Genomic DNA, 106,174 nt, shown 5'->3' on the forward strand with positions numbered 1-106,174 from the left:
CGGGGTGGCCGGCGCGGCGGCGGGCGGCACCGTCGGGCGGGCCCCGGTGTAGCCGCCGGCCTGCACGGCCGGGGCGGTGTCCCGCGCGTCGACCGGAGACTGCCACTGCGCGGGCGTCGGGGCGCTGGTCCGCCACTGGTCGGGCAGCGTCGCCGCCGCGGTGCTGGCCCCGGCGTACGACTCGGCGTGGTTGACCGGGGTGAGCGGCGTCTGCTCGACAGCCATCGGCTGGCGCGGACGGGTGAGCACCTGCTCGCGGCCCCGGTTGCTGGGCAGGACCACGGTGGCGGCGGGCAGCGTCACCTGGGCGACGGTGCCGCCCTCCACGTTGCGGCGCAGCTCCACCCGGATGCCGTAGCGGGAGGCGAGCCGGCTCACCACTGCCAGACCCATCAGCCGGAACGCGGCGACGTCCACGCTCGGCGGGGCGGCCAGCCGGCGGTTGAGCGAATCGAGCTGCTCGTCGGTGAGGCCGAGCCCACGGTCCTCGATCTGGATCAGGACGTAGTCGCGGATGCGGCGACCGTCGGCGACGACAGTCGTGTTCGGCGGCGAGAACCGGGTGGCGTTGTCCAGCAGCTCGGCGACGAGGCGTACGACGTCGTTGACGGCGTGCGCGGCAACCGAGATGTCGGTGTCGACGGTGCCGAACTCGATGCGGTTGTAGAGCTCCACCTCGGACTGCGCGGCGCGCAGCACGTCCACGACCAGCGCGTCGTCGCGGCGCGGTACGGCCGAGTCGGCGCCGGCGAGGACCAGCAGGTTCTCGTCGTTACGGCGCATTCGGGTGGCCAGGTGGTCCAACTCGAAGAGCTGGGCCAGCCGCTTCGGGTCCTCCTCGCCGCGCTCGATCGCGTCCAGCTCGCCGATCATCCGGTCGACCAGGGTCTGACTGCGGCGGGCCAGGTTGAGGAACATCGCCGAGACGCTGGTGCGCAGTGCTGCCTGCTCGGCGGCGACCCGCACCGCCTCCCGGTGGACGACGTTGAAGGCCAACGCCACCTGACCGACCTCGTCCCGGCTGTTCAGCTGGATCGGGTCGCGGACCTGGCGGACGATCTCGTCCACGCCACCGTCGCCCACGCTGCCCATGTTCTGCAGGCGCTGCACGGCGTCCGGCAGGTCGTGGTTGGCCACCGAGAGCGCGCCCTCGCGCAGTCGGCGCAGCGAGTGGTTCAGCGACCGGGCCAGCACCACGGCCAGCGACACCGCGATGATCAGGGTGAGCAGCACCAGGATCGACTCGACCACGGCCTGCCGGATGACGTCCGAACGCGCCTGGTCGGCCTGGTCGAGCAGCCGGTTCTGCAGTTGAACCTCGGCCCAGCGCATCAGGTCGTTGACCGCGCCAATGGCGGCGGTGGCGTCCTGAGCGCTGACCAGCGGGCGCTGCCCGACGGAGCGGGTGATGTCGGTGGCGACCCGGTCGGAGAGGCCGACGGCGTCGCCGGAGACGGTGCTGTCGACGAGGGCCCGCTGCACCGGGTCAGCGGCGAGCGAGAAGGCGACCAGGGACTCCTGCTGGCTGGTCAGCGTGGCCACGAAGGAGGAGAACTGCTCCGGGTCGAGCTGGCCGGCGGTCAGCGCCGTGAAGGCGACCGCCTCCTCCTCGGCGACGGCCGCCTTGGCGCGGGCGAACGCGGCGACCGCACGGCGGCTGTCCGACAGGCTCTCCTCGCCGGGCAGCTGGGCCAGCCCGTCGCCGTAGGCGACCAGGTCGGTGAGGATGACGCCGTAGCGCAGAACCGCCTCGGCGACCGCCATGGCGTCATCCTGCCGGCGGTCCAGCACCTCCTGGCGGGTGCCGTCCAGGGTGGACAGGTGGTCGTCGATAGCCGCCAGCCGGTCCCGCAGCGCCGCCGGCACGTCGCCGATGCGGCCCCGCTCGGCGTTGTACTGGTCCACGCGCTGCTGCGTCTCGCGCACCCGCAGGTTGTACGCGTCGGCGGACTGTCGGGGAGCGGCCAGGTAGGCCGCGGCGGCCATCCGCTCGGCCTGGAGATCCTGGGTGAGCGCGCTGACGTCGATGGAGAGCGCGGTGAGGGACCGGGCCCGGGTGGCGTCGTAGGCGCCCTCGCCCACTGAGATGAGCCGGACGGTGGCGAGCGCGATGACGGCGGCCACCGGAACGACCAGAATCAGCGCCAGCTTGGACCGGATCCGGGCGTCCCGCAGCCTCGGCAGGCGCCGGCGCGTACGACGAGCATTCTCGCCGAGCGCGGGCAGGGTCGTCGGTCCGGTGCTCACGACATCGCCTCCGTCGTTTCTTCCCCGCCTGGCCCGCCGAACCGTGCCGTGGGCGGAGGGGACCACGCGCGGCACGGCCGCGATTTCATCAGAGAAGATCGTGTTTGGGAAGCCGCAGTGAGGCAGGAAACGGTCGGACGGCGCGGAACCCGTGATCCGGTCAACTGATACCTTCATTTCCGCAAGCCCCTGAACAGGGCATGTAACTCCAGAGTGGTCACGCGTGTATGCAAAGTGAGCTTTTGCAAACATTGCGTTACCCCAGCATGTGGGATGGCCGTCCCGAAAATGCAACCGGGGTCCGCGCTTGACCACAGCGCCGGCCATTGGCAAGGTTTTGCAGGCTTCGCGCACACCGTACGGCAGAGGAGATCCCGTCCTCCACTGAGGACGGATTAGCGGCGGTGACCGGGCAGCGCCCGCGCCCGCACCTGGAGGACTGAGTTGAGCCCCATCCGCTCCGCGACCATCGCGGCGCTCGCATCGGCCGTAGTGGCCACCACGCTCACCGGCTGCCAGTTCGGTGGAACGGAGCAGGACACGAGTCCGATCGTGATCGCTGCCGATCTCGAACTCTCCGGGGCTGCGGCCCCGATCGGTCAGACATACCAGCGGGCCCTGAAACTCAAGGTCGAGCAGTTGAACTCCTCCGGAGCACTCAACGGCCGGAAGATCGATCTGAAGGTCAAGGACAACCGTTCCGACGCCGCCGAGTCACTGCGCAACATCGCCGACTTCAGCAGTGATTCCCAAGTCAGCGCCATCGTCATGGGTGGCTGTAACGAATGCGCGGTCGGCGCGGTCGGCGTCATCAACGACAAGCGGATTCCCACCATTGCGCTCGCCGCTTCCGGAGCGATCGCCAGCCCGGTCGCCGAGCGGCGCTACGTGTTCAAACTCGGTCCGAACGCGGCGGACAGCGCCGCGGCGCTCACCACCGAACTGCGGCGCAAGAACGTCCGCAAGGTGGGCCTGCTCGCCAGCAACGACGACTACGGCCGGGAGGGCGTGCTCGCGCTACGCCGCGAACTGACCAAGGCCAGCATCAAGGTGGCCGGCGAGGAGTCGGTGAAGACCACCGACACCGAGGTCGGCCAGCAGGTCACCAAGCTCACCAAGCTCAAGCCCGACGCACTTGTCGTCTGGACCCCGCCGGAGCAGGCCACGCTGGCCGCGACCAGCGCCCAACAGGCCGCGTTCCGGGGGTCGCTGTTCTTCGACGCGGGAGCGGCCGGCGATCTCTTCCTCGGCACTGCGGCCCGAGCCACCGAGCGGGCCACGCTGATCTTCACCCAGACCATGGTGATCGACGACGTGATCGCCACCACCCCGGCGAAGGCGGCCCGGCGGCAGTGGTTCCAGGACTACACGGCCCGCTTCGGCGGCTACAACGGGTCCTCGTCCTTCGCCGCCGACGCGATCCAACTGATCGCCGACGCCGAACTGCGGGCCGGCGGCCCGGCCGGGAAGGTCGACCGGGACGGCATCCGCGACGTGCTGGAGACGTCCCAGATCGACGGCCTCTCCGGCCCGATCCGCATGACGCCCGACAACCACTCCGGCCTCATGCCGCAGGCGCTCACCACGCTTGTCGCCCGCAACGGGCGCTGGCGCCTGGCGGGGTAACGCTCGGGCCCGCCGGTGCCTGGTGCATCGTGCTCGGCGTTGGGGTTGTGGCCTACCGTCCCCGGCTCCGGGCGGTCAGGCTTGATCCCTCCGCCGGGCACGGTAGGCCACAACCCTCCCGCGTCACGGTTACTGCGAAGGGCCGGCCTCCTTGTGGGGGCCGGCCCTTCGTGTTTCCTTGTTGGTCTTGTCTTGCCTTTTGAGGTCAGCGGCTGCTGGTGGTTTCCCGTACCCAGGGCAGCGCGAACCGCTCGATGAGCACGAGCGCGGAGTAGAGCAGGATGCTGACCAGCGCCACCAGCATGATCGCCGCCCAGGCGGTGGCGGTGTCGCCGACGCCCGCGTACTGGGTGATCACGTAGCCCAGACCGCTCTCCCCGGCCTGGAACTCACCGATCACCGCGCCGATGGCCGCCAGCGGCATGGCCACCTTGAGCCCGACGAAGATCTGTGGCAGCGCCGCCGGCAACCGCACCTTGCGGAACGCCTGCCAGCGGGAGGCGTTCCACGACCGCACCAGCTCGGCCAGGTCGGCCGGCGTGGTGGTCAACCCCGTCGCGGTGGACAGCACGATGGGGAAGAAGCAGAGCAGGAACACCATGGTCAGGATCGGCTTCTGGCCCCAACCCAGCGCCACCACCAGCAGTGGCCCCAGGGTGATCTTCGGCACGGCGTTCACCGCGACCAGCAGCGGGGTGAACATCCGCTCGACAGTGTGCGAGCTGGCCAGGGACAGTCCGATCAGGACACCCGCGGCGGCTGACAGGACGAAGCCGATCAGGATCTCCAGCAGGGTGGTCCCGGTGTGCTCCAGCATCTGGGCGGGCTTGTCGACGAACGCGCTGAGCACGTCCCCCGGCGGCGGCAGGGCGGCCGGGTGGACCAGTTCCAGCCGGGCGATCAGCCACCAGGCGGCCAGGGCGACCACGAGACCGGCCGCGGGCAGCAGCGCCGCCCCGGTCCCCGCGCGCAGGCCGGCGCCCCGACCCGCCCGACGTGCCTCCGGTCCGGTGCCCGGGGGTGGGGGCACCGTCACCGCCGACTCGGCTGAGCGGACGTCGGTCATCTTGTCCTCCTCGTAATTCGCCGGCCGCGGGGACCGACGAGCGACGGGGGTACGTCCCACCAGATCTGGCGGGACGTACCCCCTGGTGACGACCGGACGATCAGGCCTTCGGCGCGAGGCTGAAGTCGATGATCTGCTCGGGGGTGATGTTCTGCTTGAGCGCGCCCGCGCCCTGCAGGATCGCGATGCTCTTCGCGACCCGGCCGCTGTCCAACGTGCCGATCGCGGTGCCGGAGTTGCCGGAACGCACGTACGCGGCCATCAGGTCCAGCTCGGCGGCGGCGGCCGCCGGGTTGGCGGCGTCGACGTTCTTCTTCAGGATCTCGCCGGCCTCCTTGGAGTTCGCCAGGCTGTACTCCAGGCCCTTGAGCAGCGCCGCGGTGAACTTCTTCACCATCTCCGGCTTCTCCTTGGCGATCTTCGAGGAGGTGATCAGCACGTTGCCGTAGAGGTCCTGCATCACGTTGCTGTACGGCAGCATGACTGCCTTCTTCTTGGCCACCGCCTCGATCGTCGGCTGGCCGACGACGAACTGGCCGATGCCGTCCACCGACCCACTGGCCAGCGTGCCGATCAGCGCCTGGGCCTCACCGTTGACCCAGGTCACCTTGCTGGCGTCCACACCGGCGAGCCGGGCGTACGTCGGGAACAGGTTGCGGACCACGGAGCCGGGGGTGTCGGCGAGCTTCTTGCCCTCCAGGTCCTTGGGCGAGTTGATGTTCTTGCCCTCGACGGTGGCGATGCCGGCCATCGTGCGCTGCTGGATCGCGGCCACCGCCGTGAAGTCCTTGGCCTGTCCGTTGCCGAGCTGGAGCAGACCACCGGTGAGGTCGATCGGTCCGAAGTCCGCCTGGCCACCGACGACGGTCTGGATCACGCCACCGGTGCCCTGACCGGCCTTGATGTCGACGTCGAAGCCGGCCTCCTTGAAGAAGCCCTTGTCCTTCGCCACCCAGGCGTAGGAGTCACGGCCGAAGTTGCCGAAGGAGGTGAGGTACGTCACCTTCGTCAGCTCTCCGTCCTTGCCGCCCTTGGCGTCGTCGGACGAGTCCGACCCGCTGCTGCAGGCGGAAACAAGGGCAAGGGCGGTGGCCAGCGCGGCCGCAGCGACCGTACGGGTCAGCCTTCTCATCAGTGCACCATGTCCTTTCCGACCGGGGCCGCAGGCCACCGGAGGGGGTTGTCGCGACGGTACCGGCGGGAGGGGTAGAAGCCGGGCACCGCCATCGTGAGGGGACTCTTCGCGGGCACAGCGTACGAGAAACCCACAGTTGCGACGCCAGGCGTATCGGGTTGCGGAACGGATACAACATGACGACCACCCCGGACGGTGCGAGATGTCAACGGGGCAGCTAGCCTTTGTCGGATTCCTGACCGTCCACTCAGCGGAGGTACGCCGCAGATGATCCGACTGTCCGGGGTGTCGCGTACCTTCGAGGGCCGATCCGGCCGGGTCGAAGCCCTTCGCGGCATCGACCTCGACGTCGCCGAGGGCGAGTTCGTGGCCGTGCTCGGGCGCTCCGGCTGCGGGAAGTCCACCCTGCTGCGGCTGATCGCCGGGCTGCTCCCGCTGACCTCCGGCGAGATCACCGTGGCCGGTACGCCGATCACCCGGCCCCGCCGCGACATCGCCATGCTCTTCCAGAAGCCGGCGCTCCTGCCGTGGCGCAGCGTGCTGGACAACGTCCTGCTGCCGGTGGAGATCTTCGGCTGGAGCCGCGCCAAGCACCGCGAACGGGCCCGGCAACTGCTCGACGTGGCCGGGCTTTCCGGGTTCGAGAAGCGGCTGCCGCACGAACTCTCCGGTGGCATGCAGCAGCGGGTGTCGCTGTGCCGGTCGCTCATCGGCGAACCCCGGGTGATGCTGATGGACGAGCCGTTCTCCGCGCTCGACGCGCTCACCCGCGAGGAACTCTCCGGCGAACTCCAGCGCGTGCACATGGAGAACAAGCCGAGCATCGTCTTCGTCACCCACTCGATCGACGAGGCGGTGCTGCTCGCCGACCGGGTGGTCGTGCTGAGCCCCCGTCCCGGCCGGATCCGCAAGGTGGTCGAGGTGGCCATCCCCCGACCCCGCACCCTGGGCCGCAACGCCCATCTCGCCGACGTCGCCCGGGTCAGCGCCGACCTGCACGAGCTGTTGATGGAACGCGACCAGCCGGCCGCCGCCGGCGTGGAGGGACGATGAACATGCGGGTGTCGGTCTTCACCGAGCCCCACCGCGGCGCCGACTACGACACCCAGCTCCGGTTCGCCCGGCTGGTCGAGGCCGGCGGCTACGAGGGTTTCCTCCGCGCCGACCACTACCAGTCGATGGGCGCCGACCCGGGCCTGCCCGGCCCGACGGACGCCTGGCTGACCCTCGCCGCGCTGGCCCGCGAGACCCAGCGGATCCGGCTCGGCACCCTTGTCACGTCGGCGACCTTCCGGCTGCCCGGCCCTCTCGCCGTGCTGGTCGCGCAGGTCGACCAGATGAGTGGCGGTCGGGTCGACCTCGGCATCGGCGCCGGCTGGTACGAGCGCGAGCACATCTCGTACGGCATCCCGTTCCCGGCCGTCGGCGAGCGCTTCGACCGACTCGCCGAGCAGCTTGAGGTGATCACCGGGCTGTGGGCCACCCCGGTGGGCGAGACGTACAGCTTCACCGGCGACCACTACCGGCTGGTGGATGCGCCCGCGCTGCCCAAACCGGTGCAGGTGCCCGGCCCGCCGATCATCGTGGGCGGGCGCGGCCCGAAGCGCACCCCCGAACTGGCGGCCCGCTACGCCGACGAGTTCAACATGCCGTTCAAGTCCGTGGCCGAGACCGCCGGGGCGTACGACCGCGTTCGGGAGGCGTGCGACCGCGTGGGTCGGGCGGAGGCCGGCCGGGCCCCGCTGGTCCTCTCCGCCGGGATCGTGGTGGCCATCGGCCGCACCGACGCGGAGGCCGCCCGGCGGGCCGCGCCACTGCACGAGAAGAGCGCGCTGCCGCCGGAGGACCCGGTGGTCGGCTCGCCCGCGCAGCTCGTGCAGCGGATCGGCGAGTTCGCCGAGATCGGCGCCACCCGGGTGCACCTGCGCATGACCGACCTCGACGACCTCGACCACCTCGAGCTGATCGCCGCCGAGGTGCTCCCCCAACTGGACGGTGGACGATGACGGACGTGACCGACGGCACCGAACTCGGGCCGGTGGGCCAGGAGATCGTGTACGAGAACGACCGGGTCCGGGTCTGGCACATCCGCCTCGAACCGGGCGAGCGGCAGCCCCTGCACCGGCACGACCACCCCTACCTGGTGGTGGCGATCCAGGGCGCGAAGAACGTCGTACAGACCATCGACGGCACCCGGATCGACGCCGACGAGCCCACCGGCGGGGTCGTCTACCGGGACCCGGGTGCGGTACACATGCTCACCAATGTCGGGGACACGACATACCTGGCCCGACTGGTCGAACTCAAGTAGACCCGCCGGGCGCGCCGCGCCGCGCCGCGCGGCGCGCCGGTGGCGATCGGGTGTACCAGGTGCGTAACGTGCCGGACATGGCCTTTCGGACCTGGGGCAGACTACTGCTCACGGCGCTCGGGGTGAGCGTGCTGGCCGGAGCCGGCCAGCTCGGCGTCGCGTACGGCTTCGGCATCGTCCGACTCACCGGCGCCTTCACCGGCACGACCGTCAACCAGTGGCCTGCCCAGCTCGTCTGGGTGGGCTGGTTCGCCGCGAACGCCGCCGTCGCCGGCGCCGTCCTGACCGGTCGTCTGGCCCGTCGGGACACCCCGGCGGCCAGCACCGGCCGGCAACTGGCCATCGGCGGCGCCGCCGCCCTCGGCGCCACCGCCGTGGCCCCGCTCTGCATGCAGCCCGCCCGAGCCGCCGAGTTGATCTCGGTGGACCCGGTCTGGGCGGTCGGCATCTGCGCCATCCTCGGGGCGGTCATCGGAGCGGGCGCGGCCGTCGCCGTGCTGTTCCGACCCGAACTGGGCTGGAACATGGCGGCCGTGGCCGGGGCGGTCTGGCTGCTGGCGTTGATCTCCGTCCTGCCGTCGCTCGGCACCGCCGGCCCGCTGCCCACGGTCCGACTCGGCGTCCTCGAACCGAGCTGGCTGAACGACGCCGCCGCGCAGCGTCTGGCGCTGCTCCTGCTGCCCGTGGTGGCGCTGCTCGCGGGCGCCGCCACCGCCGGGTTGGCCCGCTGGCGCGGCCAGGTCCCGCTGGTGAGCGGGGCGACCGGGGTGGCCGGTCCGGTGCTTGTGGCATTCGCGTACCTGACCGCTGGCCCCGGCGACGCGGTGGACCGCTACCAGACCACCCCCTACTACGGCGCGCTGATCGCGATCCTCGCCGGCGCCCTCGGTGCCGCGGCCGCGGCCCTGCTGCGCTGGCCCATCATCGCCCGTACCGCCGATCCCCAGGCGATCGCGCCGACCGACATCCTGCGCCCGCTGCCCGCCGGCCCGTCCCTGCCGGACGCCGAAGCGGCGAGGTCGACGGGTCCGGCCGACGACGCGACCCCCAGCGGTGGGGACCTGGCGACCACAGGCCCGGGTCCGCGCGCCGCCGACGACACCGCAGGCGTACGCACCGTCCCCGCCCACTGGGACTGGCCGGCGACCACGGCGAGCGGCCAGCACGGCACGGTCCCCGCCGACGCGACGCCCCCGGGGCCGGCGCCCCGACCGGTCGGCCGCCGCCAGCACGCCGACACCACCTCGGACGCGGCGACGGCGGGCACCCCGAGCCAGGACACGCTTCCCACGGGCGGGCAGCACGACCGCGCGACCAACCCGCCGGCCCCCGCCTCGTGGCTGACCGACCCGACCGGCGAGTTCACCGCCGGGCGACAGACGACACCGTCGAGCCGGGACGGGGACGCAATCGGCGCCGCCGTCCCGATGCCCGCCGTCCCGGCGTCCACCGCTGCGGTCGGCGACACAGGGGCTGCCGGCCCGACGCCCCGCGCGGACGCCGACGACCCGACCGGGAAAACGACGACGGCCACGACCGCCGGGGACGACCGAAGCAGCGACGACACGACGACCAGCGACCCGGCCATCCCGGTCCCGCCGGTCGCGGTCCCGCCGGTCGCGGTCACACCGAGGGCGGACGACGCAGGCACGCCGAGTGCGGGCAACGCGACCACGCCGGTCGCGGACGGCGCAGGCACGCGGGTCGCCGGCAACGCGGGCACGCCGAGCGCAGACGTCGCAGGCACGCCGGTCGCGGGCAACGCAGCCGCGACGAGCGCGGGAACCCTGAGCGCGAGCAGCGCGGCCACGCCGAGCGCGGGCAACGCGGCCACGCCAAGCGCGAGCAGCGCGGGAACCCCGAGCGCGGGCAACGCGGCCACGCCGAGCGCGGGCAGCGCGGGCGACGGCACGGCCGACGCACCCGCACCCAAGCCGCGTCGTACGCGCAAGCCGAAGTCCACCCCGGCCGAGGTCACTCCGGGCACGACCGCCGAGGACACGGCGGCAGCCGCCGGGTCGACAGGTGGGCGTACCAGGCGGCCGGCCCGGTCCGGCAAGGCCACCGACGTGAGCGGCACCGAGTCCGCCGGGCCGGTCGACCACGCTGCTCCCGGGCCCGACCAGGACGCTCCCCTGCCCGACCGGGACGCTCCCCTGCCCGGCGACACCGAGCCCGCCCAGGCGAGTCAGACCGGCGGAAAGGGTCTGCGGGAGCAGACCGACGGGACCGGTGCAGAGAGCCGGCGCGACCGGGCCGCCGGCACCGATTCGACGGTCACCACCGCCCCGGTTGGGGATCCCGCACCCGTTGTGGGTTCCGCGACGGGTCGCGCCGAACGGTCCGCGGCGCAGGGTGACGGCGGCGCTTCGTTGTTCGGCGAGGCGAGTGTCGACGGCCCGGAGGCCGACCGGTGGACCCCGACGGCACCGGCCTGGCCGGTCACCTCGGCGTGGACCGCCGCACCGGGGACGGCCGACCCCGAACCGTCCGCTTCGGATGCTCCGGTCCCGGCGGAGGAGTCGACCGACTGGACGCCCCGCTTCCGGCACCGGGCGCCGCTGCCGGACCTGAGCCGCGCCAGCACCTGGGACGCCTTCAACACCACTCGACGCACCGCCGCGTCGGACCGGACCACCAGCACGGCCGACCAGAGCACCGGCGCACCCGGCCAGGGCAGCCCGACCGCCGGCATTCCGGACCAGGACGGCCCGACCGCCGCCACGCTCGACGGGGGCCTACCGACAGGCCGCGCCGCCAGCACCACGGGCCAGGCCAACAGCACGACAGACCAGCGCGGCAGCACGACGGACCAGCACGGCAGCACGACGGACCAGCCCGGCGGCACGACGGACCGGGCCGTCGGCAGGCGCGGCCGGGCCGGCGAGGCCACCGGTACGCCCGCCTCGGCGGGATCTGTCGCGCCGCCGTCGACCGGCCCGGGCATACCCGGGCAGAACGGCGCGTCGGGCACCGCCGGCAGTGGCGCGTCCGGCACCGCCGGCAGTGACGGGCCGGACAGCGACGCCCGACGGGCCGTGCCGACGTCCACCGACGACGCGGAGCAGCCCTCCCGGCGGGGACGGCTCGGTGGCCTGTTCCGGCGCAACCGGGTCCGGGCCGACGAGGAGAAGCGGTCCGCGGCGGATGCGGCGGAGCCGCTGGCCACGCAGGACGAGGAGTTCGTCGACTGGGTCGCCGGGCTCGGCAAGCCGATCGCGGACAACGAGCCGGAGCAGGAGAACGGGCGTCGTTCGCTGCGCTCCACCGGCCGTCACCACCGCGACTGAACCGCCCGACGACACTTCGGGACACCGATCCCGTCTGATCGACTCGGGTTCGCTGAATCCGGGCTGTCCACTGCGCTGGGACACCCGAGGTCAGTGAACCCGAGTCGATCATGCCGGCCCGGTCAGGCGAGCGGCAGATAGACCTTCCCGCCGCCGGAGACGAACTCCGCCGACTTGTCCTTCATGCCGCGAGCCGCGTACTCCTTGAGCTCTTGCGTGATCTTCATCGAGCAGAACTTCGGGCCGCACATCGAGCAGAAGTGCGCCGTCTTCGCGGGCTCGGCGGGCAGCGTCGCGTCGTGGTACGACCGCGCCGTCTCCGGGTCCAGCGAGAGGTTGAACTGGTCCTCCCAGCGGAACTCGAACCGCGCCTTGGACAGCGCGTCGTCCCACGCCTGCGCACCCGGGTGCCCCTTGGCCAGGTCCGCCGCGTGGGCCGCGATCTTGTACGCGATCACACCCGCCTTCACATCGTCGCGGTCGGGCAGGCCGAGGTGCTCCTTCGGGGTGACGTAGCAGAGCATGGCGGTGCCGAACATGCCGATCATGGCGGCGCCGATCGCCGAGGTGATGTGGTCGTAGGCAGGCGCGATGTCGGTGGTCAGCGGGCCGAGCGTGTAGAAGGGCGCCTCGTGGCACCACTCCTGCTGGAGGTCCACGTTCTCCTTGATCTTGTGCATGGGCACGTGGCCCGGGCCCTCGATCATCACCTGCACGTCGTGCTCCCAGGCGATTTTCGTCAGCTCGCCGAGGGTGCGCAGCTCGGCGAACTGCGCCTCGTCGTTGGCGTCCGCGATCGAGCCGGGCCGCAGCCCGTCGCCGAGCGAGAACGTCACGTCGTAGCGCGCGAGGATCGCGCACAGCTCCGCGAAGTTCGTGTAGAGGAAGTTCTCCTCGTGGTGCGCCAGGCACCACGCCGCCATGATCGAGCCGCCCCGGGAGACGATCCCGGTGACCCGGTCCACGGCCAGCGGCACGTACGGCAGCAGCACCCCGGCGTGCACAGTCATGTAGTCGACGCCCTGCTCGGCCTGCTCGATCACGGTCTCCCGGAAGACCTCCCAGCTGAGCTTGACCGGGTCGCCGCCGACCTTCTCCAGGGCCTGGTAGATCGGCACCGTGCCGATCGGCACCGGCGAGTTCCGCACGATCGCCTCCCGGGTCTCGTGGATCCGCTTACCCGTGGACAGGTCCATCACGGTGTCGGCGCCCCAACGGGTGGCCCAGGTCAGCTTCTCCACCTCCTCGGCCACCGACGAGCTGACCGCCGACGTACCGATGTTGGCGTTCACCTTGACCAGGAAAGCCTTGCCGATGATCGCCGGCTCGCACTCCGGGTGGTTGACGTTGAGCGGCAGCACCGCCCGGCCGGCGGCGATCTCGGCTCGTACGAGTTCCGGGTCGACGTTCTCCCGGATCGCCACGAACTCCATCTCCGGCGTCACCACACCGGCCCGCGCGTACGCGAACTGTGTCGGACGACGTCCGTCCACACCGGCGAGCGGCGTACCCGCGCCTCGTACCGGCGCCACGTCACCCCGCTCGGCGATCCACGGGCCCCGCAACGCGGGCAACCCCACCGCCGGGTCGGATCCCGGGCCGGACGTGTCGTAGAGCCGCACCGGCGGATGGTCGCCGGTCAGCGCCACCTCGGCGAACGGCACCCGCACATCCGGCCGTGACCCCTCGACGTACACCTTGCCTCGTGCCTGCATGACAACCTCCCTGGTGATCAGGCGGACCAGCCGAAGTGATCCAGCGGCCCGCGCCCCGCGCCCAGCTCCCAACCCCGCGCGCCGGTCAGCGCGCGGAGCACGTACTCCTTGGCGGCCCCCACCGCCGCCGGCACCGGATCGCCCAGCGCGAGCCGCACGGCGATCGCCGCCGAGAACGAGCACCCGGTGCCGTGGGTGTGCCGGGTATCCACCCGTGGCCCCCGCAGCAGCGTCGTGACGCCGCCCCCGTGCAGCACGTCGACCGCTTCGTCTCCGCCCAGGTCACCGCCGGTGACGACGACGTGCTCCGGGCCGCCGGCGGCGAGGGCCTGGGCGGCGACGATCATCCCGGCCAGGTCGTCCACCGCGCGTCCGGTGATGGCCGCGGCCTCCGCGCAGTTCGGCGTCGCCACCCGGGCGTACGGGAGCAGCCGCTCCACCGCATCCACCACGCCGAGCCGGTGGCCGCTCGTGGCGACCAGCACCGGATCGACGACGAGTTGGGGCAGCCGGCCGTCCTGGGCGGCCCGGGCCACCGTGTCGGCGACGGCGGGTGTGCCGAGCATTCCCGTCTTGACCGCGCCCACGGTGAAGTCGGTGAGCACGCTGTCCAACTGCTCCGCGACCGTGCGCGGCGGCAACGGCAGGACGGCGTCGACACCTCGGGTGTTCTGCGCGGTGACCGCCGTGAGGACGCTGGTGCCGTACGCCCCGAGCGCCGCGAAGACCTTGAGGTCGGCCTGGATGCCGGCGCCGCCGCCGGAGTCGGAGCCGGCGATGGTGAGGATGGTTTTCGGGGTCACTGGCTTTCCTCTGTGGTTGCGCTTTGGGGCTGCGGCCGACCGTGCCCACTCCGGGCGGTCAGGCTTGATCCCTGCGTGGGCACGGTCGGCCGCAGCCCTGACCGGGGGACCTCCGTGCGCCCGTTCCGGCTTTTTGCGAGCTTCTGGGTGGCCGCCTTGACGAAAGCGCTGGTCAGTAGGTGTGCTGTTTCTTCTGGGTTTGCTGCTCGCATGAGTGCGCCCAGCACTGCCACTCCGGCGGCTCCGGCCTCGACGCAGGCGGTTACCTGATCAGGGGTCTCAACCCCGCCCAGCGCCAGCAGGGGCACCGGGCTGGCGCGCACCAGGCTGCCCAGTCCCGCGACGTTCAGGGGTGGGCCGTAGCCGGGCTTGGACTTTGTTGGCCAGACCGGGGAGACGGTGGCGTAGTGCTCGGTGGTCAGGCGGGCTAGTTCGGCCTCGTTGTGGCAGGAGCGGCCGACCAGCGGCAGGGCCGGTGGCGGGTACGGGCCGGCGGCCGGCAGGTGGACGGCGTCGCCGCCGAGCGGGTCGGGGCCGGCCACGACGAGGGTCCCCCCGGCGGCGGCGAGGATCGCGCGCAGGTCGACCGCGAGGGCGGCGCGCTCGGCGCGGGGCAGGTCCTTCTCCCGCAGTACGACCCACCGCACTCCCTGAGCGACGGCCCCCGCCACGACCCGTTCGAGACCGCCCCTGGCGACCAGCCGATCGGTCAACAGGACGACCCCCGACGGCAGGACGCCTGTCACAGGTCCGGTCTTCCCTCGTCCGGAGTGGACGCGAGGGCGTGGAAGCGGCGGGCGATGCGGCCCGCACCGGCGGCCAGGCGGCCCGCCTCGACCGCGTACCGCATGGCCGTGGCCATCGCCACCGGGTCGGCGGCCCGGGTCACCGCGCTGGCCAGCAGGACCGCGTCGCAGCCCAGCTCCATGGCCAGGGCCGCGTCGGACGCCGTGCCGATGCCGGCGTCCAGGATCACGGGCACGTCCACGCTCTGGCGGATCAGCCGGATGTGGTGCGGGTTGCCGATGCCGAGCCCCGAGCCGATCGGGGAGCCGGCCGGCATCACCGCGGCACAGCCCACGTCGGCGAGGCGGCGGGCGAGCACCGGATCGTCAGTGGTGTACGGCAGCACGGTGAAGCCGTCGGCGACCAGTTCCTCGGCGGCGCGGAGCAGTTCCACGCCGTCGGGCAGCAGCGTCCGCTCGTCGCCGATCACCTCCAGCTTGACCCAGTCGGTGTCGAACGCGTCGCGGGCCAGCCGGGCGACCTTCACCGCCTCGGTGGCGGTGTGGCAGCCGGCGGTGTTCGGCAGCAGCCGTACCCCGCACCGGTCCAGCAGGTCGAGCAGCCCCCCGGCGGTGCCCGGGGCGGTGTCCACCCGGCGCAACGCCAGCGTGACCAGCTCCGTGCCGGACGCCCGGATCGCCTGTTCCAGCACGTGCAGGTTCGCGGCGCCGCCGGTGCCGAGGATCAGCCGGGACGTGAAGGCCACCCCACCCAGTTCGAACGACATGCCACTCACCCGCCCTGCGCCGCGGTCAGCACCTCGACGCGGTCGCCGTCGCGCAGCACCGTGCCCGGCCAGCCGGCCCGGGGCACCACCTCGCCGTTGACCGCTACCGCGACGCCACGCTGGTGCGGGGCGACGTCGCGGACCAGGTCGGCCACCGACGCGCCGCCGGGGACGCTGCGTCCGGCCCCGTTCACCGTCAACTCCACCGGTCCTCCTCGGTCGTTCGTCCAGGTCCGCTCCTGTCGCCCGCGCCGACCCGCGTCGCGTCGCCGGTACCTGTCGACGCGACGGCGAACCGGTCCGCGCCGAAGGGCGCGAGCAGCGGGTCGGGTTCGCCGGTGGTCACCAGGTCGGCGATCGTCTCGGCGGTGATCGGGGTGAGCACGATGCCGTGCCGGTGGTGCCCGGTGGCGGCCAGGACGGCGGGCCGGCCGGGCAGCGGCCCGAGGATCGGCGCGTTGTCAGGTGTTCCGGGCCGCAGGCCGGCGACCGCCTCGACCAGGTCGTACTCGGTCAACTCGGGCAGCAGGTCGACCCCGGCGCGCAGCAGCCGCTGCACGGCGCCGGCGGTGACGGTCGTGTCCGACCGCTCCTCGACCGTCGCGCCGAGGACCACCTCGCCGTCGGCGCGGGGCACCAGGTAGACGTGCTCGCCGTCGGCGTACCCCCGGATCACGTGCCGGAAGCCCGGCGCGACGCCGCCGGGCGCGCGCAGCCGGAGGATCTGGCCCTTCACCGGCCGCACGGGCAGGCCGGTGAGCGCGGCGGCGCCGCAGCCGGCGGCGACCACGGTGACCCCCGCGTCCACGTCGGACAGCCGCCGGACCGGCTGCGGCACCAGCACCGCGCCGGCCCGCCGCGCGGCCGTGCGCAGCGCCGGCACCAGCAGCCGGGGATCGACCTGGTGGTCGGTGGGCGCGAGCGCGCCGCCACGCACCCGCGGGGCCAGCGCCGGTTCGCGGTCGCGCAGCTCGCTCGGGCGCAGCGGCGTCACCGGCAGACCCAACCCCTGTTGGTACGCCCAGAGCCGGCGTGCCTCGGCCAGGTCGTCGCCGGTCAGCCCGACCATCAGGGTGCCCTCGGTCCGGTAGCCGATCTCGGTGCCGCTCGCCTCGGTCAGCTCGGCGGCGAACCCGGGCCACCGGGCGGCGGACGCCACCAGCAGCTCGGTCAGCTGCCGCTCACCGAAGTACGCCTCGGCGACCGGGGAGAGCATGCCGGCGGCGACTGCCGACGCCCCCGACCCGGGGGCGGGGTCGTGCACCTCGACGCGCAATCCCCGGATGGCGCAGCGCCACGCGATGGCCAGTCCGATCGGGCCCGCACCGACCACCGCCAGATCGGTGCGGGTCACGCCAGCGCCCGCAGCAGGTCGACGGTCGCCCGCGCGGGGTCGGCGGCGCCGGAGAGCGCACCGACCACCGCCACCCCGTACGCCCCGGCGGCCCGCAGCTCCGGCACCCGGGCGGCGGTCACCCCGCCGATCGCGATGACCGGCACGTCGACGGCATCGGCGACGTCGCGGACGCCCGAGGGCCCGATGGGATCCGGCAGACCGGTCTTCGTGCTGGTGGTGTGGCACGGGCCGACGCCCAGGTAGTTGGCGCCGGCGACGACCGCCTCGATCGCGGTCCGGGGCTCGCGGGCGGTGGCCCCCAGCACGCCGGTCGGGCCGAGCACGTGCCGGGCGGCGGCGACCGGCAGGTCGTCGGCCCCGACGTGCCCACCGGCGGCGCCCACCGCGAGCGCCACGTGCAGCCGGTCGTTGACCAGGCAGGTCGCCCCGTACGGCGCGCAGAGCGCCAGCACCCGGCCCGCCAGGTCGTACGCCTCGCGGTCGGTGGCGGAGTCCTCCACCCGGACCTGTACGACGAGGTCGGCGCGGGCCGCCGCGAGGGCGGCCCGGACCACGGTGAGCGGGTCGCGCCCGGGTCGAGTGTCGGTGACGAGATGCAGTCGTCCAAGGGACGGCACGGCAACGCTCCTCCCTGCGCCGGCATTACCCGGATCAGGTTCAACGGTCGGGGGCTGTCAGCCCCCCTCTCAGCCCGGTACACCGGGCTCCCGTGGGTTACTTGCGTGTCACCGTACGACAGTTCCGCCGGTCTGCCAAGGGACTGGCCGTCGGCCGGAGGCCACTCCATCGATGGGGTACTTTCTCCGGTCCTGTTCGGAATGTCGCCCGCCGTTGCAGAACCGTTACCAGCCGGCATCTTGCCCGACATCGATACACCAGAATTAATTTGTTCAGCGATTCGACAAAATGCCGGCGTGGACGCCCTGGCACGGCGTCCCCACCGGCTCCATCCGGGACGGTCTTCGGCAGCCGGCCCCCGCGATTCCTGTCCACCGCGACATTGGAGGCGGCGTGTCCCGTTCTCGTCGTGCCCGTTTACCACTCACCGCTACCCTGCTGTCCCTCGCGCTAGCCTCGACGACCCTGCTCGGGTCGCCGGCGCAGGCGGCTCCGGCCGCAGCGCAGATCCCCGCGCGAGACGTGCCGGTCGCGGCTCCGCTCTCCCAGGCGGTGCCGAAGGCACCGAAGGCCGCAGCGGCCGACCCCTACTCCGTCCTGGTCTTCTCCAAGACCGCCGCCTTCCGGCACGACTCCATCCCCACCGGCATCGCCGCCATCCAGCAGCTCGGCGCGGCCAACGGGTTCACTGTGGACACCACCGAGGACGGCGCCGCGTTCAACGACGCCAACCTCGCCAAGTACAAGGCCGTGATCTGGCTCTCCACCACGGGTGACGTCCTCGACACCGACCAGCAGGCGGCCTTCGAGCGCTACGTGCGGGCCGGCGGCGGTTACGCCGGTGTCCACGCGGCCTCCGACACCGAGTACAGCTGGGCCTGGTACGGCGACCTGGTCGGCGCGTACTTCGCCAACCACCCGCAGAACCAGCAGGCCACCGTCAAGGTGGAGGACCACGCCCACCCGTCCACCGCCGACCTGCCGGACCGCTGGTCCCGGTTCGACGAGTGGTACAACTTCCAGACCAACCCGCGGCCGGACGTGCACGTGCTGGCCAGCCTGGACGAGAAGAGCTACACCCCGGGCGCCGGCGCGATGGGCGCCGACCACCCGACGGCGTGGTGCCAGGACTTCGACGGTGGCCGCTCCTGGTACACCGGCGGCGGGCACACCCGCGAGTCGTACGCCGAGCCCGAGTTCCTCAAGCACCTGCTCGGCGGCATCCAGACCGCGGCCGGCGTGATCGACGCCGACTGCGGCGCCTCGAAGACCTCCAGCTTCGAGAAGATCACCCTGGACAGCAACACCAGTAATCCGATGGAGCTGGACATCGCGCCCGACGGGCGGGTCTTCTACATCGAGCGCGACGGCCGGGTGCAGATCATCAAGCCCGACACCGGCAGCACCGTCACCGCCGTCGACCTGGACGTCTTCACCGGCAACGAGGACGGCCTCATCGGCATCCGGCTCGACCCGGATTTCGCCACCAACAAGTGGGTGTATCTCTACTACGCCCCGAACGACGGCGTCACGCGCAACCTGCTGTCCCGGTTCACGGTGACCGGCGACACCATCGACCCGGCGAGCGAGAAGCAGGTGCTGCGGGTCGACACCCAGCGCAACACCTGCTGCCACGCGGGCGGCAGCATGACGTTCGACAGCGCCGGCAACCTCTACCTGGCCACCGGTGACAACACCAACCCGTTCGAGTCGAACGCCTACGCCCCGCTCGACGAGCGGCCGGGCCGTCAGGACTACGACTCGCAGCGCACCGCCGCCAACACGAACGACCTGCGCGGCAAGGTGATCCGGATCCACCCCGAGGACGACGGGACGTACACCGTTCCGACCGGCAACCTCTTCGCGCCGGGCACCGAGAAGACCCGTCCCGAGATCTACGCGATGGGCTTCCGCAACCCGTTCCGGATCGGCACCGACCCGAAGACCGACACGCTGTACGTCGGGGACTACGGACCGGACGCCAACGCCAACAACCCGGACCGGGGCCCCCGCGGTCTGGTCGAGTGGAACGTCGTGACCCCCGGCAACTACGGCTGGCCGTACTGCACCGGGACGAACGAGGCGTACAACGACTACACGTTCCCGTCCGGCCCGAGCGGGCCGAAGTTCGACTGCGCCGCGCCGGTGAACAACTCGCCCAACAACACGGGCCTGACCAACCTCCCGCCTGTCGTTCCGGCCACCGTCGACTACGGCTACGCCGGTGACGCGCGGTACCCGGAGATCGGTGGCGGTGGCGCCCCGATGGGCGGCCCGGCCTACCGGTACGACGCCAACCTCAACTCCCCCCGCAAGTGGCCGGCCTACTACGACGGCAAGGCGCTGCTCGGCGAGTGGAACCAGAACAAGATGTACACGATGCAGATGACCGCCGACGGCAAGTCGTTGGTGGACATCAACCAGCTGCTCACCGGCATGAAGATGATCCGGCCGATGGACTTCGAGTTCGGCCCGGACGGCGCGCTCTACCTGATCGAGTGGGGTACGGGCTTCGGCGGCAACAACGACGACTCCGGCATCTACCGGATCGACTACACCGCCGGTGACCGCGCACCGATCGCCGCGGCGTCCGCCAACCCCACGTCGGGGCCGGCGCCGTTGACCGTCACCTTCTCCAGCGCCGGCTCCCGGGACCCGGACGGCGGCGATCTCACCTACGCCTGGACCTTCGGCGACGGGCAGACCTCCACCGAGGCCAACCCGACGCACACGTACGCGATGGCGGGCAACTACACCGCCCAGCTCACCGTGACGAACCCGAAGGGCCGTACCGCGGTGGCAAACGTTCCGGTCACCGTGGGCAACACCGCGCCGACGGTGAGCATCGAGTTCCCGCCGGACGGTGGCTTCTTCAACTGGGGTGACCAGGTCCGCTACACGGTCAAGGTGACCGACCCGGAGGACGGGCAGATCGACTGCGCCCGGGTGAACCTCCAGGTGCTGCTCGGTCACGACGAGCACGCCCACCCGCTGGAGCAGCACACCGGCTGCACCGGCACGGTCCAGACGTCGCTCGCCTCCGGGCACGGCGCCGAGGCGAACGTCTTCGCGGTCTTCGAGGCCACCTACACCGACGATGGTGGCGCCGGCGGCGCGGGCGCGCTCACCGGCCGGGACATCGAGATCCTGCAGCCCAAGCAGAAGCAGGCCGAGTACTTCACGGCCACCGGCCGGGTGCCGGGCAGCACCGGCGGCGGAGACGCCGGTGTGCAGCGGGAGGCCGGAGCCGACACCGCCGGTGGCGGCCAGAGCATCGCGTTCATCGAGGACGGCGACTGGTGGTCGGTCGTCCCGGCGGACCTGACGAACATCACCGAGATCCGGTTCCGGGCCGCCTCGGCCGCCGCTGGCGGTCGGATCGAGGTCCACGCGGGCGCGGTGGACGGGCCGGTCGTAGCCACGGCCACGGTCCCGTCGACCGGGGCGTGGCAGACGTACACGGACGTGAGCGCGCCGGTCACCGGTGCCGCGAGCGGCTCGCTGTACTTCGTGGCCCGCGATCCGAACGGCGGGACGGGCTCGCTGTTCAACGTCAACTGGATGGACTTCGTCGGCCGCGGCGTCACCGAGAACGGGCCGCCCGTGGTAACCGCCACCGCGACCCCGACCAGCGGCACCGTTCCGGTCACCGTCGCGTTCGACGGCACGGCCACCGACGCCGAGGGCGACACCCCGCTGACGTACGCCTGGGACTTCGGTGACGGCGGTACGGCGTCCACCCTGGACGCCAGCCACACGTACACGAGCGTCGGAGCCTTCACGGCCACCCTCACGGTGACCGACAGCAAGGGTGCCAAGTCGTACGCCACAGTGCCGGTGCGGGTGAACGCTCCGGACACGTCCTGCTTCGGGGCGCGTTCGGACGACTTCAACGGCAACACCCTGGACAAGGGCCGGTGGACCAGCGTGGTCCGGGAGAACCAGCTCTACTCCCTCAGCGGTGGAGCGCTGAAGCTGCCCACCTCGGTGGGTGACCTGTACGGCGCCCGCAACGACGCCACCAACCTGGTGCTCCAGGCGGCGCCGACCGGCGCCTGGGAGATGACCACCAAGGTCACGCTTCCGGTGACGGCCAACTACCAGCAGGCCGGTCTGCTGGTGTACGGCGACGACGACAACTACGCCAAGGTGGACCTGCTCTACAACGGCAGCCGTCGGGTGGAGTTCATCCGAGAGACTGCCGCGACGCCGCGCAACGACGCTGCGGACGCCACCAACGCGCCGGCGGGTGACACCGTGTACCTGCGGATCACCAGCGACGGGACGAACCTGACCGCCGCGGTCTCGGGCGACGGGCAGACGTTCACCCCGGTCGGCCGCTCGGCCGCGCTCGCCGGCATCACCAACCCGCGGATCGGGGTCTTCGCGCTCAACGGAGGCACCGAGGCACCTGTCGTGGACGCCGCGTTCGACTCGTTCGTGGTCACGCCGGACGCCCCGGCCGGCCCGGTCGACCCGTCGGACGAGTTCACCGGCGACACGCTGGACAAGTGCCGGTGGGACGCGATCCAGCGGGAGGACCCGAACGGTTACCGGGTCACCGGTGGCGCGTTGCGGATCGACGTGCCGAACGGTGACATCTACGGCACCGACAACACCGGGCCGAAGAACTTCATCCTCCAGACCGCGCCCTCGGGCGACTGGACCCTGGAGACGAAGGTCGACGGCAGCCTGCTGAACGAGCAGTACCAGCAGGCGGGTCTGCTCGTGCAGGCGGACGACGACAACTACGTGAAGTTCGACTTCATCGCGGACAACCAGGCCGGCCAGACGGTCACGCGGCGGATCGAGTTCCGCAGCGAGATCGGCGGCGTCGTCCAGAACCCGCAGCCGGAGGCGACAAGCCTCACCTCGGCGGTGTGGCACCTGCGGCTGGCCCGCAGCGGCGACACCTTCACGGCGTCGTACTCGGCCGACGGAACGACCTGGACCACGCTGGAGACGTTGACCAGCAGCGCGGTCGGGGCCACCCCGAAGGTCGGTCTGTTCACCCTCGGCGCCAACCAGACGGCGTCGAAGACGGCCTCGTTCGACTACTTCCGGCTCAGCACCGAGGTGGTCACCGACGAGACCGCTCCGGTGACGACGGCGGCGGTGTCCGGCACCCCCACCGAGGGGTGGTACACCGGGCCGGTGACGGTCACCCTGACCGCCGCCGACGAGGCCGGCGGCAGCGGACTGGCCGGTACGGCGTACCAGCTGGACGGGGCCACCACCTGGACCGACTACACCGCTCCGGTGACGGTCAGCGGGGACGGCGAGCACGAGCTGCGGTTCCGCTCGACGGACCAGGCGGGCAACGTGGAGTCGACGAAGACCGTCTCGGTCAAGATCGACGCCACCGCGCCGGTCACCACTGCGACGTTCGCTCCGGCGAACGACGCGGGCTGGCACAACGGGACGATCCCGGTGGTGCTGACCTCGACCGACGCCGGTTCCGGCGTCAAGACGGTCGAGTGGTCGCTGGATGGCGGCGCGTGGACGCCGTACTCGGAGCCGGTCGCGGTGACCGGTGACGGGCAGCACGAGCTGCTGTACCGCTCGACTGACAAGGCGGGCAACGCCGAGACGCTCAAGTCGGCGATCCTGAAGATCGACGGCACCAAGCCGACGCTGCTGGTCTCCGGTATCGCCGACGGCCAGCTCTACGGGGACAGCCAGGACGTCCGGGTGTCCTGGCAGGCCGTCGACCCGACCTCGGGTATCGCGACTGTGGTCGGCCAGCTGGACGGCAAGGCGTACGCCAGCGGCACCCTGCAGGCCATGTACGAGCTGCCGCTCGGCCTGCACGAGCTGACCGTCACCGCGACCGACAAGGCCGGCAACACGACGACCTCGAACGTCCGGTTCTTCGTCACCACCTCGTTCCGGGACATGCAGAACCTGCTGGACCGGTTCAAGGCGACGGGGCGGCTCTCGGCCAAGGCGCAGAAGCAGTTGACGGCGAAGCTCGACGCGGCCCGGCAGGCCGAGGCGGCCGGCAACGACAACAAGGCGATCAAGCAGTTGACCGCATTCCGGGCCCTCGCCGCCGACGCCACACTGGTGCCGGAGGCCGAGGTTCGGGACGTCCTGATCCGGGACGCCGACGCCATGATCGTTCGGCTCGGCGGCACGGCCAGTAAGGCCGGGGTCAAGGCGAACGACGGCGAACCGGTCAAGGGCACCGGACGGCTCGGTGGCGACGCCACCCGGCTGGCACCCGGTCGCCAGCTCTGATCCGATCGAGGCCCCTTCCCGACGCCACGGTGTCGGGGAGGGGCCTCCCTCATCAGTAGTGAGGAGATGTCCGTGACGGGTATCCGCAAGGTGGTGGCCGCCCTGTTCGCCGGGCTGGTCCTGACCCTGCTCTCCGCTGCCCCGGCGGCCGCCCAGGCCGACAAGCTCAAGCTGACGGTGGCCGGCGACGGCGCTCAGGGGGTCACCATCCAGGCCAGCTACCCCGATGGCCGCCGGCTGGACCGGGTGGTGCGGTTGGTGCTCACCGCCACCGGCCCGGACGGGCAGCGGGTCGGGCCGGTGCAGCTGGAGCCACAGCCCGAGGGGCAGGGTTTCTACAGCAGCGGCCCGCTGCTGTCCGCCGGCACGTGGAAGGTGACGGTGAACTCCCCCGCTCCGCTGCAGAGCAGGACCACCGCCACGGTGCAGGCCCGGGCGGCGCAGTCACCCCCGGCTCCCAAGCCGGTCGCGGTGACCGCGGACGGGCCGCGCGATCGCGGTGCGGCCGCCGGGTGGTGGCCGTTCGCCGCGGCCGGCCTCGTGCTGGTCGCCGTGGCGATGGGGGTGGCCATGCTGTTCGGCCGCCGCCGCGCCGCCACGCCGAACGACTGACCGACCGGCGCTTCGGCGCCACCACAACGAACGGGCCGGGCCGCGATGAGCGGCCCGGCCCGTTGTCGTTCGCCGCGCTCAGAGGATGGCGCGCAGTGCCGCCAGGTCGTCGTCGCTGGGCTCCCACGTGCCGGCGGCGGCGTTCGCGTGCACCTGCTCGGGCGTCGTGGCGCCGGCGATCACCGAGGTCACGGCCGGCTGGGCGGCCAGCCCGCCGATCGCGACCTGGAGCATGGTCAGGCCCCGCTCGCCCGCGTACGCCTCGATGGCCTCGATGGTGTCCCAGTCGGCAGCCGCGAGCCGCTCGGCGTACCGGCCACCGCCGGAGAGCCGGCTGCCCGCCGGGGGCTGCTCGCTGCGCTTGTACTTGCCGGTGAGCAGACCGTTGGCGAGCGGGAAGAACGGCAACATGCCGAGCCCGAACCGCTCGCACGCCGGGATGATCTCGGTCTCCACCGAGCGTTCCAGCAGGCTGTAGTGGTTCTGGGCGCTGATGAAACGGGCCCGGCCGTTGGACGAGGCGACCCAGTCGGCGTCGGCGATCTGCCAGCCGGCGAAGTTGGAGTTGCCCAGGTAGCGCACCTTGCCGTCGCGGACCAGGTCGTCCAGGGCGGCGAGGGTCTCGTCGATCGGGGTGCCCGGGTCGGGCTCGTGCATCTGGTACAGGTCGATGTGGTCGGTGTCGAGCCGGCGCAGCGACGCCTCCACCGCGCGCGCGATGTAGCGCCGCGCGCCCCGGGCACCGAAGTCCGGCCCGTTGAGGCCGTTCATGTCCATGCCGAACTTGGTGGCCACCACCACGTCGTCCCGGCGGCCCTTGAGTGCCTGCCCGAGCAGCTCCTCGGAGCCGCCCTGCGGCTCGCCGTAGATGTCGGCGGTGTCGAAGAGGTTGATCCCGGCGTCCAGGGCCGCGTCCACCACCGCGCGGGTGCCGTCGAGGTCCAGCTTGCGGCCGAAGTTGTTGCAGCCGATGCCGACGACGGACACCACGAGCCCGGAGTCGCCCAGCCGGCGATAGGTCATCTCAGTCACGAGATCCACCCTATGCCGGCCGGACGCACCGCTGCCCGGTGACCGCTCAGCCCACGTCCCAGACCGGTTCCGGGGTCTCCACCACCTCGCTGTCGCCCCGGAACAGCACGAACCGGTCGAAGGAGCGGGTGAACCACCTGTCGTGGGTGACCGCCACCACAGTCCCCTCGAACGCGTTCAGGCCCGCTTCGAGCGCTTCCGCGCTGGCCAGGTCGAGGTTGTCGGTGGGCTCGTCGAGCAGCAGCAGGGTCGCCCCGGACAGCTCCAGCAGCAGCACCAGGAACCGGGCCTGCTGCCCGCCGGAGAGCGTGCCGAACCGCTGGTCGCCCTGCCCGGCCAGCTCGTACCGGCTGAGCACCCCCATCGCCGCGTGCCGGTCCATCCCGGTGCGGTGTTCGTCACCCCGCCACAGGATCTCGACGAGCGTCTTCGACATCAACTCCGGTCGGTCGTGGGTCTGGGAGAAGTGGCCGGGACGGACCCGGGCGCCGAGCCGGGCCGTGCCGTCGTGCGCCACCGGGGCGAGCGCTCCCGCCCCGTCGACCGGCCCGTTCGCCGGGTCGGGATCGGTGCCACCCCGGGCCAGCAGCCGCAGGAAGTGCGACTTGCCGGTGCCGTTGGCACCGAGCACCGCCACCCGGTCGCCGTACCAGATCTCCAGGTCGAAGGGGAATGTCAGGCCGTCCAGCTCCAGCTGCTCGCAGACGACCGCGCGCTTGCCGGTCCGCCCGCCGGTCAGCCGCATCCGGATGTCCTGGTCCTTCGGCGGTACGGGCGGCGGCCCGGCCTCCTCGAACTTGCGCAACCGGGTCTGCGCGGCCTGGTAGCGCGAGGCCAGACCGTCGTTGTACGCGGCCTTCTGTTTGTACATCAGCATCAGTTCGCGCAGCTTCTGGTGTTCTTCGTCCCAGCGTCGGCGCAGCTCGTCGAGGCGGGCGTGCCGGGCCACCCGCGCCTCGTGCCAACTGGCGAAGCCGCCGGGGTGCACCCAGGCGCTGCCGCCCTCCACGGCGACCACCCGGTCGGCGCTCTGGGCCAGCAGCTCGCGATCGTGCGAGACGTAGAGCACCGATTTCGTCGACTCGCGCAGCCGCGCCTCCAGCCAGCGTTTGCCGGGCACGTCGAGGAAGTTGTCCGGCTCGTCGAGCAGCAGCACCTCGTCCGGGCCGCGCAGCAGCAACTCCAGGGCGAAGCGCTTCTGCTGGCCGCCGGAGAGGGTGCGCACCGGCCGGTCCCGGACGGCGTCCCAGGGCTGGTTGAGCACGATTGTCGCGACGGTGTCGAAGAGCACCTCGGCGTCGTACCCGCCGGCCTCGCCCCAGGCGCCGAGCGCGTCGGCGTACGCCAGCTGGGCCTTGCCCGCGGCGCTGCTGAACTTGCCGCGGACCTCGGCCGCCCGCATGGCCGTCTCGGTCTCGGCGAGCCGGCGGCCGGCGTCGCGCAGCGGCGGCGGGGCCAGCGACAGCGCCAGGTCGGCCAGTGTCGTCTCGTCGCCGATCATGCCGATGAACTGGCGCATCACGCCCAGCCCGCCCGCCCGCGCGACGGTGCCGGTACGCACCGCCAGGTCGCCGGCGACCATCCTCAGCAGCGTCGTCTTTCCCGCGCCGTTCGGCCCGACCAGGGCTACCTTGGCGCCCTCCCCGACCCGGAACGACACGTCGGCGAAGAGTTCCCGACCGTCGGGCAGGATGTGCCCGACCGCTGCCACGTCCACGTATCCCACGCCGGGATCCTGCCCCAGCGGGGGCCGGGATGGACATCCAATTACCGGGTGACCCGCAGCACCCGGAAGCCCTTCTGGCTGGCGTGCCGCTCGACGTGCCAACCCTGGTCGACGATCCAGCGCTGCAGTGAGTCGCCGCCGAGGTGCCGGGCGACGACAAGCCAGCCGACGCCGTCCGGGGCGAGTCGGGGCAGCCACCGCAGCAACAGCTCGTGCAACTCGTCCTTGCCGATGCGGATGGGCGGGTTGGACCACAGCTGCGCGAACAGCAGGTCCGCCGGCACGTCGTCAGGTGCGCTGACGCGGATCCGGTCGGCGGCGCCGATCCGGGCCGCGTTGGCGGCGGTCAGCTCGCGGGCGCGGGCGTTGACGTCGACCGCCCAGACGGTGGCCGCCGGTGCCAGGTCGGCCAGCACGCAGGCGATCGGGCCGAACCCGCAGCCGAGGTCGAGCAGGGCACCGGCGGTGTCGGCGGCGGGCAGCTCGGCCTTGCGCAGCAGCACGGCGGTGCCGGGGTCGAGGCGGCTGGCGGAGAAGACACCGCCCGCCGAGACGAGCTGGTAGTCGCGGTCGGCGACGGAGAACTCGACGTCGCGCGCCGGCGCATCGCTGGCGGGCTGCGCGGTGAAGTAATGGTCGCCGGTCACGCCGGCAATTCTCGCACCGGCGCGGGCGGGCCACGACACGGCCCACAGCCGCATTTCCCAATATTACCCCCTAAAGGGACAATGGCTCCTACTCTGGGCGACATGGTGTATCGGTACGAGTCCGAAGAGGACGCATTCGAGGACCCGGAGCCCGGGTCCGACCTGGCCGTGCTCGGCGCCGGTCCGCCTCCGCCGGCCGGCCCCTCACCGTCCCGCTTTCCCGCTCCGTCGTTGCCCCGGCCCAACCAGCTGATGCTGCCGTCGACCCAGCCGCCGCCGGTCACCCGCGTCAGCACCCCGGTCGCGGCCCCGCGCAGTCAGGTCTACACGTCGGCCCAGCCGGTGGAGCCGCCCACCCGCCGCGGCGGCGGGCGGCTCTGGCAGGTGCTGGTCGGCGGTGCGGCAGTCCTGGTCCTGCTCGCGCTCTGCGGCCTGGGCGCCGCCGCGCTGCTGGTGGACAACGACCCGACGCCGCAGGCCACCCCGACGTACCAGCCGAACGTCGCCGCGTCCGCCTCCGCGCAGCGGCAGGATCTCGACTCGCGGGACACCGACCAGGCGCCGCTCACCGCGAAGGAACTCTTTCCCGGCAAGGAGGTGAAGCTCGCCGACGGCCAGAGCGCCTACGAGATCCTCAAGACACACTCCAGCGGCAGTTGCGCAGTCGCCGCCACCGACGAGGTGGCCGACCTGCTCGTCCGGCTCGGCTGCAACCAGGTCGTCCGGGCGACGTTGCGGGCGCCCGGCGGCGACCACCTGGTCACCGCGGGCCTGTTCAACCTCACCGACAAGGTCAGCGCCGAACGGGCCCGGGACCGGATCCGGCAACTCCTCGACGACCGGCAGGGCCGGTTCCGGGGGCTGACCGCCGGCGACGACACCGATGTCCTGGCCACCGCTCCGGCCCGGGTCGGCTGGCAGGTCCGGGGCCACTACCTGGCGTACGCGCTGGTGGTCCGCGCGGACGGAGCAGCGGTCAAGCCCGGCGATGCCAAGATCCGGGAGATCCTGTTCGACATGATCGAGGCGCACCTCAGCCGGGGCGTCCTGCAACGGCGGGCCGACAGCGGCACGGCCGGCCAACCAACTGCAGCGCCGACCGAGGGCAGCGGAACCCAGAGCGGCAGCGACGACGGCGAACTCCCCGGCGACTGATCCGCACCACCGCCCGACGGGTGTGCCGCCCACCGGTGGCACACCCGTCGGCGTCTGCGGCCCGGCCGCCGGTCAGCCCTCGACGGGCACGCGCAGGCGGCGCGTCAGGTCCGCGCGACGGGCGTAGTCGGCCGGGTCGGCCGGGTAGCCGACCGCGACGAGGGTGAGGCCGTGCGCCGGAGCCACCGTCACCTCGCTGGAGCGCTCCTGCCGGTCGAGCAGGCTGCCCGGCCACTGGACCGCCCGACGGCCGTCGCCGGCCGCGAGCATCGCCCCCACCAGGCTGCGGACCATCGCCTGGCAGAACGCGTCGGCCTGCACGGTGGCGACCAGGATGCCGTCCGGGTCGCGCCGCCAGTCCAGCCGGGTCACCTCGCGCAGCGTCGTCGCGTTCTCCTTGCGCCGGCAGTACGCGGCGAAGTCGTGCTCACCGACCAGACCCGCCGCGGCGGCGTTCAGGGCGGTCAGGTCCAGCGGTCGCGGCCAGGCCAGCACCTCGTGCCGGCGTAGCGGCTCGGCGCCGTACGGGGCGTCGGTCACCCGGTACTCGTAGCGCCGGAAGGTGGCCGAGAAGCGGGCGTCGAAGTCGGCCGGCACCTCCGACATCGCCCGTACCCGCACGTCGGTGGGGAGCAGCCGCGCGAGCCGGCGCAGCAGCCGCCCCTCGTGCTGGCGCCACACCTCGGCGGGAAGGTCCAGGTGGCAGACCTGGCCGCTGGCGTGCACCCCCGCGTCGGTGCGACCCGCGACGGTCAGACCGGTCGCCGTGCCCGCGCCGAGGACCAGGTCCAGGGTCTCGACGAGCACCCCGGCGACGGTCCGCCGGGTCGGCTGGGGCGCCCAGCCGGAGAAACCGGCGCCGTCGTACGAGACGTCCAGCCGCAGCCGGATCCGCTCGTCCACCTCGTACCTCCTGTTACGGGTCGGGCCCGACACCCCGAAAGGGGTGCCGGGCCCGATGTTGCCCTTGGTCAGGCCTTGTTCTCGGTGGCCTCGTCGCTGTCCTCGCGGGCGGCGTCGGTGTCACCGGACGCCGACACCGGCGCCTCGGAGTCCTGGTCGGCCGGAGCCGACTTCGGGGCCTCCTCGGCCGGGGCGAGCGCCTCGACCTTGTCCTGCTGCGCGGCCTTGCGGGCGGCGGTCTTCTTGTTCACCTTCGGCTCGGCGACCTGAAGCTCCTCCACCAGCTCGATGATCGCCATCGGCGCGTTGTCACCCTTGCGCGGGCCGGTCTTCACGATCCGGGTGTAACCGCCGGGGCGGTTGGAGTACCGGGGCGCGATCTGGTCGAACAGGGCGTAGACCACGTCCTTGTCCTTGACGACACCCAGCACCCGCCGCCGCGAGGCGAGGTCACCGCGCTTGGCCTTGGTGATGAGCTGCTCGGCCAGCGGACGCAGCCGCCGGGCCTTCGTCTCGGTGGTCTGGATCTTGCCGTGCTGGAACAGCGCGGTCGCCAGGTTGGCGAGCATCAGCCGCTCGTGCGAGGGGCTGCCGCCGAGGCGGGGGCCCTTGGTGGGCGTGGGCATTTTTGGTGCTCCTCAGTTGTGGCGGCAGCGCGGACTAGAGCTGCTCGGTCTCGCGGTAGTCGTCGGTGTCGTAGTCGGCCTCGCCGAAGGTGTCCACGACGTGCGCCGGGTCGAAGTTCGGAGCCGAGTCCTTCAGCCCGAGACCCATCCCGGCGAGCTTCATCTTGACCTCGTCGATCGACTTCTGCCCGAAGTTGCGGATATCGAGGAGGTCGGCCTCGGTACGCCCGATGAGCTCACCAACGGAGTTGATGCCCTCGCGCTTGAGGCAGTTGTAGGAGCGGACGGTGAGGTCCAGCTCCTCGATCGGCAGAGCGAGGTCCGCCGCCAGCTGGGCGTCCTGCGGGGACGGCCCGATGTCGATGCCCTCGGCGGTCTCGTCCAGCTCCCGGGCCAGCCCGAACAGCTCCACCAGCGTCGAACCGGCGGAGGCCAGCGCGGTACGCGGGCCCATCGACGGCTTGGTCTCGACGTCGATGATGAGCCGGTCGAAGTCGGTGCGCTGCTCGACGCGGGTCGCCTCGACGCGGTACGTCACCTTCAGCACCGGCGAGTAGATCGAGTCGACCGGGATGCGGCCGATCTCGGCGCCGGACTGCTTGTTCTGTGCAGCCGTCACGTAGCCCCGGCCCCGCTCGACGGTCAGCTCCATGTCGAGCCGGCCCTTGCCGTTGAGGGTCGCGAGCTTGAGGTCCGGGTTGTGCACCGAGACGCCGGCCGGGGGCTGGATGTCGCCCGCCGTCACGTCGCCCGGGCCCTGCTTGCGCAGGTACATGCTGACCGGCTCGTCGTGCTCGGAGCTGACGCACAGCTCCTTGATGTTCATGACGAGCTCGACCACGTCCTCCTTGACACCGGGGATCGTGGTGAACTCGTGCAGCACGCCGTCGATCTTGATCGAGGTGACCGCCGCACCCGGGATCGACGACAGCAGCGTGCGCCGCAGCGAGTTGCCCAGGGTGTAGCCGAAGCCCGGCTCGAGCGGCTCGATGGCGAACCGCGACCGGGTCTCGTTGATCGACTCCTCGGAGAGGGAGGGTCGCTGGCTGATGAGCATGTTGTCTCTTCTCTTCCGGGACGCCCGCTATTTGACGTCCACGACACAAACTGTTCCGGTGGCCCGCCCCGAAGGGCGGGCCACCGCAACGAGCCCGACTACTTGGAGTAGAGCTCGACGATCAACTGCTCCTGGACCTGCGTGTCGATGACCTGCCGGGCCGGGAGGGAGTGCACGAGCACCTTCATCTGGCTGGGGATTGCCTCCAGCCAGGCCGGCACCGTCTTCGAACCGGCCTGAGCCTGCGCCACCACGAACGGGGTGAGCTCCTTGCTCTTGCCCCGGACCTCGATGATGTCGTGCTCCTTGACGCGGTACGACGGGATGTCGACCTTCTTGCCGTTCACCGTGAAGTGACCGTGCTTGACCAGCTGGCGGGCCATGTCCCGCGAGTGGGCGTAGCCGGCCCGGTAAACGACGTTGTCCAGCCGCGACTCGAGGATCTGCAGGAGGACCTCACCGGTCTTGGCCTGCTTGCCAACGGCTTCCTCGTAGTAACCGCGGAACTGCTTCTCCAGCACGCCGTACACACGACGGGCCTTCTGCTTCTCACGGAGCTGGAGCAGGTACTCCGTCTCCTTGGTGCGGCCGCGGCCGTGCTGCCCGGGCGGGAACGGCCGGGACTCGAACGGGCACTTCGGACCATCGCACTTGCTGCCCTTGAGGAACAGCTTCATCTTCTCCCGCCGGCAACGGCGGCAGTCTGCACCGGTGTAACGAGCCATCTCTCTCTACCTCTCAGACCCGGCGACGCTTCGGCGGACGGCACCCGTTGTGCGGCTGCGGGGTGACGTCGGAGATCTGCCCGACCTCGAGGCCCACGGCCTGCAGCGAACGGATGGCGGTCTCCCGGCCGGAGCCGGGGCCCTTGACGAACACGTCGACCTTGCGCATGCCGTGCTCCATGGCGCGACGCGCGGCGGCCTCGGCGGCCAGCTGCGCGGCGAACGGAGTCGACTTGCGGGAGCCCTTGAAGCCCACCTGGCCAGCGGAGGCCCAGGAGATGACCGCACCGGTCGGGTCCGTGATGGACACGATGGTGTTGTTGAACGTGCTCTTGATGTGCGCCTGCCCGTGGGCGACGTTCTTGCGTTCCTTGCGCCGGACCTTCTTGACAGCGGCTCCGGCACGAGCCTTCGGTGGCATAAGTCTGTGCGCTCCTGAATGGGTTCTGTGGCTTGTCGCCCCGTTGATGACGTAGACACCGGTTCCGGTTGGAGCCCGGCCTACCTCGACGGAGAACGACCAGAATTCCGGTTAAAGAATTACTTCTTGCCGGGCTTCTTCTTGCCGGCGACGGTCCGCTTCGGGCCCTTGCGGGTCCGTGCATTGGTCTTGGTCCGCTGGCCACGCACGGGCAGGCCCCGGCGGTGCCGGATGCCGGCGTAGCAGCCGATCTCGACCTTGCGGCGGATGTCAGCGGCGACCTCGCGGCGCAGGTCGCCTTCAACCTTGTAGTTGCCCTCGATGTGGTCGCGGAGCTGCACGAGCTCCTCGTCCGTGAGGTCCCGAGCGCGCTTGTCCGGCGAGATGCCGGTAGCGGCGAGTGTCTCCAGGGCGCGGGTGCGACCGACCCCGAAGATGTAGGTGAGCGCGATCTCCATCCGCTTCTCGCGGGGGAGATCCACGCCGACTAGACGTGCCATGTGCGGGCGTACTCCTCGTGATGTGTGGCGGAGGTGTGGACCCGTCCCACCCCGCTACCGGCCGTCCCGTCTTTCCGACGCTGTCAGCGCCGGCGACCGGGATCGGTCGCTGCCCGAGCGGGCCCCGGCCTCCGACCGGGGGTCAGCCACGAGAGGAGTACGTCTTCACGTACCGCTCGCGGCTGGGACGAGCATGTGTGATGTGTGTGTCGCTAAGGATCTGCCCGAAGCAACGCCACCCGGCCGTGTCCGGCCGGACGGGCTGAGATCAGCCCTGGCGCTGCTTGTGGCGCGGGTCGGTGCAGATGACCATGACCCGGCCGTGCCGGCGGATAACCCGGCACTTGTTGCAGATCCTCTTGACGCTCGGCTTGACCTTCACGGTTGCCTTACTTCCCATCTGGCCCGGGAACGCGCGAGGCGCGAGACCGGACGTCGAAGACGGACACGGGACTTCCCGGCCGCCGTCAGGACTACTTGTAGCGGTAGACGATGCGCCCGCGGGTCAGGTCGTACGGCGAGAGTTCGACGACGACCCGGTCCTCCGGCAGGATGCGGATGTAGTGCTGCCGCATCTTGCCGCTGATGTGAGCCAACACCTTGTGGCCGTTCGCGAGCTCCACCCGGAACATGGCGTTCGGCAGGGGCTCGATGACCCGACCCTCGATCTCAATGGCTCCGTCTTTTTTCGGCATGTCCTCCGCTGTCCTGACGTCGATTGCTCCGGGCGGCCCACAACGTCTTACACGGGAAACTGACCATGATCAGAAGCCCGCGCCAGCCGCGGCTCCAGGTCCCACCGAAGCGCAGGGTGGGCATGCCGGAGTGGACGCTGTGCGCCGAACAGAAAGTGTACGCCGGCCTGCACGCCGTCGCCAAACCGGCCACCCACGGCGGCCTCGCGTCGGCCACCGCTCCCCCGCCCAGCCCTCCGATGATCTCCGCGGACCGGCGTCCCACCGAATGTCGATCATGAGGTTGTCGAGGCGAAACACCGCGATCGATCATGATCATCGACTGCGGGTGGGTCAGGTTGTGGGCCCGGGACCTTCCGGCCCCTCGGTGCGCAGCTCCCGCTTGGCCCGCTTGCGCTCACGCCGGCGCTCGCGCTCGATCGCCTGGCGGCGGGGCTCTCCCCCGGCCAGCCCGCCGACCGTCCGGAGCAGCAGCACCGCGCCCCAGGGCCCGGCCACCCACACCGGCCAGAAGTACTGCAGTTCCTGGCTCAGCAGCGACGTCACGCCCCAGATGGTCACCACGATGGCGACCACCCGCACGTACGGCAGCCACACCTCGGCCAGCCAGCGACCGACGTGGCCGCGCCCGAGCGAGCCGAGCCGACCGACGGGCGGCTCTGCCGGCGCGGCGGCCGGCCGCAGGGCCGAATGCTCCGGTGGCGCCACCGGGGGCAGATCGGTGAGCAGGGCGTCCAGCTCGGCGTACGTGCGTGCCGCGTACGCACGCTGCACCCGCTCGTCGTACTCGTGCAGGTCCAACCGTCCCTCACCGAGGGCGGCCCTCAGCCGGTCGGCAACCATCTCACGGTCCGCGTCCGCGGCTCGCATCCTGTCGCGCCCGTCCATGCCGGCAAGCATGCCACCGTCACGCCAGTCCGCCCGACCCCCGACGCCGGTTGATCATGAAGTTATCGCCACCGCACCGGCGTGTCAGGGGAACCAACTTCACGATCAACGGGCGGGGTGGGGCTGGGGTCAGGGGGTCTTGGTTTCCGTGGGCTGGCGGGCGGTCACCAGGTCGCCCAGGCGGGCGCGGCCGCCGTCGAAGGCCGTGAGCACCCACACACCGTCGGGCAACAGCGCCATCGAGTGCTCGACGTGCGCCGCGACCGACCCGTCCCGGGTGACGACAGTCCAACCGTCGGCCAGTTCGACAGTACGCGGGGAGGCCATGGTGATCATGGGCTCGATCGCCAGCGCCATCCCGGGGACCAGACGCGGCCCCTTGCCCGGCCGGCCGTGGTTGAGCACGTGCGGGTCCTGATGCATCTCGGTGCCGATGCCGTGGCCACCGTAGCCGTCGACGATGCCGTACCGGCCGCCCTTGCGGACCGCCGTCTCCACGGCGTACGAGATGTCGGTGAGCCGCCCCTTGCCACTTGCCGCTCCACGCGCCGCGGCGGCGATGCCCGCCCACATCGCGTCCTCGGCGACCTCGGCCATCTTGAGCAGCGCCGGGTCGACGTCGCCCACCCCGACGGTGATCGCCGAGTCCCCGTGCCACCCGTTGAGCACCGCGCCGCAGTCGATCGAGATGAGGTCGCCCTCGGCGAGCACCTGCTCCGGCGAGGGGATGGCGTGCACGATCTGCTCGTTGACCGACGAGCAGATCGACGCCGGGAAGCCGTGGTAGCCCTTGAAGGACGGGACGGCGCCCGCCTCGCGGATCGTCGACTCGGCGATGGCATCCAGATCCGCGGTGCTCACACCCGGGGCCACCGCCTCGCGCATCCGGCGCAGGGCCTCGGCGACCACGAGCCCGGCCGCGCGCATCTTCTCGATCTGGTCAGGGGTCTTCAGCTGGATGTCCAGCTGGGGACGACGCATGGAGCGGTTACCTTTCGTGGCTATTCAGCGGGGCACGTCTCGCGTACCCCGCTGTTCGCACTCTATCCGCCGTGGCGGGGGGAGAACCTCAGCCGCCGTACGACCGCAGGGCGTCGATGGCCCGGGTGGTGACGTCCTCCACCGGGCCGGTGGCGTCGATCCCGACCAGCTTGCCCTGGGCGCCGTAGTAGTCGACCAGGGGCGCGGTCTTCTCGCTGTACTCCCGCAGGCGGGTGGCGATGGTCTCCGGCTTGTCGTCGTCGCGCTGGAACAGCTCGGCGCCGCACCTGTCACAGATGCCCGGCCGGGTGGTGGCGTCGAACTCGACGTGCCAGATCTTGCCGCAACCCCGGCAGGTGCGCCGGCCGGAGAGCCGCCGGATCACCTCGTCGTCGTCGACCACCAGCTCCAGGACCAGATCCAGGGCGGTGCCCAGATCGGCGAGGAGCTTGTCCAGAGCGGCGGCCTGCGGAGTCGTCCGCGGGAAGCCGTCGAGCAGAAAGCCCTCGCTCGCGTCCGGCTCGGCGAGCCGGTCCCGGACCATGTTGATGGTGACCTCGTCCGGAACCAGCTCGCCTGCGTCCATGTAACGCTTCGCCTCGACGCCGAGCGGCGTGCCCTGGGTGACGTTCGAGCGGAAGATGTCTCCGGTCGAGATCTTGGGTACCGACAGGTGCGCGGCGACGAACTCTGCCTGCGTGCCCTTACCCGCACCCGGCGGGCCAACCAGAACGAGTCTCATCTACCGCAGGAACCCTTCGTAGTTCCGCTGCATGAGTTGGCTCTCGATCTGCTTCACGGTCTCGAGACCGACGCCGACCATGATGAGCACAGCGGTGCCACCGAACGGGAAGTTCTGGTACTGCTGGCTGTCCAGCCAGATGAAGAAGAAGTTCGGCAGGATCGAGATGACGCCGAGGTAGAGCGCGCCCGGCAGGGTGATCCGGCTGAGGATGAAGTCCAGGTAGTCGGCCGTCGGCTTGCCCGGCCGGATACCCGGCACGAACCCGCCGTACTTCTTCATGTTGTCCGCGACCTCGGTCGGGTTGAACGTGATCGAGACGTAGAAGTACGTGAAGAAGATGATCAGCAGGAAGTAGACCGAGATGTAGATCGGGCTGTTCGGAGCGACCAGGTTGTTCTGGATCCACGCCTGGACCTTGCCCGGGTCGTTCTGGTCGAAGAACTGGAGCGCCAGCTGCGGGAGGTACAGCAGCGACGAACCGAAGATGACCGGGATGACACCCGCCTGGTTGACCTTCAGCGGGATGTAGGTCGAGGTGCCGCCGTACATCCGCCGGCCGATCATCCGCTTGGCGTACTGCACCGGGATCCGGCGCTGCGCCTGCTCGATGAAGGTGACCAGGGTGATGACCACCAGAACCAGCGCGATGACGAGGGCGAACTTGCCCCAGCCCTGCTGGGTCTTGATCTGCCAGCCCTCGCCGGGCAGCCGGGCCGCGATCGAGGTGAAGATCAGGACGGACATGCCGTTGCCGACGCCGCGGTCCGTGATCAGCTCACCGAGCCACATGACCATGCCGGTGCCGGCGGTCATGGTGATCACCAGGATGGACAGGGTCAGCCAGTCCGGGATGCCGGTGCCCTCGGGGATGATCGGGAACTGGTCGCAGCGGTTCTGGAACAGCTGCCCCGAGCGGGCCAGGGCCACGAACGCCGAGGCCTGCAGCACGCCGAGACCGAGCGTCAGGTAGCGGGTGTACTGCGTGATCTTCGCCTGACCGGCCTGGCCCTCCTTGCGGAGCTGCTCCAGACGCGGGATCACGACGGTCAGCAGCTGCAGGATGATCGACGCGGTGATGTAGGGCATGATGCCCAGCGCGAAGACCGAGAGCTGTAGCAGCGCCCCGCCGGAGAAGAGGTTGAGCAGATTCAGCGGGCCCGTCGTCTCACCGGAGATGGAGTCGAGGCACTTCTGCACGTTGCCGTACGAGACGCCCGGGCTGGGGAGCGTGGCACCCAGCCGGTAGACCGCGATGATGCCTACTGTGAACAGCAGCTTCTTGCGCAGGTCAGGCGTACGGAACGCACTGAGAAAGGCGGACAGCAACTTCTTCCTCCTGCGCGAGGCGGGCCGCCGGTGATCCCTGGCGGGTGGGGGTGGATCACGGGCGAGTGCCCGCAATCCATGGCTGGGATGGGACTCTAACAGCCCTGTCCCGCTCCGGGCAGGTGTGCCCGGCTACATAAACCGAATCCGATATTACCGGGCGCACACGCCCCAGGCAGACCTAGGCGCCCGCCAGTTATTCACAACTGACGGGCGCCGAGGTCGTACGCCTTACAGCTCGGTGGCGGAGCCACCGGCGGCAGCGATCTTCTCCTTGGCCGACGCGCTGAACGCGTGCGCCGACACCTGGAGCGCCACCCCGCCGAGGTCCCCGGTGCCGAGGACCTTGACCGGCTGGCCCTTGCGGACCGCGCCGGCCTCGACCAGCTCGAGCGGACCAACCTGGCCGCCGTTCGGGAACAGTTCGGCGAGCCGGTCCAGGTTGACCACCTGGAAGACCACCTTGAACTTGTTCTTGAAGCCCTTCATCTTCGGCAGGCGCATGTGGATGGGCATCTGCCCACCCTCGAACGCCGCCGAGATGTTCTTGCGGGCCTTGGAGCCCTTCGTACCGCGACCAGCGGTCTTGCCCTTGGAACCCTCACCGCGACCCACACGGGTCTTAGCGGTCTTGGAACCGGGCGCCGGGCGCAGGTGGTGAACCTTGATCGTCATTACTCGACCTCCTCGACCTTCACGAGGTGGCTCACAGTGAAGATCATGCCGCGGATCTCGGGCCGGTCCTCCTTGACCACCACGTCGTTGATCCGCTTGAGACCGAGCGAACGCAGCGACTCACGCTGGTTGTGCTTGGTCCCGATACCGGACCGGAGCTGGGTGACCTTCAGACGTGCCATCAGCGCGCCACCCCCGCACGAGACGCCAGCATGGCGGCCGGCGCGACGTCCTCCACCGGCAGGCCACGACGCGCCGCGACCTGCTCGGGGGACTCAAGCCCCTTCAGGGCCGCCACGGTGGCGTGCACGATGTTGATCGGGTTCGACGAGCCGAGGCTCTTGGAGAGCACGTCGTGGATCCCGGCGCACTCCAGCACGGCGCGCACCGGACCACCGGCGATGACACCCGTACCGGCCGAGGCCGGCTTGAGCAGCACGACGCCAGCGGCGTCCTCACCCGTGACCGGGTGCGGGATCGACTGGCCGATCCGCGGAACCTTGAAGAAGTGCTTCTTGGCCTCCTCGACACCCTTGGCGATCGCCGCGGGCACCTCCTTGGCCTTTCCGTAGCCCACGCCGACCGTGCCGTCGCCGTCGCCCACGATCACCAGGGCGGTGAAGCTGAAGCGACGACCACCCTTCACGACCTTGGCGACGCGGTTGATCGCGACGACCCGCTCAAGGTGCGGGGTCTTCTCGACGGGCGCGTTTCCGCGGCCGCCCTCACGGCGGTTGTCGCGGCGACCACCCTCGTTGCCACCGGACCCGCCGCCACGGCGCTGTTGACCTGGCATCAGCAGCCTTCCTTATCTCTCGTGACGGGGTTGTTTAGAACTCGAGCCCGGCTTCGCGGGCGGCGTCGGCAAGCGCGGCGACTCGCCCCGCGTACCGGTTGCCACCGCGGTCGAAGACGACCTTGGAGACGCCGGCGGCCTTGGCCCGCTCGGCGAGCAGGGCGCCCACCTTGCCGGCCAGGGCGCTCTTGTCGCCCTCCGTGCCACGCAGCGAGGCGTCCAGGCTCGACGCCGACGCCAGGGTGTGACCCTTGGTGTCGTCGACGATCTGGGCAACCATGTGCCGCAGCGAGCGGGTGACGACCAGGCGCGGACGCTCGGCCGTACCACTGACGTTCTTGCGGACGCGGAAGTGCCGACGCGCACGCCCGACGGCGCGCTTGGCGGCAACGCCGCGGCGGCGCTTGAGCAGCGTGGCGCTCACTTCTTACCTGCCTTTCCAGCCTTGCGGCGGATGACCTCGCCCTGGTACTTCACGCCCTTGCCCTTGTAGGGCTCCGGCGGGCGGATCTTCCGGATGTTGGCGGCGACCTCACCGACCTGCTGCTTGTCGATGCCGGCCACGTGGAACAGGGTCGGCCGCTCCACCGTGAAGGTGATGCCCGCCGGCGCGGGAACGAGCACCGGGTGCGAGAACCCGAGCGCGAACTCGAGGTCCGAACCCTTGGCCGTGACCCGGTAACCGGTGCCGGCGATCTCCAGGCTCTTGCGGTAGCCCTCGGTCACGCCGACGATCATGTTGGCGACCAGGGTACGGCTCAGGCCGTGCAGCTCCTTGGCCTTGCGCTCGTCGTTCGGGCGGTTGACGCTCAGCTGCCCGTCCTCCGCGCGCTCGATCGTGATCGGGTCGGCGATCGTGTGCTGGAGCTCGCCCTTCGGGCCCTTGACCTTGACGGTCTGCCCGTCGATCGTGATGTCGACGCCGGCTGGTACCGGGATCGACTTACGTCCAATTCGCGACATTTCTACCAGTCTCCCGTTACCAGACGAAGGCGAGGACTTCCCCGCCAACACTCCGCTTGCGGGCCTGCCGGTCGGTCAGCAGCCCCTGGGACGTCGAAATGATCGCCACGCCCAGCCCACCGAGCACCCGCGGGAGCCCGTCCGACTTGGCGTACACCCGGAGACCGGGCTTGGACACGCGCTTGATGCCGGCCAGGCTCCGCTCCCGGTTCTGGCCGTACTTCAGCTCGACGACCAGTCGCTTGCCGACGGCGCCCTCCTCGGGCTCCTCGACCGACCAGGTGGCGATGTAACCCTCGGCCTTCAAGACCTCGGCGATGTTCGCCTTGATCTTGGAGTAGGGCATCTTCACCTGATCGTGGTACGCCTGGTTGGCGTTACGCAGACGCGTGAGCATGTCTGCGATCGGGTCGGTCATCGTCATGGATTTCGTCAGCCTTTCTCGCCGGGGTTCCCGGGGCACCAGCCCCGGGCCTACGGCGAAGAGCAATACCTAATCGGTGCAGGAGTTCCCGGCCGACAGCCGGGACGCGGTCGCCCTTACCAGGAAGCCTTGGACACACCCGGCAGCTCACCGCGGTGGGCCATCTCCCGGATACAGACCCGGCAGAGCCCGAACTTGCGGTAGACCGCCTTCGGACGCCCGCACCGCTGGCAGCGGGTGTACGCGCGAACCGAGAACTTCGGCTTCGCGGCCGCCTTGAGGATCAGCGCCTTCTTGGCCATCTCAGTTCTCCTTGAACGGGAAGCCCAGGAGCTTGAGCAGCGCCCGGCCCTCGTCGTCGGTCGTGGCGGTGGTGACCACCGTGATGTCCATGCCCCGCTGGCGATCGATCCGGTCCTGGTCGATCTCGTGGAACACCGACTGTTCGGTCAGACCGAACGTGTAGTTGCCGTGCCCGTCGAGCTTGCGCCCGTCCAGACCGCGGAAGTCGCGGATACGCGGCAGCGCGATGGACAGCAGCCGGTCCAGGAACTCCCACATGCGGTCGCCGCGGAGGGTCACCTTCGCGCCGATCGGCATGCCCTCGCGGAGCTTGAACTGCGCGATGGACTTGGTCGCCCGCCGCACCTGCGGCTTCTGGCCGGTGATCGTGGCGAGGTCGCGGACCGCGCCGTCGATCAGCTTGGCGTCGCGAGCAGCCTCGCCGACACCCATGTTGACGACGATCTTGACCAGCCGCGGCACCTGCATGGGGTTGCCGTAGCTGTGCTGCTCACGCAGCTGGGCCACGATCTCGTTGCGGTACCGCTCCTTGAGGCGCGGCATGGTCTTTTCGGTAGCCGTGGTCATCACAGGTCCTTACCGGTGCTACGCGCGATGCGGACCTTCTGGCCGTTGTCGTCGATCCGGTAACCGACGCGGGTCGGCTTGCCGTCGGAGTCCAGGACCTGCACGTTCGAGACGTGGATCGGGGCCTCCTGGGTGACGATGCCGCCGGTCTTGGCGCCACGCTGGGTGGTGCTGATGCGGGTGTGCTTCTTGACCCGGTTCACGCCCTCGACCAGGACCTTGTCCTGCCGCGGGTAGGCCGCAATGACCTTGCCCTTGGCACCCTTGTCCTTGCCGGCGATGACGACGACCGTGTCGCCCTTCTTGACCTTCACGGTCACAACACCTCCGGCGCGAGGGAAATAATCTTCATGAACCGCTTGTCCCGCAGCTCCCGGCCCACCGGGCCGAAGATGCGGGTACCGCGCGGGTCCCCACCGTCCTTGATGATGACGGCGGCGTTCTCGTCGAAGCGGATGTACGAGCCGTCCGGCCGCCGCTTCTCCTTGGCCGTGCGAACGACGACCGCCTTGACGACGTCGCCCTTCTTCACACCGGCACCCGGGATCGCGTCCTTGACCGTGGCCACGATGACGTCGCCGATGCTCGCGTAGCGCCGACCGGAGCCACCGAGAACCCGGATGCACAGGATCTCCCGAGCACCCGTGTTGTCGGCGACGCGCAGTCGCGACTCCTGCTGAATCACGTCTATCTCCTATGTCTGCCGGTTCTCCGGCCGCCGTGGCGGCCGGAGCCTGGCGGAACCAACGCCCGACGCAACGCCGGGCGAGCTCGAGCCTTCGCTACTTGGCCTTTTCCAGGATCTCCACGATCCGCCAACGCTTGGTGGCGCTCAGCGGCCGGGTCTCCATGATCAGGACCCGGTCGCCGGTGCCAGCGGCGTTCTGCTCGTCGTGCACCTTCAGCTTGCTCGTACGACGCATGATCTTGCCGTACAGCGCGTGCCGAACCCGGTCCTCGACCTCGACCACGACGGTCTTGTCCATCTTGTCGCTGACCACCAGGCCCTCGCGAACCTTACGGCGCGCGCGGGTGGCGTCAGTGGTGGTGTTCTCGGTCATGATGCAGTCACCTCAGTCGGCGCGGCCGAGAGCCCCAGCTCGCGCTCGCGCATGATCGTGTAGATCCGGGCGATCTCCCGACGGATGACCTGCAGCCGCCGGTTGTTGTCCAGCTGCCCGGTTGCGGCCTGCACGCGGAGGTTGAACAGCTCCGCCTTGGCCTCCCGCAGCTTCGTGACCAGCTCCTCCTCGGAGAGCTCACGCAGCTCGGTCGCCTTAACGCCCGCTGCCATCAGGATTCACCCACTTCGCGCGTAACAATGCGGCACTTCATCGGGAGCTTGTGGATCGCGCGACGCATGGCCTCACGCGCGATCTGCTCGTTGGGGAAGGACATCTCGAAGAGAATCCGACCCGGCTTCACGTTGGAGACCCACCACTCCGGCGAACCCTTACCGGAACCCATCCGGGTCTCGGCAGGCTTCTTGGTGAGGGCCTGGTCCGGGAAGATCGTGATCCAGACCTTGCCGCCACGCTTGATGTGACGGGTCATCGCGATACGCGCCGACTCGATCTGGCGGTTGGTCACGTACGCCGGCTCGAGAGCCTGGATCCCGAACTCGCCGAACACCACCCGGTTACCACCCTTGGACGCGCCACTGCGGTCCGGGTGGTGCGGCTTGCGGAAGCCCTTCGGGGGCTTGCGCGGCATCAGCATCTGTCAGCCCTCCTGCTGCGTTTCTGCCGGAGCAGCCGCAGCCGCGACAGCAGCGCTGTCGACCGGCTCGCCACTCGGCGTCTCGGCCTGCTGCGCGATGGTGGTCGCAGCAGCCCGACCGGCCTCGGTGCCACCAGCGGTCGTGCCGGACGAACCGGACCGGCCACGGCGCGGACGCTCGGGACGGTCGCCACGCTCACCACGGCGCGGGCGCGACGGACCGGCCTCGGCCGGAGCCTCCCGGCCCGGAACCGCGTCGCCCTTGTAGATCCAGACCTTCACGCCGATCCGGCCGAAGGTGGTACGGGCCTCGAAGAAGCCGTACTCGATGTTGGCCCGCAGCGTGTGCAGCGGAACCCGGCCCTCGCGGTAGAACTCGGTCCGGCTCATCTCGGCGCCGCCGAGGCGACCCGAGACCTGAACCCGGATGCCCTTGCAGACCGGGTTCTTCATGGCCGACTGCATGGCCTTGCGCATCGCCCGACGGAAGCTGACCCGGCTGGACAGCTGCTCGGCCACGCCCTGCGCGACGAGCTGAGCGTCCGACTCGGGGTTCTTCACCTCGATGATGTTCAGCTGGACCTGCTTGCCGGTGAGCTTCTCGAGCTCGCCGCGGATCCGGTCGGCCTCCGCACCCTTACGGCCGATGACGATGCCCGGCCGGGCGGTGTGGATGTCGACGCGGACGCGGTCGCGGGTGCGCTCGATGTCGACCTTGGAAATCCCGGCACGCTCGAGGCCCTTGGACATCATGCGGCGGATCTTGACATCCTCGCCGATGTAGTCCTTGTAGAGCTTGTCCGCGAACCAGCGGGACTTCCAGTCGGTCGAGATGCCGAGCCGGAACCCAGTGGGGTGAACCTTCTGACCCATTACTCGGCGTCCTCCGTCTTGCTCTGCGCTTCGGCCGGTGCGGCCTCCGTGGCCGGGGCGGCCTTCTTCGCCGCGGCCTTCCTCGGCGCTGCCGGCGCGACCGCCTCGACCGCCACGGTGATGTGGCAGGTGCGCTTGCGGATCCGGTACGCCCGACCCTGTGCCCGCGGCTGGAACCGCTTCATCGTCGGGCCCTCGTCCACGAACGCCTCGCTGACGAGCAGCGCGTCGGGGTCCAGCCGCTCGTTGTTCTCCGCGTTGGCGATCGCGCTAGCGAGCACCTTGTACACCTGCTCGCTCGCAGCCTGCGGCGCGAACTGCAGCACCGTTAGCGCCTCCTTCGCGGGCAGGCCGCGGACGAGGTTGACCACCCGGCGCGCCTTCATCGGCGAGATGCGCACGTGCCGCGCAACCGCCCGCGCGCCCGGAAGCACCGGAGCGTCGCCCTTTCCTGGCATCGCTGTAACCCCTTGTTCCCTCTATCCGTATGCCTGGCGGCGTCAGCGCCGACGGCTCTTCCGGTCGTCCTTCTCGTGACCCTTGAACGTGCGGGTCAGCGCGAACTCGCCGAGCTTGTGCCCGACCATCGCCTCGGTCACGAACACCGGGACGTGCTTGCGTCCGTCGTGCACGGCGATCGTGTGCCCGAGCATCTCGGGGATGATCGTCGAGCGCCGCGACCAGGTCTTGATCACGTTCTTCGAGCCCTTGTCGTTCTGCACTTCCACCTTCTTGAGCAGGTGGTCGTCTACGAACGGGCCCTTCTTGAGGCTGCGAGGCATGTCTTATCTCCCTCAGCCGCGCTTACGCGTGGCGTAGCGGCGGCGGACGATCAGCTTGTCGCTCGGCTGGCCCTTACGGCGGGTGCGGCCCTCGGGCTTACCCTGCGGGTTGACCGGGTGGCGACCACCGGAGGTCTTACCCTCACCACCACCGTGCGGGTGGTCGACCGGGTTCATGGCGACACCACGGACGGTCGGGCGCTTGCCCTTCCACCGCATACGGCCGGCCTTACCCCAGTTGATGTTCGACTGGTCGGCGTTGCCGATCTCGCCGACGCTCGCGCGGCAGCGCACGTCCACCCGCCGGATCTCGCCGGACGGCATACGCAGGGTCGCGTACGCGCCCTCGCGGCCGAGCAGCTGGATACCGACGCCGGCGGAACGGGCCAGCTTGGCCCCGCCGCCCGGACGCAGCTCCACGTTGTGGATCGTGGTACCGACCGGGATGTTGCGCAGCGGCAGGTTGTTACCCGGCTTGATGTCGGCGCCCGGACCGGACTCGACGCGGTCGCCCTGCTTCATGTCCTTCGGCGCGATGATGTACCGCTTCTCGCCGTCGGCGTAGTGCAGCAGCGCGATGCGCGCCGTGCGGTTCGGGTCGTACTCGATGTGAGCGACCTTCGCCGGCACGCCGTCCTTGTCGACCCGCTTGAAGTCGATCAGACGGTACTGGCGCTTGTGACCGCCACCGTGGTGCCGCGTGGTGATCCGGCCGTGGGCGTTACGCCCGCCCTTCTTCGGCAGCGGAGCCAGCAGCGACTTCTCCGGCGTGGACCGGGTGATCTCGGCGAAGTCGGCGACGCTGGAGCCACGTCGGCCCGGCGTCGTCGGCTTGTACTTACGGATAGCCATTGTCTACACCCCTCAGCTGACCGGGCCGCCGAAGGCCTCGATACGGTCACCGTCAGCCAGCTTCACGATCGCCCGCTTGGTCGCCTTGCGCTGACCGAAGCCGGTCTTGGTGCGCTTGCGCTTGCCCTGGCGGTTGAGCGTGTTGACCGTCAGGACGCGGACGTCGAAGATCTGCTGGATAGCGATCTTGATCTCGGTCTTGTTCGCGTCCGGGTGCACCAGGAAGGTGTACCAGTTCCGGTTCAGCTCGCTGTAGCTCTTCTCCGAGACGACCGGCGCCACGATGATGTCGCGCGGGTCGGCGATCGTGCTCACTTGCCACCCTCCTCGGTGGTCTCGGCGGGCACGCCCAGGAACTCGTCCAGGGCGTCCTTGGTGAAGACCACGTCGTCGGCCACCAGCACGTCGTACGTGTTCAGCTGGCCGGACTCGATCAGGTGCACCCGCGGCTCGTTGCGCAGCGACACCCAGTTCAGCTCGTCGGTGCTGCTCAGCACGACGAGAACCCGACGGGCCTCGGTGAGCTTGGTCAGCGTGGCCAGTGCGGCCTTGGTCGACGGCTTCTCGCCCGAGACGAACGCCTCGACGACGTGCACCTGCCCGGCGCGTGCCCGGTCCGAGAGGGCACCGCGGAGCGCGGCGGCCTTCATCTTCTTCGGGGTCCGCTGGCTGTAGTCGCGCGGCACGGGACCGTGCACCACGCCACCGCCGGCGAACTGCGGCGCGCGGATCGAGCCCTGCCGGGCGCGACCGGTGCCCTTCTGCTTGTACGGCTTCTTGCCGCCACCGGCGACCTCGCCGCGGGTCTTGGCCTTGTGCGTGCCCTGTCGGGCCGCCGCGAGCTGGGCCACCACGACCTGGTGCATCAGCGCGACGTTGGCCTGCACGTCGAAGATGTCAGCCGGCAGCTCGACGGAGCCGCTGGTGCTGCCTTCGACGGTGCGCACGTCAACGGTGGTCACTTGGCCGCACCGCCCTTCTTCACCTTGCTCTTGGCCGCGGTACGGACCAGAACGAGCGCGCCCTTGGGACCAGGAATGGCACCCCGGACGAGCAGCAGGTTGTTCTCGGTGTCGACCGCCTGGACGGTGAGGTTCTGCACGGTGTAGCGCACGCCACCCATGCGGCCGGCCATCCGGGTGCCCTTGAAGACACGACCCGGGGTGGCGCAGGCGCCGATGGAGCCGGGCGAGCGGTGCTTGCGCTCGACACCGTGGCTGGCGCGCAGACCGTGGAAGCCGTGACGCTTCATCGGGCCGGCGTAGCCCTTGCCCTTGGTCTTGCCGGTGACGTCGATCGTGACGCCGACCGGGAACTCCTCGACCGTGACCTCCTGGCCCAGCGAGTATTCCCCGGCGTCCGTGGTGCGCAGCTCGACGATGTGCCGGCGCGGCGCCACGTCCGCCTTCGCGTAGTGCCCGCTGATCGGCTTCTTGACCTTGCGCGGGTCGATCGTGCCGTACGCGAGCTGGACCGCGGAGTAACCGTCCTTCTCGGCGCTACGAACCTGGCTGATGACGCACGGGCCGGCCTCGACCACGGTCACGGGAACAACCTTGTTGTTGTCCCAGACCTGGGTCATGCCGAGCTTGGCGCCCAGGATCCCCTTGACTTGCCTGTCCATTTGTCCGGTCCCTACAGCTTGATCTCGATGTCGACGCCAGCCGGCAGGTCGAGGCGCATGAGCGAGTCGACCGTCTTCGGGGTCGGGTCGATGATGTCGATCAGCCGCTTGTGTGTGCGCATCTCGAAGTGCTCGCGCGAGTCCTTGTACTTGTGCGGCGAGCGGATAACGCAGAAACGGTTGATCTCCGTGGGCAGCGGCACCGGGCCCGCGACCTGCGCCCCGGTGCGCGTCACCGTCTCGACGATCTTCCGAGCCGAGGAGTCGACGACCTCGTGGTCATAGGCCTTGAGCCGGATGCGGATCTTCTGTCCCGCCATGGTGGCTTCTGTTCCTTCTCTCGATGCCGCTGTGTTGCGGGCGCCTGTACCGGCTGGCACAGGCCCACTTCGCCGACCCCCGCGGTCGGGCGTGTCGCGCCCTCGGGCCGGGCTCCGCCCCGTGGTTCCGGAGTGGTGCTGACCGCGCGGTGGGTCAAGGCGCCGATCGCATTACCGCGACCTGAACGCCGTGCGAGGGTGGTTGGCGACTGGGCCGCCAACCACCCCACGCTCGACTGTCTCGCCACCCGGAGGTTCAGCGAAAGCCGAACACAGGCGACGAACTGTCGTTACGCAACCTGACTAGTATGCCGCACGACCGGCGGCGGGTCTAATCGGGGTTACCTAGCTCACTTGATGATCTTGGTGACGAACCCGGCGCCGACGGTGCGGCCACCCTCGCGGATCGCGAACTTGAGGTTGTCCTCCATGGCGATGGGCTGGATCAGCTTCACCGACATGGTGGTGTTGTCACCCGGCATGACCATCTCGGTGCCCTCGGGGAGGGTGACGACACCGGTGACGTCCGTGGTCCGGAAGTAGAACTGCGGACGGTAGTTCTGGAAGAACGGGGTGTGCCGGCCGCCCTCCTCCTTGGAGAGGATGTAGACCGTCGCCTCGAACTCCGTGTGCGGGGTCGTGGTGCCCGGCTTGACGACCACCATGCCGCGCTCGACGTCCTCGCGCTTGATGCCACGCAGCAGCAGACCGACGTTCTCGCCCGCGCGGGCCTCGTCGAGCAGCTTGCGGAACATCTCGATGCCGGTGCAGACCGTCTTCTGCGACTTCTCGCGGATACCGACGATCTCCACCTCCTCGTTCGGCTTGAGGATGCCGCGCTCGGCGCGACCCGTGACGACGGTGCCACGACCGGTGATCGTGAAGACGTCCTCGATCGGCATGAGGAACGGCCGCTCGGTCTCACGCTCCGGCTGCGGGATCGCGGTGTCGACCGCGGTCATCAGGTCCAGGAGCTTGCCGGTCCACTCGGGGTCACCCTCGAGGGCCTTCAGCGCCGAAACCCGAACGACCGGCAGGTCGTCACCCGGGTACTCCTGCGAGGAGAGCAGCTCACGGACCTCGAGCTCGACGAGCTCCAGGAGCTCCTCGTCGTCGACCATGTCGCTCTTGTTGAGCGCCACGACGATGTACGGCACGCCAACCTGACGCGCGAGCAGCACGTGCTCACGGGTCTGCGGCATCGGGCCGTCGGTCGCCGCGACCACCAGGATCGCGCCATCCATCTGCGCGGCACCGGTGATCATGTTCTTGATGTAGTCCGCGTGGCCGGGGCAGTCGACGTGCGCGTAGTGCCGCGCCTCGGTCTGGTACTCGACGTGCGCGATCGAGATCGTGATACCGCGGGCCTTCTCCTCCGGCGCCTTGTCGATCTCGTCGAACGGCGTGTAGGGGTTCAGGTCGGGGTACTGGTCGTGCAGGACCTTGGTGATGGCCGCCGTCAGCGTCGTCTTACCGTGGTCGATGTGACCAATGGTGCCGATGTTGACGTGCGGCTTAGTCCGCTCGAACTTCGCCTTCGCCACTGGTGTCCTCCTGTGGACTTCTTGGTTCGTACGCCCGGCGCGCCGGTCGGCGCTTAGGACTCTGTCGACAGCCTTTCCGGCCTGACGGCCGGAGAGCTTTTGTGGGTTCTGCGGCGATGAAGCCTACAGGCCCGGTCTCACGCGATCCGATCGTGGTGGTCGCGGGTGGGTGAAACCACCCGCGACCGACCACGAATCACCTGCTCAGGGGACGTTACTCGCCCGTCGCCTTGGCGATGATCTCCTTCGCCACGCTCTGCGGAACCTCGGCGTAGGAGTCGAACTGCATGCTGTAGCTAGCCCGGCCCTGGGTCTTCGACCGCAGGTCGCCGACGTAGCCGAACATCTCCGACAACGGCACCAGAGCCCTCACGATGCGGGCGCCGCTGCGCTCCTCCATCGCCTGGATGATGCCGCGGCGGGAGTTGAGGTCGCCGATGACGTCACCCATGTTCTCCTCAGGAGTGGTGACCTCAACGGCCATCATCGGCTCGAGCAGTGCGGGGTCGGCCTTGCGGGCCGCGTCCTTCATCACCATCGAGCCGGCGATCTTGAATGCCATTTCCGACGAGTCGACCTCGTGGTACTGGCCGTCCAGCAGGGTCAGCTTCACACCGACCAGCGGGAAGCCGGCCAGGATGCCGTACTGCATGGCGTCCTGGGCGCCGGCGTCCACCGACGGGATGAACTCCCGCGGGATGCGGCCACCGCTGACGGCGTTGGCGAACTCGTAGGTCGGCGAGTCGTTGTCCAGCGGAAGCGGCTCGACGCTCACGATGACGCGGGCGTACTGGCCGGAACCACCGGTCTGCTTCTTGTGGGTGTACTCGACCTTGTCCACCTTGCGGCGGATGGTCTCGCGGTACGCCACCTGGGGCTTGCCGACGTTGGCCTCGACGTTGAACTCGCGGCGCATCCGGTCGACCAGGATGTCCAGGTGCAGCTCACCCATGCCGGAGATGACCGTCTGACCGGTCTCCTCGTCCAGCTGGACGCGGAAGGTCGGGTCCTCCTCGGCCAGGCGCTGAATCGCCGTACCCAGCTTCTCCTGGTCGGACTTGGTCTTCGGCTCGATCGCCACCGAGATGACCGGCTCCGGGAAGGTCATCGACTCCAGGATGACCGGGTTCGCCGGGTCGGAGAGCGTGTCGCCGGTGGTGGTCTGCTTCAGACCCTGAACGGCGATGATGTCGCCGGCCTGCGCCGACGGACGCTCTTCACGCTTGTTGGCGTGCATCTGGTAGATCTTGCCGATCCGCTCCTTGCGGTCCTTGGTGGAGTTGACCACCTGGGATCCGGAATCGAGCGTGCCGGAGTAGACCCGGACGTAGGTGAGCTTGCCCAGGTGCTTGTCCGTCTGGATCTTGAAGGCCAGGCCGGAGAAGGGCTCCGAGTTGGACGGCTTGCGCAGCAGCGGGGTCTCGCCGTCGGTGGCCGTACCCTCGATCGCCGGAACGTCCAGCGGCGACGGCAGGAAGTCGACCACGGCGTCGAGCATGGGCTGGACGCCCTTGTTCTTGAACGCCGAGCCGCACAGCACCGGGTTGGCCTTGCCGGCGATGGTGGCACGCCGGATGGCGGCCTTGATCTCCTCGACGGAGACCTCCTCGCCTTCCAGGTACTTCTCCATCACCGAGTCGTCGACGTCGGCGAGGGTCTCCATCAGCTTCTCGCGCCACTCGGCCGCGGAGTCGGCCAGCTCGGCCGGGATCTCCTCGATCGCGTAGTCCTCACCCTTCTGGGTCTCCCCGCGCCAGGTGAGAGCGCGCATGCCGACCAGGTCGACGACACCGATGTGGTCGCCCTCGAGCCCGATCGGGATCTGGAGCACCAGCGGGGTGGCGTTCAGCCGGTCGATCATCATCTGCACGCAGCGGAAGAAGTCGGCGCCGGTCCGGTCGAGCTTGTTGACGAAGCACATCCGCGGGACGTTGTACTTGTCGGCCTGCCGCCAGACGTTCTCGGTCTGCGGCTCCACGCCGGCGACACCGTCGTAGACCGCGACCGCACCATCCAGCACACGCAGCGACCGCTCGACCTCGACCGTGAAGTCGACGTGGCCAGGCGTGTCGATGATCTGGATCGTGTGGCCCTTCCACTCACACTTGGTAGCAGCGGAGGTGATGGTGATACCACGCTCCTGCTCCTGCTCCATCCAGTCCATGACGGCAGCGCCCTCGTGGACCTCACCGATCTTGTACGTGATGCCGGTGTAGAACAGGATTCGCTCGGTGGTCGTGGTCTTACCGGCATCGATGTGCGCCATGATGCCGATGTTGCGTACGTTGGCGAGCGCGTCTGCGGCGGCCACTTCAATCCCTACTTATCGTCGTCTCGACTCAACTGGTGGCGGTTCCGGCGCCCGGTGGGGCGCCGGAACCAGGGTGTTACCAGCGGTAGTGCGCGAAGGCCTTGTTGGACTCGGCCATCTTGTGCGTGTCCTCGCGCCGCTTGACGGCGGCACCGAGGCCGTTGCTCGCGTCCAGCAGCTCGTTCATCAGCCGCTCGACCATGGTCTTCTCGCGACGGGCGCGGGAGTAGGTGACCAGCCAGCGCAGGCCCAGGGTGGTCGCCCGGGTGGGGCGGACCTCGACCGGAACCTGGTAGGTGGCGCCACCGACACGACGGCTGCGCACCTCGAGGGTCGGCTTGACGTTGTCCATCGCCCGCTTGAGGGTGACGACCGGGTCGGTGCCGGACTTCTCGCGGCAGCCCTCGAGGGCCGCGTACACGATCGACTCGGCGAGCTGACGCTTGCCGCGGAGCAGGATCTTGTTCACCAGCTGGGTGACCAGCGGCGAGTTGTACACCGGGTCAGCGACCAGTGGCCGCCGCGGAGCGGGTCCTTTACGCGGCATGTCAGCTCTTCTCCTTCTTCGCGCCGTAACGGCTGCGCGCCTGCTTGCGGTTGCGGACACCCTGGGTGTCCAGCGAGCCGCGGACGATCTTGTAACGCACGCCGGGGAGGTCCTTCACCCGGCCGCCGCGAACGAGCACGATCGAGTGCTCCTGCAGGTTGTGACCGACGCCCGGGATGTAGGCGGTCACCTCGATCTGGCTGCTGAGCTTCACACGAGCGACCTTGCGCAGCGCGGAGTTCGGCTTCTTCGGAGTGGTGGTGTACACGCGGGTGCACACGCCGCGCCGCTGGGGGGACCCCTTGAGCGCCGGGGTCTTGGTCTTGGTCGTCTTGGCCTGACGGCCCTTTCGGACCAGCTGCTGGATGGTGGGCACCGGGTTTCTCCGCTCCCTTCGGCCGCTGCACGCGGCCGCGCCGTCTGCTCGTTAGCCGGCCTGATGACCGGCTCTCCTACATTCCGACCAGGGTCACCTTGCGGAGGCCCCGGCACCCGCGGTCGGGCGTGTCGCCTAACTCACGGTCCCGGTGCGGACGCTTTCGCAGGCGTACCGGGTTTCTGTCACCGGCACGCGGATCGCCCCGCCCCGGATCTCTGGCTTGTCGTGCCGCCGTCCGGAATCCGGATCCAGCGCACGCACGAGTTGCCCGGGCACGCCCGGGCACAAGGGGAAAGAGTACCTACCACAGCCGCCCAGGTCAAAACGGAATGGGTCGGCGACTGTCTCACACTCGCCGGCCGGATCTCGTCCCGCCTCGTCGCCCGCGATGGGCACCTACGGACACAAGTGTACCGGCTTCCCCGCCGGACCACCCGTCGCCCCCGGGCAGGCACCGCAGACTCGGTGCGCGGCCTCACGTCAGGGTGATCAGCAACGCCAGACCCAGACCCAGCAGGCTGAGCAGCGCACCCGCCGCGCCGCAGCTGATGCCCGCCACCGCCAGCCCGCGCCCGGTGAACCGTACCGCCGACGGCGCGGCCGGCCGGCTGATCTGCCGCCGGCCCAGCAGACCGATGACGATCGCCGCCACCCCCGCCAGGACCCCCAGCACGGTGAAGGCGCCGGACGCCCAGACGCCCCCGTCGTTGCCGAAAGCCACCCCGAAACAGATCACCAGGAGCGAGACCAGGATCGACGCGATACCCGCCACCAACGCCCCGGTCGCCAGTCCGGAGGTGACCGGCGGCACATCCAGGTGCACCACGCCGAACGGCGTCCCCGGCACCGCCTCCACCCGCTTCGGCGGCCGCCGCTGGTCGTCGCTGGGCGGAGGCACCGGTCGGGCGGGAGCCACACCCCACCCGGGCGACTGGCCCTGCGCCGGCTGACCCCAACCCCCGGGCGCACCAGGCGCCGACGGCGGCTGACCCCAGCCGGTCGGCGTACCGACCCCCGACGGCGGATGCCCCCAACCCCCGGGCGCACCAGGCCCGGACGGCTGATCCCACCCCGCCGGCGCACCAGGGCCCGACGGCTGCTGACCCCAGCCCGGCGGCGCGGCAGGCCCGGACGGCTGCTGACCCCAGCCCACCGGCGCGGCGTGCCCGGACGGCTGACTCCAGCCCGTCGGCGCACCAGGGACCGACGGTGGCTGACCCCATGCCTGCGGCAGCGGCGCCCCGGAAGCGGGATGGGGCTGGCCGTGCCCGGGTGGATAGACCCCGCCCCACTCGGCAGTGGGCGGACCCCACGCGGGCGCGGGCGGCGCACCCCAACCCGACGGCGGCGTACCCGTATCGGGAACGTCGGCGGGTGGGGCGGGCTGCCCGTCCTGATCGGGTTGCGCCCGGTCGTTCGGTGCGGAGGGGGCCGGGCTCGCGGCCGGCGCGTCAGGATGCCCCGCCGGCTCATCCGCCGGGGGCCGCGCCGGTTCCGTCACGAGGTCCTCCTGTCGACAGGGCCGCCAATCGCCGCGCGGCGGACACCGGCCAGGCTACCGCCGCAAGCGGCGCCGTTCGCGCTGGGCGTGGCCGGTGGAACGGTCAGTCCATGTTCGCCGGGTAGTCGTGGCCCAACGGCGTGCCAGCCACCCGAACCACCCCGATCACCACGGCGACGACCACGCTCACCGCGACCAGCACGAGGCCGGTCCAGGCCAACCGCTCCCCCCGCCGCAGCCAGACGCCGCCGGTCAGGAAACCCCCTGAGGCGTACGCCTCCCGGCGGGCCTGGCGGGCCAGTTGCAGCGCGATCGTCGCCGGCACCACCCCGCCGATGAACAGCCCGGTCAGCATGCCCAGCAGCCCCAGCGCGAACACCGCGCGCGCCTTCGTGGCACGGGCCGGGTCCGGATCCAGCGGGTGGCGCAGGCCCTGGGACGCGACGGACACCTGTCCGGGTGCGGTCGTCATGCCTCCATCATGCCCAACCCGGTCGACGGGCGGGTCGGTCCGGACACGACGAGGCCCCCGGCAGGTGCCGGGGGCCTCGTCGGTGTTCAGTGCTTAGCGGTACGACCCGAAGTCGAAGTCGTCCAGCGGCACAGCCTGCCCGCTGGCCGGCCCGAACCCGTAGTCGGTCTCCGGGTAACCGGTCATCGAGTAGACCTTGGCCTTGGCCTCCTCGGTCGGCTCGACCCGGACGTTGCGGTACTTGCTGATGCCCGTACCGGCCGGGATGAGCTTACCGATGATCACGTTCTCCTTGAGGCCGACCAGCGAGTCGCTGCGCGAGTTGATCGCAGCGTCGGTCAGCACCCGGGTGGTCTCCTGGAAGGAGGCCGCGGAGAGCCAGGAGTCGGTGGCCAGCGAGGCCTTGGTGATACCCATCAGCACCGGACGGCCGGCGGCGGGCTCGCCACCCTCCGACACGAGTCGGCGGTTCTCCGACTCGAACAGCGCCCGGTCGACGAGCACACCCGGCAGGAACTCGGTCGAGCCGGAGTCGATGACCGTCACCCGCTTGAGCATCTGGCGGATGATGATCTCGATGTGCTTGTCGTGGATGAGCACACCCTGCGAGCGGTAGACCTCCTGGACCTCACTGGTCAGGTGGACCTGGACCGCCCGCGGACCCATGATCCGCAGCAGCTCGTGCGGGTCGATGGTGCCCTCGGTCAGCTTCTCGCCAACCGCGACGTGACCGCCGTCGTGGGTCCGGAGCTTGACGCGCTTCGAGATCTTGTCGTACACGATCTCGTCGCTGCCGTCGTCCGGCACCACGATGATCTTCCGCGAGCGCTCGCCGTCCTCGATCCGGATCCGACCCGGGGTGTCGGCGATGGGCGCCTTACCCTTCGGGACCCGAGCCTCGAAGATTTCCTGGACACGCGGCAGACCCTGGGTGATGTCCTCACCCGCGACACCACCGGTGTGGAAGGTACGCATCGTCAGCTGCGTGCCCGGCTCACCGATGGACTGGGCGGCGATGATGCCGACAGCCTCACCGATGTCGACCGACTTGCCGGTCGGCAGCGAACGGCCGTAGCAGGCCGCGCAGACGCCCAGCTTCGACTCGCAGGTCAGCACGCTGCGCACCCGGACCGTCTCCACGCCAGCGGCGACGATCTTGTCGACCCCGATGGAGTTGATGTCCTGGCCGCGCTCGGCCACCACGGTGCCGTCCGGCCCCTTGATGTCGTCGGCGAGGGTCCGGGCGTGCACGCTGGTCTCGGCGTGGGTGTGGACGACGAGCTTGCCGTCCAGCTTCTCGCCGATCTGCATCGGGATCGCCCGGTCGGTGCCGCAGTCCTCCTCGCGGATGATCACGTCCTGGGAGACGTCCACCAGACGACGGGTCAGGTAACCCGAGTCGGCGGTCCGCAGGGCGGTGTCCGCGAGGCCCTTACGGGCACCGTGCGTGGAGATGAAGTACTCCAGCACGGACAGACCCTCCCGGTAGCTGGCCTTGATCGGCCGCGGGATGATCTCGCCCTTGGGGTTGGCCACCAGACCACGGATCGCCGCGATCTGCCGGAGCTGGAGCAGGTTACCGCGGGCACCCGAGTTGATCATCACCCACAGGGGGTTCTCCTGCGGCAGCGCGGTGTCCATCTCCTTGGCGACCTCGTTGGTCGCCTTGGTCCAGATCTCGATGAGTTCGCCGCGACGCTCCTCGGCGGTCATCAGACCACGCTGGTACTGCTTGTCGATCCGGTCGGCTTCCTTCTCGTACTTCGCCAGGATCTCCGCCTTGCGCGGCGGAGCGATGACGTCCTCCATGCCGATCGTCACGCCGGACCAGGTGGCCCAGTGGAAACCGGCCTCCTTGAGCCCGTCCAGGGTGGCGGCCAGCGCCACCTTGGGGAAGCGCTCGGCGAGGTCGTTGACGATCGCGGAGAGCTGACCCTTGCGGATCTCGTAGTTCACGAAGCGGTAGCCCTGCGGCAGCGTCTCGTTGAACAGCACCCGGCCCAGGGTGGTCTCCACGGTCAGCGGGTCACCCTCGACCCAGCCCTCCGGGGCGGTCCACGCCTCGGCGCCGGTGCCGTTGTCAACACCGATCACGCCGCGCAGCCGGATCCGCACCGGCGCCTGCAGGCCCAGCTCACCGTTGTCGAAGGCCATCTGCGCCTCGGCGTCCGAGCTGAACACCCGGCCCTCGCCCTTCTCACCGGGGGTGAGGTGGGTGAGGTGGTAGAGACCGATGACCATGTCCTGCGTGGGCATGGTGACCGGCTTGCCGTCGGCCGGCTTGAGGATGTTGTTCGACGACAGCATCAGGATCCGCGCCTCGGCCTGGGCCTCGGCGGACAGCGGCACGTGCACCGCCATCTGGTCACCGTCGAAGTCGGCGTTGAACGCGGTGCAGACCAGCGGGTGGATCTGGATCGCCTTGCCCTCGACCAGCTGCGGCTCGAAGGCCTGGATGCCCAGGCGGTGCAGGGTCGGCGCCCGGTTGAGCAGCACCGGGTGCTCGCCGATGACCTCTTCCAGCACGTCCCACACGACCGGGCGCTGACGCTCGACCATCCGCTTGGCGGACTTGATGTTCTGCGCGTGGTTGAGGTCCACCAGCCGCTTCATCACGAAGGGCTTGAACAGCTCCAGCGCCATCTGCTTGGGCAGACCACACTGGTGCAGCTTGAGCTTCGGGCCGACCACGATGACCGAACGGCCCGAGTAGTCGACGCGCTTGCCCAGCAGGTTCTGGCGGAACCGGCCCTGCTTGCCCTTGAGCATGTCGGACAGCGACTTGAGCGGGCGGTTACCCGGGCCGGTGACCGGCCGGCCGCGACGGCCGTTGTCGAACAGCGCGTCGACGGCCTCCTGGAGCATCCGCTTCTCGTTGTTGACGATGATCTCGGGTGCGCCGAGGTCGATCAGCCGCTTGAGGCGGTTGTTCCGGTTGATCACACGCCGGTACAGGTCGTTGAGGTCCGAGGTCGCGAAGCGGCCACCGTCGAGCTGCACCATCGGGCGCAGGTCCGGCGGGATGACCGGGACGCAGTCCAGCACCATGCCGAGCGGCGAGTTGCGGGTGTTCAGGAACGCCGCCACGACCTTGAGCCGCTTGAGCGCCCGGATCTTCCGCTGGCCCTTGCCGGACCGGATGGTCTCCCGCAGGCTCTCGGCCTCGGCGTCGAGGTCCATGTTCTGGACCAGCGCCTTGATCGCCTCCGCGCCCATGGAACCGGTGAAGTACTCACCGAACCGGTCGCGCAGCTCGCGGTAGAGCAGCTCGTCGGTGACCAGCTGCTTCGGCTCCAGCTTGCGGAAGGTGTCCAGCACCTCGTCCAGGCGGTCGATCTCGCGCTGGGCCCGGTCGCGGATCTGGCGCATCTCGCGCTCTCCGCCCTCCTTGACCTTGCGCCGGACGTCCGCCTTGGCACCCTCGGCCTCCAGCTCGGCCAGGTCGGCCTCGAGCTTGGCGGCCCGCTTCTCGATCTCCGAGTCGCGGCTGTTCTCGGACTGCCGCTTCTCGGCCAGGATCTCGTTCTCGATCGTCGAGAGGTCACGGTGACGCGACTCGGCGTCCACGCTCGTCACGACGTACGAGGCGAAGTAGATGATCTTTTCGAGGTCCTTGGGGGCGAGGTCCAGCAGGTAGCCCAGCCGACTCGGAACGCCCTTGAAGTACCAGATGTGGGTCACCGGAGCGGCGAGCTCGATGTGCCCCATCCGCTCACGACGGACCTTGGAGCGAGTCACCTCGACGCCGCAGCGCTCACAGATGATGCCCTTGAACCGGACGCGCTTGTACTTACCGCAGTAGCACTCCCAGTCCCGCTGCGGACCGAAGATCTTCTCGCAGAAGAGTCCGTCCTTCTCCGGCTTCAGGGTGCGGTAGTTGATCGTCTCAGGCTTCTTGACCTCGCCGTGCGACCACTGACGGATGTCGTCGGCGGTGGCGAGACCAATGCGCAGCTCGTCGAAGAAGTTGACGTCGAGCACTCTGTCCCCTATGTCGTCGTCTGTACTGCTAATTCTCGGGTGGGGTCGGGGGCCGGCGAGCCGGCCCCCGACCGCTCACCTCAGACCTCTTCGACCGAGCTCGGCTCGCGCCGGGACAGGTCGATGCCCAGCTCCTCGGCGGCCCGGAACACCTCGTCGTCGGTCTCACGCATTTCCAGGGCCACACCGTCGCTGGAGAGCACCTCAACGTTGAGGCACAGCGACTGCAGCTCCTTGAGCAGCACCTTGAACGACTCCGGGATGCCCGGCTCCGGGATGTTCTCGCCCTTGACGATTGCCTCGTAGACCTTCACGCGGCCGAGCACGTCGTCGGACTTGATCGTGAGCAGCTCCTGCAGGGCGTAGGCAGCGCCGTACGCCTGCATCGCCCAGCACTCCATCTCACCGAAGCGCTGACCACCGAACTGCGCCTTACCACCCAGCGGCTGCTGCGTGATCATCGAGTACGGTCCGGTCGAACGAGCGTGGATCTTGTCGTCGACCAGGTGGTTGAGCTTCAGGATGTAGACGTAGCCGACCGCGATCGGGTCGGGCAGCGGCTCGCCGGAACGACCGTCGAACAGCTGCGCCTTGCCGGTACGCCCGATCAGCTGCTTGCCGTCCCGGTTGGGCAGGGTCGACTCGAGCAGACCGGAGATCTCCTCCTCGCGGGCACCGTCGAAGACCGGGGTGGCCACGTTGGTGTCACCCTCGGACTCGTGCGCGTCGATCGAGCGGAGCTGACGCTTCCATTCGGCGTCGTCACCCTCGACCTTCCACCCGGTCTTGGCGACCCAACCGAGGTGGGTCTCCAGCACCTGGCCGATGTTCATCCGGCTCGGCACGCCGAGCGGGTTGAGCACGATGTCGACCGGGGTGCCGTCCTCAAGGAACGGCATGTCCTCGATCGGCAGGATCTTCGAGATGACACCCTTGTTGCCGTGCCGGCCGGCGAGCTTGTCGCCGTCCTGGATCTTGCGCTTCTGGGCGACGTAGACCCGGACCAGCTCGTTGACACCCGGCGGCAACTCGTCGCCGTCCTCGCGGGAGAACGTGCGCACACCGATGACCGTGCCGGTCTCGCCGTGCGGCACCTTCAGCGAGGTGTCCCGAACCTCACGCGCCTTCTCACCGAAGATCGCGCGGAGCAGCCGCTCCTCCGGGGTCAGCTCGGTCTCGCCCTTGGGCGTGACCTTGCCGACCAGGATGTCGCCGGGGACGACCTCGGCGCCGATCCGGATGATGCCGCGCTCGTCGAGGTCAGCGAGCATTTCCTCGCTGACGTTCGGGATGTCGCGGGTGATCTCCTCCGGACCGAGCTTGGTGTCCCGGGCGTCGACCTCGTGCTCCTCGATGTGGATCGAGGTGAGCACGTCCTGCTGCACGAGGCGCTGCGACAGGATGATCGCGTCCTCGTAGTTGTGGCCCTCCCAGCACATGAACGCCACCAGCAGGTTGCGTCCGAGCGCCATCTCGCCCTCGTCGGTGCACGGACCGTCGGCAATGACCTGACCGGCCTCGACGCGGTCGCCCTCGAAGACCACCGGCTTCTGGTTGACGCAGGAGCCGGCGTTGGAGCGGCGGAACTTGTGCAGCAGGTACGTCCGGCGGTGGCCGTCATCCTGGTGGATGGTGACGTAGTCGGCGCAGAGATCCTCGATCACACCGCCGACCTCGGCGACAACCACGTCGCCGGCGTCGACAGCGGCCCGGTACTCCATGCCCGTACCCACGAGCGGCGCCTCGGCCTTGACCAGCGGCACCGCCTGGCGCTGCATGTTCGCGCCCATCAGTGCCCGGTTGGCGTCGTCGTGCTCGAGGAACGGGATCATGGCGGTCGCGACCGAGGTCATCTGCCGGGGCGAGACGTCCATGTAGTCGACGGCACCGGGGACGACGTCCTCGGTCTCGCCGCCCTTACGACGGCAGAGCACCCGCTCCTCGGCGAACGTGCCGTCCGCCTTCAGACGCGCGTTGGCCTGGGCCTTGACGAACCGGTCCTCCTCGTCCGCGGTCAGGTAGTCGATCTGGTCGGTGACCCGACCCTCGACGACCTTCCGGTACGGCGTCTCGATGAAGCCGAACGGGTTGACCCGGGCGAAGGTGGACAGCGCGCCGATCAGGCCGATGTTCGGGCCTTCCGGCGTCTCGATCGGGCACATCCGGCCGTAGTGGGACGGGTGCACGTCGCGGACCTCGAAGCCGGCCCGCTCCCGGGACAGACCACCCGGGCCGAGCGCGCTCAGCCGACGCCGGTGGGTCAGGCCCGCCAGCGGGTTGGTCTGGTCCATGAACTGGGACAGCTGCGACGTACCGAAGAACTCCTTGATCGCCGCCACCACCGGGCGGATGTTGATCAGGGTCTGCGGGGTGATCGCCTCGACGTCCTGCGTGGTCATCCGCTCGCGGACGACCCGCTCCATGCGGGAGAGGCCGACCCGAACCTGGTTCTGGATCAGCTCACCCACGGTGCGCAGACGACGGTTGCCGAAGTGGTCGATGTCGTCGGCCTCGTAGCCGTCCTCACCGGCGTGCAGCCGGCACAGGTACTCCACGGTGGCGACGATGTCGTCCTCGGTCAGCGTGCCGGTGGTGATCGGCACGTCGACTTCGAGCTTCTTGTTGAACTTGTAGCGCCCGACCTTGGCGACGTCGTACCTCTTCGGGTTGAAGAAGAGGTTGTCGAGCAGGGTCTGGGCGTTCTCGCGCGTCGGCGGCTCGCCAGGGCGCAGCTTGCGGTAGATGTCGAGCAGGGCCTCGTCGGCGCCGGCGATGTGGTCCTTCTCGAGCGTGGTCATCATCAGCTCGGACCAGCCGAACCGCTCACGGATCCGCTCGGCCGACCATCCGATGGCCTTGAGCAGGACCGTGACGGCCTGCCGACGCTTGCGGTCGATGCGAACGCCGACCGTGTCGCGCTTGTCGATGTCGAACTCCAGCCAGGCACCCCGACTCGGGATGACCTTGACGCTGGAGAGGTCGCGGTCGGAGGTCTTGTCCGGCTGCTTGTCGAAGTACACGCCCGGGGACCGGACGAGCTGGCTGACCACGACGCGCTCGGTGCCGTTGATGACGAAGGTGCCCTTGGGCGTCATCATCGGGAAGTCACCCATGAACACCGTCTGGCTCTTGATCTCGCCAGTGGTGTTGTTGGTGAACTCCGCGGTCACGAAGAGCGGAGCGCAGTAGGTCAGGTCCTTCTCCTTGCACTCCTCGATCGAGGCCTTGACCTCGTCGAAGCGCGGCGCCGAGAAGGAAAGTGACATGGTGCCGGAGAAGTCCTCAATGGGACTGATCTCTTCAAGGATCTCCGCGAGACCCGAGCGTGCGTGCGGGTCGTCCGCCGACCGGCCCTGCCAAGCCTCGTTGCCGACGAGCCAGTCGAAGGACTCGTTCTGGATGGCAAGGAGGTTGGGGACCTCGAGGTGTTCGGTGATCCTGCCGAATGAAACTCGGCGGGGAGCGAATGCGCTCGACGTACGACTGGTCTTCGCAGGGCGGGAAGCTGCCAAGATGCGTCCTTCCGAGGACCGGTGCTGCAGAACGGCTGGTACGCGTGCACTCCAATGACCCCACCAGAAATATCCGTAAACGGACATTTCCGAGCAGGGGTCAAGTCGGAAGGCAGCGCAAACTAGCAGTGTAGCCGAGAGGCTAACCGCTGTCCAGCCCACCCCGCAGGTCGTTCGCGGAACGCGCCTCGGCCCCCGTAAACCGGGGTCTGCCGGGCCGCTCAGAACGCAACGTCCCCACTGGGCCGCTCGGGTTGCCGCGGCCGTTGGTGCCGCCGCTGTCATTACCCACGTCGTGGCCGTCGCAAGCGCGGTGTCTTGCTGGTGTTCAGCGTGCCTGGCAGCCCGGGGCCGCGTCAAGGGCCGGTATCCGGGTCGTCGGTTCTTTCCCACCTGGGGGCGACCGGATCGGCTCGTCCGGTGGTCGCACATCGACCATCGACGCCCAGCTCAGGACGGTTGTCGCCCGATCCACGAAACACGGCGGGCAGCGATCCGTGTCGGATCACCGCCCGCCGCGACGCGATCGTGTCCCGGCTCACTGAGCCGGGCACGCGCAGGTGGAACGTCAGGTCACTTGAGGGTGACCTTGGCGCCCTCACCCTCGAGCTTCGCCTTCGCCTTCTCGGCGGTCTCCTTGTTGACCTTCTCCAGGATGGCCTTCGGCGCGGACTCGACCGCGTCCTTGGCCTCCTTGAGGCCCAGGCCGGTCAGCTCACGCACGACCTTGATGACCTGGATCTTCTTGCCACCGTCAGCCTCGAGGACGACGTCGAACTCGTCCTTCTCCGGCTCGGCCTCGGCGGCGGCCGGAGCGCCACCGGCGGCGGCAACCGCGACCGGAGCCGCGGCGGTGACCTCGAAGGTGTCCTCGAACTGCTTCACGAACTCGGAGAGCTCGATCAGCGTCATCTCCTTGAACGCGTCGAGCAGCTCGTCGGTGCTGAGCTTCGCCATATCTGGCGTCCTTTCTAAAGGTTGTCTAAGAACGTGGGTGCGCCGCGCGGCCTCAGGCCGCCTCGGCGCCCTCCTGCTCGCGCTTCTTGTCCGCCAGGGCGGCCGCCGCACGGGCGGCCTTGGAGAGCGGAGCCTGGAACAGGGCCGCGGCCTTGCTCAGGTTGCCCTTCATCGCGCCGGCCAGCTTGGCCAGCAGCACCTCGCGGGACTCCAGGTCGGCGAGCTTCGTGACCTCGGCCGCGGAAATGGCCCTGCCCTCGAAGACACCGCCCTTGATGACGAGCTTCGGGTTGGCCTTCGCGAAGTCGCGAAGCCCCTTCGCCGCCTCGACGACGTCGCCCGAAACGAAAGTCAGCGCGGTAGGACCGGTGAACAGCTCGTCGAGGCCGTTGATACCCGCGTCCGTCGCGGCACGCTTCGCCAGCGTGTTCTTCGCGACCGTGTAGCTGGTCTCGGCGCCGAGCGAGCGCCGCAGCTGGGTGAGCTGGGAAACCGTCAGACCGCGGTACTCGGTCAGCACGGTGGCGCCCGCATTGCGGAAGCTCTCGGTCAGCTCAGCGACGGCCGTGGCCTTGTCGGCCCGGATCGGCTTGTCCGCCATGTCCCTCCTCTCTCGTTACTCGAGGCTGGTCCCCGAAACGGCCGAAGCCGGAGCGGGGGCGGAGGCAGCACGACAACGAAAAGCCCCGGCGCAGGGCGCACGGGGCGAGGGCCGGCGGATCGTCACGGTCGGCGGACCATGCTCACTGCCGAGTTACGCTTGCCGCCCTACGCGGGTCGCCCGTTGTCGCGGGACCTTCGACCGTGCCGGAGCACGGTGACCAGCGGTCTCTGGGTGGTTCCTCATCCATGGAAACACGGATGACTGTTGAAGAGTACGCGCCCCCACTACGAGCGCCAAATCGCCCCCGGTGAGCCCGCTCACACCGACCGTGGCTGGTCAGCCCTGGGCCCGCCGCCGCCACAGGTAGCCGACCGTGACTGCCGCACTCCACGCCACTGCCCAGAGCGTGAGCCCGAGCAGGGTCAGGGCGGCGGCGTCACCCGCGGTCGTCCGCGCGGTGGCCATGATCGGCGGCACCAACCAGGGCGCCACCGAACCGCGCAGGCCGAGCGCCACCGCGCCGACACCGCCGAGGGCCAGCACCGCCACGCCGTACGCGGCGCCGCCCACCGACGCCCGGCTGGCCAGCGCGCCCAGGGCAACAGCCGCGGGTACGGCCAGCAGATGCGCCCACAGTCCCAGCGCGATGCCGACCGGCACCGACCGGTCCCCCGGCTCGACCGGGCCGGTGACCCCGCCCACCAACCAGGGGAAGAGCAGCGCGACCGCCACCGCGACCAGTGCCGCCACGCCGGCCGCCAGGAGCCCGGCCAGGCGCTCCCGGGCCACCCCGACAGTCACCTGGGCAAGCCGGCGCTGCACGTCCGGCTCGATGTCCAGAAGGATCCTGGTCTGCCAGGCGAGCACCGGGAAGAGCACCACGGCCGAGACGCCGTACGCCTCCGCCGGCTGGGACCGGCCACCGCCGTAGAGCGTGCCGAGCACGACGAGACCCGCGAGCAGGGGCGCCAACGCCCGACCCGTCCGCAGGAAACCGGCCAGCCGCATCCGCACCAGGGCGGTCACCGGGCCTCCCCCGCCGCCTGCTCGACCGCGTCCGCGCCCTCGGGCTGGTCGAGAGCCGGTTCGCCCGTCGGCCGCAGCGGTGCGGCAGCGGGTCGGGCCTGTGGTGCGGTGATGGAGGTGTCGGCGCGTACGCGAAGAATCTGGTGGCCCTCGGCGCGCAACCGGGCGACGGTGCTGGCGACCCGCGCGGCCGGCACCGCTACCTCGACCACCGCGACGGCCTCCTCGCCGGTCGGCGCGGTCTCCTCGGTCAGCACGCCTGCGGCCACCGACCAGCGGCGCGCGGCCGGCAGCCGGACCGTCTCCCCGCGGTGGTCGCTGACCAGGACCGTGCCGCCGTCGGCCAGCACCTCGTCGATCAGCTCGGGAACCAGCTCGCGGGTCGTGGCGTCGAGACCCTCCCACGGCTCGTCGAGCACCAGCAGGCCGGGTCGTCGCAGCATGGCCTGGGCGAGACCCACCTTCTGCGCGGTGCCCTTGGACAGCTCCGGAAGCCGCACCGAGCTGAACGCGTCCAGGCCGAGCCGCTGCGTCCAGGTGGTCACCGCCTTGTCGGCGGCCGACGATCCCAACCCGGCCACGCGGGCCATGCCGGTCAGGTAGCCCGAGACGGTGAAGGGCTGGTCGGCCGGAAAGCGTTCCGGCACCCAGCCCACCCGGGCCGGCCGGTCGACGACCCGGCCCCGACCCGGCCGCAGCACCCCGGCGGCCACCTGGAGCAGCGTCGACTTGCCCACCCCGTTGCGGCCCAGGACGACCGCGACCTCACCCGGACCGATCCGCACGTCCACGTCCCGCAGCACCCACGGACCACGCCTGTGGTACCGCAACCAGACGTTCTCCAGCCGCATGCGGTCGAGCTTGCCACACCACAGACGCGCCGGGGCGCCGCCACGATCGTGGCGGCGCCCCGGTACGAGCGAGCTTGTCGGCTCAGGCCTCGGCCTGGTCCTCACGGAGGTTCTTCACCAGGTTCGGGTCGACCGGAACACCCGGGCCCATGGTGGTGGTGAGGATGACCTTGCGGAGGTACTTGCCCTTGGCCGCGGACGGCTTGGCACGCAGCACCTCGTCGAGCACCGCCGCGTAGTTGTCCACCAGCTGGGTCTCCGTGAAGGAGGCCTTGCCGATGATCAGGTGCAGGTTGGAGTGCTTGTCCACCCGGAAGGTGATCTTGCCGCCCTTGATGTCCTGCACCGCCTTGGTGACGTCCATGGTCACCGTGCCGGTCTTCGGGTTCGGCATGAGACCGCGCGGGCCCAGGATCCGCGCGATCCGGCCGATCTTGGCCATCTGGTCCGGCGTGGCGATCGCCGCGTCGAAGTCGAGCCAACCACCCTGGATGCGGGCGACCAGCTCGTCGGTGCCCACCTCGTCCGCACCCGCCGCGGCGGCCTCTTCGGCCTTCGCGCCACCGGCGAACACGATCACGCGGGCGGTCTTACCGGTGCCGTGCGGCAGGTTGACCGTGCCGCGGACCATCTGGTCCGCCTTGCGGGGGTCGACGCCGAGGCGCATGGCGACCTCGACCGTGGCGTCGAACTTGACGTTGGTGGTCTCCTTGGCCAGCTTCACGGCCTCGGAGGGGGTGTAGAGCTTCGACCGGTCGATGACGTCGGCGGCCTTGCGGTAGCTCTTGCTGCGCTGCATTGCTGATTACTCCTGTGGTCTCTGGCGGGCCGCTCGGCGCGGGCCCTCCCACGGTCGGGTCGTCGGCGAGGCCGAACGTCAGTCGCTGACGGTGATGCCCATCGACCGGGCGGTGCCGGCGATGATCTTCTCGGCCTGGTCCAGGTCGTTGGCGTTGAGGTCGGCCATCTTCTTCTCGGCGATCTCACGCAGCTGGGCGCGGCTCACCGAGCCGACCTTCTCGGCCTGCGGGACGCCCGAGCCCTTCTGCACACCGGCGGCCTTGATCAGCAGCCGGGCGGCAGGCGGGGTCTTCAGCACGAAGCTGAAGGACCGGTCCTCGAACACGCTGATCTCAGCGGGGACGATGTCGCCCCGCTGGGACTCGGTCTGCGCGTTGTAGGACTTGCAGAACTCCATGATGTTCACGCCGTGCTGGCCGAGCGCGGGGCCGACCGGCGGCGCCGGCGTGGCCTGGCCCGCCGGCAGCTGAAGCGTGAACGTCTTGACGAGCTTCTTCTTCGGAGGCATGTCACTTCCTGGGGCTTGGAGCTGGGAAAATGCGGCCGTCGCCGCCCTCGGGACGCGCACGGTCAGCGCGGTGCGACAGCGGCGACGTTCAAGAGTAGCGCAGGCCGCAGCCCGCTCGTCCGCCGAGGTCGAGCGGGAGGGCGTACGCCGACGTCGGCGGCGGGCCGGGCCCGCCGCCGACGACCGGTCAGATCTTGGCGACCTGGTTGAAGTTGAGCTCCACCGGGGTCTCCCGACCGAAGATCGACACCAGCACCTTGAGCTTCTGCTGGTCGGCGTTGATCTCGCTGATCGTTGCCGGCAGCGACGCGAACGCGCCGTCGGTGACGGTGACCGAGTCGCCGACCTCGAAGTCGAGGACCTTGATCTCCGGCTTGGCCTTCTTCTGCTCGGTCTCGACCGCCGGCGCCAGCCACTTCAGCACCTCGTCGAGGGAGAGCGGCGCCGGCCGGTCGGCCCGGTCGGTCGCGCCCACGAAGCCGGTCACACCCGGGGTGTTGCGGACACACGAGTAGGACTCGGCGGTCAGCTCCATCCGGACGAGGATGTAGCCCGGGAAGACCTTGGCCTGGATCTGCGAACGCTTACCGTTCTTGACCTCGACCTCTTCCCGGGTCGGCACCTCGACCTGGTAGATGAAGTCCTCCATGTCGAGGCTCGTGATCCGGGTCTCGAGGTTGGTCTTCACCTTGTTCTCGTAACCGGCGTACGAGTGCACCACGTACCAGTCACCCGGGGCGTAGCGCAGCTTCTGCCGCAGCTCGGCGACCGGGTCGTACTCCTCGTCCGGCGCAGGCTCGGTGGTGGGGAACTCCGGCTCGCTGGCGGCCTCAACCGACTCGTCACCAGCCGCCGTCGCGACCGTGGACTGCTCGTCCACCGGTCCGGCGGTCTCGTCGTACTCAGGCACGCTCGCTCACTTCCGTCACTATCGGCTGGAGACAGCCGGTCAGTCCGAGTTGCCGAAGACGAACAACACGACCTTGGCGAAGCCGTAGTCCAGCACGCCCACGATCGTCAGCATCACCGCGACGAACGTGACCACCACGGCGGTGTACGTCAGCAACTCCTTGCGGGTCGGCCAGATGACCTTACGCAGTTCGGCAACGACCTCGCGGAAAAACCGGGCGATGCGGCCGAACACGCCCACCCGACCGGTTTCCGACCTCGTGGTCGGCCGGCTGTCCGCCGATTCCGCCCGGGCGCGGGACCGCGTCGCGGTGCCTCCCCGGGAAACCGGCTCGTCCGCGCCGGAGGCGTCGTCGTCGGCTACGTCGTCGACGATCTCGTCGTCGAGACGATCGTCGCCGGCGTCCTCGCCGCGCCGCTTGTTGTCGGCCACTTCGCCCTCCGTCGCGGAATCTCGGGTCGCACGCCGGGCGGCGTACGCGGCGCTGGTCACGCCGGCCGGGCCAAACCGTCCCGCGACGGGCCGCGGCCGGTGGATCAACCGGGGGCCCCGAATGCCTCGGAACCACCCCGCCGATGCCACCACCACGGGCCGGACGCCGCCTTGTCGGCGGCGCGACCCACGGGAACGGTCAGGCCTGAGGCGCAGGGGTGACAGGACTTGAACCTGCAGCCTGCGGTTTTGGAGACCGCTGCTCTGCCAATTGAGCTACACCCCTGTGCGGCAACACTCGCCCCACGCGGTCACAGACGACCGTGCAGGGGTCACTTGCCCCACGGCGGACCAGTGTACGGGTAGGCACCCGACTTTCCCAACCGGTCTCCCCGCCACGCGTGGCGGACCCGGTTCAGCGTGCGGTCCGGATGGTCGCCCGGGCCTGCGAGAGCACCTTGTCCCCCAGACAGGTCGCCGTCACATCGAGGCGGGTGAGGCCGTCCTCGGTCACCTCACGGATCCGCGCGGTCACCTCGATCTCGGTCCCCTGGTCGTCGTCCGGAACCGCCACCGGCCGGGTGAACCGCACCCCGTACTCGACCACCGCGTCGGGCGCCCCGGCCCACTCGGCGACCGCCCGGCCGACCAGGGCCATCGTGAACATGCCGTGCGCGATCACCCCGGGCAGTCCCACCTTCGTGGCGACCCGGTCGCTCCAGTGGATCGGGTTGAAGTCACCCGAGGCGCCGGCGTAGCGGACCAGGTCCGCCCGGGTCACCCGGAACGTCTTGGCTGGCAGTTCCATCTCAGCCCTCCCCGCGGATGACGTACCGCGCCCAGACGGCGACCACCGGTTCCCCGGCGACAGTGCTCACGTCGGTGCGGGTGGTCAGGAAGCCGTGCCCGCCCCGGTTGCTGACGTCCTCGATGGTGTTGGTGCAGACCAGCTCGTCGCCCGCGACCACCGGCCGGGTGTACGCGAACCGCTGGTCGCCGTGCACCAGCCGGCTGTAGTCCACACCCAGGGCCGGGTCCTCGATGATCTGGCGGCTCGCCGCCATGGTGACGATCACCGGGAAGGTCGGCGGGGCGACCACGTCCGGGTGGCCCAGCGCCTGCGCCGCCACCGGGTCGTGGTGGGCCGCGTCGGTGGCGCCGATGGCCGTGGCGAACTCACGGATCTTTTCTCGGCCCACCTGGTAGGGGGCGGTCGGCGGATACGTCCGGCCGACGAAGGAAGGGTCCAGAGACATGCCGCGAACCTACACGGAAAGCACAATCGCCGATCTGGTCGGCAGGCAGCGGCTGAGCCGCGCCGTACCGGTCAGATCGGCGATTGGAAAGGCCTCGTCAACGGCCGGCGTGTGCCGGCCGGAGATCAGCGGGTCTCGCGGTGAACCGTGTGCCGGCCGTCGCGCGGGCAGAACTTCTTCAGCTCGATGCGGTCGGGGTCGTTCCGGCGGTTCTTGCGCGTGATGTAGTTGCGCTCCTTGCACTCCACACACGCCAAAGTGATCTTCGGCCGGACATCGGTAGCCTTCGCCACGGCGGAGTGCCTTCCTCGCTAACGGAAACAACTACGACGCGTCAGCCTAGACGCTGACTGCGCGGACATGCAAAGTGGGCGCCAGTGGCGCCCATCTCAACGACCACCGGGAACGAGCCCGGAAGACGAGAGTAGCGGTGGCCGGACTTGAACCGGCGACACAGCGATTATGAGCCGCTTGCTCTGCCATCTGAGCTACACCGCCGCGGTGGGTCCAGCTGAACCCTCGAGCCCCCTTACGGAATCGAACCGTAGACCTTCTCCTTACCATGGAGACGCTCTGCCGACTGAGCTAAGGGGGCCTGCGCGATCTCCCCGTGGGGCGCGCAGAAGTAGAATACACGGCACCGGTCGGCAGGTGAAATCGGATCCCCAGCGCCCGTGAATGCCCAGCTCAGGGCACCACGCGCAGGCGTGGAAGCTCCCCGCCGGAGATCGTCTCCGGGTCCGCCTGAGCACCGAACCAGGCGGCCAGTCGCTCGTACGGCAGCGGTCGACTGAACAGGAAGCCCTGGCCGATCTCGCACCCGATGTCCTGAAGGAGCTCCAGGGTCAGCTCGCTCTCCACACCCTCGGCGACCACCGCCAGGCCGAACTGCTGGGAGAGCGTCACCACCGCGTTCACGATCGCCAGGTCCCCGGGGTCGGTCGCCATGCCCTGCACGAAGGACCGGTCCACCTTCACCTCGTGCACCGGCAGCCGGCGCAGGTGGGCGAGCGAGGAGTCACCGGTGCCGAAGTCGTCCACCGACAGCCGGACGCCCAGATCCCGGAGCCGACGCAGCGTCGGGATCGGCCGGTCCGTGCCGTCCAGGACCCCCGACTCGGTGATCTCCAGGGTGAGGCGCTGCGCCGGCACCCCGTACTCGGTCAGCAGCTCCTGCACCCGGTCCGGGAAGTGCTGGTCGGTGAGCGTGCGGGCGGCGAGGTTCACCGCGATGGGCAGCGGCTGGTTGGCCTCGGCCCAGTCCCGGCTGCGCCGCAGACCCTCGCGGAGCACCACCTCGGTGAGCCGACTCAACTGGCCGGTGTGCGCGGCAACCGCCACGAAGTCCTCGGGAGCGACGGTGCCGTGCGTCGGGTGCTCCCACCGGGCCAGGCACTCGACGCCGACCAGACGTCGGTCCCGCAGGGTCACCTTGGGCTGGAAGTAGACCTCCAGCTCGTTCTGATCCAACGCCTGACGCAGGTCACCGGCGAGACCCAGCCGGCGCAACGACCGGGATTCCAGGCCCGGGTTGAACAACTGCACGCTGCCCGGCACCGACTTGGCGGCGTTCGCCGCCAGATCGACCCGGAGCAGCAGGGTCGCGGCATCGCTGCCATGATCCGGGTGTACGGCGACCCCGACGGCCGTGTTCACGTCGAGGGTGAGCGCGTCGAAGACCATCTCGTCGCGGATCTGGTCGCGCAGCTGCTCGGCCAGCTCCAGCGCCGCGTCGGCGTTCTCCAGACGCAGGGTCACCAGGAACTCGTCCCCACCGACGCGACCCACCAGGGCCGACGACGGCGCGCTGGCCCGCAGCCGGTTGGCGACCTCGACGAGCACCTTGTCCCCCGCGGCGTGGCCGAGGGACTCGTTGACCTGGCGCAATCCGTCGACGTCGAAGAGCAGCAACGCCACCACCTCACCCGGTGCGCCGACCTTTACCGACTCGTCCAGCGCCGCGGTGACGCGCCGCCGGTTGGGCAGCCGCGTCAGGGTGTCGTGGTAGGCGTCGTGCCGCAGGCGGTCGACAAGTCGCGAATTTTCGAGCGCCACGGCGGCGTGGGCGGCCACCGTCTCCAAGACCGAGATGTCGCGTTGGGTGAAGTACAGCGGGTCGGCGAGCCGGTTGGTGACCTCGAGGGTCCCGATCACCACACCACCCGAGCGGAGCGGAACGACCACCGTGTCCTTGACCCCCCGCTCGGCGAGGCTGGCCCTGAACTCGGGATCACTTGTCACACCACGGCCGACAGTCACCGGGCGAGCGGTCTCCAACACCTTCTCCCGCAACGCCGACGGGGTCAGGGACAGATCCAGCAGGCCAGAATCCTCGACTCGCGCGGTCAGCAGAATCTCGGGGTGACGGCCCTGTGCGGGCAGCCAGAGGGTGGCGTACTCGGCCTGCATCAGCGCGCGCACCCGGCCGAGCAGGGCGTCGACGAGGGTGCCGTCCTGGCCGCTGGCCGCGACCGCCATGCTCAGCTCGTACATGTCGGTGAGCGTGCGGTGCTGGCGGAAGAACTGGGTGTACGAGCGGTAGACCAGAGCGAGCCCGGCCGCCAACGCGGCCAGGGGCACCAACGACCACCAGGACGCCTGGATCAGGATCAGGACGACCAGACCGGCGGCGACGTTGATGCCCGCGGTCAGGAGCAGTGACGGCGCCGCGCGGAGGGCTTCCCGACCGGCCTGCCAGCCCTGCAACAGGGTGTGCACCGACATGACGGCGGTGAGACTCACCAGGAACACCACGCTGATCGCGCAGCAGAGACTCACCCACGTCGTCAGGCCGACACCCGACCTCGGCGGCAACGCCTGGAGGACGAGAGTGGCGAGCGACGTCCCCGCGGCGGCCCGCGCCGCGTTGAACCACACCTTGGGCGCCGTGATCCGGTGTCGCAGTTGCGTGACCAGGGACGCGAGCGTGTAGATGACGACGACCGTCAGCGGCGGCAGGAAGTACAGCGCCAGGACGAGCGGCAACTCGGTGAGCGTCATGGCCACCGACTGCCGGCGAGCGACCAGCACCAGCAGCGGCAGACCCGCGGCGATCATCGCCGCGAGAAGGAGCGCTGCCCAGTGCCAGTCGCCGAACGGACGGTCGGCGACCAGACCGGTGAGGGTTGCGCAGGTGACCGCCAGAAGGATCAGCGGAGCGGTGATGATCCAGGCGTCTTCCGACGACCTGCGCCTCAACTGGTCCCGCGCGATCATTCCGCTCCCTGGCGGTGTGGCGTGTCCCTTGACAAGCAGTGGCCCGTCGGACAGGGGTCGTCAGACCCAGATGACGTCCGCGAGGTGCAGATCGGCGGGTACACCGTGGTTTGCGATGACCATGGTGGCGGCGGCGGCCAGGATGAGGAGCGAGCCATACAGCCGGCCCAACCTACGACCAGACATAAGATTGCTCCTGTCGGAAGGTCTCGTGGGGTAGTGGAGGTTCCACGATCGTGCCACAGCCCGGGCAACCAGAGAAGTGGTGGCCGCCCTACTGGCCCCACCGTCTGTTACTTCCCGCCGTTCGGCCTACCGCCCTCGTCACACTGGGCCAGATCACGAGCTTGCGGGTCAGTTCACCGCTGCGCGCAGTGCTGAAAACGACCTTCAACGCAATTCGGGTCCACCTATAAGCACTCGCCACATCCGGTTCGAACGTCACGCTCAGTAACATCTGCCTGCGTGACCCGCACGCACGCCTCAAGTCCGGCCATCGACCACCATACCGGCTCCGCGCCATCACGCCAGTATCTCGTCGGGTTCATTTCACATGGACGACGCCTCATGAACCACGCGACCACGAACAGCGTAAACGCAGCTCACATGGACGGTCCCATCGACCCTCGCAGATGCAATTTGCGTGAACACTCAGGCGTACCGGCGCTCAAGCCGGCTCGGCCGCGTCCTATCGCAACGGTCGGAACAGGGGCCCATTTCGGCCGCCGTCGCCTCGTGGGCCGCGACGTACCCGCCTTGTTCCCGTGGTCCCGGCATGGAGAGACCTCCACCTGGCTGCGTGGCGGTACCCGTCGCCATGGCGGTGTAGGCCACGTCCGGCAGTCGGGCCCAACCGCGTGGCAACCGAGCAGGAGCAGAGCGTCCTTTGGGGTACGTGCCGCTTGTCAACGGTCCTGAACTGTTGCAGTCGGCCTCCTGCAAGATGCAGCGGCTGGTCCACGAGGCGCAGTTGCCGCATACCGCACGGCGCGCGTGGCCTTCACGGCGCTGCCCCGTCAATCTCGCCAGCGCCAGGGATGCTCTACCCGGGGATGCGCCTTGGGCGTGGTGAGCCGACCAATGTGCTGCCCCGGGCAACTCAAACCCGGCAGTCGAGCCGGCCCGCCAGCAACATCGCAGCCGCGACGCCGGTCGGCGTCGAGGCACCAGGAGGTGGCACGAGCCGCGCGCAGGGCCGGTCGTGCACGTCAGGAGACAACGGCCTCCGGTTGCAGACCGACCCGGGTCGACATCCGTCAGGAACGCCTCACGGCAGGTCTAACTCTGTGCATCTAACCGTCGCCAGTTCCTAATAAGCGGGCTGCGTACAGATCGACCGCCGGATGGGACACAGGTGCGGATCACCGAGGCCAGAGCCAACGACCTAGCCTCGGTGATCCTGAACGGTTTCGCCAGCAGCGCTACCGCGAAACCTCGTGCCCCGGTATCCCGGGGGTTGGACGGTTCTTCCTTCATCGCGAACTGCGTCCGCCTGCTGCGGGAGCCCTACATCGCGGTCAAGCGTGGGATGCGCCGTGCTGACGAGCCCAGACCAGCACCGATCGGTCGCTGCTGCCGGAGACGATGTGGTATCGATTGCCCTGGCAAGGCAACACCGCAACCGCAGACACCCAGCTGGTGTGCCCGGTTAGTCGTGCCAATTCGACGCCAGTGTCGGGGTCCCATATCCGTACTGTTTCATCGCCGGCCGAGACGACGCGATATCGCCCGTTCGCGTTGGGGAGCACCGCGACCCCTGATACCCAGCTGGTGTGGCCGGTTAGTCGTGCCAATTCGATGCCAGTGTCGGGGTCCCATATCCGTACTGTTTCATCGCCAGCCGAGACGACGCGATGTCGTCCATTCTGGCCGAGCAGCACCGCGACCCCGGACACCCAACCAGTATGGCCGGTGAGTTCGGCCAGCTGGGTGCCGTTGTCGGGGTCCCACACGCGTATTGTTCGGTCGCTGCTGCCCGAGACGATGCGGTGTCGACCTTCCGGGGCAGGCAGAACCGCCAGGGCGGTCACCTCATTGGTGTGGTCGGTGAGTTCGGCCAGCTGGGTGCCGTTGTCGGGGTCCCACACGCGTATTGTTCGGTCGCTGCTGCCCGAGACGATACGGTGTCGACCTTCCGGGGCAGGCAGAACCGCCAGGGCGGTCACCTCATTGGTGTGGCCCGCGAGTTCGGCCAGCTGGGCGCCGTTGTCGGGGTCCCACACGCGAATCGTTCGGTCGCTGCTGCCCGAGACGATACGGTGTCGACCTTCCGGGGCAGGCAGAACCGCCAGGGCGGTCACCTCATTGGTGTGGCCCGCGAGTTCGGCCAACTCGGCGCCGTTGTCGGGGTCCCACACGCGAATCGTTCGGTCGCTACTGCCCGAGACGATACGGTGTCGACCTTCCGGGGCAGGCAGAACCGCCAGGGCGGTCACCTCATTGGTGTGGCCCGCGAGTTCGGCCAACTCGGCGCCGTTGTCGGGGTCCCACACGCGAATCGTTCGGTCGCTACTGCCCGAGACGATACGGTATTGACCTTCCGGCCCAGGCAGAACCGCCAGGGCAGTCACCTCGTCGGCGTGGCCGGTGAGTTCGGCCAACTCGGCGCCGTTGTCCGGGTCCCACACGCGTACAGCCCCGTCGCTGGCGGAGATGATGCGGTGACGTCCGTCCGGGCTGGGCAGCGCCGCCACCGCAGACAGCCCTCTCGCGTGTCCGCGGAGCACGTTCAGTTGGGTGCCGTTATCGGGGTCCCATACTCGCACCGTCCCGTCGCCAGCGGAGACGACGCGGTAACGCCCGTCCGGGCTGGGCAGCACGGCCACCGAGGAAACCCAGCTGGTGTGGCCAGCGAGCTTTGCCAACTCGACGCCGGTGTCGGGGTCCCATATCCGTACCGTTTCGTCGCCGGCGGAGACGACGCGGTGGCGCCCGTCGGGGCCAGGCAGCACTGCCAGCGCGGTCACTTCGTTGGTGTGACCGGTGAGTTCGACGAGATCAGTGGCGTTGTCGGGGTCCCATACCCGTACCGTCTCGTCCCCAGCGGAGACGATGCGGGATCGCCCGTTCGGGCCGGGCAGCAGCACTAATGAGGACACCTCGTCAGTGTGGGCGCTGAGAATCGCTAGCTCAGTCCCGGTGTCGGGGTCCCATACCCGCACCGTTCCATCGCTGCTGCCGGACACAATCCTGTGCTGGCCATCTGGACCAGGCCACGTCGCCACCGCCGACACCCCTCCGCCGTGGCCCGTGAGCTCGGCTAGCAGGCTGCCGGTGTTCGCATCCCACACCCGCACCGTCCGGTCGCTACTGCCAGAGACAATGTGATGCTGCCCATCTAGGCCAGGCAACACCGCCACCGCAACGACTGCCCCTGTGTGCCCAGTGAGGGTGCGCGCGGTGGTGCCAGACCAGAACGCACTTTGCGCGTGCCAAGGCCAGTCAGGGTGGTCGAACGTGAGCGTTTCGGCAAGATGCGTTGACCGGGTCTTTCGGGCCCAAACGTGCAGCCACCATGCTCGTTCAGATTCCACCCGGTTGGACCAGTCGCTGGTGGCGGCACTCTCGAGGGCCGCGGCGGCGGCAATTTGCTGGCGGTGAGTCAGGGTGTGCCGATGCCACAGGATCTGTCCGGGCGGGAAGGAGAGCAGGAAGCCTGGATCCGTCACGAGGTCGTCGAGAACCTTGCCAGCCGCGGCGTGACTGGGCAGCTGCAGTCGGGTGTAATCGTCCACACCTGCCCAATCCCGACGACCAGTAATGCTGTTGCGGCGTGGGATAAGCCAGCTAGCGATCGTCCGATGCGCGGCGGCCCATGCGGCGTTCAACCGTTGGGTAAGCCCGGCGTCGATGGGCTCCCGATCGTCGTTCGGGCCGGCGGGGGCGATGAATAGGTCACGGAGGCTTTGGTGCCGGACCTGGTAGTGGCGCACCTGACTGATGCTGGTCGTGACGTCGAGGAAGGCGCGGGCGGGCCCATCTAGCCACCTCGCCAGTTGGCCAATGGCGCTCGACCGATGCAGGGCGGCGGCGAGCTCTTCGATGGCAACACCACGCCTGAGCGCAGCGAGCACGGCCAAGGCCGGTAGGTGCAAGCCTTCCCAGTCGGGATGCTTGGACCATCGTTGGATGTGCTGTTCGTAATACCCGCGCAGTCGATCTGGAAGGCAGGCTACGTCGGTTGGGGGGCGCAAGCCGGCGCGAATCTCGTCTAGGACATACCGGAGGTAGATCCACACGCCTTGGCAGCGGTCCAGCAACGTCGCAGCGAATACCTCCGCGGTAACTCCATGATCGGCAAGTGCCCGGGTCAGCGCTGCGTCCGAGTTGGGGCCATTTGTGGCAACTTGTAGGTAGGTGGCCATATCGGTTAAGTTGTCCGCGCCTTGCACATCGATCTGTGACCAGCCAACCCGCAGTGGATCACGCAGCGCGACCAAGGGAAGTCCGTAGCGGCTCGTCGCGATGATGTAAGCCCCTGGCGGTAAAGCGTCCGGGCTGGGTAGTCCTAGTGGTACCCCGGTGCCCATTCCCGGCGGGTCTGGTTCGGCCTCGTCCAACCCATCGACGACCAGCACGATCGGCAGGCGCTCCGCTGGCGGATGCTGCTCGTTGCGGGCTGCCACCGCTGCTCGAATGACCCTTGCGAGCCAGTCTGGCCGCTCTGCCGCAGCGGGAAAGACGTCACCGGGCGTGAACCGCTGCGCCAAGCTCCAAGCAGCGATCAATTGGGCCGCCAAACTCTTACGTGCCTCGACTGGGTTACGCGCACCGCCGTCCAGCGCAGTGAAGTGATACGCGCATGGACGGGTCCAAACCAGGTGAGCCGCCAGTGCACTCTTACCAACCCCAGCTTCGCCGCGGATGACTACGTAACCGCGGTCGGCTCTGGTGATCCGTTCATCAATACGGCTGATCAAATCCTTGCGGCCTTGGAATCGCGCGAGGTCCAAGAGTTCGAACAGCGGTGCTGGATCAAAGACCGCGCTATGAACCTGATCGAAGCCGCCAGCCGTGACCTGCACGTACATCGGTCCGGTGTGAACGGTTCCAGTAATATCTCGCCCGGCGGCTACTGCACCTGGGGCTAGCTGCCATGATCGGCTCATAACTAACGGCCCAATTCCGACGTCCGTCCAGGCTGGTGTCCTCTGGTATCGATATCGGCTCGTTCAGTGACGTCTCGCCCGGCGACGACGGCGCCCGGATTCACCCCCGCTACCGGCGACGGATCGTGGACTTGGGCACATGGGGATCCACCAGTGCGGACCTGTCCAGCGATGTCTCGGCCGGCGACGACAGCTCCGCTACCAATCCGTTGTTCCGCGTCCGCTGGCCGGGTCGCCAGCCATCCCGCCAGTGCCGCTCCGGCCACCGTCAGGGCTCCGCAGGCGACCCACCACTTCCAGTCGCCATGCAGTTCATTGATCAATGCACTGTTGACCGCGGCTAGTGCCACCCCAAATCCCGCGGCCCAGGCAACCGGCCGACCTGCCACCTGACACACCCCTGATCATCGAAGGCGCTGACAGCGATACCGAAGGAACCAAGTCTAGTCGGAGCCAGCTAAGGCACCCCTGGACTGCAACTGAAGATCATCTATGACGTGCTCGGGTCTACCGTCGAGCTGGAGCTGATTGCCTCCAACCTGGTCGACGGGCGTACTGGACCGTCTCTGAGGTGACACATTCCACCGACTGGCGAGTGGTGGAGAACCCGGCCCAGGTCGCCGCGCTGCTGAGGGCGGTGAGATCTCTCGGCAAACGCGCCGAGAGGGTCACGGCGTTCTCGGCCGCCTCTACCACGCATGGATGCGTCCGTCGGAAGTCGCGGACCCACGGCGGGATACTGCGACTTGTCCGACGGCACGCCGACTTCGACGACGTGGCGAGGTCAAGCCTTCCCTGTCCTGTCACCACGAGAAGATCGACCATCGCTGGGGCAGGCAGGTTGGGCGCTTGGTCCGAGAGGCCACGGAGGTTCGGCAGGACCTTACCGTGCAATTGCCCGACCCCTCGACCCGCCCGGTTGCCCAGCAACTGCCTACAACCAGTTGTCACGGGCTGGACGCAGCCATAATCGGCCAGACCAACGACCGCGGCCCCCGATCAGCATCTCTGCTGGTCAGGGGCCGTGTCTGCACCTGGTGGCGGGTAGAGGATTCGAACCTCTGTAGCTTTCGCGACGGATTTACAGTCCGCTCCCATTGGCCGCTCGGGCAACCCGCCAGGGCACCCCACCGCGTCGTAACGCGGCGGCGGAAGCAAGGATAGCGGCTCACCCCGGGACCGACGCAACCGGGTACGGTCAGAGGGTCGTGCCGCTGGTCGGCGGCCGACGGCACGCCCAGACCGCCCGACAGCAGGAGCAGAAGCATGCCAGCGAACCCGTCATTCGACATCGTGAGCAAGGTCGACCGCCAGGAGGTCGACAACGCCCTTCGCCAGGCGGAGAAGGAGCTCTCGACGCGGTTCGACTTCCGCGGCACGGGCGCGGAGATCTCCTGGTCGGGTGAGGAGGCGATCGGCCTCCAGGCAGAGACCGAGGAGCGCGTCCTCGCCGCGCTGGACGTCTTCAAGGAGAAGCTGGTCAAGCGGAACATCTCGCTGAAGTCGCTGGACGCCGGCGAGGCACGCCCGTCCGGCAAGGTGTTCAAGATCGACTGCAAGGTGATCCAGGGCATCGAGACGGACAAGGCCAAGGCGATCAGCAAGAAGATCCGCGACGAGGGCCCCAAGGGCGTTCAGGCGCAAATCCAGGGCGACCAGCTGCGCGTCACCGGCAAGAAGCGGGACGACCTCCAGGCGGTCATCTCGCTGCTCAAGGGCGAGGACTTCGGCGTCGCTCTCCAGTTCACCAACTACAGGTAAGGAGGCGGTGGCTGGCCTGGTCATGAGCCGCACCACGCCTTGTCACCTGGGTAGACGTCGTCACCAGTGGTTGTCGTTAGTCGCTCATGATCGGCCTCCGACGGCCTAGGGACGGCCTGAGCCTGACCCTCGTCGACGTGGGCCCGATGGCACCAGTCGGAAGGCATGCCACATGCGCCCCAGCAAGCGTGAGCAAGAGGCAGTCCGTGCCTATGTCCGGGACCAGGCCAATGAAGAGGTTGTCCACCTTGAGAAGGCCGCGTCCGAGCTGGTAGGACCTGTGCGGCACGACATCTGGGATGTGCACTGCACCGGTAGTCGCTGGTGGGTTGTCACGGAACCGATGTATCTGTACAGCCAAGTCGACTTCAAGAGCCGCGATGTCGTATTGACATTCCATGTCGGCTTGGCTCTACGACTGTCCTATCAGCAGGAGCGTGAAGTTCCAGTCGCCGAACCTCACGCTGAGCTTCTGCCGGGATCATGGCGACGTTGGCAGCAAGCGTTTGATGCCTACGATAGCGGCGATGAGGCCGAGAACTTCCAGGCCGTCGGCATGCGGCTGCGGGAGTGCCTCGTATCATTCATCGACGAAACTGCCGATGAAAGTCTGGTGCCGGACGGCACCCCGCCGCCGAAAAAGGCGGATTTTAAAGGCTGGGTGGAACACTTGGCGAATCGCCTTGCACCGGGCGATTCGTCCGCGAAACTGCGATCTTATCTAAAGGCTATTTCGATAGAGACGTGGTCATACACCAACGGCCTAACACATGCCAAGAACGCCGCACGGATAGATGCGGAGATCGCGCTCAAGATGGTGGAGCACTTATTAGGCATGTTCAGTGCTGCACGGTTGCGCCACGCTCGGTTGAGCGTCCGATGCGAGTCCTGCCAGTCCTACCGGGTGGTCGCTGGCGTTTGTGGGCACTGTGGCTGGGTCGATGCTGAGTACGTACCACATCCACGACGTGAGATCAGCGAAGACGAACGAGCACGACGGCTGGCCGAGCCGTGCACGCCGAGTTCAGACATATCGACATTTATGACACCGAACGACTTTAGTGGTTGAGCCGCGAGCGGGTCCGGCCCATCCGGCAAACTCCCACCCTCAGCTCGCAAATCGAGTTGGCCGACGGCCATAGGCTCAGACAGTCAGGCGCACTGCTCGCGCATCAGTGCTCCTTAATCGGCAACTCCGTCAGTTGACCGCGTATGTTGCGCCGCCAGCGATACCCCGCTGCATCAGTAAATTCGATCGCTACGGCAAAGTCTTTAGTTGTTTCCAAAACCACAGGATCGCCGTATGCGTCCAGCTCGCCCGTCTCACGGGTCAGGTCACCGTCAGGGATAACAACCCTCGGCTCAGTTGCGGGTGGAAGAACGCTCATCAACTTCGTATCCCTCAAGTCCGGCTCCTCCTCCGTGCCAAACTTGCGGAAGTAGAATTCGACTTTCACATCGTGAACAGGAACACGGGACGCGTTCTGCATCCAAGCACACCAGGACCCGCCCATAACCCCCGTTATCGGCGTGGTGCCGAACCATCCACAAACCTGCACAGCTTGGGCTCTTCGCTGCTCCTCCGAGCGCTCACGCCGGTCTTCCTCCGCGCGCTGATCGCGTGCTGACTCTCGCTCATAAAGTCTCCGGGCTGTCCTGCCCGCCCAGATTGCGGCTACGAACGCACCTAGAGTGGTGACAAATGAACCCCACGCCGGGACATCTCCTAAATCAAGGTCACTGATCAGCGACATGCTGTCAATAAAGCTCACAGCAGGAAGATAGGCGGTGGCCGCAACCCCTGACGAGAGCTGCGCCATCCCGTCTGCCGTCGACCCGCCCTGTGGGGAGTGGGCCGCCGCCCGGCCCGCCATGTCAAGACGGCCTTGACGCACGGTCGGACGCTGGCGGGTCGGGCGGTGGTCTGCTCGGCTCGCCCGGGTCGTCGGCTGACGGGATGGCCCGCGCAACCACCCGCGGACCGCAACCCGCCGACGGGGTTGCAACCATCTCGGAGCCCGAGCGCCCCCGCCGGAGGCGCAGTAGCCCCAATCCCGCGACCGCCGCCAGCTTGCCGGCGCGGCTGGCGTGCGCTCCCCTACGCTGCGCGGGCTCGTGGCCGCGCGGCCCGGCCGGCTGTCGGCTCACCACCACTCGGTCAACCGCCCTGTCGTGTTGCGGCGGCCCCTTGGGCTTCCCGCTTCCGCGCCAGCCGCCGGGCGTATTGCGTGGCCGGAGTCGGAGCGCCAGCGGAGCGACGGACGCGCGCCCAGGCGGCGGCGCGTGCGGCCCGTTCAGGGCCGCCTTGAAGACGTACAGAAACTTTGCACAACATCGCCGGCAGTCCGGCCGGCTAGCCGTACGAATGGGTAGTGCTGAAGGGCTAGCAACGGCGTTATCGTCTATCCATGTCGCTGGTTCCGTGGGCCTACGAGGTCTCCCGTCGAAACCTGGCGAGCACCCTGCCTCGCCGCTGGGCTCACGTCCAGGGCGTCGCTCAGAAGGCACAGACCCTCGCCGCAGCTGTCGGTGATGACGTCGCTCTGCTCGAAGCCGCAGCGATCCTGCACGATGTCGGCTATGCCCCTCACTTGGCGATGACTGGATTTCATCCCCTTGATGGCGCGGTCTATCTGAGGGGTATAGACGCGCCGGATCGACTCGTTCATCTCGTCGCGCATCACTCCTGCGCCGTCAGAGAGGCGCGTCTCCGAGGCTTGGCAGGACAACTGGCCGACTTTCAGGACGAAGAAGGGCCGGTCAGAGACGCGTTGTGGATGTGCGATCTCACCACAACGCCTGACGGAGAGCCGACGGATTTCGTAAGTAGGGTTACCGAGATCAAGGAGCGGTACGGTCCGGGTGACTTAGTAACCGTTTTCATAGACAGCGCCCAGCGTGACCTGGCAGATGCTATTGCCAGAACGACGAGCCGACTTCGCGAATTCGCCGGCTAACCCAGGTAGGGTGGTCTGTCCTCCAAGCCGTGTTCGATCCGTAGGAGCATGGACGGATGGATCGGGAGAGTCTGGACGCTCTCCGGGTCGACCCATTTCACCTCTGAAGATTCGCTGCTAGTACGGAGCTGGCCGCCGATTACCCGGGCTCGTAGGCAGATCGAAAATTCCTGCCGCACCTCGCCGTCGTCATAGGCGATAACGTGAGCAGGGTCCGAGTAGATGCCAGAGATCCCGGTGAGTTCGACGTGGAGGCCCGTCTCCTCCTCGACTTCACGCACGGCTGCCTGCGCGGTCGACTCTCCGACGTCCTGCGCTCCACCGGGCAAGGCCCAGAGGCTGTTATCAGATCGTCTGATGAGCAGGACATTCCCTCGTTCGTTCTGGACGAAGACTGTCACGGCCACCACCAGGGAATTGGCCAGAGGCGCGGTTGGGTCGTTTAGGAAGTCAGTCTTGGGCATCAACTAGCTCCTGCTTTCGCGTGTTGCCGATCGCCAGACTGCCTCGAAGCTGTCCGAGTACGTGTTGAAGAGGCCGTGCGTTGCCGTCTTGCGGAGATGCATCGCCGGTGCCATGGGTGCGGTCTTACCGTAGACATGAGGATTAACGATCATGTCGTTGTCAAAGCGGTAGATAGAGTTGTAGAGCACTGTTGAATGGTTCCGCATCTCGATGTTCGGCACGTCCGTCAGCGAGCCAAAGAAAGCATTGGCCTGGTCGATTTTTGCCGAGATCGTTTCTGGCCCGATCCCCTCATCAACACTTCGCTGTTTGACCGCGATGCTTTCCCGTTCGCCAAGCAGTATGCGTATCCTCGCGCCAGCAGCCGCCTTCTTGTGCATGCGCTCCAAGAGGTCAGGCTTCTCAGTAAGGAACATTCCCACGTAGACAAGAATGCCCACGTCTGCTGTCGCTGCGTCGAGTAGCCGGTCCCAGAGGTTCGGCGGCACCGCTCCTCGTGTGGGATAGAACTGCACCATCCCGGCGGAATTTGATACGTCGTCGGTGGCTCTCTGCGCTCCCGGCCACAGGAAGTTTTCGTCTTCCTTCAATCGCTTCGCGATCATAAAACGGGTGCGAGGATGCGGAACCCTGCCAGCGAGCCAGCGGCTCACGGTCTTTACGTCGCACTCAGTGAGAAGCGCTAGCTCGGCCGGCGATACCCGGGACCGGTCAAGCGCGTCTCGCAGACGATCGTTGGCCATCGTCGCTCCTCACGGTGGGGACGTTTCCATCACTATAAACGTCCCAAGCGTCCATGCAAAGGCGTTTCGGCGTCACCCGCGTCGATGTTTTCTTAGAGCAGGAGCAGTCGTCCACTGGGGACGCGCTCAGACACAGGAGGTTTGTTGTGAAGCTGTACGTGGACACCACGAGCAAGCAGGTGACGGCGTCGAAGGACCCGGAGCCGAAGAACGACCAGAACGGCAATCAGAAGTCCGAGAAGAACACGGGCCGGCTCATGTGGTCCACCCAGGTCTTCGTGCTCGACGAGAACGGCGGGGAGGTCATCACCATCACCACGGCGGGAGAGAAGCCGAGCGTGAAGGTGGGCGACTTCCTGGCTGTCGAGCAGTTGGAGGCCATTCCGTGGGCGACCAACGGGCGTAACGGCGTCGCGTTCCGGGCGGTCTCGCTGAAGCCGAAGACTGGTTCTCCGGCCAAGTAGGTCCCTCGCACCGCTGTGCTGTGTGAGCCGCTGGTGTCCGTGGCTCGCCGAAGCGGCCTGATGGTCCGCTGAACTAAATCCACAAGATCGGTTCGGGAGTGCTTCTGACTCCTACATTCCCGAACCTGGTCATCACCTGTGGTGGTGGCATCCCCGTGGAAGTTGGCGCGGGGTCGGTCTGACTCCTACATCACCCGACCCCGTCGCCCTCCAACTCATCCAACCCAACTTGCACTTGGGAGGACTCGTCGTGTCCAAGTCTAGCCCCCGCCGGTTCGCCGGCAGGTCAACCGGAACGGTGACGGTCATCGAGGCCAAGGTCCACCGTTCCTCCGCACGTAACGCCCGCATGGCGTTCATCCTCACGGCGGTCATCGTCGGCCTCCTCGCGGCCGTGGTGGCCGCCTCCTCCATTCACCCGATCCTCGCCGTCATCGTCGGCGCGCTGATCGGCGTCCCGACCGGCGGCCTCGTCTGGCTGCTCGTCCGGATCTGGCCGGTGATCCGGCTGCTGTGGTGGTGGACCCCGGAAACCATCCTCGGCGTCGTGCTGCTCACCGCGTGGGTGCAGCTCGCCAACCACACCCCAACCGTGGTGACCCTGATCGTGGTCGCCCTGGTCGTCGGCGTTCCCGCCGCCATCCGCCCGGTCCGCCGTCAGGTCGTCGCCTGGGGTTGGTGTCTGGTGGTGAGGCATCGGCTGCGGGTGTGTTTCGCGCAGTTCATCATCGCCAACCAGTCCGGTTCGCTGCCGCTGATCCTCTGGGCACGCCCGACACCGGTTGGTGAACGGGTCTGGGTCTACCTGCGGCCCGGCCTGTCCGCCAAGGACCTGGAAGGTCGCCTCGACAAGATCGCGGTCACCTGCCACGCCTCCACCGTGCTCATCGAGCGCGCTTCGGAGAACAACGCCGCCTACCTGCGGTTCGACATCAAACGCCGGGAGGTGCTCACCGCCCACGTCGGTTCACCCCTGGTCGACGTGATCGACCCGACCGCGCCCGTCTCGGCATCGCCGCTGACGGTCCCCACCGCCCTGGACCTGCCGGACATCGACATGCCGACGGTCACCCTCCCGACCCAGGGCAAGCCCGCCGGCAAGAAGCCGGCCGCCACCACGACTGCCAACGGCAGCAAGCCCGCGGCTTCGTCCGCGTCGTCCGTCGAGGACGACGACACCTCCGACTGGATCTGACCCCAACCCAACCCGGACGCGAGGAGCCATGGCGGCTCGTTCGTGTGGCTCCTCGCGCCCACAACGCCCAGGAGGGCAATCTCATGACCACCACGATTCCCACCACCGCTGAAGCGGTGCCGGTGGGTCCTGGCCTGTCGATGTTCGACCCGATCTTCATCGGGATCGACGAGTTCGGCCAACCCGTCTACCTCGACGTCATCTACCGCAACCTGCTCACCGCAGGCGAACCCGGCGGCGGCAAGTCCGGCCTCATCAACAACATCTGCGGCCACGCCGCCCTGTGCGACAACACCCGCCTCGTGCTCTTCGACGCCAAACTCGTCGAACTCGGCCCCTGGCGCGACCTCGCCGACGCGTTCATCGGCCCCGACATCGACCAGGGCATTGACGTCCTGCGTCGCCTCCTGGTCGTGGCCACCAACCGCTACGCCTGGCTCCTGGCAAACCGGCGCCGCAAGCTCGCCGACGGCGACGGCATGTCCGTCATCGTCACCATCATCGACGAACTCGCCATGTTCTCCACCGTCCTCGGCACCAAGGCACAACAGGAAGAGTTCTCCACCCTCCTGCGAGGGCTCGTCTCCCTCGGCCGCGCCTGCGGCATGCCCGTCGTCGCCGCCACCCAGCGCCCATCGTGGGACATCATCCCCGCCAGCCTGCGGGACCTGTTCGGCTACCGCGCCGCGTTCCGCTGCACCTCGCTGAACAGCTCGAACATCATCCTCGGTCAGGGCTGGGCCGAGCAGGGCTACACCGCCTCCGACATCAGCCCCACCAACCAGGGCGCGGCTTACCTCCTGGCCGAAGGCGGCGTTCCCCGCCGCATCAAGGCCGCCTACCTCACCGACACCGACATCTACAACATCGCCGACTACGCCGCCTGGACCCGCCGCCCCACGATCAGCACCCCGACGGTCAACCCCACCGAATGGGAGATGGCGGCATGACCACGCGCGAACGCGCCTACGCCAAGGCCAACAACCAGCGGGCCGCCCAGTTCACCGAACTGTGGATCGTCGGCCGTCCCGAGGACATCGCCGTCATGGTCCGCGCCGCCTCGGCCAGCGGCCGACTCGTCTACCTGTCCCCGCCGACCCCGATGGGCGGCGACGACACCCGCCACCGCCGCTACCTGCGGCTGCGCACTCACTAATCGGCCGACAGGACCGGATCTGCCTCGCAAGCTCGCCGGTCCTGCCGACCTCCTACCAAGCCCTTCTGAAAGGACGTGGTTGCCATGAAGGCTACCCAGAACCCACCCACCGCAGCACCGGTCACACCGGCCGCTCTGCTGCGGATGGCTGCCCTCTACCTGCGCCGGCACGGCTGGCACCAGGGCACCTACTACGCCAACTCCACCGAGACCCTCACCCCGCCGGCCTGCGCCGCCGGGGCCATCGGCATCGCCTGCGCCGGACACACCGTCGAGCACTTCTCCCAGCTCGACCCCGACGCCCTCGCCGACTACCTCGCCGCCCTGGGCGCGTTCGTCGACTACCTCGACACCACCGCCCCGGTCTTCCTCATCGACGAGGACGGCTACCTGCTCGATGAGCACACCTCCCCGTACTCGTGGAACGACGATCCGGCCCGCACCGCCGAGCAGGTCATCACCGCCCTTACGGCGGCTGCCACCGAATGGGACTCCCTCCACATCACGGGGGACGAGAACCGATGAGCGCCGTCAAGCGTCCCTTGACGCCTTCCGTTCCTCGACAGAAGCGCCGGGATGTCGTCGAGAACGACGAGTTCGCCGGCTTCGCTCGGCGCATCATCCGCGCCCACGGCCGCCGCGTCGCCACCGGCGATGTGGAAGCACTCCGTGACCTCATCACCCTGTCGTCGGTCATTGACGACGCGATCGGTGAGGCCGTGATCGGCCTGCGCGCGTTCGGCTACTCCTGGGCCGAAATCGGCTCCCGCCTCGGCATCTCCCGCCAAGCCGCTCAACAGCGCTGGGGAGACAAGCCATGACTGATCTCCGCGCCGTCGACCTGGACAACCTGGCCGACCGGACCGGCATTCGGGTCGAGTTCTACGACCCGCTCGGCACCCGCTACGGGTTCCCCACCTTCCCCTACCGCTGCGCCCCTGCCGGCCTGGCCACCGTGCGTCAACTCCGCGCCGCTGGCCTTCGTCCTGGAGGACATGACCCGGTCGCGCAGATCTATTGGCGGCACCGCACCAACCGGCGGGTCGCGTACCTCTACCGCACCGACCTCGCCGCACCCAAACGCACCGCCACGCCTGCCCAGCGGGAAGCCATCGCTAAAGCCCTGCTCGCTCGCCGGACCTGCCGGACCTGCGAGCAGGTGAAGCCCTACTACATCCCCCGCCGCTACGGCTGCTGCCTCGACTGCCACGGAGGCCACTAATGGCTGTCCTGATCACCTTCGCCGTCATCCTGCTCATCGGCATCGCCATGGCCTACATGGGCGGCATCCGATGAACCGCGAACCAGCCGCCACCCGCTTGGAGGGCCTGGTCCTGGTCCTCATCCTTATCGCCGTCGGCGGCTCCGCCGGGGCCGCGTCGTTCACCCACGTCCACGACTGGACCATGGCCAACAGCCCCGCCAACACCCCGGGCTGGTTCGGCTGGGCCAACGCCGTCATCTCCGAACTCGTCCCAATCGCCGCCCTGCTCACCATCCGCCGACGCCGCCGCACCGGCGCACCCATCGGCTACCCGATGGTCCTGCTCCTCGCCGCCGCTGGCCTGTCACTGGCCGCGCAACTCGCCGTTGCCAAACCCGGCCCGTCCGGGTGGCTCCTCTCGGCGGTTCCCGCGCTGGCGTTCATGGCCCTGGTCAAACTCGTCCTTGCTCCGGCGACGACCCCGACCGCCGACACCACTCCGGCTACTCCGCCCGCCGTCGACACCCCGCCGACATCTGAGCCGGTCGTCGATACCCCACAGGCAACAGTCCCGGCCGCCATCACGGCACCCGCCTTCACCCCGATCCCGGCCGCCCGACCCGAGGTCCCGGCGCACCTGATGCCTACCGCCCGATTCGTCATCGGACGCCACGAACAGAGCACCGGCCGACCCATCACCACCGACGAACTCGCCAGCCTGCTCTCGGTCACCCCGGACATCGCCCGGGAACTGCTGCACACCATCACCGGCCACACCCCGGCCGTCAACGGCACCCCCGTCACAGGTGGTGCCCGATGACCATCCACGTCGTCGACATCGACTACACCTTCCACACCTGCCCGGCCTTCGCCGAGCCACACCCCTACGACACCCGACGCACCGTCATCCACGTCATCCCCGGCGGACCCTGCCGGAACCCGGTCACCATCCGCTGCGGCGACACGACCGCCACCATCGCCTGTCACCGGCACGAACCGGCCGACCGCCAGTGCGGCGCCTGCCGCATCATCGTCACCCAACACACCATCACCAACCGGCACCTCACTGAGGCTGCCTGATGGATTCGACGCTGGACCTCACACCCCGCGCTTCGGCCCGGGGTGTGGGCTCGAACGCCGACACCACCAGTCCCTACGTCGGCTACACCGCCGCCGGCTCCGCGTTCACCCGCGCCCAGCAACCGGACTACTTCGGGTGGCTGGAACACGTCCGCGCTGCCGCCGCCTGCACCCGCCCGATCCGGCTGGCCGGGCAGCTGCTCACCGTGGAGCCCACCACCGGCCGGCTCCTCGACGCCCGGCACACCGACGCCATGCCCGACGCCGCGATCTACAAGGCGTGCGGCAACCGCCGCGCGACGGTCTGTCCCGCCTGCGCACAGACCTACCAACGCGACGCCTTCCAACTCCTACGAGCTGGCCTCGTCGGCGGCAAAGGCATCCCCGACACCGTCGCCGCGCACCCGGCGGTGTTCGCCACGTTCACCGCACCGTCCTTCGGCACCGTGCACAACCGGTCGGTCAAAAGGCACACCTGCGTCAACCGCAAACGCTGCGACTGCCGGGCAGAACCATGCCACGCCCGCCGCGCCACCGACCCCACCGCCGGGCTCTGCGCCCACAACCGCCCGGCTGTCTGCTGGGCACGCCACGAGACCGGCGACACGGTGATCGGGCGGCCGTTGTGCCTGGACTGCTACGACCACGACCACCAGGTCGTGTGGAACCTGTTCTCCGGCAAGCTGTGGCACCGCACCAAGCAAGCCGCGGAACGCCACCTCGCCCACCTCGCCCGCCAGCGCGGCATCCCCCGCGTCGAGCTGGTCACCCCCTCCGGAAAGGTCCGCAAGGTCGCTCCGGTCCGGCTCTCACCCGGGAAGGTCGCCGAACTCCAAGCTCGGGCAGCGGTGCACTTTCACGCCATCGCCCGCCTCGACGGTGTCAACCCCGCCGACCCCGACGCAATCGTTCCGCCGCCGCCCGGGTTCTCCGTCGACGACCTCATCGACGCGCTGCGCCACGCCGCCGCGCAGATTGCCTACACCACCCCACCGCACCCCGACCGGCCCGAGGGCTGGCCCATCGTCTGGGGCGAGCAACTCGACCTGGAGCCCATCACCACCAGCGGGACGGGAGAAGTCACCGACAGCCTCGTCGCCGGCTACCTTGCCAAGTACGCCACCAAAAGCACCGAGGTAACCGGGCACCACTCCGTCAGGCTCGACGCCGATTCGATCGGCGACTACGCCGACCCCGACGGCGACCACATCGCCCGCCTCATCGACGCCTGCTGGCGCATCGGCCGACCGGTCGGCACACCCGTTCCGCTCTCACAACGACCCCGGGACCACCGGCCTGCGCCAGGCTTCGTGAAGCGCTGGGAGTGCCCCGACTGCGGCACCCACACCCGCTACGCCGCCTGCCCCGTCTGCATCGCCGCGCGTCAAGCCGCCCTTGACGCCGAACCCACGAAGCCAGCCACGGGCAACCCCTACGCCCGGCTGCGGCGATGGGCACACATGCTCGGCTACGGCGGCCACTTCCTCACCAAAGCCCGCCGCTACTCCGTCACCTTCCAACTCCTGCGCGACACCCGCGTCAGCTTCCGCCGACACGAGCACGAGGACCAGGCCGACGAGCAACCCGGCACCCTGCGCGCTGTCGACCACCTCGACGAGGACGACACGACGCTCATCGTCGGCACCCTCACCTTCGCCGGCGTCGGCTGGCACACCACCGGAGACGCGCTGCTCGCCAACACCGCCGCCGCCATGGCACGAGAGCGACGAACCACCGGCCGCGAAGAACTCGCCCACGAACTCAACACCACCCCCGCCGGCACCGTGCCGGCTGCCGCTTGACCCCTCGACTACGGGAGACGACATGACCACCGCACAACCGCTCAAGCTCTGGACCGTCGAAGACGTATCGGCCTACCTCGGCGTCCCGGTCCAGACCCTCTACACGTGGCGTAAGCGCCGGATAGGTCCGCCCGCCGGCCGCGTCGGTCGGCATCTGCGCTACGACCCGGAGGCGGTCCGGGCCTGGTTCGAGCAGCAAGCCGCAGCCTGAGGGGAGGAACGTCGTTGGCTCACGTCGAAGATCGCTGGTACAAGGTCGTTGTCCGCCCGGAGGGCAAGTCGGAACGGGTCAAGACCCCTCTTCATGGGAAGGGGCTCCGTTACCGGGTTCGGTATATCGCGCCGGATGGCCGGGAGCGGTCGAAGTCGTTCCCGGACAAGGAGAAACGGGCCGCCGAGGCATTTCTCGTGTCGGTGGAGTCGGACAAGCTGCGGGGCACCTATATTGACCCAGCCGCCGGGAAGCTGACGTTTCGTCAGTATGCCGAGCAGTGGTTGGCCGCACAGACCTTCGACGAGTCGACCCGGGAAGCAACAGAGCGGCGGCTACGCCGGCACATTCTCCCGTTCCTCGGTAGCCGATCCCTCGCCGCGATCCTGCCGACTCACCTGCGCGAGCTGGACCGCTCACTACAGCAACTCGGCTTGGCGGCCACATACCGCGTCGTTGCCTACAGCAATGTCGCCACGATCCTCAACGCGGCTGTCGACGACGGTCGGATCGCTCGCAACCCATGCCATGCGAAGACTGTCCGGCCACCGAAGGTGCCGCCTCGCAAGGTGGTGCCCTGGTCCCGGGAACAGGTGCTCGGCATCCGCGCCGGCCTGCCGGCGCGCTACCGTGTGGCCGTCGATTTGGGCGCGGGCTGCGGACTTCGTCAAGGTGAAGTTCTGGCCCTGGCCGTGGAAGACATCGACTTCCTTCGGGGCACCCTGCATGTCGTCCGTCAGTTGAAGATCGTGGGTAGCCGGCTCGTCTACGCGCTGCCCAAAGGTCGCAAGACGCGAGACATCCCGTTGCCCGCATCGGTGGGGACAGCCCTTACCAGTCACCTGGAGGCGTTCCCTCCAGTGCCGGTGACGCTGCCGTGGGAGGTACCCGGCGGTCCTCCGGTCACGGTCAACCTGGTCGTCCACGGGCGCACAAACGTCGCCATGGACCGGCACACGTTCAACCGGGACTCCTGGCATCCCGCGTTGGCGGCTGCCGGGATTCAGTCGTCGCGGGCCACCGGGATGCACGCGCTGCGGCACTTCTACGCCTCCGTTCTTCTCGACGCTGGGGAGAGCGTCAAGGCGCTGTCGGAGTACCTGGGCCACGCCGACCCGGGCTTCACCCTACGCACGTACACGCACTTGATGCCGGCCAGCGAGGACCGCACACGGCGTGCTGTGGACAAGGTGTTCGGGTCGCCCTCGGACGGCCTGGCGACGGCCTAGCAGCGATCATGGCTGCGTTTTGACTGGTGGCGGGCGGTATCACTCCAGTTCACCAACTACCGGTAACGGGAAGCGGCGGGGCCGGCCACGTTCCGTCGGCCTGCCCTGCACCCTCGCTGATCAGGCTGAGCCGGCGGTGAGTCCCTCGACGACGAGAGCCTGGACACCACGGAGCACGGCCGCCTCCTGCTCGTGCCCCACGCTGGCGGCGACAGCGGCCCAGTGCGCGGCGCACTCGGCGGCCAGCGCCCAGTCTCCGCGGGACAGCTGGGCGACGATCTCCTCGTCGTCCGGCGGCCAGTCGCGGGAGCGGGCGACGTCGGGCACCCAGTGGGCGATCTGGTCCCATCCTGCTCTGCGGATCCCGCTCGCCGCTGAGACGGTCTGGCGAGGATCGCCGTTCTCGGCCGCGACGCTGATCTCGCTGTCGAGCGCTCCGTCCAGGTGGCGCCACTGACGCGTGGTCATGCGCAGGCTGACCACCTTCTCCGGCTGGTCCATCCAGCCATCATCGTCGAACTCGGTCCGCGTCGGGCTCCCCGCTCAGCGCTGCGGCGGCAGCCACGTCAGCGGACGACGGTGTACCAGTGCGCGGTCTCGCCCGGGATGGGCGTCAACCGCACCCGCTCGCCGCCCGGGTCGTCGAACATGTGCACCCCGTCGCCGAGCAGCACCGGTGCGAAGAAGATCAGGATCTCGTCGAGCAGGCCGGCCCGGAGGCACTGCTTGGCGACGTCCGCGCCGAGGACGTTCACGTACTTGTCGCCGGCGGCCTCCTTGGCCTGGGCGACGGCGCTGTGCAGGTCGCCGACGAACGTGATGTCTGCGGGTGGGTCGGCGGGCGGTTGGTGGGTCAGCACGACCACCGGTCCGTGGTACCGGCCGCCGAACGCGCCCTCGCTGTCGGTGCCACGGTTCGGGTCGTCGCCGCCGAAGGTGCGGTTGCCGGCCAGGATGGCGCCGACGTTGGCCAGGACGCGGTCCGCGGTCGGGTTGTCGATCGTGAGGTGCTCGGTCAGCCAGGACATGTCGCCGCCCGGCCCGGCGATGTAGCCGTCGAGCGACGCGGTCGCGGAGTAGAGCAGCTTGGCCATTGTTCCCCCTGTCGAAGGTCAGTCTGGGACACATCCGACCTTGGCAGAAGGCACCGACAACCGCCGGAACCGCGGGAGAGGGGTCAGACCGGGACGGGGTCTTCGGCGCGTACCGCCGAGGCTTCTGCCCGGGCGATGGGCCCGGCGGGCAGCGCGGCGACCGCGGCCCCGACGGCCACCGCCACCCCGGCGAAGACGAAGGCCCACGGCACGCCCCCGGCGTAGTCCACGATCAGGCCGGCCACCGCGCCGCCGGCGGCGCTCGCCCCCACGGCAACCGTGACGACCCAGGTGTACGCCTCGTTCAGCATGCCGGCCGGGGCGATCCGGCCGACCAGGGTGTTCTCCAGAGTCAGTGCCGGCGCGATGGTGGCCCCACCGACGACCAGGGCCACGCCCAGCGCGAGCGGCGTGGGCATCACCGCGAACACCACGAAGGTGCCGGCCAGCGCGGCGAGCAGCAGGGCGAACTGGCGGGTCATGTTCGGCGCCGGCCTGCGGACGCCGAACCAGAAGCCGCCGATCGCGCTGCCGACCCCCCAGACCGCCAGCAGCAGCCCGGCCAGGCTCTCCGGGTCGTCGGTGGTGGCGTTGCCGGCGTACGCCGGAACGATCACACCGGCGGCGCCGAAGGCGATGCCCAGCCCGGCCACGCAGACCAGCAGGGCCGGAAAGCCGCCGACCCGCAGCGGGCCGAGCCCACGGGCGTGGTGTTCGCGCGGGTGCGGACGCCACCCGCGCATCACGCGACCGAGGGCGACGGCGGTGGTGCCCACCAGGGTGACGACCGCTGCCCCGATCAGCGCGGCGGCCGCGTCGGCGACCAGCACGAAGCCGGCAACGAGCAGCGGGCCGAGCACGAACACGATCTCGAACAGGGAGGTCTCCGCGGCCAGGGCGGTGTTGCGCAGGGCGTACCGGCCGGAGGCGGGGCTCGTCAGTTCATTCCAGGCGCCGCGGATGGCGGCGGTGAGCGGCGGGTACGTCGCACCGGCGACGCCGGCTGTCAGGTAGATGGCGGCGAGGGCGTCGTCGCCCAGGCGGCTGGCCAGCAGCAGACCGATGAGCGCCAGCGGGTGGGCCACGGCGGTGACGAGCAGCACCGGGCTCGGGCCGACCCGGTCGGCGATCCGCCCGGCCACCGGGCTGAGCGCGGCGCCGGCGACGGCGTAGATGCCGCCGGCGACGGCGGCCAGCGCGTACCGGCCGGTCATCTGCTCGACCACCAGCAGCAGCGCCAGTGGCGTCATACCGATGCCGAGTCGCCCGATGATGCCGGTGATCAGCAGGATCGGCGCACCGGGGATCCGCCAGACACCCAGGTACTGGCGCAGTGCGGCCACGGGGTACACCTCCGCTGGGACAGGTAACGGGTAGAAGCCCTGTCGACCCTAACTCCCGAGCTCAGGCCGTGGACGGTCGATCCGCTCACACCAGCACGGAGGTCGGGACTGACCGAGCGGTCACAAAGGGGGTAGGTTGCTGATCGAATTGGGTCCATACGCCGGCACCGCACGATGAGGCAGGAGGTCCGATGTCGGGGACTACCACCGCACCTCTGCGAGTCGAGATCTATTCCCTGTACGGCGACGCCAGACCCAGTGAAGCCGCCTCGCCCAGCCTGCGCGGCTCCCTGCCCGCCCGGGCCGTCCAACAGTGCCCGCCGGTCGCCGCCGCCTCGGGACTCGGCTGGTACGTCTACCCGCCAGCCGACTTCGCGCTGCGTTGGGACGGGCAGGACACCGAGTGGACCCTGCTGACGGAGAACGAGCCGACCCAGTGGCGTTCGCTCGCCGGCGGTTACGACGGGAAGCTGCCCGACGCGGCCGACCAGTTGCAGGCGGCGCCGGAGCAGTTCCGCGGCGACCTGGACATCTTCGACAGGTACGGCGCCAGCATCCCGTTCCTCGACGCCGACCCGCGCGCCGCCAACACAGTCGAGCTGGTCACCGGCGTTGTCGCGCGTACCTCCCCGGGCTGGTGCCTCATGGCCCGGAGCGCGCCGAACTGGCCCGCCCAGCGCGGCCTCCAGCTGTACGAGGGCGTAGTGGAGACCGACTGGTACACCTCGCTGCTGCCCACCATCCTGCGACTCACCGAGGCGGGGCAGGTGGTGCGCTTCTACCGGAACATCCCTCTCATGTGCCTGCAACCTGTGCACCGTTCGACGCTGGAGGCCTTCCGCAACGCCGAACTCGTCACGGGGGAAGGGCTGCCGGCGTGGCCGGAGGACGTCTGGTCGGACTTCGTGGCGCTGCGCCGCCGCCGCCAGGACCCGGAGATCCGCAGCAGCTACCGCCGGGAACAGTCCCGCCGGGTCCGGGAGAACGCCAACTATCAGCCGATCGGGGTAACGGAAGCGGACCAGCCAACCTGATGCCCACAACCGACGAGCAGCTCACGCCGCCCCCCGGTTACCGGGCACTGTTCCGGCATCCGGTCGCCTCGCGACTGGTCATCGCCCGGGGCATCTCGGAGCTGGGGGACTTCATAGGCTTGGCCGCACTGCTGCTGCTCGCCTACGACCAGACGAACTCCGTCCTCGGGCCAGCCGCGGTCTACGCCGCCCGCACCCTGCCCGCCCTGCTGGTCGCCACTGTCTTCAGCGGCTGGCTGGACGTTCCGGCCCGGCGTACCCTGCTGGTCTGGCTGTCAGTCGCCGGCGCGGCGCTGATCGCCGTGCCCGCGGTGGTCCCCCAGCCGGTCCCGGCAATCGTGGCGGCCGGCCTGCTCGGTGCCGTACGGGCCGCGTACGCGAGTGTCAACGTGGCCGTCGCCGCCGAGGCGGTGGACGCTCCGCTGCGGCTGCCGTTGTTCGGCCTCAGCGCCTTCGCCAACCAGTCGGGCCAGGTGGTCGGCCTGCTCGCGGGCGCAAGCCTGACCGTGGCCCTCGGATCCCGGGTGGCGCTCCTGGTCGACCTCGCCTCGTTCCTGATCGCCGCGGTCGTCCTGGCCGGACTGCCGAAGCGCCCCCACCGGGTACGCGGCAGGCGTCCACCGGCGACGGCGGGCATCCGGATCATCGCCGGCCATCCCGTGCTGCGGGGCGTCGCCCTGCTCACCCTGGCCACGGTGTTGTCCGGCGCGCTGCCGGAGACCCTCGCTCCCGACCTGGCCGCCGGGGCGTGGCGTCCCGCAGTGCTGGCGGCGTCGGCGCTGGGCGGGGCGGTCTTCGTCCTGGTGGTGGGCCGGTCCGGCTGGCTGGGTCGGCTGGCCGGCCAGGTGGCGGTCGCCGCGATGCTGGCCGGCGCGCTGCTGCTGACCGGTGTGCTGGTAGCCGTCGACGCGCCGCTGTGGGCGCTGACCGTGGGCAACGCGTTGATCGGCGCGGGCGGCGGCTGGTTGATCGGGGCGCAGGCCACGTTCGCCCGGATGGCCCCTCCGGAACGGATGGGGCAGGTCGAGGCGACGATCGTCGCGGCGAACATCGTCACCTCGGGGATCGGCATCTTCCTGCTGGGGAGCGTGGCCGCCGTGCTCTCGCCCGCCGCGTCGTACCTCACCGCGGCCGTGGTCCTGCTCGCCGTCGTGCTGCTGACCCGTCCGGACCGGCTGCCCGCACCGGAGTGACCCGGAGACGACTCCACCCGCGTCCGTGCGGGGACGCGGGTGGAGTACGGCGTGCGGCGGGTCAGCGCTGGAACTGCACCGGCCCCGAGTTGGCGGCCATCCGCTCCAGCCGGGCGACCCGGTCCTCCATCTTGGGGTGGGTGGAGAAGAGGGCGGCCACCGCACCACCGGCGAACGGGTTGGCGATCATCAGGTGGGCGGTGCTGGTGAGCGTGCCCTGGGCGGGCAGCGGGCGTCGCCGGGCCACCGCGTCGATCTTGCGCAGGGCGCTGGCCAGGGCCAGCGGGTCCCGGCTCAGCTCGGCGCCCGACTGGTCGGCCTGGAACTCACGGCTGCGGCTGATCGCCAGCTGGATCACGGTGGCCGCGATCGGGCCGAGGATCAGGGTCAGCAGCAGGACGGCCGGGTTGGGCGAGTCCTCGTCGTCCCCACCGCCCAGCGGGATGAACCAGGCGATGTTGGCCAGGAAGGTGATGATGCCGGCCAGACCGGCGGCCACGCTGGAGATCAGGATGTCCCGGTTGTAGACGTGGGACAGCTCGTGCCCGATCACACCCCGAAGCTCCCGGTAATCCAGGATCTCGGTGATGCCCTGGGTCACGCAGACCGCCGCGTGCTGCGGGTTACGCCCGGTGGCGAACGCGTTGGGCTGGGCGGTCGGGCTGACGTACAGGCGCGGCATGGGCTGCCGGGCCTCGGTCGCCAGTTCGCGCACCATCCGGTACAGCTCGGGGAACTGCGCCTCGCTGACCGGTTGCGCCCGCATCGAGCGCAGCGCGAGCTTGTCGGAGTAGAAGTAGGAAATGCCGTTCATGACCAGTGAGATGAGGACGGCGATGACCAGGCCGCCACTGCCGCCGAACCAGTAGCCCACCGCGAGGATCAGGGCGGTGAGCAGACCGAGCAGCGCGGCGGTCTTCAGACGGTTGTGGTGCACGATCTCTCCTTCGGTGCACGGATCGCCGGGATCCGCTGACCGGTTCAACAACCCGGTACCCGTCAACCATCCGTCTCAACGCTGAGAATTGACTGAGACTGGAGTTGCAGGTCAGCGGGCGGCGAGATCCAGAACCAGCTGCGGGGCGAAGCCGAGCACCACGGCGGTCACCGTGGCCACCGCCAGCACCGCCGCCACCACACCCCCCAGCGGCACGGTCGGAGCCGCGCCACCCGACGTCGCCGTCGGCGCCCACAGCGCGGCCGTGACCCGCAGGTAGTACGCCAGGCCGATCACCGCGTTCAGCGCCACCACAAGCGCCAGCCAGGCCGCGCCGCCGTCCAGCAGCGACCGGACCACTGTCACCTTCGCGAACAGCCCGGCCAGGCCCGGCGGCAACCCGGCCAGACCCACCAGCGCGAGACCGAGCGCCGCGCCCCGCCACGGGTGTCGGCGGGCCGCCCCGCGCAGGTCGTCAAGCGTGCCGCCGTCCGCACCCACCGGGCGCAGCGCGGTCACCCCGGCGAACGCGGCCAACTCCAACACCACGAAGAAGACGGTGTACGCCACGGCGGCGGCGTACGCGGCGGACCGCGCCTCGCCCGTGCGGCCGGCGGCCAGCGCCAACGCGCCCAGCGGGGCCAGGATGTAACCGGCCTGCGCCACCGAGGACCAGGCGAGCAGCCGGACGGTACGCCGCTGACGCAGCGCCACCAGGTTGCCGACGGTCATCGTGAGCACGGCCAGCAGGGCGAGCACCGGGCCGGTCTGGTCCGCCGGCAGCGCCCGCTGCACCACGGCCAGCAACGCGACGAGGCCACCCAGCTTCGACGCCGTCGACAGGTACGCGGCCACCGGCAGCGGGGCGCCGTCGTAGGTGGCCGGCGCCCAGGCGTGGAACGGCACCGCCGCCACCTTGAAGGCCAGCCCGAGCAGCAGCAGCGCCCCGGCGGCGCTGGTCAGCGGCAGGTCGCGCAGCTCCGACCGCTCGGCCAGCAGAGCACCGAGCCGATCGAGGTGCAGCGAACCGGTCACCGCGTACAGCAGCGCCGCGCCGAGCAGGGTGACAGTGGTGGCCACCACGCTCACGACGAAGAACGTCACCGCAGCCTCGGCGCTGGCCAGGCTGCCCCGCCGCAGGCCGACCAGCACGTACAGCGGCAGGGTCAGTGTCTCCAGGGCCACGATCAGGGTAATCAGGTCGCCGGCCGCGCCGAGCACCACACCGCCGGTCATCGAGCAGGCGAGCAGGAAGGCGTACTCCCCCACCGGCGACCGCCCGGCCCGCAGCGCCGGCACCGACAGCCCGAGCACACCGAGGGTGAGCAGCGCCACCACGGCGGCGACCACTGCCGCCCGCCCGCCGAAGACCCAGGAGCAGTCGCCGCCGACGCAGAAGGTGCGCCGCTCGCCGCCCGCGCCGACCACCGCGGCGCCGACCGCGGTGGCGAGCGCGCCGAGCGCGGCCACCGCGACAGTGGCCCGAGGTCGCGCCACCACAAGATCAATGATCAGCACGAGTACGGCGGTGCCGGCCGCCAGGTACGCCGGCAGCAACGCCACGCTGTCCACGCTCTGCACGGCGCTCATCAGGGCCTGCCTTCGTTCGCGTCCACCCGCTGCGCCGCGCTCACCGGGAGATCACCCCGATCAGGGCGTCGACGGGCGCCTCGGCGACGCCGAGGACCAGCGCCGGAACCAGGCCGATGGCCAGCGCGAGCAGCACCAGCGGCGCCCACGCGGTCAGCTCCGCGCCGGCCAGACCGGCCCCGACCCGACCCACCGCGGGGCTCGGCCGGCCGTGGGTGACCTGGCGCAACAACCGCAGGAAGTACGCCGCCGTGAGCGCGCCACCGACCGCCGCCAGCACCCCGAGGGTGATCCACAGCGGACCGCCCACCTGGAGCGCCGCGACCACCGCGAACGCCTCCCCCCAGAAGCCGGCCAGCCCGGGCAGGCCGAGCGACGCGATCGCCGCGAACGCCAGCAGGCCCGCCAGCCGGGGCGCGGTCTCCCGCAGCCCGGACAGCTCGGCGAGCGCACCCGTGCCGGTACGGTCCTTCACGGCACCCGCGAGGAAGAACAGCAGGCCGGTGATCACACCGTGCGCGACGTTGCCGATCAGGGCCGCCTGGATGCCGGTGGCGGTCAGCGTGGCGACGCCCAGCAGGACGAAACCCATGTGCCCCACGCTGGAGTACGCGATGAGCCGCTTCACGTCGGACTGGGCGAGGCAGACCAGCGAACCGATCAGGATCGCGGCGACCGCCAGCACCCCGAGCACCGGGGCAGCCCAGCGGGCGCCCTCGGGCGCCACCCCCACCGCCACCCGGATCAGCCCGTACGTGCCCATCTTGAGCAGCACACCCGCCAGCACGACGCTGCCCACCGTCGGGGCCTGCGTGTGCGCGTCGGGCAGCCAGGAGTGCAGCGGCCAGAGTGGGCTCTTCACCGCGAACGCGAGCGCGAGCAGCGTGAACGCCGTCAACTGGGTGCCCCGGGACAGCCCGCCCCCACCGGTCAACGCGACCACGTCGGCGGTGCCCGCCGCGGCGACCACGACATACACGCCGACCAGCAGCAGCACCGACCCGAAGAGGGTGTAGAGCGCGAACTTGCGGGCCGCCCGCCGCCGGTCCGCGCCACCCCAGCCGGCGATGATCGCGTACATCGGCAGCAGGACGACCTCGAAGAAGAGGAAGAACAGCACCAGGTCCAGGGCGAGGAACGTGCCGAGGATGCCCACCTCGACCACCAGCAGCAGGGCCACCAACGCCCGGCCGCTGCCGCCGTCCGGCACCCGCCACACCGTGTACGCGCAGCAGAGCAGGGTCAGCAGCGCGGTCAGCACCACCAGCGGCCAGGAGATGCCGTCGACGCCGAGGTGGAAGCGCAGATCCAGGCCGGGCACCCAGGGCAGGTCCACCTGGTGCCACGGACGCACCGCGGGCGTACCGGCCGACCAGGCGAACCACCCGCGCCCACCGAACACCAGCGGCACGGCGGCCAGCAGGGTCAGCGCCGCAGCGATCGTCCCGATGATCCGTGCGGCCCGGTCCCGGGGCGTCGCCGCCACCGCGACCGCGCCCACCGCCGGCACCACCAGCACGGCGACCAGCAGAACCTGCCCAAACGTCATCGGGTAACTCCCAGCACGGCGGCGGCCAGGCCGATCAGCAGGGCGCCGGCCAGCACACCGGCGGCGGCTCGGGGCAGCGCCGCCCGGTGCAGCGCGGCGAGCCCGGCGCCCAGGCCGGAGGCGGCCCGGCCGCTGCCCTCGACGGCGCCGTCGACCACCACCTCGTCGCCGCTGCGCGCGAGGCGGGCCAGCGCCCGGACGGGGCGTACGACAAGGGTGTGCTGGACGTCGTCGAGCCGGAACGCGCGGGCGAAGACCGGCCGCAGCGGACCCAGCGCGGTCGCGGGATCGGCGGCCCGGTCGCGCTGCCAGCGCACCCACACCAACCCCGCGCCGACCGCCAGCAGAGCCAGCGGCAGCAGCAGCGCCGGACCGACGTGGACCAGGCCGTCCTCCGCGCCGGCGACCGGCACGGTCGCGAACCGCAGCCGGTCGGCGAACGCGCCCACGAACCCGGCCAGGCCGAGCAGCGCGGCCGGCACGGCCAACAGCAGCACCGGCCACCGCAGCACCGCCGGCGGATCGTGCGGCGTGACCAGCGGCAGCCGGGGCTCGCCGAAGAAGGCCCGCAGCAGCAGCCGGCCCGCGTACCAGGCGGTGATCGCCACACCGAGCAACCCGGCCAGCCAGACCAACCAACCCACCCACGACGGCGCCGGCCCGGTGCCCTCCAGCGCGGCCGACTCGGCGACCGTCAACACGCCGTCCTTGCTCCAGAAGCCGGCCAGCGGCGGCACACCGGCGAGGGCCCCCAGGCCGATCACGGTGCACCAGAACGTCACAGGCATGCTGCGCCGCAGACCACCCATCTCCGACATCAGCGTGGTGCCCACGGCGTGGATCACCGCGCCGGCGGCGAGGAACAGCAACGCCTTGAACGCGGCGTGGGTGAGCAGGTGGAACAGCGCCGCCGACGGTGAGCCGACGGCCAGCGCGCCGGTCATGTAGCCGAGCTGGGACACGGTCGACCAGGCCAGCACCCGCTTGATGTCGTCCTGGGCGGTGGCGGCGAGCGCCCCGAGCAGCAGGGTGATCGCGCCGAGCACCCCGAGCACCGTCAACGTGACCGGAGCCGCCGTGAACAGCGGGTAGAGGCGGGTCACCGCGTACACCCCGGCGGCCACCATCGTCGCGGCGTGGATCAGCGCGGAGATCGGCGTCGGGCCGGCCATCGCGTCCGGCAACCAGGTGTGCAGCGGGAACTGCGCGCTCTTGCCCGCCACCCCGGCCAGCAGCAACAGGCCGGCGGCGGTCAGCGTCGCGCCGGAGTGGTCGTGCGCGAGCACGTCGGCGATCCGGAAGCTGCCCGTCGACACGCCGAGCACCGCGATGCCGAGCAGGAAGCCGACGTCACCCACCCGGGTCACCAGGAACGCCTTCATCGCGGCGGCCGGTGCGCCCGCGAGCCGGCGGTCGTGGGCGATGAGCAGGTACGAGCAGAGGCCCATCACCTCCCAGCCGACCAGCAGCATGATCAGGTCGCCGGAGACCACCACGAGCAGCATCGCGCCGGTGAAGAGGCTGATCTGGGCGGCGTACGGCGGGTAGCGGTGGTCGACGTCGACGTCGTCGTGGGGGCCGCGCCGCAGATAGCCGATCGAGTAGACCTGCACGGCCAGGGCTACCGCGGCGACCGCGACGGCGACCAGCGCGGCCGCGCCGTCCAGGCGTACGCCGAGGGTCACCCGCAGCCCGCCGATGTCGACCCAGGTCGTCGACGTCTGTGTCGGACCGTCGACCGTCACCAGCAGGGCGACGGCCAACGCCAGCGCGCCGGCGGCCCCGGCGACGCCGATCGTCACGGCCGCCGTGCGGGCCCGGTCACCGCCGGCCGCACCCCCCGGGTGACGCGGGGCCGGCGGCAGCAGCAGACCGAGCAGGCCGGCAACCAGCGGTACGGCGGGCAGCGCCGCCCCGAGCAGCCCGGTCACCGAGCCGCCTCCGCGCTCTGGCCGACGGGCCGCGCGGGCACCGGCGGCTCGGTCAACGCCACGTCATCCACCGCCACTGTGGCCCGCAGGCGGTAGAGCTGAAGGACGATCGCCAGCCCCACCCCGATCTCCGCGGCGGCGAGCACGATGACGAACAGCGCGAAGACCTGACCGGAGTGCGGCAGCACCGCGCGGACCGTGGTGTCCGCCGTGACCAGGATGAGGTTCACCGCGTTGAGCATCAACTCGACAGCCATCAGCACCAGCACGGCGTTGCGTCGGCGCAGCACGCCGTACACGCCGAGGCCGAACAGCAGCGCCGCGGTGACGTACGGGATGACGGGCCTCACCGACGCCCCCCGGAGGTCAAGCTCCCCGCCGACGCCTCGGCGTCGTCGCCGCGCCGGCCGATGTCCGGACGGGACAGCACCACCGCGCCCACCAGGGCGGACAGCAAGAGTACGGACAGCACCTCGAACGGCAGCACCCAGGAGGTGAAGATCTGCTCGCCCAGCCGCTCGGCCGTGCCCGCGCCGGGCATCGTGACGGTGCTCCAGCGGTACGCGTCGACCAGCAGGACGCTCAACCCCAGGCCGGCGCCGCCACCGATCAGCGCGGCGGGCCAGCCGGGCCGGTCCAGATCGTCGGAGGCTCCGATCGGGGCCCGCGTCAGCATCACCGCGAACAACAGCAGCACCACCACCGCGCCCACATAGATCAGCACCTGCACCCAGGCGACCAGCTCGGCGCCGAGCACCAGATAGTCGCCGGCCAACGCGCCCAGGCAGACCACCAGGTAGAGCCCTGCCCGGACCAGCTGCTTCGTGGTCACCACCAGCACGCCGGCGCCCACCGCGACCGCGCCCAGGGCGAGCAGCAGCAGATCCGCGCCGGTCACCGGGCCGCCCTTTCGCCGGGTCGGGCCGTCACCACGTGTCCCGTCACGACGTGTCCCCTCACGACGCGGGACCCGGGTCGGCGTCGGGGCGTACCGCGGGTGGGATCGAACGCGCGGCCTTGCGGGCCGCCGCGGTCTCCTCCTTGGCCGGCTCGCCGTTCGGGTCGTGCGCCGGCGGGGGTGGAACCGTGGCCATCCACTGACCGAGGTGGTCCTTGTCGTGCAGCAGGTCCTTGATGTCGTACTCGGCGTACTCGAACTCGGGAGACCAGTAGAGCGCGTCGAACGGGCAGACCTCGATGCAGATGCCGCAGTACATGCAGAGCGAGAAGTCGATGTCGAACTTGTCGAGCACGTTGCGCTGGCGGGGGCGGGCGGCGCCGGGCACCGCCACCTCCTCCTTGTGGGAATCGATGTAGATGCACCAGTCCGGGCACTCGCGGGCGCACAGCATGCAGACCGTGCAGTTCTCCTCCGACAGCGCGATCACTCCGCGCGAGCGCGGCGGCAGCTCGGGGGCGACGTCCGGGTACTGCTGCGTGGTCGAGCGGCTGGTCATCGTCTTGAGGGTGACCGCCAGCCCCTTGACCAGGCCCGCGCCGGGCAGGCCGCGCTCGGTGGCGCCGCCCGCCGGATCGCCGTGCTCGCTGGAGTCGGTCATGTGGACCATCCTGCCCTGTGGCCCCGGCGCGCGCGACCACCACCCACAGGTCCACGGCGGTACGGTGGTCGCGGGGACGCCATGAACGAGGTGTACGCCGAGACGGGGCGGTGGACGAAGTTCGTCGACACCGGCGAACCGTTCCCGATCAACCTGCCGATCAGCCGGATCACGCCCCGGGTCCGTTGACGACCGTCGGTGGGAGCATCTCGACGCCGAACTGCTGGAGCAGCTGGAACAGTTCGTTGCAGCTCCACACCTCGACGATCCGGCCCGCCGTGTCGAAGCGCAGGAACGTCGCCCCGGAGTAGCTGACGACCTGGCCGGTCGGCGGCACCGGCCCGAACTGCCCGGCGTGGGTGCCGGCCGCCCGCCAGTGCACGGCCACCCGCTCGCCGGCGGCGACCACGTCGACGATCTTATAGCGCAGGTCCGGGAAGGCCGCCCGCCGCTCGCGGTGCCAGGCCAGTGTCGCCTCCGGGCCGGTCCCACCCAGGCCGGGGCACTCCTCGGCGATCAACTCGTGGGCCGACTCCTCCCGGCGGGCGTTCCACACGTCGGCGATGAAGCGCCGGGCCGCCGCCTCCACATCCGTCATGCCGGCAGGGTATCCGGGCGGGCCGGCCCCGAGCCGGGCCAGGTTGAGTCGCACCGCACGGCCGGACCGAAGATCCGCGAGGATGAGACGGAGGCGGCAACAGACCGGAGGATGACGTGGGCGAGGAAACAGGCGGGAAGTACGTCGAGCCGGGTGGCGAGTTCACCCGGGACCAGCGGTACATCGCCACCCGGATCACCGCGGACGGGCGGGACGGCTACCCGGTCGAGCCGGGCCGGTACCGGCTGGCGGTCAGCCGAGCCTGCCCGTGGGCCAACCGCCTGATCATCGTGCGACGGCTGCTCGGCCTGGAGGACGCCATCTCGATGGCGGTGGCCGGCCCGACCCACGACGCCCGGAGCTGGACCTTCGACCTCGACCCGGGTGGGCGGGACCCGGTGCTCGGCATCGAGCGCCTCCAGGAGGCGTTCTTCAAACGCTTCCCCGACTACGACCGCGGCATCACCGTGCCGGCGATGATCGACGTGCCGACCGGGCAGGTGGTGACCAACGACTACGCGCAGATGAGCCTGGACCTGTCCACCCAGTGGACCGCGTACCACCGCGACGGCGCCCCCCAGCTCTATCCCGAGCACCTGCGGGAGCAGATCGACGAGGTCAACGACGTGGTGTTCCGCGACGTCAACAACGGCGTCTACCGGTGCGGCTTCGCGGGCAGCCAGGAGGCGTACGACAAGGCGTACCACCGGTTGTTCGACCGGCTGGACTGGTTGACCGAGCGGCTGACCGACCAGCGGTACCTGGTCGGTGACACCATCACCGAGGCCGACGTGCGGCTGTTCACCACGCTGGTCCGCTTCGACCCGGTCTATCACGGCCACTTCAAGTGCAACCGGCAGAAGCTGAGCGAGATGCCGGTGCTGTGGGCGTACGCCCGGGACCTGTTCCAGACCCCTGGCTTCGGCGACACCATCGACTTCGACCACATCAAGCGGCACTACTACGAGGTGCACCGCGACATCAACCCGACCGGAATCGTGCCGCTCGGCCCCGACCTGTCCAACTGGGTCACCCCGCACGGCCGCGAAGCGCTCGGCGGCCGCCCCTTCGGCGACGGCACCCCGCCCCCACCCCCCGCCGAGCCGGTCGACCCGGCGCACACCCCGCTGCGCTGACCCCTCCCGCCCCGGCCGCAGTCCCGCGCGGGCGGCCGGCCTCGTCGATCATGGACTTGTGGTGCCCGATTGGGGGAATAGACAGGCGTTTTGTCACCCACCACAACTCCATGATCGACGCGGCGGGGGCGGGCGGCGGGCAGCCGGGCGCGGCGGGCGGCGGGCAGCC

The 106,174-nt window shown here is 69.6% G+C and carries 107 protein-coding genes, 4 tRNA genes, 1 pseudogene and 1 riboswitch; of the genes and pseudogenes, 26 read left to right on the forward strand and 86 right to left on the reverse strand.

The window, feature by feature from the left end; translation table 11 throughout:
• On the reverse strand, window positions 1-2,247 hold a 2,247-nt coding region (locus B0E54_RS11800; protein WP_234583410.1), incomplete at its 3' end, for a sensor histidine kinase.
• A 444-nt stretch (window positions 2,248-2,691) separates the two neighbouring features.
• On the opposite strand from B0E54_RS11800, the gene B0E54_RS11805 reads away from it, so the two are divergent.
• Window positions 2,692-3,873, forward strand: coding sequence for an ABC transporter substrate-binding protein (locus B0E54_RS11805; protein ID WP_234583411.1), 1,182 nt, complete (start codon window positions 2,692-2,694; stop codon window positions 3,871-3,873).
• 205 nt (window positions 3,874-4,078) lie between these two features.
• On the opposite strand, the gene B0E54_RS11810 is transcribed toward B0E54_RS11805, so the two are convergent.
• Together B0E54_RS11810 and B0E54_RS11815 are read right to left on the reverse strand one after the other, a co-directional pair.
• Window positions 4,079-4,939, reverse strand: a complete 861-nt coding sequence (locus B0E54_RS11810; protein ID WP_234583412.1) for an ABC transporter permease — start codon at window positions 4,937-4,939, stop codon at window positions 4,079-4,081.
• 100 nt (window positions 4,940-5,039) lie between these two features.
• The gene (locus tag B0E54_RS11815) at window positions 5,040-6,071 is read right to left on the reverse strand and encodes an ABC transporter substrate-binding protein (protein ID WP_234583413.1); all 1,032 of its coding nucleotides are present in this window, start codon (window positions 6,069-6,071) and stop codon (window positions 5,040-5,042) included.
• A 270-nt stretch (window positions 6,072-6,341) separates the two neighbouring features.
• On the opposite strand from B0E54_RS11815, the gene B0E54_RS11820 reads away from it, so the two are divergent.
• From B0E54_RS11820 to B0E54_RS11835, 4 genes are all read left to right on the forward strand, one after another.
• The gene (locus B0E54_RS11820) at window positions 6,342-7,127 is read left to right on the forward strand and encodes an ABC transporter ATP-binding protein (RefSeq protein WP_234583414.1); all 786 of its coding nucleotides are present in this window, start codon (window positions 6,342-6,344) and stop codon (window positions 7,125-7,127) included.
• 2 nt (window positions 7,128-7,129) lie between these two features.
• On the forward strand, window positions 7,130-8,080 hold the full coding sequence (locus B0E54_RS11825; RefSeq protein WP_234583477.1) for an LLM class F420-dependent oxidoreductase: 951 nt from the start codon (window positions 7,130-7,132) through the stop codon (window positions 8,078-8,080).
• Window positions 8,077-8,385, forward strand: a complete 309-nt coding sequence (locus B0E54_RS11830; protein ID WP_234583415.1) for a cupin — start codon at window positions 8,077-8,079, stop codon at window positions 8,383-8,385. The genes B0E54_RS11825 and B0E54_RS11830 overlap by 4 nt, the downstream gene beginning before the upstream one ends.
• A 77-nt stretch (window positions 8,386-8,462) precedes the next feature.
• Window positions 8,463-11,675: a hypothetical protein gene (locus B0E54_RS11835; protein ID WP_234583416.1), complete on the forward strand. Its 3,213-nt coding sequence runs from the start codon at window positions 8,463-8,465 to the stop codon at window positions 11,673-11,675.
• Window positions 11,676-11,797: 122 nt separating this feature from the next.
• Here B0E54_RS11835 and thiC read toward each other — a convergent pair whose 3' ends face one another.
• The 7 genes from thiC to thiE form a co-directional block, all read right to left on the reverse strand.
• Window positions 11,798-13,390 (reverse strand): phosphomethylpyrimidine synthase ThiC, encoded by a 1,593-nt coding sequence (thiC, locus tag B0E54_RS11840; protein WP_234583417.1) that lies wholly within the window; start codon window positions 13,388-13,390, stop codon window positions 11,798-11,800.
• 17 nt (window positions 13,391-13,407) lie between these two features.
• A complete protein-coding gene (gene thiD / locus B0E54_RS11845; protein ID WP_234583418.1) occupies window positions 13,408-14,193 on the reverse strand; it encodes a bifunctional hydroxymethylpyrimidine kinase/phosphomethylpyrimidine kinase in 786 nt (261 codons plus the stop codon).
• A complete protein-coding gene (locus tag B0E54_RS11850; protein WP_234583419.1) occupies window positions 14,190-14,939 on the reverse strand; it encodes a thiamine phosphate synthase in 750 nt (249 codons plus the stop codon). The genes thiD and B0E54_RS11850 overlap by 4 nt, the downstream gene beginning before the upstream one ends.
• Window positions 14,936-15,715: a thiazole synthase gene (locus B0E54_RS11855; protein WP_308195350.1), complete on the reverse strand. Its 780-nt coding sequence runs from the start codon at window positions 15,713-15,715 to the stop codon at window positions 14,936-14,938. The genes B0E54_RS11850 and B0E54_RS11855 overlap by 4 nt, the downstream gene beginning before the upstream one ends.
• Window positions 15,712-15,912, reverse strand: a complete 201-nt coding sequence (gene thiS / locus B0E54_RS11860) for a sulfur carrier protein ThiS (RefSeq protein WP_234583421.1) — start codon at window positions 15,910-15,912, stop codon at window positions 15,712-15,714. The genes B0E54_RS11855 and thiS overlap by 4 nt, the downstream gene beginning before the upstream one ends.
• Window positions 15,903-17,060, reverse strand: coding sequence for a glycine oxidase ThiO (gene thiO, locus B0E54_RS11865; RefSeq protein ID WP_234583422.1), 1,158 nt, complete (start codon window positions 17,058-17,060; stop codon window positions 15,903-15,905). Before thiO ends, thiS begins: the two co-directional genes overlap by 10 nt.
• Window positions 17,057-17,680, reverse strand: coding sequence for a thiamine phosphate synthase (gene thiE, locus B0E54_RS11870; RefSeq protein ID WP_234583423.1), 624 nt, complete (start codon window positions 17,678-17,680; stop codon window positions 17,057-17,059). Before thiE ends, thiO begins: the two co-directional genes overlap by 4 nt.
• Window positions 17,675-17,784: riboswitch (TPP riboswitch) on the reverse strand. (Overlaps the previous gene by 6 nt.)
• Before the next feature lie 290 nt (window positions 17,785-18,074).
• On the opposite strand from thiE, the gene B0E54_RS11875 reads away from it, so the two are divergent.
• Window positions 18,075-23,921, forward strand: a complete 5,847-nt coding sequence (locus B0E54_RS11875) for a ThuA domain-containing protein (protein WP_234583424.1) — start codon at window positions 18,075-18,077, stop codon at window positions 23,919-23,921.
• Window positions 23,922-23,987: 66 nt separating this feature from the next.
• On the forward strand, window positions 23,988-24,533 hold the full coding sequence (locus B0E54_RS11880; protein WP_234583425.1) for a hypothetical protein: 546 nt from the start codon (window positions 23,988-23,990) through the stop codon (window positions 24,531-24,533).
• A gap of 78 nt (window positions 24,534-24,611) precedes the next feature.
• On the opposite strand, the gene B0E54_RS11885 is transcribed toward B0E54_RS11880, so the two are convergent.
• From B0E54_RS11885 to B0E54_RS11895, 3 genes are read right to left on the reverse strand one after another with little or no spacing between them, the layout of a single operon-like run.
• Entirely contained in the window at window positions 24,612-25,574 is a 963-nt protein-coding gene (locus B0E54_RS11885; RefSeq protein ID WP_234583426.1) for an aldo/keto reductase, read from the reverse strand.
• 37 nt (window positions 25,575-25,611) lie between these two features.
• Window positions 25,612-27,291: an ABC-F family ATP-binding cassette domain-containing protein gene (locus tag B0E54_RS11890; protein ID WP_234583427.1), complete on the reverse strand. Its 1,680-nt coding sequence runs from the start codon at window positions 27,289-27,291 to the stop codon at window positions 25,612-25,614.
• 41 nt (window positions 27,292-27,332) lie between these two features.
• Window positions 27,333-27,938, reverse strand: a complete 606-nt coding sequence (locus B0E54_RS11895) for a class I SAM-dependent methyltransferase (protein ID WP_234583428.1) — start codon at window positions 27,936-27,938, stop codon at window positions 27,333-27,335.
• Between the two features lie 102 nt (window positions 27,939-28,040).
• Between B0E54_RS11895 and B0E54_RS11900 the strand changes: the two genes are divergently transcribed.
• On the forward strand, window positions 28,041-29,093 hold the full coding sequence (locus B0E54_RS11900) for a hypothetical protein (RefSeq protein ID WP_234583429.1): 1,053 nt from the start codon (window positions 28,041-28,043) through the stop codon (window positions 29,091-29,093).
• A gap of 72 nt (window positions 29,094-29,165) precedes the next feature.
• Here the strand turns inward: B0E54_RS11900 and truA are convergent, their stop codons facing one another.
• The 59 genes from truA to B0E54_RS12190 form a co-directional block, all read right to left on the reverse strand.
• Complete coding sequence (truA, locus tag B0E54_RS11905) at window positions 29,166-29,996, reverse strand: tRNA pseudouridine(38-40) synthase TruA (RefSeq protein ID WP_234583430.1); 831 nt, start codon at window positions 29,994-29,996, stop codon at window positions 29,166-29,168.
• Between the two features lie 68 nt (window positions 29,997-30,064).
• Window positions 30,065-30,622 carry a 50S ribosomal protein L17 gene (gene rplQ / locus B0E54_RS11910; protein ID WP_234583431.1) on the reverse strand — a complete coding sequence of 186 codons (558 nt, stop codon included), beginning with the start codon at window positions 30,620-30,622 and terminating at the stop codon, window positions 30,065-30,067.
• 34 nt (window positions 30,623-30,656) lie between these two features.
• Entirely contained in the window at window positions 30,657-31,679 is a 1,023-nt protein-coding gene (locus B0E54_RS11915; protein ID WP_007465227.1) for a DNA-directed RNA polymerase subunit alpha, read from the reverse strand.
• Between the two features lie 98 nt (window positions 31,680-31,777).
• On the reverse strand, window positions 31,778-32,404 hold the full coding sequence (rpsD, locus tag B0E54_RS11920; RefSeq protein ID WP_007465229.1) for a 30S ribosomal protein S4: 627 nt from the start codon (window positions 32,402-32,404) through the stop codon (window positions 31,778-31,780).
• A gap of 13 nt (window positions 32,405-32,417) precedes the next feature.
• Window positions 32,418-32,825 (reverse strand): 30S ribosomal protein S11, encoded by a 408-nt coding sequence (rpsK, locus tag B0E54_RS11925; protein ID WP_007073011.1) that lies wholly within the window; start codon window positions 32,823-32,825, stop codon window positions 32,418-32,420.
• A 119-nt stretch (window positions 32,826-32,944) separates the two neighbouring features.
• Entirely contained in the window at window positions 32,945-33,325 is a 381-nt protein-coding gene (gene rpsM / locus B0E54_RS11930) for a 30S ribosomal protein S13 (RefSeq protein ID WP_007465236.1), read from the reverse strand.
• 268 nt (window positions 33,326-33,593) lie between these two features.
• Window positions 33,594-33,707 (reverse strand): 50S ribosomal protein L36, encoded by a 114-nt coding sequence (rpmJ, locus tag B0E54_RS11935; RefSeq protein ID WP_012184307.1) that lies wholly within the window; start codon window positions 33,705-33,707, stop codon window positions 33,594-33,596.
• A 91-nt stretch (window positions 33,708-33,798) separates the two neighbouring features.
• Window positions 33,799-34,020, reverse strand: coding sequence for a translation initiation factor IF-1 (gene infA / locus B0E54_RS11940; protein ID WP_007073013.1), 222 nt, complete (start codon window positions 34,018-34,020; stop codon window positions 33,799-33,801).
• A 333-nt stretch (window positions 34,021-34,353) separates the two neighbouring features.
• The gene (locus B0E54_RS11945) at window positions 34,354-34,908 is read right to left on the reverse strand and encodes a DUF1707 domain-containing protein (protein ID WP_374109264.1); all 555 of its coding nucleotides are present in this window, start codon (window positions 34,906-34,908) and stop codon (window positions 34,354-34,356) included.
• Window positions 34,909-35,037: 129 nt separating this feature from the next.
• Window positions 35,038-35,889 carry a type I methionyl aminopeptidase gene (map, locus tag B0E54_RS11950; RefSeq protein WP_234583432.1) on the reverse strand — a complete coding sequence of 284 codons (852 nt, stop codon included), beginning with the start codon at window positions 35,887-35,889 and terminating at the stop codon, window positions 35,038-35,040.
• A gap of 88 nt (window positions 35,890-35,977) precedes the next feature.
• Complete coding sequence (locus B0E54_RS11955; RefSeq protein WP_007465256.1) at window positions 35,978-36,631, reverse strand: adenylate kinase; 654 nt, start codon at window positions 36,629-36,631, stop codon at window positions 35,978-35,980.
• Complete coding sequence (gene secY, locus B0E54_RS11960; RefSeq protein WP_234583433.1) at window positions 36,632-37,960, reverse strand: preprotein translocase subunit SecY; 1,329 nt, start codon at window positions 37,958-37,960, stop codon at window positions 36,632-36,634.
• A gap of 231 nt (window positions 37,961-38,191) precedes the next feature.
• Window positions 38,192-38,635: a 50S ribosomal protein L15 gene (rplO, locus tag B0E54_RS11965; RefSeq protein ID WP_007465260.1), complete on the reverse strand. Its 444-nt coding sequence runs from the start codon at window positions 38,633-38,635 to the stop codon at window positions 38,192-38,194.
• Complete coding sequence (gene rpmD / locus B0E54_RS11970; protein ID WP_007465262.1) at window positions 38,635-38,817, reverse strand: 50S ribosomal protein L30; 183 nt, start codon at window positions 38,815-38,817, stop codon at window positions 38,635-38,637. The genes rplO and rpmD overlap by 1 nt, the downstream gene beginning before the upstream one ends.
• Entirely contained in the window at window positions 38,817-39,431 is a 615-nt protein-coding gene (gene rpsE, locus B0E54_RS11975; RefSeq protein ID WP_007465263.1) for a 30S ribosomal protein S5, read from the reverse strand. Before rpsE ends, rpmD begins: the two co-directional genes overlap by 1 nt.
• 34 nt (window positions 39,432-39,465) lie before the next feature.
• Window positions 39,466-39,855 (reverse strand): 50S ribosomal protein L18, encoded by a 390-nt coding sequence (gene rplR, locus B0E54_RS11980; RefSeq protein WP_234583434.1) that lies wholly within the window; start codon window positions 39,853-39,855, stop codon window positions 39,466-39,468.
• The gene (gene rplF, locus B0E54_RS11985) at window positions 39,852-40,394 is read right to left on the reverse strand and encodes a 50S ribosomal protein L6 (protein ID WP_234583435.1); all 543 of its coding nucleotides are present in this window, start codon (window positions 40,392-40,394) and stop codon (window positions 39,852-39,854) included. Before rplF ends, rplR begins: the two co-directional genes overlap by 4 nt.
• A 16-nt stretch (window positions 40,395-40,410) precedes the next feature.
• The gene (gene rpsH, locus B0E54_RS11990) at window positions 40,411-40,818 is read right to left on the reverse strand and encodes a 30S ribosomal protein S8 (RefSeq protein WP_007465270.1); all 408 of its coding nucleotides are present in this window, start codon (window positions 40,816-40,818) and stop codon (window positions 40,411-40,413) included.
• A gap of 116 nt (window positions 40,819-40,934) precedes the next feature.
• Entirely contained in the window at window positions 40,935-41,120 is a 186-nt protein-coding gene (locus B0E54_RS11995) for a type Z 30S ribosomal protein S14 (RefSeq protein ID WP_007073023.1), read from the reverse strand.
• Between the two features lies 1 nt (window position 41,121).
• On the reverse strand, window positions 41,122-41,688 hold the full coding sequence (gene rplE / locus B0E54_RS12000; protein ID WP_074314595.1) for a 50S ribosomal protein L5: 567 nt from the start codon (window positions 41,686-41,688) through the stop codon (window positions 41,122-41,124).
• Window positions 41,688-42,008: a 50S ribosomal protein L24 gene (rplX, locus tag B0E54_RS12005; protein ID WP_007465276.1), complete on the reverse strand. Its 321-nt coding sequence runs from the start codon at window positions 42,006-42,008 to the stop codon at window positions 41,688-41,690. Before rplX ends, rplE begins: the two co-directional genes overlap by 1 nt.
• Window positions 42,005-42,373 carry a 50S ribosomal protein L14 gene (rplN, locus tag B0E54_RS12010; protein ID WP_007073026.1) on the reverse strand — a complete coding sequence of 123 codons (369 nt, stop codon included), beginning with the start codon at window positions 42,371-42,373 and terminating at the stop codon, window positions 42,005-42,007. Before rplN ends, rplX begins: the two co-directional genes overlap by 4 nt.
• Before the next feature lie 97 nt (window positions 42,374-42,470).
• On the reverse strand, window positions 42,471-42,749 hold the full coding sequence (gene rpsQ / locus B0E54_RS12015) for a 30S ribosomal protein S17 (RefSeq protein ID WP_053653938.1): 279 nt from the start codon (window positions 42,747-42,749) through the stop codon (window positions 42,471-42,473).
• The gene (rpmC, locus tag B0E54_RS12020; protein WP_007465283.1) at window positions 42,746-42,982 is read right to left on the reverse strand and encodes a 50S ribosomal protein L29; all 237 of its coding nucleotides are present in this window, start codon (window positions 42,980-42,982) and stop codon (window positions 42,746-42,748) included. The genes rpsQ and rpmC overlap by 4 nt, the downstream gene beginning before the upstream one ends.
• Window positions 42,982-43,407: a 50S ribosomal protein L16 gene (gene rplP / locus B0E54_RS12025; RefSeq protein WP_121653126.1), complete on the reverse strand. Its 426-nt coding sequence runs from the start codon at window positions 43,405-43,407 to the stop codon at window positions 42,982-42,984. Before rplP ends, rpmC begins: the two co-directional genes overlap by 1 nt.
• Window positions 43,408-43,410: 3 nt before the next feature.
• Entirely contained in the window at window positions 43,411-44,280 is an 870-nt protein-coding gene (rpsC, locus tag B0E54_RS12030; protein WP_007465294.1) for a 30S ribosomal protein S3, read from the reverse strand.
• On the reverse strand, window positions 44,280-44,738 hold the full coding sequence (gene rplV / locus B0E54_RS12035) for a 50S ribosomal protein L22 (RefSeq protein ID WP_007465297.1): 459 nt from the start codon (window positions 44,736-44,738) through the stop codon (window positions 44,280-44,282). The genes rpsC and rplV overlap by 1 nt, the downstream gene beginning before the upstream one ends.
• Before the next feature lie 42 nt (window positions 44,739-44,780).
• Entirely contained in the window at window positions 44,781-45,062 is a 282-nt protein-coding gene (gene rpsS / locus B0E54_RS12040; protein WP_007465299.1) for a 30S ribosomal protein S19, read from the reverse strand.
• Between the two features lie 12 nt (window positions 45,063-45,074).
• Complete coding sequence (gene rplB, locus B0E54_RS12045) at window positions 45,075-45,914, reverse strand: 50S ribosomal protein L2 (RefSeq protein WP_007465301.1); 840 nt, start codon at window positions 45,912-45,914, stop codon at window positions 45,075-45,077.
• A gap of 12 nt (window positions 45,915-45,926) precedes the next feature.
• Entirely contained in the window at window positions 45,927-46,229 is a 303-nt protein-coding gene (rplW, locus tag B0E54_RS12050; protein ID WP_088998352.1) for a 50S ribosomal protein L23, read from the reverse strand.
• Entirely contained in the window at window positions 46,226-46,876 is a 651-nt protein-coding gene (rplD, locus tag B0E54_RS12055; RefSeq protein ID WP_234583436.1) for a 50S ribosomal protein L4, read from the reverse strand. Before rplD ends, rplW begins: the two co-directional genes overlap by 4 nt.
• Window positions 46,873-47,538 carry a 50S ribosomal protein L3 gene (rplC, locus tag B0E54_RS12060; protein WP_234583437.1) on the reverse strand — a complete coding sequence of 222 codons (666 nt, stop codon included), beginning with the start codon at window positions 47,536-47,538 and terminating at the stop codon, window positions 46,873-46,875. Before rplC ends, rplD begins: the two co-directional genes overlap by 4 nt.
• A gap of 11 nt (window positions 47,539-47,549) precedes the next feature.
• Entirely contained in the window at window positions 47,550-47,858 is a 309-nt protein-coding gene (gene rpsJ, locus B0E54_RS12065) for a 30S ribosomal protein S10 (RefSeq protein WP_007073037.1), read from the reverse strand.
• A gap of 350 nt (window positions 47,859-48,208) precedes the next feature.
• On the reverse strand, window positions 48,209-49,402 hold the full coding sequence (tuf, locus tag B0E54_RS12070; RefSeq protein WP_234583438.1) for an elongation factor Tu: 1,194 nt from the start codon (window positions 49,400-49,402) through the stop codon (window positions 48,209-48,211).
• A 214-nt stretch (window positions 49,403-49,616) separates the two neighbouring features.
• Window positions 49,617-51,713: an elongation factor G gene (fusA, locus tag B0E54_RS12075; protein ID WP_308195352.1), complete on the reverse strand. Its 2,097-nt coding sequence runs from the start codon at window positions 51,711-51,713 to the stop codon at window positions 49,617-49,619.
• A gap of 76 nt (window positions 51,714-51,789) precedes the next feature.
• Window positions 51,790-52,260 (reverse strand): 30S ribosomal protein S7, encoded by a 471-nt coding sequence (rpsG, locus tag B0E54_RS12080; protein ID WP_007465317.1) that lies wholly within the window; start codon window positions 52,258-52,260, stop codon window positions 51,790-51,792.
• A 1-nt stretch (window position 52,261) separates the two neighbouring features.
• Window positions 52,262-52,636 (reverse strand): 30S ribosomal protein S12, encoded by a 375-nt coding sequence (rpsL, locus tag B0E54_RS12085; protein WP_007465318.1) that lies wholly within the window; start codon window positions 52,634-52,636, stop codon window positions 52,262-52,264.
• A 478-nt stretch (window positions 52,637-53,114) separates the two neighbouring features.
• On the reverse strand, window positions 53,115-53,495 hold the full coding sequence (locus tag B0E54_RS12090) for a hypothetical protein (protein WP_234583480.1): 381 nt from the start codon (window positions 53,493-53,495) through the stop codon (window positions 53,115-53,117).
• A gap of 748 nt (window positions 53,496-54,243) precedes the next feature.
• The gene (locus B0E54_RS12095; protein WP_234583439.1) at window positions 54,244-54,612 is read right to left on the reverse strand and encodes a hypothetical protein; all 369 of its coding nucleotides are present in this window, start codon (window positions 54,610-54,612) and stop codon (window positions 54,244-54,246) included.
• A gap of 93 nt (window positions 54,613-54,705) precedes the next feature.
• Entirely contained in the window at window positions 54,706-58,593 is a 3,888-nt protein-coding gene (locus B0E54_RS12100) for a DNA-directed RNA polymerase subunit beta' (protein WP_234583440.1), read from the reverse strand.
• Between the two features lie 80 nt (window positions 58,594-58,673).
• Window positions 58,674-62,105, reverse strand: coding sequence for a DNA-directed RNA polymerase subunit beta (locus B0E54_RS12105; protein WP_234583441.1), 3,432 nt, complete (start codon window positions 62,103-62,105; stop codon window positions 58,674-58,676).
• A gap of 573 nt (window positions 62,106-62,678) precedes the next feature.
• Window positions 62,679-63,062, reverse strand: a complete 384-nt coding sequence (gene rplL / locus B0E54_RS12110) for a 50S ribosomal protein L7/L12 (protein ID WP_007465324.1) — start codon at window positions 63,060-63,062, stop codon at window positions 62,679-62,681.
• A gap of 52 nt (window positions 63,063-63,114) precedes the next feature.
• Window positions 63,115-63,663, reverse strand: coding sequence for a 50S ribosomal protein L10 (rplJ, locus tag B0E54_RS12115; protein WP_007465325.1), 549 nt, complete (start codon window positions 63,661-63,663; stop codon window positions 63,115-63,117).
• Between the two features lie 339 nt (window positions 63,664-64,002).
• A complete protein-coding gene (locus B0E54_RS12120) occupies window positions 64,003-64,692 on the reverse strand; it encodes a hypothetical protein (protein WP_234583442.1) in 690 nt (229 codons plus the stop codon).
• The gene (locus tag B0E54_RS12125) at window positions 64,689-65,543 is read right to left on the reverse strand and encodes an ABC transporter ATP-binding protein (RefSeq protein ID WP_234583443.1); all 855 of its coding nucleotides are present in this window, start codon (window positions 65,541-65,543) and stop codon (window positions 64,689-64,691) included. Before B0E54_RS12125 ends, B0E54_RS12120 begins: the two co-directional genes overlap by 4 nt.
• Before the next feature lie 82 nt (window positions 65,544-65,625).
• A complete protein-coding gene (gene rplA, locus B0E54_RS12130; RefSeq protein ID WP_234583444.1) occupies window positions 65,626-66,342 on the reverse strand; it encodes a 50S ribosomal protein L1 in 717 nt (238 codons plus the stop codon).
• Window positions 66,343-66,420: 78 nt separating this feature from the next.
• On the reverse strand, window positions 66,421-66,852 hold the full coding sequence (gene rplK / locus B0E54_RS12135) for a 50S ribosomal protein L11 (protein WP_007465329.1): 432 nt from the start codon (window positions 66,850-66,852) through the stop codon (window positions 66,421-66,423).
• A gap of 187 nt (window positions 66,853-67,039) precedes the next feature.
• Window positions 67,040-67,762, reverse strand: coding sequence for a transcription termination/antitermination protein NusG (gene nusG, locus B0E54_RS12140; RefSeq protein ID WP_234583445.1), 723 nt, complete (start codon window positions 67,760-67,762; stop codon window positions 67,040-67,042).
• 39 nt (window positions 67,763-67,801) lie between these two features.
• Window positions 67,802-68,194 (reverse strand): preprotein translocase subunit SecE, encoded by a 393-nt coding sequence (secE, locus tag B0E54_RS12145; RefSeq protein ID WP_234583446.1) that lies wholly within the window; start codon window positions 68,192-68,194, stop codon window positions 67,802-67,804.
• 213 nt (window positions 68,195-68,407) lie between these two features.
• Window positions 68,408-68,480: transfer RNA gene (locus B0E54_RS12150), tRNA-Trp, on the reverse strand.
• A 129-nt stretch (window positions 68,481-68,609) separates the two neighbouring features.
• Entirely contained in the window at window positions 68,610-69,002 is a 393-nt protein-coding gene (locus tag B0E54_RS12155) for a MaoC family dehydratase (RefSeq protein ID WP_234583447.1), read from the reverse strand.
• A 1-nt stretch (window position 69,003) separates the two neighbouring features.
• The gene (locus B0E54_RS12160) at window positions 69,004-69,450 is read right to left on the reverse strand and encodes a MaoC family dehydratase N-terminal domain-containing protein (RefSeq protein ID WP_007465337.1); all 447 of its coding nucleotides are present in this window, start codon (window positions 69,448-69,450) and stop codon (window positions 69,004-69,006) included.
• Window positions 69,451-69,575: 125 nt separating this feature from the next.
• Entirely contained in the window at window positions 69,576-69,743 is a 168-nt protein-coding gene (gene rpmG / locus B0E54_RS12165) for a 50S ribosomal protein L33 (RefSeq protein WP_007073056.1), read from the reverse strand.
• A gap of 132 nt (window positions 69,744-69,875) precedes the next feature.
• Window positions 69,876-69,948: transfer RNA gene (locus B0E54_RS12170), tRNA-Met, on the reverse strand.
• Between the two features lie 24 nt (window positions 69,949-69,972).
• Window positions 69,973-70,045: transfer RNA gene (locus B0E54_RS12175), tRNA-Thr, on the reverse strand.
• A gap of 92 nt (window positions 70,046-70,137) precedes the next feature.
• A complete protein-coding gene (locus B0E54_RS12180; RefSeq protein WP_234583448.1) occupies window positions 70,138-72,666 on the reverse strand; it encodes a bifunctional diguanylate cyclase/phosphodiesterase in 2,529 nt (842 codons plus the stop codon).
• 60 nt (window positions 72,667-72,726) lie between these two features.
• Window positions 72,727-72,852 (reverse strand): hypothetical protein, encoded by a 126-nt coding sequence (locus B0E54_RS32435; RefSeq protein ID WP_255786879.1) that lies wholly within the window; start codon window positions 72,850-72,852, stop codon window positions 72,727-72,729.
• A 1,331-nt stretch (window positions 72,853-74,183) separates the two neighbouring features.
• On the reverse strand, window positions 74,184-77,696 hold the full coding sequence (locus tag B0E54_RS12185; protein WP_234583449.1) for an AAA family ATPase: 3,513 nt from the start codon (window positions 77,694-77,696) through the stop codon (window positions 74,184-74,186).
• Between the two features lie 1,113 nt (window positions 77,697-78,809).
• Window positions 78,810-78,893 (reverse strand) — tRNA-Tyr (locus tag B0E54_RS12190).
• 147 nt (window positions 78,894-79,040) lie between these two features.
• Here B0E54_RS12190 and B0E54_RS12195 point away from each other — a divergent pair.
• Both B0E54_RS12195 and B0E54_RS12200 read left to right on the forward strand, forming a co-directional pair.
• The gene (locus B0E54_RS12195; protein ID WP_234583450.1) at window positions 79,041-79,535 is read left to right on the forward strand and encodes a YajQ family cyclic di-GMP-binding protein; all 495 of its coding nucleotides are present in this window, start codon (window positions 79,041-79,043) and stop codon (window positions 79,533-79,535) included.
• Window positions 79,536-79,707: 172 nt separating this feature from the next.
• Entirely contained in the window at window positions 79,708-80,604 is an 897-nt protein-coding gene (locus B0E54_RS12200; protein ID WP_234583451.1) for a hypothetical protein, read from the forward strand.
• A gap of 103 nt (window positions 80,605-80,707) precedes the next feature.
• Here the strand turns inward: B0E54_RS12200 and B0E54_RS12205 are convergent, their stop codons facing one another.
• The gene (locus B0E54_RS12205; RefSeq protein ID WP_234583452.1) at window positions 80,708-81,355 is read right to left on the reverse strand and encodes a hypothetical protein; all 648 of its coding nucleotides are present in this window, start codon (window positions 81,353-81,355) and stop codon (window positions 80,708-80,710) included.
• A gap of 588 nt (window positions 81,356-81,943) precedes the next feature.
• Here B0E54_RS12205 and B0E54_RS12210 point away from each other — a divergent pair.
• Window positions 81,944-82,492 carry an HD domain-containing protein gene (locus tag B0E54_RS12210; RefSeq protein ID WP_234583453.1) on the forward strand — a complete coding sequence of 183 codons (549 nt, stop codon included), beginning with the start codon at window positions 81,944-81,946 and terminating at the stop codon, window positions 82,490-82,492.
• On the opposite strand, the gene B0E54_RS12215 is transcribed toward B0E54_RS12210, so the two are convergent.
• Both B0E54_RS12215 and B0E54_RS12220 read right to left on the reverse strand, forming a co-directional pair.
• The gene (locus B0E54_RS12215) at window positions 82,489-82,956 is read right to left on the reverse strand and encodes an NUDIX hydrolase (RefSeq protein ID WP_234583454.1); all 468 of its coding nucleotides are present in this window, start codon (window positions 82,954-82,956) and stop codon (window positions 82,489-82,491) included. The two genes, B0E54_RS12210 and B0E54_RS12215, sit on opposite strands and share 4 nt — an antisense overlap.
• A 3-nt stretch (window positions 82,957-82,959) precedes the next feature.
• A complete protein-coding gene (locus B0E54_RS12220) occupies window positions 82,960-83,700 on the reverse strand; it encodes a helix-turn-helix domain-containing protein (RefSeq protein ID WP_234583455.1) in 741 nt (246 codons plus the stop codon).
• A gap of 146 nt (window positions 83,701-83,846) precedes the next feature.
• On the opposite strand from B0E54_RS12220, the gene B0E54_RS12225 reads away from it, so the two are divergent.
• The 12 genes from B0E54_RS12225 (at window position 83,847) to B0E54_RS12280 (ending at window position 92,041) form a co-directional block, all read left to right on the forward strand.
• The gene (locus tag B0E54_RS12225) at window positions 83,847-84,164 is read left to right on the forward strand and encodes a hypothetical protein (RefSeq protein WP_088951025.1); all 318 of its coding nucleotides are present in this window, start codon (window positions 83,847-83,849) and stop codon (window positions 84,162-84,164) included.
• Window positions 84,165-84,462: 298 nt separating this feature from the next.
• Window positions 84,463-85,359: a hypothetical protein gene (locus B0E54_RS12230; RefSeq protein WP_234583481.1), complete on the forward strand. Its 897-nt coding sequence runs from the start codon at window positions 84,463-84,465 to the stop codon at window positions 85,357-85,359.
• A gap of 83 nt (window positions 85,360-85,442) precedes the next feature.
• Window positions 85,443-86,309: an FtsK/SpoIIIE domain-containing protein gene (locus B0E54_RS12235; protein ID WP_234583456.1), complete on the forward strand. Its 867-nt coding sequence runs from the start codon at window positions 85,443-85,445 to the stop codon at window positions 86,307-86,309.
• The gene (locus B0E54_RS12240; protein ID WP_234581989.1) at window positions 86,306-86,515 is read left to right on the forward strand and encodes a hypothetical protein; all 210 of its coding nucleotides are present in this window, start codon (window positions 86,306-86,308) and stop codon (window positions 86,513-86,515) included. Before B0E54_RS12235 ends, B0E54_RS12240 begins: the two co-directional genes overlap by 4 nt.
• Before the next feature lie 84 nt (window positions 86,516-86,599).
• The gene (locus tag B0E54_RS12245) at window positions 86,600-87,040 is read left to right on the forward strand and encodes a hypothetical protein (protein WP_234583457.1); all 441 of its coding nucleotides are present in this window, start codon (window positions 86,600-86,602) and stop codon (window positions 87,038-87,040) included.
• Entirely contained in the window at window positions 87,037-87,336 is a 300-nt protein-coding gene (locus tag B0E54_RS12250) for a hypothetical protein (RefSeq protein ID WP_234583458.1), read from the forward strand. The genes B0E54_RS12245 and B0E54_RS12250 overlap by 4 nt, the downstream gene beginning before the upstream one ends.
• Entirely contained in the window at window positions 87,333-87,737 is a 405-nt protein-coding gene (locus B0E54_RS12255) for an RRQRL motif-containing zinc-binding protein (RefSeq protein ID WP_374109265.1), read from the forward strand. The genes B0E54_RS12250 and B0E54_RS12255 overlap by 4 nt, the downstream gene beginning before the upstream one ends.
• Before the next feature lie 70 nt (window positions 87,738-87,807).
• Entirely contained in the window at window positions 87,808-88,539 is a 732-nt protein-coding gene (locus tag B0E54_RS12260) for a hypothetical protein (RefSeq protein ID WP_234583459.1), read from the forward strand.
• Window positions 88,536-88,799, forward strand: coding sequence for a hypothetical protein (locus tag B0E54_RS12265; protein ID WP_234583460.1), 264 nt, complete (start codon window positions 88,536-88,538; stop codon window positions 88,797-88,799). Before B0E54_RS12260 ends, B0E54_RS12265 begins: the two co-directional genes overlap by 4 nt.
• Window positions 88,799-90,601, forward strand: coding sequence for a replication initiator (locus B0E54_RS12270; protein ID WP_234583461.1), 1,803 nt, complete (start codon window positions 88,799-88,801; stop codon window positions 90,599-90,601). The genes B0E54_RS12265 and B0E54_RS12270 overlap by 1 nt, the downstream gene beginning before the upstream one ends.
• 22 nt (window positions 90,602-90,623) lie before the next feature.
• Entirely contained in the window at window positions 90,624-90,812 is a 189-nt protein-coding gene (locus tag B0E54_RS12275; RefSeq protein WP_234583462.1) for a helix-turn-helix domain-containing protein, read from the forward strand.
• A 14-nt stretch (window positions 90,813-90,826) separates the two neighbouring features.
• On the forward strand, window positions 90,827-92,041 hold the full coding sequence (locus tag B0E54_RS12280) for a site-specific integrase (RefSeq protein ID WP_234583463.1): 1,215 nt from the start codon (window positions 90,827-90,829) through the stop codon (window positions 92,039-92,041).
• Window positions 92,042-92,161: 120 nt separating this feature from the next.
• On the opposite strand, the gene B0E54_RS12285 is transcribed toward B0E54_RS12280, so the two are convergent.
• From B0E54_RS12285 to B0E54_RS12295, 3 genes are all read right to left on the reverse strand, one after another.
• A complete protein-coding gene (locus B0E54_RS12285) occupies window positions 92,162-92,542 on the reverse strand; it encodes a hypothetical protein (RefSeq protein ID WP_234583464.1) in 381 nt (126 codons plus the stop codon).
• 65 nt (window positions 92,543-92,607) lie between these two features.
• Window positions 92,608-93,135: a dihydrofolate reductase family protein gene (locus B0E54_RS12290; protein ID WP_234583465.1), complete on the reverse strand. Its 528-nt coding sequence runs from the start codon at window positions 93,133-93,135 to the stop codon at window positions 92,608-92,610.
• A gap of 83 nt (window positions 93,136-93,218) precedes the next feature.
• Window positions 93,219-94,478: an MFS transporter gene (locus B0E54_RS12295; RefSeq protein WP_234583466.1), complete on the reverse strand. Its 1,260-nt coding sequence runs from the start codon at window positions 94,476-94,478 to the stop codon at window positions 93,219-93,221.
• Window positions 94,479-94,669: 191 nt separating this feature from the next.
• Here B0E54_RS12295 and B0E54_RS12300 point away from each other — a divergent pair, with 191 nt between their 5' ends.
• Together B0E54_RS12300 and B0E54_RS12305 are read left to right on the forward strand one after the other, a co-directional pair.
• The gene (locus B0E54_RS12300) at window positions 94,670-95,512 is read left to right on the forward strand and encodes a DUF6065 family protein (protein ID WP_234583467.1); all 843 of its coding nucleotides are present in this window, start codon (window positions 94,670-94,672) and stop codon (window positions 95,510-95,512) included.
• Window positions 95,512-96,705 (forward strand): hypothetical protein, encoded by a 1,194-nt coding sequence (locus B0E54_RS12305; protein ID WP_234583468.1) that lies wholly within the window; start codon window positions 95,512-95,514, stop codon window positions 96,703-96,705. Before B0E54_RS12300 ends, B0E54_RS12305 begins: the two co-directional genes overlap by 1 nt.
• 61 nt (window positions 96,706-96,766) lie before the next feature.
• Here B0E54_RS12305 and htpX read toward each other — a convergent pair whose 3' ends face one another.
• The 8 genes and pseudogenes from htpX to B0E54_RS12345 form a co-directional block, all read right to left on the reverse strand.
• Window positions 96,767-97,642: a zinc metalloprotease HtpX gene (gene htpX / locus B0E54_RS12310; RefSeq protein WP_234583469.1), complete on the reverse strand. Its 876-nt coding sequence runs from the start codon at window positions 97,640-97,642 to the stop codon at window positions 96,767-96,769.
• A gap of 111 nt (window positions 97,643-97,753) precedes the next feature.
• A complete protein-coding gene (locus B0E54_RS12315; protein ID WP_234583470.1) occupies window positions 97,754-99,232 on the reverse strand; it encodes an NADH-quinone oxidoreductase subunit N in 1,479 nt (492 codons plus the stop codon).
• 40 nt (window positions 99,233-99,272) lie between these two features.
• Window positions 99,273-100,781, reverse strand: coding sequence for a NuoM family protein (locus B0E54_RS12320; RefSeq protein ID WP_234583471.1), 1,509 nt, complete (start codon window positions 100,779-100,781; stop codon window positions 99,273-99,275).
• Complete coding sequence (locus B0E54_RS12325; protein WP_234583472.1) at window positions 100,778-102,712, reverse strand: NADH-quinone oxidoreductase subunit L; 1,935 nt, start codon at window positions 102,710-102,712, stop codon at window positions 100,778-100,780. The genes B0E54_RS12320 and B0E54_RS12325 overlap by 4 nt, the downstream gene beginning before the upstream one ends.
• A complete protein-coding gene (gene nuoK / locus B0E54_RS12330) occupies window positions 102,709-103,062 on the reverse strand; it encodes an NADH-quinone oxidoreductase subunit NuoK (RefSeq protein ID WP_234583473.1) in 354 nt (117 codons plus the stop codon). Before nuoK ends, B0E54_RS12325 begins: the two co-directional genes overlap by 4 nt.
• Entirely contained in the window at window positions 103,059-103,610 is a 552-nt protein-coding gene (locus B0E54_RS12335; protein ID WP_234583474.1) for an NADH-quinone oxidoreductase subunit J, read from the reverse strand. The genes nuoK and B0E54_RS12335 overlap by 4 nt, the downstream gene beginning before the upstream one ends.
• A gap of 15 nt (window positions 103,611-103,625) precedes the next feature.
• Window positions 103,626-104,280, reverse strand: a pseudogene (locus B0E54_RS12340) (NADH-quinone oxidoreductase subunit I); the annotation flags it as partial.
• A gap of 160 nt (window positions 104,281-104,440) precedes the next feature.
• Entirely contained in the window at window positions 104,441-104,869 is a 429-nt protein-coding gene (locus B0E54_RS12345; RefSeq protein WP_234583475.1) for an ester cyclase, read from the reverse strand.
• 116 nt (window positions 104,870-104,985) lie between these two features.
• Between B0E54_RS12345 and B0E54_RS12350 the strand changes: the two genes are divergently transcribed.
• A complete protein-coding gene (locus tag B0E54_RS12350) occupies window positions 104,986-106,005 on the forward strand; it encodes a glutathione S-transferase family protein (RefSeq protein ID WP_234583476.1) in 1,020 nt (339 codons plus the stop codon).
• Window positions 106,006-106,174 lie beyond the last annotated feature (169 nt).

This window comes from Micromonospora sp. MH99 (assembly GCF_021442385.1).
Lineage (GTDB): Bacteria > Actinomycetota > Actinomycetes > Mycobacteriales > Micromonosporaceae > Micromonospora.

Coding starts and splice junctions, on each gene's coding strand:
- B0E54_RS12320 (WP_234583471.1), bottom strand. CDS start 100,781: ATGACGTTTGGGCAGGTTCTGCTGGTCGCCGTGCTGGTGGTGCCGGCG.
- B0E54_RS12195 (WP_234583450.1), top strand. CDS start 79,041: ATGCCAGCGAACCCGTCATTCGACATCGTGAGCAAGGTCGACCGCCAG.
- B0E54_RS11815 (WP_234583413.1), bottom strand. CDS start 6,071: ATGAGAAGGCTGACCCGTACGGTCGCTGCGGCCGCGCTGGCCACCGCC.
- rpsH (WP_007465270.1), bottom strand. CDS start 40,818: ATGACGATGACCGACCCGATCGCAGACATGCTCACGCGTCTGCGTAAC.
- rplE (WP_074314595.1), bottom strand. CDS start 41,688: ATGACCACGGCTACCGAAAAGACCATGCCGCGCCTCAAGGAGCGGTAC.
- B0E54_RS12300 (WP_234583467.1), top strand. CDS start 94,670: ATGTCGGGGACTACCACCGCACCTCTGCGAGTCGAGATCTATTCCCTG.
- rplL (WP_007465324.1), bottom strand. CDS start 63,062: ATGGCGAAGCTCAGCACCGACGAGCTGCTCGACGCGTTCAAGGAGATG.
- B0E54_RS11880 (WP_234583425.1), top strand. CDS start 23,988: ATGTCCGTGACGGGTATCCGCAAGGTGGTGGCCGCCCTGTTCGCCGGG.
- rplP (WP_121653126.1), bottom strand. CDS start 43,407: ATGCTGATGCCGCGCAAGCCCCCGAAGGGCTTCCGCAAGCCGCACCAC.
- rplO (WP_007465260.1), bottom strand. CDS start 38,635: ATGACGATCAAGGTTCACCACCTGCGCCCGGCGCCCGGTTCCAAGACC.
- B0E54_RS11915 (WP_007465227.1), bottom strand. CDS start 31,679: ATGCTCATCAGCCAGCGACCCTCCCTCTCCGAGGAGTCGATCAACGAG.
- B0E54_RS12240 (WP_234581989.1), top strand. CDS start 86,306: ATGACCACGCGCGAACGCGCCTACGCCAAGGCCAACAACCAGCGGGCC.
- B0E54_RS32435 (WP_255786879.1), bottom strand. CDS start 72,852: ATGTCTGGTCGTAGGTTGGGCCGGCTGTATGGCTCGCTCCTCATCCTG.
- rplJ (WP_007465325.1), bottom strand. CDS start 63,663: ATGGCGGACAAGCCGATCCGGGCCGACAAGGCCACGGCCGTCGCTGAG.
- B0E54_RS12235 (WP_234583456.1), top strand. CDS start 85,443: ATGACCACCACGATTCCCACCACCGCTGAAGCGGTGCCGGTGGGTCCT.
- rpsQ (WP_053653938.1), bottom strand. CDS start 42,749: ATGACCGAGAACACCACCACTGACGCCACCCGCGCGCGCCGTAAGGTT.
- B0E54_RS12315 (WP_234583470.1), bottom strand. CDS start 99,232: ATGAGCGCCGTGCAGAGCGTGGACAGCGTGGCGTTGCTGCCGGCGTAC.
- B0E54_RS11945 (WP_374109264.1), bottom strand. CDS start 34,908: ATGGACGGGCGCGACAGGATGCGAGCCGCGGACGCGGACCGTGAGATG.
- rpsS (WP_007465299.1), bottom strand. CDS start 45,062: ATGCCTCGCAGCCTCAAGAAGGGCCCGTTCGTAGACGACCACCTGCTC.
- B0E54_RS12305 (WP_234583468.1), top strand. CDS start 95,512: ATGCCCACAACCGACGAGCAGCTCACGCCGCCCCCCGGTTACCGGGCA.
- rpmC (WP_007465283.1), bottom strand. CDS start 42,982: ATGGCAGCGGGCGTTAAGGCGACCGAGCTGCGTGAGCTCTCCGAGGAG.
- B0E54_RS12210 (WP_234583453.1), top strand. CDS start 81,944: ATGTCGCTGGTTCCGTGGGCCTACGAGGTCTCCCGTCGAAACCTGGCG.
- B0E54_RS11820 (WP_234583414.1), top strand. CDS start 6,342: ATGATCCGACTGTCCGGGGTGTCGCGTACCTTCGAGGGCCGATCCGGC.
- rpsJ (WP_007073037.1), bottom strand. CDS start 47,858: ATGGCGGGACAGAAGATCCGCATCCGGCTCAAGGCCTATGACCACGAG.
- B0E54_RS12180 (WP_234583448.1), bottom strand. CDS start 72,666: ATGATCGCGCGGGACCAGTTGAGGCGCAGGTCGTCGGAAGACGCCTGG.
- rpsE (WP_007465263.1), bottom strand. CDS start 39,431: ATGCCAGGTCAACAGCGCCGTGGCGGCGGGTCCGGTGGCAACGAGGGT.
- infA (WP_007073013.1), bottom strand. CDS start 34,020: ATGCCGAAAAAAGACGGAGCCATTGAGATCGAGGGTCGGGTCATCGAG.
- B0E54_RS12255 (WP_374109265.1), top strand. CDS start 87,333: ATGACTGATCTCCGCGCCGTCGACCTGGACAACCTGGCCGACCGGACC.
- rpmD (WP_007465262.1), bottom strand. CDS start 38,817: ATGGCACGTCTGAAGGTCACCCAGCTCCGGTCCGGTATCGGGACCAAG.
- B0E54_RS11810 (WP_234583412.1), bottom strand. CDS start 4,939: ATGACCGACGTCCGCTCAGCCGAGTCGGCGGTGACGGTGCCCCCACCC.
- rpsC (WP_007465294.1), bottom strand. CDS start 44,280: ATGGGTCAGAAGGTTCACCCCACTGGGTTCCGGCTCGGCATCTCGACC.
- rpsM (WP_007465236.1), bottom strand. CDS start 33,325: ATGGCACGTCTAGTCGGCGTGGATCTCCCCCGCGAGAAGCGGATGGAG.
- rpsK (WP_007073011.1), bottom strand. CDS start 32,825: ATGCCACCGAAGGCTCGTGCCGGAGCCGCTGTCAAGAAGGTCCGGCGC.
- B0E54_RS12245 (WP_234583457.1), top strand. CDS start 86,600: ATGAAGGCTACCCAGAACCCACCCACCGCAGCACCGGTCACACCGGCC.
- B0E54_RS11955 (WP_007465256.1), bottom strand. CDS start 36,631: ATGAGACTCGTTCTGGTTGGCCCGCCGGGTGCGGGTAAGGGCACGCAG.
- B0E54_RS12275 (WP_234583462.1), top strand. CDS start 90,624: ATGACCACCGCACAACCGCTCAAGCTCTGGACCGTCGAAGACGTATCG.
- B0E54_RS11835 (WP_234583416.1), top strand. CDS start 8,463: ATGGCCTTTCGGACCTGGGGCAGACTACTGCTCACGGCGCTCGGGGTG.
- B0E54_RS12185 (WP_234583449.1), bottom strand. CDS start 77,696: ATGTACGTGCAGGTCACGGCTGGCGGCTTCGATCAGGTTCATAGCGCG.
- rplV (WP_007465297.1), bottom strand. CDS start 44,738: ATGCCAGGAAAGGGCGACGCTCCGGTGCTTCCGGGCGCGCGGGCGGTT.
- B0E54_RS12345 (WP_234583475.1), bottom strand. CDS start 104,869: ATGACGGATGTGGAGGCGGCGGCCCGGCGCTTCATCGCCGACGTGTGG.
- B0E54_RS12160 (WP_007465337.1), bottom strand. CDS start 69,450: ATGTCTCTGGACCCTTCCTTCGTCGGCCGGACGTATCCGCCGACCGCC.
- B0E54_RS12200 (WP_234583451.1), top strand. CDS start 79,708: ATGCGCCCCAGCAAGCGTGAGCAAGAGGCAGTCCGTGCCTATGTCCGG.
- rpsD (WP_007465229.1), bottom strand. CDS start 32,404: ATGGCTCGTTACACCGGTGCAGACTGCCGCCGTTGCCGGCGGGAGAAG.
- B0E54_RS12250 (WP_234583458.1), top strand. CDS start 87,037: ATGAGCGCCGTCAAGCGTCCCTTGACGCCTTCCGTTCCTCGACAGAAG.
- rplF (WP_234583435.1), bottom strand. CDS start 40,394: ATGTCGCGAATTGGACGTAAGTCGATCCCGGTACCAGCCGGCGTCGAC.
- rplB (WP_007465301.1), bottom strand. CDS start 45,914: ATGGCTATCCGTAAGTACAAGCCGACGACGCCGGGCCGACGTGGCTCC.
- B0E54_RS11995 (WP_007073023.1), bottom strand. CDS start 41,120: ATGGCCAAGAAGGCGCTGATCCTCAAGGCGGCCGCGAAGCCGAAGTTC.
- B0E54_RS12285 (WP_234583464.1), bottom strand. CDS start 92,542: ATGGACCAGCCGGAGAAGGTGGTCAGCCTGCGCATGACCACGCGTCAG.
- B0E54_RS12125 (WP_234583443.1), bottom strand. CDS start 65,543: ATGCGGCTGGAGAACGTCTGGTTGCGGTACCACAGGCGTGGTCCGTGG.
- B0E54_RS12270 (WP_234583461.1), top strand. CDS start 88,799: ATGGATTCGACGCTGGACCTCACACCCCGCGCTTCGGCCCGGGGTGTG.
- B0E54_RS11830 (WP_234583415.1), top strand. CDS start 8,077: ATGACGGACGTGACCGACGGCACCGAACTCGGGCCGGTGGGCCAGGAG.
- B0E54_RS11900 (WP_234583429.1), top strand. CDS start 28,041: ATGGTGTATCGGTACGAGTCCGAAGAGGACGCATTCGAGGACCCGGAG.
- B0E54_RS12220 (WP_234583455.1), bottom strand. CDS start 83,700: ATGGCCAACGATCGTCTGCGAGACGCGCTTGACCGGTCCCGGGTATCG.
- B0E54_RS12290 (WP_234583465.1), bottom strand. CDS start 93,135: ATGGCCAAGCTGCTCTACTCCGCGACCGCGTCGCTCGACGGCTACATC.
- rplQ (WP_234583431.1), bottom strand. CDS start 30,622: ATGCCCACGCCCACCAAGGGCCCCCGCCTCGGCGGCAGCCCCTCGCAC.
- B0E54_RS11825 (WP_234583477.1), top strand. CDS start 7,130: ATGCGGGTGTCGGTCTTCACCGAGCCCCACCGCGGCGCCGACTACGAC.
- thiC (WP_234583417.1), bottom strand. CDS start 13,390: ATGCAGGCACGAGGCAAGGTGTACGTCGAGGGGTCACGGCCGGATGTG.
- B0E54_RS12265 (WP_234583460.1), top strand. CDS start 88,536: ATGACCATCCACGTCGTCGACATCGACTACACCTTCCACACCTGCCCG.
- B0E54_RS12155 (WP_234583447.1), bottom strand. CDS start 69,002: ATGGAACTGCCAGCCAAGACGTTCCGGGTGACCCGGGCGGACCTGGTC.
- B0E54_RS12215 (WP_234583454.1), bottom strand. CDS start 82,956: ATGCCCAAGACTGACTTCCTAAACGACCCAACCGCGCCTCTGGCCAAT.
- rplA (WP_234583444.1), bottom strand. CDS start 66,342: ATGCAGCGCAGCAAGAGCTACCGCAAGGCCGCCGACGTCATCGACCGG.
- rpsG (WP_007465317.1), bottom strand. CDS start 52,260: ATGCCGCGTAAAGGACCCGCTCCGCGGCGGCCACTGGTCGCTGACCCG.
- B0E54_RS12205 (WP_234583452.1), bottom strand. CDS start 81,355: ATGGCGCAGCTCTCGTCAGGGGTTGCGGCCACCGCCTATCTTCCTGCT.
- B0E54_RS12260 (WP_234583459.1), top strand. CDS start 87,808: ATGAACCGCGAACCAGCCGCCACCCGCTTGGAGGGCCTGGTCCTGGTC.
- B0E54_RS12095 (WP_234583439.1), bottom strand. CDS start 54,612: ATGACGACCGCACCCGGACAGGTGTCCGTCGCGTCCCAGGGCCTGCGC.
- rplK (WP_007465329.1), bottom strand. CDS start 66,852: ATGCCTCCGAAGAAGAAGCTCGTCAAGACGTTCACGCTTCAGCTGCCG.
- map (WP_234583432.1), bottom strand. CDS start 35,889: ATGCGTCGTCCCCAGCTGGACATCCAGCTGAAGACCCCTGACCAGATC.
- rplC (WP_234583437.1), bottom strand. CDS start 47,538: ATGGACAGGCAAGTCAAGGGGATCCTGGGCGCCAAGCTCGGCATGACC.